This window comes from Gemmatimonadota bacterium, from assembly GCA_040882465.1.
In the GTDB taxonomy this organism is placed as follows: Bacteria; Gemmatimonadota; Gemmatimonadetes; order Longimicrobiales; family Gaopeijiaceae; genus JBBEBG01.
Genome location: JBBEBG010000026.1, coordinates 217,835 through 331,410 on the forward strand (window position 1 = coordinate 217,835; position 113,576 = coordinate 331,410).

Annotated in this window: 106 protein-coding genes and 2 tRNA genes (2 of these 108 running past the window's edge); 46 read left to right on the forward strand and 62 right to left on the reverse strand. The window is 66.5% G+C overall.

Features of this window, described 5'->3' with window-relative positions; all coding sequences use genetic code 11:
* Window positions 1-1,306: the 3' portion of a PQQ-binding-like beta-propeller repeat protein gene (locus WEG36_08935; protein ID MEX1257730.1), read on the forward strand. 569 nt of this gene lie to the left of the window's left edge; 1,306 of the gene's 1,875 nt are visible here — the last part of the coding sequence; the start codon falls outside the window, past its left edge; it ends in the stop codon at window positions 1,304-1,306.
* 21 nt (window positions 1,307-1,327) lie between these two features.
* On the opposite strand, the gene WEG36_08940 is transcribed toward WEG36_08935, so the two are convergent.
* Complete coding sequence (locus WEG36_08940; GenBank protein MEX1257731.1) at window positions 1,328-2,914, reverse strand: ATP-dependent DNA helicase RecQ; 1,587 nt, start codon at window positions 2,912-2,914, stop codon at window positions 1,328-1,330.
* A gap of 171 nt (window positions 2,915-3,085) precedes the next feature.
* On the opposite strand from WEG36_08940, the gene WEG36_08945 reads away from it, so the two are divergent.
* Together WEG36_08945 and WEG36_08950 are read left to right on the forward strand one after the other, a co-directional pair.
* Window positions 3,086-4,351, forward strand: coding sequence for a serpin family protein (locus WEG36_08945; GenBank protein ID MEX1257732.1), 1,266 nt, complete (start codon window positions 3,086-3,088; stop codon window positions 4,349-4,351).
* A gap of 154 nt (window positions 4,352-4,505) precedes the next feature.
* Window positions 4,506-6,248, forward strand: coding sequence for an ABC transporter ATP-binding protein (locus tag WEG36_08950; GenBank protein ID MEX1257733.1), 1,743 nt, complete (start codon window positions 4,506-4,508; stop codon window positions 6,246-6,248).
* An 18-nt stretch (window positions 6,249-6,266) separates the two neighbouring features.
* Here WEG36_08950 and WEG36_08955 read toward each other — a convergent pair whose 3' ends face one another.
* The 5 genes from WEG36_08955 to WEG36_08975 all read right to left on the reverse strand — a co-directional run bounded on the left by WEG36_08955 (window position 6,267) and on the right by WEG36_08975 (window position 10,610).
* Window positions 6,267-8,018 carry an alpha/beta fold hydrolase gene (locus WEG36_08955; GenBank protein ID MEX1257734.1) on the reverse strand — a complete coding sequence of 584 codons (1,752 nt, stop codon included), beginning with the start codon at window positions 8,016-8,018 and terminating at the stop codon, window positions 6,267-6,269.
* A 149-nt stretch (window positions 8,019-8,167) separates the two neighbouring features.
* On the reverse strand, window positions 8,168-8,962 hold the full coding sequence (locus WEG36_08960; GenBank protein ID MEX1257735.1) for a PH domain-containing protein: 795 nt from the start codon (window positions 8,960-8,962) through the stop codon (window positions 8,168-8,170).
* Complete coding sequence (locus WEG36_08965; protein ID MEX1257736.1) at window positions 8,959-9,459, reverse strand: PH domain-containing protein; 501 nt, start codon at window positions 9,457-9,459, stop codon at window positions 8,959-8,961. Before WEG36_08965 ends, WEG36_08960 begins: the two co-directional genes overlap by 4 nt.
* A complete protein-coding gene (locus WEG36_08970) occupies window positions 9,456-9,659 on the reverse strand; it encodes a hypothetical protein (protein MEX1257737.1) in 204 nt (67 codons plus the stop codon). Before WEG36_08970 ends, WEG36_08965 begins: the two co-directional genes overlap by 4 nt.
* Window positions 9,660-9,668: 9 nt before the next feature.
* A complete protein-coding gene (locus WEG36_08975; GenBank protein MEX1257738.1) occupies window positions 9,669-10,610 on the reverse strand; it encodes an SPFH domain-containing protein in 942 nt (313 codons plus the stop codon).
* 394 nt (window positions 10,611-11,004) lie between these two features.
* Here WEG36_08975 and WEG36_08980 point away from each other — a divergent pair, with 394 nt between their 5' ends.
* On the forward strand, window positions 11,005-12,327 hold the full coding sequence (locus WEG36_08980) for a DUF222 domain-containing protein (GenBank protein MEX1257739.1): 1,323 nt from the start codon (window positions 11,005-11,007) through the stop codon (window positions 12,325-12,327).
* A 280-nt stretch (window positions 12,328-12,607) separates the two neighbouring features.
* Here the strand turns inward: WEG36_08980 and WEG36_08985 are convergent, their stop codons facing one another.
* Window positions 12,608-12,874 carry a hypothetical protein gene (locus WEG36_08985; GenBank protein MEX1257740.1) on the reverse strand — a complete coding sequence of 89 codons (267 nt, stop codon included), beginning with the start codon at window positions 12,872-12,874 and terminating at the stop codon, window positions 12,608-12,610.
* A gap of 137 nt (window positions 12,875-13,011) precedes the next feature.
* Here WEG36_08985 and nirK point away from each other — a divergent pair, with 137 nt between their 5' ends.
* The 9 genes from nirK to WEG36_09030 all read left to right on the forward strand — a co-directional run bounded on the left by nirK (window position 13,012) and on the right by WEG36_09030 (window position 19,568).
* Complete coding sequence (nirK, locus tag WEG36_08990; GenBank protein MEX1257741.1) at window positions 13,012-14,466, forward strand: copper-containing nitrite reductase; 1,455 nt, start codon at window positions 13,012-13,014, stop codon at window positions 14,464-14,466.
* Window positions 14,467-14,597: 131 nt separating this feature from the next.
* On the forward strand, window positions 14,598-14,975 hold the full coding sequence (locus WEG36_08995; protein MEX1257742.1) for a metalloregulator ArsR/SmtB family transcription factor: 378 nt from the start codon (window positions 14,598-14,600) through the stop codon (window positions 14,973-14,975).
* A 2-nt stretch (window positions 14,976-14,977) separates the two neighbouring features.
* A complete protein-coding gene (locus WEG36_09000; GenBank protein MEX1257743.1) occupies window positions 14,978-15,418 on the forward strand; it encodes a VOC family protein in 441 nt (146 codons plus the stop codon).
* Between the two features lie 22 nt (window positions 15,419-15,440).
* Window positions 15,441-15,956 (forward strand): SRPBCC family protein, encoded by a 516-nt coding sequence (locus WEG36_09005; protein ID MEX1257744.1) that lies wholly within the window; start codon window positions 15,441-15,443, stop codon window positions 15,954-15,956.
* A gap of 176 nt (window positions 15,957-16,132) precedes the next feature.
* Window positions 16,133-16,495, forward strand: a complete 363-nt coding sequence (locus tag WEG36_09010; GenBank protein MEX1257745.1) for a hypothetical protein — start codon at window positions 16,133-16,135, stop codon at window positions 16,493-16,495.
* Window positions 16,496-16,576: 81 nt separating this feature from the next.
* Window positions 16,577-17,539 (forward strand): sulfurtransferase, encoded by a 963-nt coding sequence (locus WEG36_09015; protein ID MEX1257746.1) that lies wholly within the window; start codon window positions 16,577-16,579, stop codon window positions 17,537-17,539.
* On the forward strand, window positions 17,529-18,776 hold the full coding sequence (locus WEG36_09020) for a YeeE/YedE family protein (protein ID MEX1257747.1): 1,248 nt from the start codon (window positions 17,529-17,531) through the stop codon (window positions 18,774-18,776). The genes WEG36_09015 and WEG36_09020 overlap by 11 nt, the downstream gene beginning before the upstream one ends.
* Before the next feature lie 40 nt (window positions 18,777-18,816).
* Entirely contained in the window at window positions 18,817-19,056 is a 240-nt protein-coding gene (locus WEG36_09025) for a sulfurtransferase TusA family protein (protein MEX1257748.1), read from the forward strand.
* Window positions 19,056-19,568, forward strand: coding sequence for a rhodanese-like domain-containing protein (locus tag WEG36_09030; GenBank protein ID MEX1257749.1), 513 nt, complete (start codon window positions 19,056-19,058; stop codon window positions 19,566-19,568). Before WEG36_09025 ends, WEG36_09030 begins: the two co-directional genes overlap by 1 nt.
* A 351-nt stretch (window positions 19,569-19,919) precedes the next feature.
* Here the strand turns inward: WEG36_09030 and WEG36_09035 are convergent, their stop codons facing one another.
* From WEG36_09035 to WEG36_09045, 3 genes are all read right to left on the reverse strand, one after another.
* A complete protein-coding gene (locus tag WEG36_09035) occupies window positions 19,920-21,071 on the reverse strand; it encodes a polysaccharide deacetylase family protein (protein MEX1257750.1) in 1,152 nt (383 codons plus the stop codon).
* 108 nt (window positions 21,072-21,179) lie between these two features.
* Entirely contained in the window at window positions 21,180-22,508 is a 1,329-nt protein-coding gene (locus WEG36_09040) for a hypothetical protein (protein ID MEX1257751.1), read from the reverse strand.
* Window positions 22,509-22,555: 47 nt separating this feature from the next.
* Entirely contained in the window at window positions 22,556-24,775 is a 2,220-nt protein-coding gene (locus WEG36_09045; protein ID MEX1257752.1) for a glycosyltransferase family 2 protein, read from the reverse strand.
* 509 nt (window positions 24,776-25,284) lie between these two features.
* Here WEG36_09045 and WEG36_09050 point away from each other — a divergent pair.
* From WEG36_09050 to WEG36_09085, 8 genes are all read left to right on the forward strand, one after another.
* The gene (locus tag WEG36_09050; protein ID MEX1257753.1) at window positions 25,285-27,129 is read left to right on the forward strand and encodes a carbamoyltransferase; all 1,845 of its coding nucleotides are present in this window, start codon (window positions 25,285-25,287) and stop codon (window positions 27,127-27,129) included.
* Window positions 27,102-27,509: a hypothetical protein gene (locus WEG36_09055; GenBank protein ID MEX1257754.1), complete on the forward strand. Its 408-nt coding sequence runs from the start codon at window positions 27,102-27,104 to the stop codon at window positions 27,507-27,509. The genes WEG36_09050 and WEG36_09055 overlap by 28 nt, the downstream gene beginning before the upstream one ends.
* 21 nt (window positions 27,510-27,530) lie before the next feature.
* Window positions 27,531-27,683, forward strand: a complete 153-nt coding sequence (locus tag WEG36_09060) for a DUF5989 family protein (GenBank protein ID MEX1257755.1) — start codon at window positions 27,531-27,533, stop codon at window positions 27,681-27,683.
* A 479-nt stretch (window positions 27,684-28,162) separates the two neighbouring features.
* Window positions 28,163-28,519 (forward strand): PadR family transcriptional regulator, encoded by a 357-nt coding sequence (locus WEG36_09065; GenBank protein MEX1257756.1) that lies wholly within the window; start codon window positions 28,163-28,165, stop codon window positions 28,517-28,519.
* Entirely contained in the window at window positions 28,516-31,158 is a 2,643-nt protein-coding gene (locus tag WEG36_09070; protein MEX1257757.1) for an ABC transporter permease, read from the forward strand. Before WEG36_09065 ends, WEG36_09070 begins: the two co-directional genes overlap by 4 nt.
* A gap of 156 nt (window positions 31,159-31,314) precedes the next feature.
* Window positions 31,315-32,475: an AAA family ATPase gene (locus WEG36_09075; protein MEX1257758.1), complete on the forward strand. Its 1,161-nt coding sequence runs from the start codon at window positions 31,315-31,317 to the stop codon at window positions 32,473-32,475.
* A gap of 67 nt (window positions 32,476-32,542) precedes the next feature.
* Window positions 32,543-32,809 (forward strand): hypothetical protein, encoded by a 267-nt coding sequence (locus WEG36_09080; GenBank protein MEX1257759.1) that lies wholly within the window; start codon window positions 32,543-32,545, stop codon window positions 32,807-32,809.
* Complete coding sequence (locus WEG36_09085; protein ID MEX1257760.1) at window positions 32,797-33,204, forward strand: PIN domain-containing protein; 408 nt, start codon at window positions 32,797-32,799, stop codon at window positions 33,202-33,204. The genes WEG36_09080 and WEG36_09085 overlap by 13 nt, the downstream gene beginning before the upstream one ends.
* Before the next feature lie 13 nt (window positions 33,205-33,217).
* Here the strand turns inward: WEG36_09085 and WEG36_09090 are convergent, their stop codons facing one another.
* From WEG36_09090 to WEG36_09100, 3 genes are all read right to left on the reverse strand, one after another.
* A complete protein-coding gene (locus WEG36_09090) occupies window positions 33,218-33,733 on the reverse strand; it encodes a DinB family protein (protein MEX1257761.1) in 516 nt (171 codons plus the stop codon).
* 103 nt (window positions 33,734-33,836) lie between these two features.
* Window positions 33,837-36,530 carry an ABC transporter permease gene (locus WEG36_09095; GenBank protein ID MEX1257762.1) on the reverse strand — a complete coding sequence of 898 codons (2,694 nt, stop codon included), beginning with the start codon at window positions 36,528-36,530 and terminating at the stop codon, window positions 33,837-33,839.
* A complete protein-coding gene (locus WEG36_09100; GenBank protein ID MEX1257763.1) occupies window positions 36,527-36,859 on the reverse strand; it encodes a PadR family transcriptional regulator in 333 nt (110 codons plus the stop codon). The genes WEG36_09095 and WEG36_09100 overlap by 4 nt, the downstream gene beginning before the upstream one ends.
* Window positions 36,860-37,120: 261 nt before the next feature.
* Between WEG36_09100 and WEG36_09105 the strand changes: the two genes are divergently transcribed.
* From WEG36_09105 to WEG36_09120, 4 genes are read left to right on the forward strand one after another with little or no spacing between them, the layout of a single operon-like run.
* A complete protein-coding gene (locus WEG36_09105; GenBank protein MEX1257764.1) occupies window positions 37,121-38,059 on the forward strand; it encodes an ABC transporter ATP-binding protein in 939 nt (312 codons plus the stop codon).
* A complete protein-coding gene (locus tag WEG36_09110) occupies window positions 38,056-38,982 on the forward strand; it encodes an ABC transporter permease subunit (GenBank protein MEX1257765.1) in 927 nt (308 codons plus the stop codon). Before WEG36_09105 ends, WEG36_09110 begins: the two co-directional genes overlap by 4 nt.
* The gene (locus WEG36_09115; GenBank protein ID MEX1257766.1) at window positions 38,979-39,908 is read left to right on the forward strand and encodes an ABC transporter ATP-binding protein; all 930 of its coding nucleotides are present in this window, start codon (window positions 38,979-38,981) and stop codon (window positions 39,906-39,908) included. Before WEG36_09110 ends, WEG36_09115 begins: the two co-directional genes overlap by 4 nt.
* A gap of 2 nt (window positions 39,909-39,910) precedes the next feature.
* Window positions 39,911-40,621, forward strand: a complete 711-nt coding sequence (locus tag WEG36_09120) for an ABC transporter permease (GenBank protein ID MEX1257767.1) — start codon at window positions 39,911-39,913, stop codon at window positions 40,619-40,621.
* Window positions 40,622-40,657: 36 nt separating this feature from the next.
* Here WEG36_09120 and WEG36_09125 read toward each other — a convergent pair whose 3' ends face one another.
* Window positions 40,658-41,701, reverse strand: coding sequence for an MBL fold metallo-hydrolase (locus tag WEG36_09125; protein ID MEX1257768.1), 1,044 nt, complete (start codon window positions 41,699-41,701; stop codon window positions 40,658-40,660).
* A 237-nt stretch (window positions 41,702-41,938) separates the two neighbouring features.
* Here WEG36_09125 and WEG36_09130 point away from each other — a divergent pair, with 237 nt between their 5' ends.
* From WEG36_09130 to WEG36_09145, 4 genes are all read left to right on the forward strand, one after another.
* On the forward strand, window positions 41,939-42,331 hold the full coding sequence (locus WEG36_09130) for a cupredoxin domain-containing protein (protein ID MEX1257769.1): 393 nt from the start codon (window positions 41,939-41,941) through the stop codon (window positions 42,329-42,331).
* On the forward strand, window positions 42,328-44,706 hold the full coding sequence (locus tag WEG36_09135) for a heavy metal translocating P-type ATPase (GenBank protein ID MEX1257770.1): 2,379 nt from the start codon (window positions 42,328-42,330) through the stop codon (window positions 44,704-44,706). The genes WEG36_09130 and WEG36_09135 overlap by 4 nt, the downstream gene beginning before the upstream one ends.
* Window positions 44,707-44,752: 46 nt before the next feature.
* On the forward strand, window positions 44,753-45,031 hold the full coding sequence (locus tag WEG36_09140) for a heavy metal-associated domain-containing protein (GenBank protein ID MEX1257771.1): 279 nt from the start codon (window positions 44,753-44,755) through the stop codon (window positions 45,029-45,031).
* A gap of 76 nt (window positions 45,032-45,107) precedes the next feature.
* On the forward strand, window positions 45,108-45,380 hold the full coding sequence (locus tag WEG36_09145) for a metal-sensitive transcriptional regulator (GenBank protein ID MEX1257772.1): 273 nt from the start codon (window positions 45,108-45,110) through the stop codon (window positions 45,378-45,380).
* Window positions 45,381-45,437: 57 nt separating this feature from the next.
* On the opposite strand, the gene WEG36_09150 is transcribed toward WEG36_09145, so the two are convergent.
* The 6 genes from WEG36_09150 to WEG36_09175 form a co-directional block, all read right to left on the reverse strand.
* Entirely contained in the window at window positions 45,438-47,381 is a 1,944-nt protein-coding gene (locus WEG36_09150; protein MEX1257773.1) for a pyrroloquinoline quinone-dependent dehydrogenase, read from the reverse strand.
* Window positions 47,382-47,604: 223 nt separating this feature from the next.
* Window positions 47,605-49,557, reverse strand: a complete 1,953-nt coding sequence (locus tag WEG36_09155) for a hypothetical protein (protein MEX1257774.1) — start codon at window positions 49,555-49,557, stop codon at window positions 47,605-47,607.
* A 337-nt stretch (window positions 49,558-49,894) separates the two neighbouring features.
* The gene (locus WEG36_09160) at window positions 49,895-51,526 is read right to left on the reverse strand and encodes a M14 family zinc carboxypeptidase (GenBank protein ID MEX1257775.1); all 1,632 of its coding nucleotides are present in this window, start codon (window positions 51,524-51,526) and stop codon (window positions 49,895-49,897) included.
* 110 nt (window positions 51,527-51,636) lie between these two features.
* Window positions 51,637-51,891, reverse strand: a complete 255-nt coding sequence (locus WEG36_09165) for a hypothetical protein (protein MEX1257776.1) — start codon at window positions 51,889-51,891, stop codon at window positions 51,637-51,639.
* 166 nt (window positions 51,892-52,057) lie between these two features.
* A complete protein-coding gene (locus WEG36_09170) occupies window positions 52,058-52,273 on the reverse strand; it encodes a toll/interleukin-1 receptor domain-containing protein (GenBank protein MEX1257777.1) in 216 nt (71 codons plus the stop codon).
* Between the two features lie 187 nt (window positions 52,274-52,460).
* The gene (locus tag WEG36_09175) at window positions 52,461-53,033 is read right to left on the reverse strand and encodes a YbhB/YbcL family Raf kinase inhibitor-like protein (protein MEX1257778.1); all 573 of its coding nucleotides are present in this window, start codon (window positions 53,031-53,033) and stop codon (window positions 52,461-52,463) included.
* A gap of 64 nt (window positions 53,034-53,097) precedes the next feature.
* Here WEG36_09175 and WEG36_09180 point away from each other — a divergent pair, with 64 nt between their 5' ends.
* The gene (locus WEG36_09180) at window positions 53,098-53,715 is read left to right on the forward strand and encodes a class I SAM-dependent methyltransferase (GenBank protein ID MEX1257779.1); all 618 of its coding nucleotides are present in this window, start codon (window positions 53,098-53,100) and stop codon (window positions 53,713-53,715) included.
* Between the two features lie 264 nt (window positions 53,716-53,979).
* Complete coding sequence (locus tag WEG36_09185; GenBank protein MEX1257780.1) at window positions 53,980-55,056, forward strand: hypothetical protein; 1,077 nt, start codon at window positions 53,980-53,982, stop codon at window positions 55,054-55,056.
* Between the two features lie 108 nt (window positions 55,057-55,164).
* Here the strand turns inward: WEG36_09185 and WEG36_09190 are convergent, their stop codons facing one another.
* The 6 genes from WEG36_09190 to WEG36_09215 form a co-directional block, all read right to left on the reverse strand.
* Window positions 55,165-56,604, reverse strand: a complete 1,440-nt coding sequence (locus tag WEG36_09190) for a YiiX/YebB-like N1pC/P60 family cysteine hydrolase (protein ID MEX1257781.1) — start codon at window positions 56,602-56,604, stop codon at window positions 55,165-55,167.
* A gap of 89 nt (window positions 56,605-56,693) precedes the next feature.
* Window positions 56,694-58,037, reverse strand: a complete 1,344-nt coding sequence (locus WEG36_09195) for an ATP-binding protein (GenBank protein ID MEX1257782.1) — start codon at window positions 58,035-58,037, stop codon at window positions 56,694-56,696.
* On the reverse strand, window positions 58,034-59,395 hold the full coding sequence (locus tag WEG36_09200) for a sigma-54 dependent transcriptional regulator (protein MEX1257783.1): 1,362 nt from the start codon (window positions 59,393-59,395) through the stop codon (window positions 58,034-58,036). Before WEG36_09200 ends, WEG36_09195 begins: the two co-directional genes overlap by 4 nt.
* Entirely contained in the window at window positions 59,395-60,063 is a 669-nt protein-coding gene (locus WEG36_09205) for an ABC transporter ATP-binding protein (GenBank protein MEX1257784.1), read from the reverse strand. Before WEG36_09205 ends, WEG36_09200 begins: the two co-directional genes overlap by 1 nt.
* Window positions 60,064-60,205: 142 nt before the next feature.
* Window positions 60,206-62,689, reverse strand: coding sequence for an ABC transporter permease (locus tag WEG36_09210; protein ID MEX1257785.1), 2,484 nt, complete (start codon window positions 62,687-62,689; stop codon window positions 60,206-60,208).
* A 384-nt stretch (window positions 62,690-63,073) separates the two neighbouring features.
* A complete protein-coding gene (locus WEG36_09215; GenBank protein ID MEX1257786.1) occupies window positions 63,074-65,542 on the reverse strand; it encodes an ABC transporter permease in 2,469 nt (822 codons plus the stop codon).
* Between the two features lie 167 nt (window positions 65,543-65,709).
* Here WEG36_09215 and WEG36_09220 point away from each other — a divergent pair, with 167 nt between their 5' ends.
* Window positions 65,710-66,270 carry a Uma2 family endonuclease gene (locus WEG36_09220; GenBank protein ID MEX1257787.1) on the forward strand — a complete coding sequence of 187 codons (561 nt, stop codon included), beginning with the start codon at window positions 65,710-65,712 and terminating at the stop codon, window positions 66,268-66,270.
* 59 nt (window positions 66,271-66,329) lie between these two features.
* Here WEG36_09220 and WEG36_09225 read toward each other — a convergent pair whose 3' ends face one another.
* From WEG36_09225 to WEG36_09240, 4 genes are read right to left on the reverse strand one after another with little or no spacing between them, the layout of a single operon-like run.
* Window positions 66,330-67,064, reverse strand: a complete 735-nt coding sequence (locus WEG36_09225) for an ABC transporter ATP-binding protein (GenBank protein ID MEX1257788.1) — start codon at window positions 67,062-67,064, stop codon at window positions 66,330-66,332.
* A 59-nt stretch (window positions 67,065-67,123) separates the two neighbouring features.
* On the reverse strand, window positions 67,124-69,661 hold the full coding sequence (locus WEG36_09230; protein ID MEX1257789.1) for an ADOP family duplicated permease: 2,538 nt from the start codon (window positions 69,659-69,661) through the stop codon (window positions 67,124-67,126).
* Complete coding sequence (locus tag WEG36_09235) at window positions 69,658-70,911, reverse strand: HlyD family efflux transporter periplasmic adaptor subunit (GenBank protein ID MEX1257790.1); 1,254 nt, start codon at window positions 70,909-70,911, stop codon at window positions 69,658-69,660. Before WEG36_09235 ends, WEG36_09230 begins: the two co-directional genes overlap by 4 nt.
* A 51-nt stretch (window positions 70,912-70,962) precedes the next feature.
* Complete coding sequence (locus tag WEG36_09240; GenBank protein MEX1257791.1) at window positions 70,963-72,465, reverse strand: TolC family protein; 1,503 nt, start codon at window positions 72,463-72,465, stop codon at window positions 70,963-70,965.
* A 586-nt stretch (window positions 72,466-73,051) separates the two neighbouring features.
* On the opposite strand from WEG36_09240, the gene WEG36_09245 reads away from it, so the two are divergent.
* From WEG36_09245 to WEG36_09260, 4 genes are read left to right on the forward strand one after another with little or no spacing between them, the layout of a single operon-like run.
* Window positions 73,052-73,303 carry a hypothetical protein gene (locus WEG36_09245; protein MEX1257792.1) on the forward strand — a complete coding sequence of 84 codons (252 nt, stop codon included), beginning with the start codon at window positions 73,052-73,054 and terminating at the stop codon, window positions 73,301-73,303.
* Complete coding sequence (locus WEG36_09250; GenBank protein MEX1257793.1) at window positions 73,293-73,433, forward strand: hypothetical protein; 141 nt, start codon at window positions 73,293-73,295, stop codon at window positions 73,431-73,433. The genes WEG36_09245 and WEG36_09250 overlap by 11 nt, the downstream gene beginning before the upstream one ends.
* A gap of 4 nt (window positions 73,434-73,437) precedes the next feature.
* Complete coding sequence (locus WEG36_09255; protein ID MEX1257794.1) at window positions 73,438-73,914, forward strand: cytochrome c oxidase subunit II; 477 nt, start codon at window positions 73,438-73,440, stop codon at window positions 73,912-73,914.
* Window positions 73,911-75,578 carry a cbb3-type cytochrome c oxidase subunit I gene (locus WEG36_09260; protein ID MEX1257795.1) on the forward strand — a complete coding sequence of 556 codons (1,668 nt, stop codon included), beginning with the start codon at window positions 73,911-73,913 and terminating at the stop codon, window positions 75,576-75,578. The genes WEG36_09255 and WEG36_09260 overlap by 4 nt, the downstream gene beginning before the upstream one ends.
* 24 nt (window positions 75,579-75,602) lie before the next feature.
* Here WEG36_09260 and WEG36_09265 read toward each other — a convergent pair whose 3' ends face one another.
* Both WEG36_09265 and WEG36_09270 read right to left on the reverse strand, forming a co-directional pair.
* Window positions 75,603-76,916 (reverse strand): serine hydrolase domain-containing protein, encoded by a 1,314-nt coding sequence (locus WEG36_09265; protein MEX1257796.1) that lies wholly within the window; start codon window positions 76,914-76,916, stop codon window positions 75,603-75,605.
* 115 nt (window positions 76,917-77,031) lie between these two features.
* Complete coding sequence (locus WEG36_09270) at window positions 77,032-77,799, reverse strand: NADPH-dependent F420 reductase (GenBank protein ID MEX1257797.1); 768 nt, start codon at window positions 77,797-77,799, stop codon at window positions 77,032-77,034.
* A gap of 175 nt (window positions 77,800-77,974) precedes the next feature.
* Here WEG36_09270 and WEG36_09275 point away from each other — a divergent pair, with 175 nt between their 5' ends.
* A complete protein-coding gene (locus WEG36_09275) occupies window positions 77,975-79,276 on the forward strand; it encodes a serine hydrolase domain-containing protein (protein ID MEX1257798.1) in 1,302 nt (433 codons plus the stop codon).
* A gap of 85 nt (window positions 79,277-79,361) precedes the next feature.
* On the opposite strand, the gene WEG36_09280 is transcribed toward WEG36_09275, so the two are convergent.
* From WEG36_09280 to WEG36_09345, 14 genes are all read right to left on the reverse strand, one after another.
* Window positions 79,362-80,429: a hypothetical protein gene (locus tag WEG36_09280; GenBank protein MEX1257799.1), complete on the reverse strand. Its 1,068-nt coding sequence runs from the start codon at window positions 80,427-80,429 to the stop codon at window positions 79,362-79,364.
* 126 nt (window positions 80,430-80,555) lie between these two features.
* The gene (locus tag WEG36_09285) at window positions 80,556-81,539 is read right to left on the reverse strand and encodes a calcium/sodium antiporter (GenBank protein ID MEX1257800.1); all 984 of its coding nucleotides are present in this window, start codon (window positions 81,537-81,539) and stop codon (window positions 80,556-80,558) included.
* 33 nt (window positions 81,540-81,572) lie between these two features.
* The gene (locus tag WEG36_09290) at window positions 81,573-81,746 is read right to left on the reverse strand and encodes a hypothetical protein (GenBank protein MEX1257801.1); all 174 of its coding nucleotides are present in this window, start codon (window positions 81,744-81,746) and stop codon (window positions 81,573-81,575) included.
* 109 nt (window positions 81,747-81,855) lie between these two features.
* A complete protein-coding gene (locus tag WEG36_09295) occupies window positions 81,856-82,257 on the reverse strand; it encodes a hypothetical protein (GenBank protein ID MEX1257802.1) in 402 nt (133 codons plus the stop codon).
* 116 nt (window positions 82,258-82,373) lie between these two features.
* The gene (gene queG / locus WEG36_09300) at window positions 82,374-83,663 is read right to left on the reverse strand and encodes a tRNA epoxyqueuosine(34) reductase QueG (GenBank protein ID MEX1257803.1); all 1,290 of its coding nucleotides are present in this window, start codon (window positions 83,661-83,663) and stop codon (window positions 82,374-82,376) included.
* On the reverse strand, window positions 83,660-84,865 hold the full coding sequence (locus WEG36_09305) for a glycosyltransferase family 2 protein (protein ID MEX1257804.1): 1,206 nt from the start codon (window positions 84,863-84,865) through the stop codon (window positions 83,660-83,662). The genes queG and WEG36_09305 overlap by 4 nt, the downstream gene beginning before the upstream one ends.
* A gap of 232 nt (window positions 84,866-85,097) precedes the next feature.
* A complete protein-coding gene (locus WEG36_09310; GenBank protein MEX1257805.1) occupies window positions 85,098-86,318 on the reverse strand; it encodes an HlyD family efflux transporter periplasmic adaptor subunit in 1,221 nt (406 codons plus the stop codon).
* A 58-nt stretch (window positions 86,319-86,376) separates the two neighbouring features.
* On the reverse strand, window positions 86,377-88,776 hold the full coding sequence (locus WEG36_09315; GenBank protein ID MEX1257806.1) for an ABC transporter permease: 2,400 nt from the start codon (window positions 88,774-88,776) through the stop codon (window positions 86,377-86,379).
* Window positions 88,773-89,432 carry an ABC transporter ATP-binding protein gene (locus WEG36_09320; protein ID MEX1257807.1) on the reverse strand — a complete coding sequence of 220 codons (660 nt, stop codon included), beginning with the start codon at window positions 89,430-89,432 and terminating at the stop codon, window positions 88,773-88,775. Before WEG36_09320 ends, WEG36_09315 begins: the two co-directional genes overlap by 4 nt.
* 44 nt (window positions 89,433-89,476) lie before the next feature.
* The gene (locus WEG36_09325; GenBank protein ID MEX1257808.1) at window positions 89,477-89,797 is read right to left on the reverse strand and encodes a nucleotide pyrophosphohydrolase; all 321 of its coding nucleotides are present in this window, start codon (window positions 89,795-89,797) and stop codon (window positions 89,477-89,479) included.
* 3 nt (window positions 89,798-89,800) lie between these two features.
* A complete protein-coding gene (locus tag WEG36_09330) occupies window positions 89,801-90,826 on the reverse strand; it encodes a zinc-binding dehydrogenase (GenBank protein ID MEX1257809.1) in 1,026 nt (341 codons plus the stop codon).
* Between the two features lie 161 nt (window positions 90,827-90,987).
* The gene (locus WEG36_09335; GenBank protein MEX1257810.1) at window positions 90,988-91,578 is read right to left on the reverse strand and encodes a hypothetical protein; all 591 of its coding nucleotides are present in this window, start codon (window positions 91,576-91,578) and stop codon (window positions 90,988-90,990) included.
* Window positions 91,575-92,924 (reverse strand): tetratricopeptide repeat protein, encoded by a 1,350-nt coding sequence (locus tag WEG36_09340; protein ID MEX1257811.1) that lies wholly within the window; start codon window positions 92,922-92,924, stop codon window positions 91,575-91,577. Before WEG36_09340 ends, WEG36_09335 begins: the two co-directional genes overlap by 4 nt.
* An 85-nt stretch (window positions 92,925-93,009) precedes the next feature.
* Window positions 93,010-94,383 (reverse strand): sigma-54 dependent transcriptional regulator, encoded by a 1,374-nt coding sequence (locus tag WEG36_09345; protein ID MEX1257812.1) that lies wholly within the window; start codon window positions 94,381-94,383, stop codon window positions 93,010-93,012.
* Window positions 94,384-94,559: 176 nt separating this feature from the next.
* On the opposite strand from WEG36_09345, the gene WEG36_09350 reads away from it, so the two are divergent.
* From WEG36_09350 to WEG36_09360, 3 genes are read left to right on the forward strand one after another with little or no spacing between them, the layout of a single operon-like run.
* Window positions 94,560-95,039 (forward strand): hypothetical protein, encoded by a 480-nt coding sequence (locus WEG36_09350; protein MEX1257813.1) that lies wholly within the window; start codon window positions 94,560-94,562, stop codon window positions 95,037-95,039.
* On the forward strand, window positions 95,020-95,742 hold the full coding sequence (locus WEG36_09355; protein MEX1257814.1) for a radical SAM protein: 723 nt from the start codon (window positions 95,020-95,022) through the stop codon (window positions 95,740-95,742). The genes WEG36_09350 and WEG36_09355 overlap by 20 nt, the downstream gene beginning before the upstream one ends.
* A gap of 5 nt (window positions 95,743-95,747) precedes the next feature.
* Window positions 95,748-96,341: a CoA pyrophosphatase gene (locus WEG36_09360; GenBank protein ID MEX1257815.1), complete on the forward strand. Its 594-nt coding sequence runs from the start codon at window positions 95,748-95,750 to the stop codon at window positions 96,339-96,341.
* Window positions 96,342-96,345: 4 nt separating this feature from the next.
* On the opposite strand, the gene gyrA is transcribed toward WEG36_09360, so the two are convergent.
* The 7 genes from gyrA to WEG36_09395 all read right to left on the reverse strand — a co-directional run bounded on the left by gyrA (window position 96,346) and on the right by WEG36_09395 (window position 103,034).
* Window positions 96,346-98,934, reverse strand: coding sequence for a DNA gyrase subunit A (gene gyrA, locus WEG36_09365; GenBank protein ID MEX1257816.1), 2,589 nt, complete (start codon window positions 98,932-98,934; stop codon window positions 96,346-96,348).
* A gap of 177 nt (window positions 98,935-99,111) precedes the next feature.
* Complete coding sequence (locus WEG36_09370; protein ID MEX1257817.1) at window positions 99,112-100,110, reverse strand: PHB depolymerase family esterase; 999 nt, start codon at window positions 100,108-100,110, stop codon at window positions 99,112-99,114.
* Window positions 100,107-100,421 (reverse strand): zf-HC2 domain-containing protein, encoded by a 315-nt coding sequence (locus tag WEG36_09375; GenBank protein ID MEX1257818.1) that lies wholly within the window; start codon window positions 100,419-100,421, stop codon window positions 100,107-100,109. The genes WEG36_09370 and WEG36_09375 overlap by 4 nt, the downstream gene beginning before the upstream one ends.
* A complete protein-coding gene (locus WEG36_09380) occupies window positions 100,418-101,074 on the reverse strand; it encodes a sigma-70 family RNA polymerase sigma factor (GenBank protein ID MEX1257819.1) in 657 nt (218 codons plus the stop codon). Before WEG36_09380 ends, WEG36_09375 begins: the two co-directional genes overlap by 4 nt.
* Window positions 101,071-101,493, reverse strand: a complete 423-nt coding sequence (locus WEG36_09385; protein ID MEX1257820.1) for a hypothetical protein — start codon at window positions 101,491-101,493, stop codon at window positions 101,071-101,073. The genes WEG36_09380 and WEG36_09385 overlap by 4 nt, the downstream gene beginning before the upstream one ends.
* A 155-nt stretch (window positions 101,494-101,648) precedes the next feature.
* Window positions 101,649-102,128 (reverse strand): hypothetical protein, encoded by a 480-nt coding sequence (locus WEG36_09390; GenBank protein MEX1257821.1) that lies wholly within the window; start codon window positions 102,126-102,128, stop codon window positions 101,649-101,651.
* 9 nt (window positions 102,129-102,137) lie between these two features.
* Window positions 102,138-103,034: a CPBP family intramembrane glutamic endopeptidase gene (locus WEG36_09395; GenBank protein MEX1257822.1), complete on the reverse strand. Its 897-nt coding sequence runs from the start codon at window positions 103,032-103,034 to the stop codon at window positions 102,138-102,140.
* Between the two features lie 42 nt (window positions 103,035-103,076).
* On the opposite strand from WEG36_09395, the gene WEG36_09400 reads away from it, so the two are divergent.
* Window positions 103,077-103,394 carry a hypothetical protein gene (locus tag WEG36_09400; GenBank protein ID MEX1257823.1) on the forward strand — a complete coding sequence of 106 codons (318 nt, stop codon included), beginning with the start codon at window positions 103,077-103,079 and terminating at the stop codon, window positions 103,392-103,394.
* Window positions 103,395-103,429: 35 nt separating this feature from the next.
* Here the strand turns inward: WEG36_09400 and WEG36_09405 are convergent, their stop codons facing one another.
* Window positions 103,430-104,146, reverse strand: a complete 717-nt coding sequence (locus WEG36_09405) for a hypothetical protein (protein MEX1257824.1) — start codon at window positions 104,144-104,146, stop codon at window positions 103,430-103,432.
* A gap of 143 nt (window positions 104,147-104,289) precedes the next feature.
* On the opposite strand from WEG36_09405, the gene WEG36_09410 reads away from it, so the two are divergent.
* The gene (locus tag WEG36_09410; protein MEX1257825.1) at window positions 104,290-104,868 is read left to right on the forward strand and encodes a hypothetical protein; all 579 of its coding nucleotides are present in this window, start codon (window positions 104,290-104,292) and stop codon (window positions 104,866-104,868) included.
* A 145-nt stretch (window positions 104,869-105,013) separates the two neighbouring features.
* Here WEG36_09410 and WEG36_09415 read toward each other — a convergent pair whose 3' ends face one another.
* Window positions 105,014-105,313 (reverse strand): iron-sulfur cluster assembly protein, encoded by a 300-nt coding sequence (locus tag WEG36_09415; protein ID MEX1257826.1) that lies wholly within the window; start codon window positions 105,311-105,313, stop codon window positions 105,014-105,016.
* 180 nt (window positions 105,314-105,493) lie between these two features.
* Here WEG36_09415 and WEG36_09420 point away from each other — a divergent pair, with 180 nt between their 5' ends.
* Window positions 105,494-106,591, forward strand: a complete 1,098-nt coding sequence (locus tag WEG36_09420) for an ATP-dependent 6-phosphofructokinase (protein MEX1257827.1) — start codon at window positions 105,494-105,496, stop codon at window positions 106,589-106,591.
* A gap of 37 nt (window positions 106,592-106,628) precedes the next feature.
* Here WEG36_09420 and WEG36_09425 read toward each other — a convergent pair whose 3' ends face one another.
* Complete coding sequence (locus WEG36_09425; protein MEX1257828.1) at window positions 106,629-107,246, reverse strand: hypothetical protein; 618 nt, start codon at window positions 107,244-107,246, stop codon at window positions 106,629-106,631.
* Between the two features lie 20 nt (window positions 107,247-107,266).
* Window positions 107,267-108,616, reverse strand: a complete 1,350-nt coding sequence (locus WEG36_09430) for a sodium-dependent transporter (protein MEX1257829.1) — start codon at window positions 108,614-108,616, stop codon at window positions 107,267-107,269.
* Between the two features lie 255 nt (window positions 108,617-108,871).
* Here WEG36_09430 and WEG36_09435 point away from each other — a divergent pair, with 255 nt between their 5' ends.
* Window positions 108,872-109,261: a CrcB family protein gene (locus WEG36_09435; GenBank protein MEX1257830.1), complete on the forward strand. Its 390-nt coding sequence runs from the start codon at window positions 108,872-108,874 to the stop codon at window positions 109,259-109,261.
* Window positions 109,258-109,674 (forward strand): CrcB family protein, encoded by a 417-nt coding sequence (locus WEG36_09440; protein MEX1257831.1) that lies wholly within the window; start codon window positions 109,258-109,260, stop codon window positions 109,672-109,674. The genes WEG36_09435 and WEG36_09440 overlap by 4 nt, the downstream gene beginning before the upstream one ends.
* Before the next feature lie 109 nt (window positions 109,675-109,783).
* Here WEG36_09440 and WEG36_09445 read toward each other — a convergent pair whose 3' ends face one another.
* From WEG36_09445 to WEG36_09465, 5 genes are all read right to left on the reverse strand, one after another.
* A complete protein-coding gene (locus WEG36_09445) occupies window positions 109,784-110,899 on the reverse strand; it encodes a peptidyl-alpha-hydroxyglycine alpha-amidating lyase family protein (GenBank protein MEX1257832.1) in 1,116 nt (371 codons plus the stop codon).
* A gap of 32 nt (window positions 110,900-110,931) precedes the next feature.
* Window positions 110,932-112,044, reverse strand: a complete 1,113-nt coding sequence (locus tag WEG36_09450; protein ID MEX1257833.1) for a peptidyl-alpha-hydroxyglycine alpha-amidating lyase family protein — start codon at window positions 112,042-112,044, stop codon at window positions 110,932-110,934.
* Between the two features lie 153 nt (window positions 112,045-112,197).
* Window positions 112,198-112,270 (reverse strand) — tRNA-Val (locus WEG36_09455).
* A gap of 2 nt (window positions 112,271-112,272) precedes the next feature.
* Window positions 112,273-112,345: transfer RNA gene (locus WEG36_09460), tRNA-Glu, on the reverse strand.
* Between the two features lie 113 nt (window positions 112,346-112,458).
* Window positions 112,459-113,211 carry an alpha/beta fold hydrolase gene (locus WEG36_09465; GenBank protein ID MEX1257834.1) on the reverse strand — a complete coding sequence of 251 codons (753 nt, stop codon included), beginning with the start codon at window positions 113,209-113,211 and terminating at the stop codon, window positions 112,459-112,461.
* Window positions 113,212-113,413: 202 nt separating this feature from the next.
* On the opposite strand from WEG36_09465, the gene WEG36_09470 reads away from it, so the two are divergent.
* Window positions 113,414-113,576 carry the beginning of an SDR family oxidoreductase gene (locus WEG36_09470; GenBank protein MEX1257835.1) on the forward strand. It continues 629 nt past the right edge of the window, so only the first 163 of its 792 coding nucleotides appear in the window; the start codon lies at window positions 113,414-113,416; its stop codon lies off the right edge, out of view.

Below are 113,576 nucleotides of genomic sequence, written 5' to 3' on the forward strand. Positions count from 1 at the left end.
GCTCCTCGCCCTCGATACGGAGTCGGGGTGTGTAAAGTGGGTATACGACTCGCCGACCCCACTCCGCTCGTCGGTCTCGCTCGGAGAGATCGGTGCTCCAGTCCGCCCGGCCCTCTTCTTCGGTGATGCGCGGGGACAGGTACACGCGGTGGACGCGGAGACCGGCGCGGCGATCTGGATCGCAAGTGGGCGGGCCGACGAGGGGAGCAGCAACATCACGGGCTCCGTCGTCTTCCACGACGGAAAGGTGATCGTTCCGCTCTCCGCCTCCGGCGTGGCCGCCGGCTCGAATCCCGACTTCGAGTGCTGCGTCGGACGAGGGGCCGTCGCGGCGCTGGACGCCGAGACGGGCCGACGACTCTGGGCGTACGTCACCATGGAGGAAGCCGAATACACCGGCGCGGTGAACTCCGCGGGGGCAAGGCTGCGCGGTCCCTCGGGGGCTCCCATCTGGTCCACGCCGTCCATCGATGCGCGCCGGGGGCGAGTCTACGTGACGACCGGGGAAAATACCTCGCTTCCGGCTACCGGAACGAGCGACGCCGTGATCGCGCTCGACATCGAGACGGGCGAAGCGCTCTGGATCTTCCAGTCGGTCGCGAACGACGTCTGGAACATGGCGTGCGGGGCGCGCCCGGGTCCGAATTGTCCCAGCGCGGACCAGAGCATTCTGCGGGACTGGGACTTCGGCGGCTCGGCGATCCTGATCGCGCTCGCGGACGGGCGGGAGCTCCTCCTCGCCGGCCAGAAGTCCGGCCACCTCTGGGCGCTGAATCCGGATGACGGGTCGGTCGTCTGGGAGAGGCGAGTGGGTGAAGGAGGAGCGCTCGGCGGAAACCATTGGGGAATCGCGGTGGATGGGGAACGGGTCTTCCTCCCGATCAGTGATCCCGGAGCCGGCGCGAATCGGATGCCCGGGATGTATGCCTTCGGCATCGCCACCGGAGCACCCGTCTGGGAACATCGGCTGAGTCCCGATTGCCCGCCGGAGCGCGCGGAGCGCGTCCCGGGATGTCAGGCGAGGTTCGGGCTCTCGGCGACGCCGTTGGTCGTGGACGGGGCGGTCATCAGTGCCGGGATCGACGGTCGCCTCTACATCTTCGACGGGGAGAGCGGCGAAACCCTCTTCCAATTCGACACCGCCCGCCCCTTCGAAGCCATCAATGGAGTGGAGGGCCACGGCGGCTCGATTGATGCGCACTCCATCGCGGCCGGCGCGGGAATGGTCTTCATCGGGTCGGGATACGGCTCCTTCTCACAGCCGCCTGGAAACGTCCTCCTGGGCTTCCGTCCGGCGGAGAACTGAGCGGTTCTCGATACCCAGCTTTCACCCCTGTCGCGCCTGCGACTCCGCGATCGCTGCCAAGAAGGCCGTCCCATACCGCTCCAGCTTCGCCGGCCCCACGCCGGGAACCTCGAGTAGTTCGCCGGAAGTCGAGGGCCGCCGCGCCGCCATCTCCCGGAGGACCTTGTCGCCGAACACGATGTACGCTGGGACACCCTGACGATCGGCGATCTCCTTCCGCAGGACCCGAAGTCGGGCGAAGAGGGGGTCATCGGCCGCCGTAACGCCCACGGTGAGCCGGTCAGCGGCTCGCGCGGGGGCAGCCCGGCCAACACTCGCCCCCGCCACCCGCGCGGCGACCGACACGCCTCGGCACACATCGCACGAAGCGCTGCAGCTCCCGATCCGCTCATCGAAGTGCCCCACGATGGATTCGTGTCGGCACCCGCCGGCCTCCACCAGGCGGAAGAGGTGTACGCTCGCTTCGCGCTTCTCCCGCCAGAGCTCGGGATCCTCGATCTCCGCAAGGAAGCGCTCGTGCTGCTTCACGTCGGCCCACGAGTAAAAGAGGACGCAGTCGCTCTCCAAGCCGTCGCGTCCGGCGCGGCCCATCTCCTGGTACCAGGACTCCACGTCCTTCGGCATGTCGCGATGGATCACGAATCGGACGTTCGGCTTGTCGATTCCCATCCCGAAGGCGACGGTCGCCACGACGACGTCCACCTCGTCCCGTCGAAAGGCCTCCTGATTTCGGGTTCGGACGGCATCGTCGAGCCCGGCATGGTAGGGGAGGGCCCGGACGCCGTTGCGGGTCAGATACGTCGTGGTTTGCTCTACCGTCCGCCGCGACAAGCAGTAGATGATCCCCGCCTCACCGGCATGCTCCCGCACGAGTGCGAGGATCTCCCGCTTCGTCTCGCCCTCTCCCTTCTTGCGACAGCCGATGTGGAGGTTGGGCCGGAAGAACGAGCCTTTGTAGCCGGCGGGGCTCCGCATCCCGAGTTGGCCGACAATGTCGCGAGCCACCGCATGCGTGGCCGTGGCCGTCAACGCGAGCACCGGTACCTCGAGCGCCTCGCTCAGTCCGCGGAGACGCCGGTAGGCCGGGCGAAAGTCGTGCCCCCATTGGGAAATGCAGTGTGCCTCGTCCACGACGAGGAGCGATACCGGGCACTCGAGGACGAACTCCCGGAGGGGCCCATCCAATGCTTCCGGAGCCAGGAAAACCAGCTCGAGCTCGCCCCGGCGGAACGCTCCGAGCCGGCTGCGGCGCTCCTCGGGATCGAGCGTCGAGTCGATCTGTGCCGTCCGGAAGTCCAGCTCCCGGAGGGCGTCCACCTGATCCTTCATCAGGCTGATCAGGGGTGAGATCACGAGGACCGTGCCTTCCAGGATCCGCGCGGGGACCTGATAGGTGAGCGACTTCCCCGCCCCCGTGGGCATGACCGCGATGCAGTCCCTTCCCACGAGCACCGCATCGATCACCTCCCGCTGGCCCGGTCGGAAGGAGGGATATCCGAAGACGTGCTGGAGGACGGACTGCGGATCCGAGGGGTCGCCGCCGCTTTCCGGCCCGGCGGGACCGGCCGGGCGAGGCCCTGCGGCCCCGAGATCGAGATCGTGCTGCATGGCGATGTGCGACATCCGCTACGAGGAGGGGAGAGGCTCCGCATGATGACGGCACCGCGAGGGCGCGTCCAGGGCTTAAATGGGGATTCCGCACACTGGTGCACCGGTCGAATAGGATCCGGACAGATTCACCCCGGGTACGGATGAACAAGCACCCGCAGTGGAGGAACCATGTTCGAGCTCACCCGAACTTTCCAATCGGCCGCGGCGCCACGTTCCGTCCGAGTCGCTCTCGCGGCGGTCGTCGCCGCGCTCACATTCGGGTGCACGCAGTCCTCCCGAATCACCGACCCCCTCCCACCGCCCCCCGGCCTGACCGTTCAGGGGCACCAGGTCTCCCTTGCGAACACTTCCTTCGGGCTCGGGCTCCTCACCCGCGTCCTCGAGGAAGAGACGGAGCCCAATGTCCTCCTCTCGCCCCTCAGCGCCTCCATGGCGCTCGGGATGACGCTGAATGGCGCGGTCGGCGAGACCTACGACGCGATGCGCGGGGCGCTCGGATTCGGGACGCTCTCCGAGGACGAGGTGAATGCGGCGTATCGCAACCTCATCGACCACCTGCGCGGGCTGGATCCGGACGTCGGGTTCGGCCTCGCGAACTCGGCGTGGCACGAGGAGTCCTTCCCGGTGAAGGCGCCCTTTCTCGACGCGGCGCGCATCCATTTCGACGCGGAGGTGCGCGCCCTCGACTTCTCCGATCCGGGCGCCCCCGGCGTGATCAGCGGGTGGGCCGAAGAGAAGACGGGCGGGCGCATCAAGGATCTCGTCACCAAGATCGATCCGGACGAGATGCTCTTCCTCGTGAACGCGGTTTACTTCAAAGCCCCGTGGGCTCTCCCCTTCAACGAATTTGGCACTCAGGCGGGGGCCTTTCGAACCCTCGCGGGCGCGGAGGCCACCGTGCCGCTCATGACGCTCGACGGTCCGGTCCTTCATTCGTCGGACGACCGGATCCAGGCGGTGGAGCTGCTTTACGCGGATAGCGCCTACGCGATGCTCGTGGTGGGTCCGGCGGAGGGAGGAACCCTGGACGATGTGGAAGATGCGCTTACTCCGACCGGCCTCGCCGCGATCGTCGAGTCCCTCTCTTCGTCGCGCATCCTCCTGACCCTCCCGAAATTCCGGTTCGAGTACGACATCCGGCTCGATCCGGCGCTGACCGCGCTCGGGATGGGGATCGCCTTCGACCCCTGGCAGTCCAACTTCACTCGGATCGCCGACCGCGACGACCTCTACATCACCCGGGTCGAGCAGAAGGCCTTCATAGACGTGCACGAGTTGGGGACCGAGGCCTCCGCGGCGACGTCTGTGGGCGTCGGCATCACCTCGCTCCCACCACAGCTCACCTTCGGTCGGCCCTTCTACTTCCTGATCCGCGAACGCGCCGGCGGTGCGATCCTCTTCCTCGGCCGGGTGGGCGATCCCTCCCTGAATTGAGGGGAATGGCACCCCGGGGAACGCCCGCCCCGGCAGGGGGTGACCGAACAGCGTGAGTCCCCCCTCCTTCCGCCGGTCGCCCGCAGCCCAGGGGCCCCTCCCCCCACTTCGCGAACGCCTCCATGCGCTTCGGCTCGTCCCGCGATTTCTCGGGATGGTCTGGCGCACGAGCCCCCTGTACGGCGCCGGGATCATCGCCGTGCGTGGGCTCGCCGCCTTCGGGCCGGTGGCGATGCTCTGGGTGGGAAAGCTCATCATCGACGGCGTCGTCGAGAACATCGGGGCCGCGGATCCCGATTGGAATCGGCTCCTGGGGCTCGTGGCCCTCGAGCTAACGATCGCGCTGGTCATGGATGGGCTGGGACGGATCGCGAACCTACTGGAAACCCTCCTCGGCGATCTCTTCGGGAACCAGATGAGCGTGCTCCTCATGCGGCACGCCGCGACGCTGGACCTCCAACACTTCGAGGACCCGGACTTTTACGACAAGCTCCAGCGGGCGCGCCGTCAGACCGTGGGGAGGGTCGCGCTCCTGGGCACGCTCCTTCAGATCGGGCAGCAGTTCCTCACCCTCGCCTCGCTCCTGGTCGCCCTCGTCGCCTACAACGTCTGGCTCCTCGTCATTCTCGTCGTCGCGATCCTTCCGGCTTTTCTCGGAGAGACCCACTTCGCGGGGGTGAGTTACTCCCTCTTTTTCCGCTGGACTCCGGAACGGAGGGAGCTCGACTACCTCCGCTACGTCGCGGCGAGCGACGCCACGGCGAAGGAGGTCAAGCTCTTCGACCTGTCGGACCACTTCATCCGTCGCTACTCGGATCTCGCGGACCGTTATTACGAGGCGAATCGGGGGGTGGCCCTGAAGCGGGCCGCGGTAGGGACGGCGCTCGCGGGGCTGTCCACGGTCGCTTATTACGGAGCGGTCGCCTTCATCGTCGTCCAGGCGGTCGGGGCGGTGATCACCATCGGGACGCTGACCTTTTTGATCGGCTCCTTCGACCGCAGCCGCGGGCTCATCCAGTCGGTGCTCCTTCGCGGCGCCTCCATTTACGAAGAGAGCCTCTTCCTCAAGGACCTCTTCGACTTCCTCGAGATGCGCCCCCGCGTCCCCACACCGGCCGACCCCGTTCCGTTTCCGCGCCCCATCCGTGAGGGATTCGTCTTCAAAGGCGTCGGATTTCGGTATCCCGACTCAGAACGGTGGGCGCTCCGCGACGTCTCCTTTCGACTCGGGCCGGGAGAGAGGATCGCCCTCGTGGGGGAAAACGGCGCGGGAAAAACGACGCTCGTCAAGCTGTTGACCCGACTTTACGATCCATCGGAAGGAACAATTTTGCTAGACGGCCACGATCTTCGGCAATACGACCCCGATGAGCTTCGGGCCGCCGTGGGTGTCATCTTTCAGGACTTCGTCCGCTACGACATGCGGGTGCGCGAGAACATCGCGGTCGGCCGGATCGAAGCCCGCGACGACGAGGCCCGCATCATGGAGTCGGCAAGGAAAAGCCTCGCCATGGACGTGGCGGAGCGCCTGGCCGGAGGGCTCGACCAGATGCTGGGTCGCCGGTTCGAGGGCGGCGCGAATCTGAGCGGAGGGGAGTGGCAGAAGGTCGCCCTGGCACGGGCGTACATGCGCGACGCACAGCTCCTGGTGCTGGACGAACCCACCGCGGCGCTCGATGCCCGCGCCGAGTTCCAGGTCTTCGAGCGGTTCAGCGAGCTGACCGCCGGAAGAATGGCCGTCCTCATCAGCCACCGGTTCAGCACGGTTCGCATGGCGGACCGGATTCTGGTGCTCGGCGACGGCCGGATCATCGAGGATGGAAGCCACGAGGAGCTTCTCGCCCTCGGGGGGCAATACGCGGAGCTCTTTACGCTTCAGGCCGCGGGGTACCGGTAGGGGCGCCGAATTTCCCTCTTACCGGCCGTCCACGAACCGCTCCTCGATCCAGCGTCCGATCATCTCCAGCGCCTCGGGAGCGAAGGTCTCTTCGATCGTCGCGTATTCCGCCATGAGGCCGGTCTCGGCATGCTGGAAGAGGTGATTGAGCCCGGGGAATACGTGAATGGTGGCGTCAGGATGGTCATCCCACGCGTCCTCGAGAATGGGCACGCTTTGCGTCGGAGGGACCTGTAGGTCCCGCTCCCCGTATAGGGCGAGGGCGGGAATCTCGAGATTCTCGAGTGTATCGATCGGATCGTACACCACAAGATTCCTGTACCAGGGCGACACCATCGTCGGGAGACCGGCCTCCATGTTCGACTGCACTGTTTCGGCCTCCCACACCGCGCGCAGCGCAGAGCCCTCCTCGGGGGGGAGCCCGGCGATCGCCTCCTCGACGGCCCGGTGGACAGCCTCCCGCGCCCGCTCGACCGTCGTTTCCGAAGCGGCCGCGTCGATACCGATACGGTTGATCGTCAACCCTTCCTCGAATTGAGTTGCGCCGGAAGCCTCCATGATCGCGCGCGACTGAGCGAGCAAGATCTCCCGCCCGCTCACCGACGGCCCCGCCAGCATCACAAGGAAGGCCACATCCTCCGTGTCCGCTGCGACTCCGGGCGCGACCCACCCTCCTTCCGAGTGCCCGATCAGGCCGACGCGGTCCGGATCGATCTCGGGGCGTTCACGAAGGAATGCCACAGCCGCGAGAGCGTCCCCGATATTGTCGCGAATCGTCGCTTCCATGACGTTGCCCGTGGATCCTCCCACTCCGCGGTCGTCCACACGCAGAACCGCGATCCCGCGGCGGGTCAGGTGGTCCGCGATCACGAGGAAGGGACGATGCCCCATGAGGGCTTCGTTTCGGTCCTGCGCGCCCGACCCAGTGATCATCAACGCAGCCGGGAACGGCCCCTCGCCTTCCGGAACCGTGAGCGTCCCGGCGAAACGCGTCCCATCGTTTGGGTTCTCGTAGGTCACCTCCACTTCCTCGTACGGAAAGGGCGGCACCGGGTCCTGCGGACGCGCGAAGGAGACCGGTCCGTCGCCCCGCGCCAGCCGCATCTGGATGGAGCTTCCGGCCTGCGTCCAGGTTCCCGCGATCGAATCGCGCCCCGCGGAAACCGTGCCCCGGAAGGCCCCGCTCGCGGAGGCGATCTCGAAGGCGAGCGTGTCTCTCGAAAGGCTGATGGAAGAGACCGGGATGTTCTCCGCGCCCTGGTCGGGGCTGTCCATGGAAGCGTGGACCTGGCCGCACGGCGCGGGCGCGAATTCGAAGCCGAGTCTCAGAACGAGGGCGCCCCCCTGATAGAGCCCGCCGTTCCAGTAACCCAGGAGATCCAACGCGGGATCGGGGACCGCCAGATCCACGCGGAAAAAGCTCACCGGAATGGATTGACCGGCCGACTGAATGCTGCCGGTCAGCGCATCCCCCTCGATCATCCCCTGAAAAGTGGCCGATCCGGTCCCGAGGGTGCTCGGGAAGGTCGTGCTCACCGACGCGCCGAGCATCGTCACGGCGGAGAAAGGGTCGGAGCTCGGGTTGGCCCCCATCCTGTGAATCGCTCCGCTCCAACTTCCGCCCACGTCGGAGAACTCGAAGGCCCCCCGCACGAGGTTGGCGCCCTGCGCCATCGTCCCGGCCCAACAGCCGCCCAAGTCCTGAGCGCCCGCGGGAAGGGCACCGGCGAGAATCCCGAACAGGGCGAGAAGGGACGCACGACGTATCATGGGCGACTTCCTGGAACGAAGGGCCTAGAGGACAGGGCTCGCGCGAATCGCGAGCCATGACGCCTCAGGTCATTCACGAATCGAAGGGGAAAAATCTTCATCGGGCCGGGCGCTCCCCACGATCCTCGAGAACCGGGTTATAGCCCGGCTCAAGGCGCACCCAGCCCCGCGATCTCCTCGCGAATCTCTCGTAGCGCGCGAAGATGATCGGGACTCCACATCGCCACCACCACCCCTTCCTCGTCCGGCAGCTCCCCAAGCCCCGTCCCGCGCGACCGCCGCACCCGGTCCATGATCAGGTCGCGGATCTCCGCGGGGTCGTCGATCCCCTCCATGATCGCCTTGTTTCCGACCGCGTACCGATTCGCCTCCCCGGGCCCCGCGGCTCCGGCCGTCTCGATGACGATCGTCCAGATTCCGAAGAAGTACTGCAAAGGCCCCCGTGTCAGATGGACATTCTGCACGTTCTCGAAAGTGATGGTGTGTTCGAGGATGTTCCAGATTCCTCGGCGGCAGCGGAGGCTCCGGGCATTCATCACATACCACATCGTGTCGTACTTCAGGTGGACCGCCACGTACGCCACGACGTCCGGGACGATCGCGAGCACCAGGGCCGGTGCGGCGAGGATCACTCCCATCTCGCGATCCGCGATAAAGATGCCGAGCCAGGCGAGGCCGATGAGCGCATCGATCGCGAGCGCGGCAACCCAGAAGTAGAGCTTCAGGTACCGGAGATAACTCCGCGACGGATGAAAGCTCCGGGGCACGTCTCCTGGGAGACTCGGGAGCTCCGGAGGCGCCCCGGGGATCTTGAAGGCGCTCGAGAGCCGTTTCCAGAGTCCGCGATAGACCCACTCCGCCGCCCGCTCGACGCCGCGGCGATCAGACTCTTCGTGCGTGACCGCGTTCGGCCCTCGACCTTGGGCGCGATCCGCGCCGCTCATGACCCCGATCCGGACGTGTTGGAGGACAATGCGCGGAGCGCGTCCCTGATCTCCCGGAGAATGGCGAGCGCCTCGTCTTCCCCGGACGTTCCCGGTGACCGGACCCCCTCGTCCTCCCTCGCTCCCTTCATCCGTTCATAAAGAAAGTCGCGGAGCGGTTCGGGATTCCGGATCCCCTCGATCTTCATCGTGGGTCCAGAGGTCCCCGACGCAGTCTGGATGGGCACCTTCGCGAGCCCCATCCATCGCTCCAAGAGGTTTCGATTGACGTGGATGTCCTGGATTCTCCGGTACGTCAGGTAGACTTCGCGGCGGAAGAAGAAACCCCACGACATCTTCACCCCTTCGTCGTCGAACTCGTACCGAAGGGTCTTGAAGCGGATGAAGAGAGGAATGAAGACGACCGGGAAGGCGATGAGCGCGCAAAGCGAGACGAGCACGTAATAGGTGAGGAGCGAGTCGTCGGGGCGGGTGATCGCGCGCGGATCCGTCGTCATTTCACCTCGCCTCCTTTCCGAGCTTCGATGGTTGTCTCGCCCTTCGATCCCGCCTTCAGCCGACCGGCCTCCTTCAGAGCCCTGCGAAGAATGAACTCGATCTGACCGTTCACGCTCCGGAGCTCGTCGTCCGCCCAACGGCGCACGGCGTCGAGCGTCTTCGGGTCGACCCGAATCAGGAAGGCGTCGCGCTCGGCCACCGGACTCGCTTACGAGTAGAGGGACCCGGTATTCACTACGGGCTGAACATGCCGATCGCTGCAAAGGACGACGAGGAGGTTCGACACCATGGCCGCCTTTCGCTCGTCGTCGAGGGTGACGATCCGGTCCGCCTCGAGCTGTTCGAGGGCCATCTGGACCATTCCGACCGCCCCCTCCACGATCCTCGTCCGCGCCGCTACGACCGCGCCGGCCTGCTGGCGCTGGAGCATCGCCGCTGCGATCTCGGGAGCATACGCCAGATGGCTGATTCTCGCCTCCATGACCTCAACGCCCGCCCGCTCGAGTCTCTCCTGGATGTCGGCCCGGAGCTGATCGGAGATGTCCCCCGTATTCCCGCGCAGCGAGACCTCGTGGTCCTCGCTGTCATAAGGGTGCCGGCTCGCGAGGTTCCGGAGCGCCGATTCGCTCTGGGTTGCGACATAACCCTCGTAATCCTCCACCTCGAGAAGCGCTTCGGCCGTTTCCACCACGCGCCAGACGACGATCGCGGAGATCTCGATCGGGTTTCCGTCGCGGTCGTTCACCTTGGAAGGTTTTCCGCCAGTACGTCCATGTGTCTTCACGACCGAGCCCGAAGCCGACTTCTCTTCGTGTTGTGTCGCCGTGGAACCCGTCTCGAAGTTTCGAATTCGGAGAGAGACCTTCTTCTTCGAGAAGAAGGGATTCACCCAGTAGAAGCCGGACTCCTTCACGGAGCCCTTGTAGAGGCCGAAGAGAAGGAGGACGCGCGCCTGATTCGGGGCGATCGCCATGAAGCCGAAGAGGCTGACGACACCGGCCGGCATGAGGAGCAATCCGGCGACGATTGCGGGCCAGAATCCGGTGATCCCCCCGTACGCGATGACCGCAGGGCTGCCGGCGATCATCACGATGCAGGCGAAGAGGGCGGGCCATCCGGAGCGAGGTCGAACGGGAATTTCTCTGACCATGGGAGAGGCTCTCCTTGGGATACGTTATCGTTATACTATCTTTATGATATCATACCCTCCGGCTCCCGGTCAACCTTGCCGTTCAGCTCTCGGCCTGCCGCCTCGGCCTGCATCCAGTCAACCTGTCCCAAACTCCCATGGACGCTCTTTCGAGCCGCGAAGTCCCGCGGTCCGAGACCGCCCCGCGGAAGCCCACCATGAACCCTGGCGTGGCCCCTGAGCCTCGTCGAGCATAGCGGACCTTCGGAATTTCGAATTCGAGGCCGCCGTTGTCGCTTGAAGCCCCCTTTCCGGGCCTCGAAAATTCGCCACTTACATTGTGATCGAGCGGACTTCAGCCCGGCGCGCCCTTGCCCCGGGCCGAACCATTCCTCACGATGCCGAGCCCCCATCCATGATCCAGATCGCGTCGCACTCGACCTCCGATCCGCGTGCCGAAGGCCTCACCGCGACTCCACTCACGACGTGCGCAAACAATCTGTCGAGTCTCGGCGATGAGATCGCGGCGCTGGCCGTCCACCTGGACGCCGCGAAGTACCGGCTGCTCGTACGGCTGCGCGAATTCGACGAAAAAGAAGGATGGGCGGGATTTCGGAGCTGCGCTCATTGGCTGAGCTGGCGGACATCGCTCGCGCCCGGGGCGGCGAGAGAGCAGGTACGCGTGGCTCGAGCGCTGGGAGATCTGCCCCTCCTGAGCGAGGAAATGCGTGTGGGCCGCGTCTCTTATTCGAAGGCACGCGCGCTCACGAGAGTCGCGAACCGGGAGAATGAAGCGAACCTCGTGCAGTTCGCGAAGCACGCCACGGCGACCCAAGTGGAAAGGCTGGTGCGGGGCTGGCGCCAGGTGGACCGCTCGAAAGAGGTCGAAGAGGAGCGGGCGCGCCATCGAGGCCGCAGCCTGACCCTCTTTCCCGATGCCGACGGAAGTTGGGTGGTGCGGGGCCGATTGGACCCCGAAGTGGGAGCGTTGCTCCAGAAGGCTGTGGAGGCGGCAGCGGAGATTCTTGATGCGAGGAAGGAGCGGGTCTCGGATGCAAACTACGCCCCCGTCGAAGAACAACCCGCTCTCGAGCGCCGGTGGGCCGATGCCCTCGGGCTCGTTGCAGAGGCTGCGTTGGGGGAAGGGATAGACCAGCGTGACCCGGGGCCCCGAGAGGTGGGGTCACCACGCTTGGAGGTCGAGAGCGGGCACCGATCGACAAGAGCGGGGCGGCGCGCGGATCGATTCCAGGTCGTCATCCATGTGATGCCTGACGATCTTCGCACCCCAGGCAGAGGCGCCGAACTGTCCGCCTGCGGAGGGTTAAGGGCGGGCCTGGATCCAGGAACCGGACTTCCCGGACGCCTCCTCGGAGACGACACGCGCGTCTCCGCGGAGACGTGTCGGCGAATCGCCTGCGACGCGAGCCTCGTCCCTATGGTGCGTGGAAAGGTCGCTTCGGCGGCGGTCAACGCCCCGAACGGCGTGCTCGACGTGGGGAGACGGCGCCGGACCGTCCCGCCGGCCCTTCGCCGGGCACTCGAAGCCCGCGACGGGGGGTGCCGGTTTCCCGGGTGCGGCGTGAGTCTCCGTTGGTGCGACGCGCACCATGTCATGCACTGGGCCGACGGCGGAGCCACGAAGCTCGATAACCTCGTCCTCCTTTGCCGCTCATTCCGAAGTCGGCATGATGCTCCGTCCATCACCGAGCGCTCCACGAGGAGGGTTATGAGATGACGCTGACGGAGGGGGGCGCGACGCAATTCCGCCAGCCCGACGGTGCGTTCATTCCCGAGGTGCCCGTCTCCCCACGGGCTCCCGACGACCGGGTCGGAAGCTTTGCGGAGGAGCACGACAAGATGGGGATCGAAGTCACACCCTGGTCGTCCACTCCGTCCTGGCTCGGCGAGCCCTTCGATCTCGACTGGGCTCTGGGGGCGCTTTGGGTGCCGCGGGAGGTTGCGGCCTCGGACCCTGAACTGAGGGACGCGAGGGGCCATGCGTGCACCGTGGGAACTCAGGTGGAGTGCTCCTCCGGCTCATCCCACTCCGCCTCCTCCCAGAACCGGTCTTCAGCCTCGCGGATCTCTTCCTCGTCGAGCGGCTCGTCGTCCGCGGCGACCGAGCCCCCCGTTTCGACTGAGCCTTCTTCGAGGATCTCGCGGAGAAGTTCGTCGGTCATGACGGGTACCCTTCCCTCGCGGACGTTTCGTACCTGACGCCGCCGGCGCCACCAGGCGAAGACGACCAGAGCGGCCAGGAGGGCGAGAGCCACGGGAGTCATACGTAGCGAACACTCATGCACCCCGGCCGGGTCCTCCGAATCCCGATTGTTAGAACGTTCTCCAAGCCCCATTCTGTGGAGGTTGGCCCCCGGCCATCGATTCGAGCGCCAACGACCCACTCGAACCAGGAGGCCCGATGCCCGCTCTTGACGCCCGCCGCAGACTCCGCGCCCTCCCCGCACTTCTCCTCGCCCTCATGTTTCAGGGGTGCGGCGGTGAGCAGGCCCCCGACGCGGCGGCGGACGCATTGCCGGGCATCGAGGTGATAGCCGAGCTGGTTCCCCCTCCCGGGGTCCCACAGGCACTCGATCGGTCCGAACCCGCGACGGTCATCGTCAACCTCGAGACGAATGAGCAGACGATGCGGCTGGCGGAAGGGGTGGACTACACCTTCTGGACCTTCGGCGGAAGCGTTCCCGGTCCCTTGATCCGCGTGAGGGTGGGGGACCGCGTAGAGTTCCGGTTGAGCAATCACCCCTCGAGCCAGAACCCTCACAACATTGACCTCCACGCGGTGAACGGACCGGGCGGCGGGGCGGTCTCCTCGCTGGTTGCGCCCGGACGGTCCGCCACCTTCGCGTTCAAGGCCCTGAATCCGGGCCTTTACCAGTATCACTGCGCCACGGCGCCCGTGGGTATGCATGTCGCCAACGGGATGTACGGCCTCATCCTCGTCGAACCCGAGGAGGGGCTTCCTCCGGTGGATCGGGAATACTACGTGATGCAGGGAGAATTCTACACGGCTGGGGCCTATGGCAGCCCCGGGCTGCAACCATTCGACATGCAGAAGGCGATGGCGGAGGATCCGCCCTATGTGGTCTTCAACGGAGGGGTCGGGGCCCTCTCCGGCACCAATGCACTGACCGCCGAGGCCGGCGAGACGGTGCGGCTCTTTGTGGGGAACGGCGGTCCCAACCTCAGCTCCTCTTTCCACGTCATCGGCGAGATCTTCGATCGCGTTTGGGTGGAGGCGGGGACGATGGTGAATGAAAACGTCCAGACGACGATGATCCCGGCGGGCGGCGCCGCGATCGTCGAATTCGAAACCAACGTTCCAGGTGATTTCCTCCTCGTGGATCACGCGCTTTTCCGGGCGTTCAACAAGGGAGCGCTCGCGATTCTCGACGTGGGCGGCGCCGACGGCGAAACGGTGTATTCGGGGCAGATCACGGAAGGTGTCTACGAACCCGAAGGAGGCGCGATTCAGAGCTTCGCGGCGGCCCCTCCCCCGCCCACCGTGGCGGCGTCGGTTGAGGAACGGATCACTCTCGGGAGCGCCATTTACACGCAAAGTTGCGTCGCTTGTCACCAGGCCACCGGCACGGGGTTGGGCGACGTATTCCCGCCCGTCGCCGGCTCGGACTATCTGAATGCGAACGTGGCCCGCGCGATCCGCACGGTTACGAACGGTCTCTCGGGACCGATCACGGTCAATGGAATCGAATACCAGGGGCAGATGCCCCCGCTCGGACTCACCGACGAGCAGGTCGCGAACGTGTTGACCTACGTCTATAGCCAGTGGGGGAACTCGGGCGCCGTGGTCACGCCGGAGGAGGTGCGGGCGGCGCGATTCGTGACCGTCCCTAACTGACCTCGGTTGAGCCGGGCGACGGCAGCGGCATTCATGCTTTAGACAGCATCACGCGGCTCTTGACGTTTTCGTCACGGAGACGTATATAACCAGTTAGTTATGTATCACGACCACTACTCTCAGCCGACTCGATGAAGCCTGCCGGGCGCCTCGACGCCACCTTCTTCGCCCTGGCGGACCCGACCCGTCGTGCGATCCTCGCGCGCCTCGCGAAGGGGGAAGCGGCCGTGAACGAGTTGGTGGCGCCATTCGAGATGAGCCAGCCGGCGATCTCGAAACATCTCAAGGTACTCGAGCGCGCGGGCCTCGTGTCGGTGGGATACGACGGACAGCGCCGCCCGCGCCGGCTCGAACCGGAGCCGCTCGAAGCCGCCACGGAGTGGATCGAGCGCCACCGGGAGGTCTGGGAAGCGAACTATCAGAGGCTCGACGCCCTGCTCGCGGAGCTCCAGGCCGTGTCGCCCGCGAGGCAGAAGCACGAGTCTCGCCGTCCCCGCTCAGGAGCCTGACCATGTCGAAGATCACCCCCTTTCTCTGGTTCAAAGTCCCGCTCGACGAACCGATCGCGTACTACCGATCCATCTTCAAGAACTTCCGCTTGCTCCACGACTCGCCCCAGATGGCGTCCTTCGCGATCGAGGGCCAGCGGTTCCACGCCCTGTACGGCGGCCGCCATCACGACTTCAACGACGCGGTGTCCTTCTTCATCGACTGCGAGGACCAGGAGGAGGTGGACTACTTCTGGTCACGTCTCTCGGCAGACGGCGGTGCCGAGAGTCGGTGCGGCTGGCTGAAGGACAAGTACGGCCTCGCGTGGCAGGTCATCCCGAAGGCCCTGATGCAGTATCTCAGCGATTCCGACCGGGCCAGAGCCGAGCGCGTGACCCAGGCGATGCTGAAGATGAAGAAGATCGACGTGCCCGATCTCGACCGCGCCGCCGCGGCCGGCTGAGCGGCTCAAGCGGAGATTTTGCATGCCGACGAAACCCGAAGGTGCCCAGGTGTCGCTTCCGAGCGACCGCGAAGTCCTCGTCACGCGCGTTTTTTCCGCGCCGCGTGCGCTCGTCTACACAGCCTACACGACGCCCGACTTGGTCCGAAGGTGGCTCCTGGGACCCCCTGGGTGGACGATGCCGGTCTGCGAGATGGATGTCCGCGTGGGAGGCAAGTTCCGGTGGCTCTGGAAGTCGGAGAAGGACGGGAGCCAGTTCGGCTTTCACGGGGAGTTCAAGGAGTTGGAAGTGCCCGCCCTGATCCGGCACACCGAGATCTACGATCCCGGCGACGTCGGAGGGAGCATGAGGGAGGCCGGCGAGGCGATGATCACGGTGTCCTTCGAGGAGCGAGGTGGCGTCACCACTCTCACGACGCGGATGGACTTCGGATCGAAGGAGGCGAGAGACGCCGCCATGGCGACCGGAATGACGGACGGGATGGAGATGAGCTACCAGCTCCTGGATGCGCTGCTAGGAGAGCGCTCGGCAGGCTGACGCGGCGCGGCGCGTAGCGGATTGCGCGCGGATTCGAGCCGCTCCATCTTCGGATCGGCGTTCGGGACGCCACCGGTCCGCGGAAAGGGCTGCGCCCACCTGGAAGGACGAGGAGATCATTCCAACCTCTTTCGGGCCGATCGTGCGGACACCGGCCGATCACGAAGGAGGCAAGCATGTCCGAGCGTTTCCGCCCTACCCTCCCGCCGCACCCCGATTTCGACCAGCAGAAGAAGCTCGCGAAGGAATTGCTGCGCGCCTTTCGCGCGGGCAAGGTCGAGGCTCAGGCGCGCATCAGCGAGCAACTGCCCGGTAAGGTGCGAATCACCCTCGCGGACGCCCAATTCGTTCTCGCCCGCGAGTACAACTTCGGGAGTTGGGCATGCTCGACGCCGAGCACCACCAGACGCCCGCCGGTTGGTGCTTTTTCGGTTCGCGCCATGGCCCAAACGGAGAGCACGCGGCAGTCGCTCGCCTCCTCTATGCTGCGGCCGCTCGGCCGCACGCGAACGACTTCGACGATCCGAGTCCGGCGGTGAGGGCCATGATTGCAGGCGAGGGTGAGTTCCCCTACCGCCTCGCCGACTCTGGGGAAGCGGAGGAAGAGGAGTCCTGAGCCGGTGCGGGTTGACTCCATCCTCGGGATCGGGCCCTTCGGCGACCGGACCGAGGGGCTCTTTTTTCTTGGCCGGGGAGCGGCGGCCAGCGAGATTGGCCCCGCGGGACAAATCGTCGGACTGGGAGATCATTCGATGACGTCGAACGCCGAGCCGCGACCAGGGGATGTGGATGTCCGGGACCTCCCGGGCCTCCTCGCCGCTCCGTCCTGGCTCGCGGAACGGGTGGGGCGACCGGGCCTTCGCGTCGTGGATCTGCGCGACTCCGATGCGTACGAAGCGGGTCACGTTCCAGGGGCCGCGCACCTGAACCTCTCCGAGCTCGGTGCGACCGTGGCCGGATGTGAAAACGTCCTCATTCCTCCCGCGGAGCTCGGCGAGCTCATGGCCGCCTGCGGAATCTCGAACGGGGACGCAGTGGTGGCGTACGACGACCAATGGGGGCTCGCGGCCGCCCGTCTCGTTTGGGCGCTCCATCGGTACGGGCACGAGCGCGTCGCCGTGCTGGACGGGGGGTGGGACCGCTGGCACGACGAGGGAGGGCCGGTGGGCGAAGGAAAAGAGCGGCTCCCCCGAGGAAGCTTCGAGGCCACGCCCCGGCTCGACGTCCTTGCCGATGCCGACTGGATCGCCCGGCGGATCGAGGACGGCAACGCCATCCTCCTCGACACGCGGACGCCGATGGAATTCGAGCGGGGTCATCTCCCCGGGGCCATCGTCTGGGACTGGTTCAACGCCGTCCCCACCGCGTCGTGGAACGTGTCGCGCGATCCGGAGGAGCTTCGCGCCGAGTGGCGCACGCTCGGGGTCGAACCGTCCGGCGAGATCGTCGTCTACTGCAGATCGGGGATGCGGGCCGCACACACCTGGCTGGTGCTCAGGAACGCGGGCTTCTCGCGGGTGCGCCTGTATGACGGGTCCTGGCAGGAGTGGGTGATGAGGGGTGGGGGCGGCGATGGCCGCTGAGACAGCGCGCCCCGGAAGGGGGGCTGCGGGCGGGGGCGCACCTTCCCACGGCGCGCTCCGCGCGGTCGCGGCCTGGCTGCTGGCTGCCGTCGTCTGGGTGGCGGCGCACGGCTACGACACGCAGTTCTCGAGGTTCTGGGTCTTCGGACTCGCCTTCGGGTTCGTCCTTCAGCGCGGGCGTTTCTGTTTCGCATCGGCCTTTCGCGACCTCTTCCTGCTGGGCCACGGGCGCACCATGAAGGGGGTCCTCCTCGGTCTCGCGGTCGCGTCGGTCGGGTTCGCCGTCGTCATGGCCCGCCAGATCCCCAACGCATCCCTCGGCTTCGATCCGCCGACCGCGAACATCCTTCCCATCGGGGCGCACACGGTACTCGGCGGGCTCCTCTTCGGCGTGGGCATGGTGCTCGCGGGCGGCTGTGTCTCCGGGAGCCTCTACCGCATGGGCGAAGGTTACGTCGCCTCGTGGGTGGCCTTCGCCGGAGTCATGGGCGGGCTACTCGGCTCGAGCTACACCTGGAACTGGTGGTGGGAGGCGTCCATCGCGAGTGGCCCGCGTATCTGGTTGCCGCGCTTGCTCGGGCACCCGGGGGCGCTGGTCGCGACCCTCCTCGCGCTGGCGGCCACCTTCGTCTGGGTGCTCCGGATCGAGCGCCGCGCCGGCGTGGTCCTGCCGGCGGTACGCCCCGCGGACGAGGCTTCGGAGAGCGTGACCGACGACTTGAAAGCGATCGGCCGGGGCGTGTTCGTGCGGGGCTGGCCGGTCCTCGTCTCGGGTGCGGTGCTGGGCGCGCTGAACGTCCTCCTCTTCACCGCGCAGGAGCCCTGGGGATTCACGGGGGAAATCGCCCGCTGGACGAGCGGGCTCGCGGGATTGTTCAGCGCCCCGCCACCGGTTCCCGCCGGGGCGAGCGAGCTCCCCGGGTGCGTGCTCGTCCCCCTGGACGGCTCGATTCTCAACCACATGACCTTCATGGTCGGCGGGATGTGGTTCGGCGCCTTCGCCGCTGCGCTCGGGGCCGGGGAATTCAAGCTGCGGATCCCGAGGCGGCCCGTGAGGTACGCACAGTCCCTCGGCGGCGGGGTATTGATGGGGTACGGTGCCGGAATCGGCATCGGATGTACGATCGGAGCCTTCTTCTCCGCGGTGCCGTCGCTTGCGGTGAACGGCTGGGTGTTCGCGGTCTTTCTGGGGGTCGGTGCCTGGCTCGGCACCCGGATCATCGGTAGAATCGCGTGAGGCCTGGATTCAATTGGACGGAGCGAGAACCGGATCGCACATGGCGCAGAGACTGGACGTGAGGGGCGAGATCTGTCCCTACCCGATGATGCGCACGGTGACGGCGCTCAAGAAGCTCCCGGCGGACGAACGAATCCTCGAAGTGATCACGGACCACGCCCCCGCGCTCGACACGATTCCCACTCAGGCCGCCCGACTCGGTTTTCGGACGGAGGTGGACGAGGTGGGTGGATCCGAGTGGCGCCTGGTGCTCACGCGCGCGGCGGCGGACGTAAGATAATGGCCCGGCTCGAGCGCACCGGCGGGACGAACGGAACCATACAGCAACGGGGAGTGATCGTGAGACTCGAAAGCATTGCCGCATGCGTCGTGGCCTGCGCCGTCCTCGGCGGTTGCGTGGCCGGGGCTCCGGAGGCCGAAGCTCCAGAAGCCGACGCCCCCACCGTGGTAGGGGAAAGGGTGACCGTCGACGGAGGCGAATACACGAACATCGCCGTTCCCGAGCTCCAGGCGATGCTCGAGGACAAGGACTTCCCGCTGATCAACGTTCACATCCCGTACGCTGGGGATCTCCCCGGCACGGACGACTCCATCCCCTACAACGAGATCGGGAGCCATCTGGACCGGCTGCCGGCCGACAAGGGCGCGAAGATCGTCCTCTACTGCCGGACCGGTCCGATGAGCGTGACCGCTGCTCGGGAGCTGGTGACCCTCGGGTACACGAACGTCTACAATCTGGTCGGCGGAATCACAGCATGGATCGAGTGGGGACTGCCACTGGCGGGCACGTAACGCCAATTCACGCCAGAGTTGGCCGATGATCCGGGGGCCGGGGCGGACCGAGGATGGTTCGCCGCCTCCCGACTCAAGGGATGAGGGCGGGTACCGGCGTCATGCGGTCTACGTCACCGTGCCCGAGGCGCCCGCGGAAACCCCATCCCCGGCAATAAATGGCGTCTCCGGTGGTGGCGCCGCGGGTGCGCGGGGATCCGGCTGGAATGACTCGCCGCTGGTGGCCGCCGCTCACGAGCGCAGGCACCGCTCTGTCGGTGGTCGTTCCCTCACGGAGTCGGCCGCCGGCCTGGCCAGTCTGTTCTTCCACGAGAAACGGGCCGCTCCCGCACCCATTCCGGCCTGCACGTGTCAACGGTACCTGACAACGATCTCTCCCCCGTCCGGAACGGCTTCGAATACGATGCGGTTGTCACGACGTTCATGACGGAGAACGTTTTCCGCCTGTGACAGCGCCATCTGGCCCCGGCCGGACGGAACCGTCAGAGCGATCGTCAGAGGCTGGTTGTACAGCGCATCGTCCGCAAGTTCATCCGAAAGCGTCAGCGTCATCCCCACATCTGTCTCTGAGTTCAAAGTCAGGCGCGCCGACCTTCGCTCCCTGTGGTATCGCAACGCCTTCCCGAATGTCGTCACCCACGTAAGAGACTGCCGATCCTGAACGATATTCAGATGTTCATTCAAGAGATCCTCGGATATCGGTTCCCACCAGGCATCCTCCACCGTGTCGGAGTGAATGCTGTGGTAGACGAGGATGTAGAGACCACCTGTTTCGATGGCAAAATCGAGGGTCTGGGTGAAGTCGGCACGATCGCGGATCACATATGCGTCCGTCGCGGAAATTCGGTAGTATTCTCGTTCGTCCGCAGCGAAGTCGTAGGGCATCACTGCGATAACCGGGTCGTACTTTCGGGCTCCCACGAAGTCCGAGCTTATCAGGTAGTCGATCGTCTCGGAGCCATCATAACCGAAGGGATACGCAAAGGTCGTTGGCACCACCCCGATACGCGCTCTGATGAGTTCATTCGCCCCCGCGATTTCGTGGTCCAGCCGCTCCAACATCGTCGGTGCGGGCCCTCCGCCGCCGCCCCCGGTCGGGGCTACGAGGCGGACATGTGACTGTGTATGATTAGCGATCTCGATCCCATTTCTCGCCGCGATATCCAGGTTGAGGTAGTCCTGGAACTCCGCATTTGCGGTGGTTACGAAGATCGTGGCCTCGATGCCGTGCCCAACAAGCATGGGAATTGCGAGCTCAGCTTGCCCTGGCGAAAGGTCGTCGAAGGTGAGGACGGTGGCGGAGCGCTTGAACTGAAACCACTCGGCGATCTCGTAGTCCAGGCCGTTCTCCAGGCCGGCTTGGCCTCCTTCCGCTTGGCCTGAGACGCCCGTGGCGGCGTCGCCCTCTTCCCTCGTGTTCGCATCGGGAGAGGTCCGCCCACACCCCGACAGCAACAGCGGGACGAAGCCGAGCGTGAGCCACATCGAAGTCTTGCTCTTCACCTGGAAGCTCCCCTGATGGTCACAGGCGGGCGCGTCGGGACTTCAGTCCTGACGGCGCCAGCGACGTCCGAGCCTTCTCGATCCGTCGGATCTGCGCGATCCTCCCACTCACTTTCCAAGACTCAGCCTCTCGACCAAGGCTTCCGCCAGAACGCGGTTGAGTGCCCCGGAGTGGTGCCAGTCGTCGTCCGCGACCCTCCAGCGGCGCTCACTGAAGTCGACGATTCCGCTCAGGTCGATGACGGGCACCTGCTCGGCCTCGAGTGCCTTTTTGAGACGAACCACCGTCTCGGCCTGGTCTGCGGTCGAAACCGGAGCCATGACCACGTAGAAGTCGACCTCCTCAAAGAGTGGCTGGAGGCGATCGGCTACTGTCCGGAGGATACGCGCGGTCAGGACGAAGTCCCCGTCGCCGTACCGCAAAGGCAGAACCAGACCAAAACGACTCAGGATGTTCGAGCGATTCCAATAGTGTTGCGCGAGCGTCCGAAGGGGCCGCGCACGGAAGAAGCTCCCGAGGCGCACGGGTTCGCCGGCCGCGCCCAATTCGTAGTAGGAGAATCCCTTCCCCCACACCGGCGCGACCTGACTACTTCCCACGACTCGGCCCATGTGCGCGGGGATGAATGTGTAGATCGCGATCCCTCGGCGTTCGGCGACTTCGCTTGCGAGGTCGCGCACGTCCAGTAGGTCGAGAGCCTGTGTCGGGCCGTAGCCGTGCATCCCGTAGTTGTACGGATGACTATCACCCGCCATGGAGGCGACCGCGGCCGGGAGCGTTTCTTCCTGATTGAGCCCCTCTCCAAAGGTGTTGGAGTCTCCAAAGAAGAGGAGGAACCGGTCCGACGACCGTCCACCGGTCCCCGGGGTTTCCCGCCGGCCCAAGGAGTCGATCCGATAGGTGACGTCGTACGCAACCTCGCCGTCCACCATGCTTCGATGACGAGCAGTCACGGCGGGGGAAACCACATAGCTCAACACCTCGTCGAATTCGTAGTACGACCTGGCGTCGACCGGCTCCGGCTCGCCCTCGGCAATTGGCCAGGGCGGCGGCATGAGCCCCAGCACGGTCTCCACTCCCAGCCCCAGTGCGATGAGAAGCGCCAGGTTGACCTGAATCAGGCGCGGCAAGACGGCGACGGCTGCGAAGCCCAGGGTTCCCAAGAGCGGCACGGCATGCAGCAGATGGAAAGCGAGCGGGTCGCTTTCCAAGGCGCCCAAGTGGATGCCGTCCGGGCCGACGGCGTGGATGCCCAGCGCGAGGAACCCCGCGTGAAGCGCCGCAGTCAGAGCACAAGTCGCGCGGACCGACGCACCCTTTTCGAAGGAAGGCAGCCTGAGGATCGCGAACCCGGCTGCGACTGCGAGTCCCGCCCCCAGTAGACCGTGGACCGGGGACAGGGGCGCCAAGAGCGCCAGTGTCGGGACCGCGGTCATCGGCGCAATCAGGCGCCCATACGGCCACATCGTGTCGGCGACTCCGGTCAGGGTGAGCGGCTCTTGCGAGCCGCCTTTTGGGGTGCCCCTTCCCTGAATCCACGGGATCGAAGGAGGATGGAAGCCCGCGTCGGGATCGGTGATTCCGCTAGCGTGCGGGGAGGCGGTCGCCTTTCGGTGGCGGCACGCCGCAAACTGGTCCACGCCAACCGAAGGTCTTCGCGGGTTTCCTTGATACCCACAAGGTGCGTCATCGCGTACGCGAGGAACGCGCCATTAAAGGCCGCGAACGCCGAGTGAGCCCACCGCCCGAAGAAGAGGTCCACGATTGAGTTGACGAAGCAGTAGACAAGAAGGCCGATTGGAGCCAGGAGATAGAGGGCCTGCACGAACGTCCGCGAAGCGATCTTCGGCGTGCGTCCAAAGGGCGTCTTGCGTCCCGTCATCGCCTGGCGGAGAGACATGCCCACGCCGGCGAGGTGGACAGGGATCAGGAGCAAGTTGAGTGCATAGACCCGGAATACGTCGGTCCAGCTGTAGCCGGACAGCGCCTGGTCGCGCGCATAGAGCGCGAAATAAGGGAGGGCGGTCAGCGGAAGCCAAAAGCTGCGCATGGCTTCCTCGAACGGATAAAGGATCAGAAGGAGGACTCCCAAGCTGCCCCCCGCCAGGGAGGTCAGATAATGCGTGCGCACGAACGCTTCTTGCGGCCGCACGAACGGAAGTGCCCTTCCCAGAATGTGGCGCAGGAGCTTGGGAAGAATGATCAGCCCCCCATTCGCCCAGCGGCGCCGCTGGATGACCAGGGCGCCGAAATCCGGAGGGGTCGCGCTGTAAGCGAGGCGGTTCGGGTAGTTGTACAGACTCCACCCCCGCTCGATCAGATCGATGCTGGATTCCGTGTCCTCGATCACGGTCCGGTCCTGAATGAACCGAATTACCGGGTAGCCCCTTTCGACCCCGGGGACGGCGATTTCATCCAGGGCCGCTCTGCGGATAAGGGCGTTCGCGCCAACCCAATAGGTTCCCGCACACCAAGTGAAGCCCTGGTGGACGATATGCTGAACGTCGGTGGTCGATCCTGCCAGCCGTTCAAGCCGGCTCGTGGCCCCGGGAAAGGCGCTGTACGGCGTCTGGATGACCGCGAGACGTTCTCTTCCCGGCTTCCGCATCTCGTGGATGAGGCGCAGGGCGTAGTCATTAAGCAGGGCGCTGTCCGCGTCGAGCGTGATCAGCAACTCGGCTGCGGGCACTTCCAGGTCCGCCTCGGCCTCGGTCGTGGGCACGAGGTGCAAGCCGTCGGCCTGCCTGACCTTCTTGAATCGCCCTCCCATGAGCCCGATGTAAGCATTCAGGTTCATCGCCTTGTTCGCTTCGTGGGAAAGGTTCGTGTAGCCCTTTCGCTCGAAACTGGTGATGTCCGTTCGGAAGAGAGTCGCAAGGCGGCGATACTCTCGGTCAAGATCTGCGGGACTGAGCGAACGCCCAGTCCCCGTCGCGGACCTTCTCAGCTCCGCGGCTCGCTCGCGGTGGAGAGCCGCCGGATCGCGGAGGATCCTTGCAATGACGAGATCGTCGCTGTGGTCGAAGCGTGGGGCCCCATCTGCGAACTCCTCCAACCAACGCGCCGCCTCGTCATAATGCGCCGCAAGGGCGTGGCACTCTGCAACGTTTTCACACGTTCCGCCCTCCTTACGAGCGAAGTACCTGTCGCCCGCATCGGTGAAGCCCTTCGCCAGTGGGGCGAGCAGAGCGGAAAGGCGCTGCGGCAGATCCCGTGCGGCGGCAAGCCCGCGAGCCGCTTCGGGGGTGCTGGGGTTCGGCGAATCGTCAATCAGGAGGACGATGCTCTTGCGTGGGTACTCCATGAGGGCCGCGGAGAGCAGCGTTTGCCAAATGACCCTCTCCTCCTCCCGATACGATGGCACCAGCACCGTGAGCCAGGGAGCAGGCGCATCGTAGAGTCGCTCGAGCGCCTCCCTCGACGCCGGACGGTGGGCCCGACTTCGGACGAGTGAGCCAAGGCGCGCCACCTGGTAGACCAGGTTGCCGTAGATCAGGAAGTAGACGATCGCAATGAAGATGCCCTGTTCGGCGATCCCCCAGGCGCCTCCTCCCCGAATTCGATCCCGAAGCGTGCCGCCGACGTCGCTGCCCAGCATCACCGCGGCAACCATCGTGACCCCGAGCGCCAGGAGTGTCAGCGCGATTTCGCGCCGGAACCGCGATTCGCAGGAGATCCCGGTCGCCGGACGCGTGGAGGTCATAGGCCTTCGGGAGAACTGCGTCTGGTCGGCGTTAAGGCGGACGTTGGCAGGTAGGTTGAAAAGTGAGTAACCTCTCGAAGACCGACACCAAGTGTCAAGCCGCCGGCCTTGAAGCCCCCGGCAAGGGTTTGGCCGCTCGGGCAAGGCGAATGGAAATCTGCAATCGGTATGCCGGGAAGTTTGGGGCTCGCCCCAAGAGACACGGAGGACTGAGATCGTTGATGAGGCGGGCTTCTTGGGAGGCCGTTATCATGTCCGCCGGATGGAGCCGGGGCGTATCGTTCGCAGTGTCGCGACGGCACCTGTGGCGAGCAATCACCAGGTAGGGTGGTCCTGGCGGCGTTGGTTGCCAACCGCCGCGCCGTCTTTCGGGATTCGACTGAATCGAGCACTCGTCGCTGCCGGCCGCCCTATGGGCCCAGTTCTTGCGCTCTTGCGGCCCCCGCCGCACCTGCGAGCCAGCACTGATCCGATCGCGTGGGGACAGCGACCAGAATGAGTCAACCTGAATGAGCGATCGAGTGGACGGCCGACAAGTGCGCGTGCTCGGCATTTCGGCATTTTACCACGACAGCGCCGCATGCCTAGTGGTCGATGGCAAGATCGTGGCGGCCGCATCTGAAGAACGCTTCACTCGGATCAAAGGCGATTCCGCGTTCCCCATTCGAACCATCGAGTTCTGCCTCGAGCAGGGGGGGATCGAGGCCAAGGAGCTCGACGTCGTCGGCTTCTACGACAAGCCGCTGCTCAAGTTCGAGAGGATTCTGGAGACCTACGTGGGGGTCGTCCCGCGTGGATTCCGGTCCTTCTTGATGGCAGGGCCTCTCTGGATGAAGGAAAAGCTGTTCATGGAGCGTGAGATCCGCCGCTCCCTCGGATACGACGGAGAGCTCCTCTTCGCGGAGCATCACGAATCCCATGCGGCAAGTGCCTTTTTCCCCTCGCCCTTCGACGAGGCCGCCATCCTCACGTTGGACGGAGTCGGGGAGTGGGCGACGGCGACTATGGGTGTGGGAAGGGGGAACGACATCGAGCTGTTCCGGGAGCTGCATTGGCCGGACTCTCTCGGCCTCCTCTACTCCGCATTCACATACTACACCGGATTCAAGGTCAACTCGGGGGAATACAAGGTCATGGGGCTGGCGCCTTACGGGGAGCCTCGGTTCGTGGACCTGATCTTGGATAGGCTGATCGACCTCCGTCCAGACGGCTCGTTCAGGATGAATCAGGACTACTTCGGCTACCTCACCGGCCTGACCATGACGAACGGGGCGTTCGACGAGCTCTTCGGAGGCCCTCCGCGGAAGCCCGAGTCATTGCTGACCCAGCGTGAGATGGACCTCGCACGCTCGGTCCAAGAAGTGTGCGAAGAGATCATGTTACGGATGGCCCGCACCGCCCATCGCGAGACTGGCCTCGATCGTCTCTGTCTTGCCGGGGGAGTCGCCCTCAACTGCGTCGGGAATGGTCGGCTCCTCCGCGAGGGTCCTTTCAAGGAGATCTGGATCCAACCGGCCGCCGGAGATGCCGGTGGAAGTCTTGGTGTCGCGCAGCTCATCTGGCATCGCCATCTGGACCGCCCACGCGCGGTGACGCCCGGAAGGGATTCGATGAAAGGATCTTACCTGGGACCCGAATTTTCGGAGGCCGAGATCGAAGAGTATCTGACGGGGGTGGGCGCGGTATATCGGAAGCTCGAGCGGAACGAACTGAACGAGCGGGTTGCGGCCCAGATGGCGGAGGGAAAGATCGTCGGGTGGTTCAACGGTCGGATGGAATTCGGGCCGAGGGCCCTCGGTGCCCGAAGCATCTTGGGAGATCCGAGGAATCCGCACATGCAGACCCAGATGAATCTGAAGATCAAGTTCCGGGAAAGCTTTCGCCCATTCGCTCCCAGCGTACTTCGGGAACGAGTCGCCGACTACTTCGAGCTGGACGTGGACTCGCCTTACATGCTTCTCGTGGCGCCGGTCAAGGAGGAGCGTCGAATCCCGATGTCGGAAGCCTCGGGCAAGCTTTGGGGAATCGAGAAGCTGAAGGTGCCGAGATCGGACATCCCGGCGATCACGCACGTGGACTACTCTGCGCGGGTGCAGACCGTCGACCGAGAGACGAGTCCCGACTATTACGACTTGATCCGGGCCTTCGAGGGGCTCACCGGCTGTGGCGTTCTCGTGAATACTTCCTTCAACGTGCGTGGGGAACCCATCGTTTGCACGCCGGAGGACGCGTATCGCTGCTTCATGCGCACCGATATCGATTCGTTGGTCCTCGGCCGCTTTTTCCTTGCGAAAGAGGACCAGCCGGCATGGAAGGAGGAATCCGATTGGAAAACACAGTTCCAGCTCGACTGAGCGCCCACGAGGGCAAGAAATTCGCGCTCACGGTGGGCGCGGCCTTCCTCGTGCTGGCCGGCGTTGCCTGGCGGAGGGATCATCTCAGGGTCGCGGGAGGGCTCGCGGCGCTGGGCGGACTCCTGGCGATCGCCGGTGTCCTGATTCCCGGCCAGCTGGGGCCGGCTTATCGGGCATGGATGGGCTTCGCGCACCTCCTGTCCAGGATCACGACACCCATCTTTCTAGCCGCCACCTATTACCTTGCGTTTTTCCCCACCGGGATGTTGATGCGACTCTTCGCCCGCAACCCGATGGTCCGGAAGCCTGTGGATGGAAGTTATTGGGTGGACCGCCCCGACGGCGCGGGACGGCGGAGTGACCTCGAGCGGCAGTTCTGAACGGGACTACAGAAGGATGAGTTGATGAGCCTGATCAAAGAGCTGTGGGCCTACATGCGATCGCGAAAGAAATACTGGCTGCTGCCGATCCTCGTGGTGATGCTCCTCGTGGGGTCGCTCCTGGTGTTCGCGCAGGGCTCCGCGCTCGCGCCGTTCATCTATACGATCTTCTAACCAACGGCGAGCGACGCACGCGAACGGCCGCCGTTCTAGTCGAGCCCCTCATGGGGACACGTCATCATGGCGACCGAGGCTGGGCCGCGTTCGATTCGCCTCCGGAATTCGCTCGACAACGCGAGAATAGGACGACGTCTCCGGGATGTCCCGGACATGCCGCGAAGCGGGTGAGCTGGGGCCCGATGGCTCCAGGAGCCGAGCACGCGAGACAGACGCGGGGGAGGAGGACCTCGCGACCACCCTTCGCTCCGTGCCCGAGGGCAAGGAGCCGTGCCCAGGAGATGCGGCTCGTGGAACTCCATCGGGGCTCGGGAACCGGTTCGACCTGCGCCCCTGCCGAACGCATCGGTGCCCCGTTCAGGAACCACGAGTCTCACTCCGACGCTCCTTCCGCGCTCGAGGATTGACGCCACCCCAAAGATGTAGATATCCTACCCCCTAAGATGTAGGCTTCCTACACCCCAAGGGGACCAACGATGACCAAGCAGCCACTCGCGCGCATCGAGCTCCTCCAGGGAACGCTCGACCTCATTATCCTCCAGACGCTTCGGTGGGGCCCACGGCACGGCTACGGGATTTCCCAGATGATCCGCGCCAACTCGAGCGAGCTCCTCCAGGTCGAGACGGGCTCCCTCTATCCTGCGCTCCACCGCCTCGAACGGAGAGGTTGGATCAAGGCGGACTGGACTCTGTCCGAGAACAATCAGCGGGTACGGGAATACCGCCTCACGGACGCGGGCCGGAAGCAACTCGTCCAGGAGCGCACCCGCTGGGCACAGCTCACCTCCGCAATGGCGCAAATTCTCGAGGCGCCGGAAGGAGGGCCGGCATGACCCCGTTTTTCTCACGCAACCGCCGCGAACGCGAGCTGGAAGACGAAATCCAGGCGCACGTGGACATGGCCGTCGCAGAGCGTGTGGCCCGCGGGGAATCCCGTGTTGACGCCGAACGGGCCGTACGTCGGGAATTCGGAGACCCCGGGCGGGTGAAGGAGGTCACCCGCACGATGTGGGGCGGGATGTGGCTCGACCGCCTGGAGCAGGACCTTCGATTCGGATTCCGCTCGCTCTTCCGCGACCGCGGATTTTCGCTCGCGGCCACGCTCGTCCTCGTGGTGGGAATCGGCGCCAACGCCATCGTCTTCACCCTCGCCCATCGAGTTCTCTTCGAGGATCCCCCTGGAGTCGGAAGTGCCGATGAGCTCGTGGGGCTTCAGTGGTTGAACGAGAATGGCGACGAATCCTCCTGGTCTTACACGGACTTCAAATTCGTCCGCGAGGAGAACGGGGTTTTCTCGGATGTCTTTGCATATACGGGCTTTCCCTTGACCGCCGCGGTGAGGTGGGATGACTCTCCCCCGTCGCCCGCCGACGGCTGGGTCGTTTCGCACAACTTCTTTCAGGCGCTCGGAACGGGATTGGCGTTGGGCCGCGGATTCCTCCCGGAGGAAGGGGTGACCCCCGGAACCCATCCCGTCGTCGTCCTCGATCACGCCTTCTGGCAACGCGAGTTCGGAGCCGACTCGGCCATCCTCACCAGGACGATCGCTCTGAATGGCACCCCCTTCATCGTGGTGGGCGTGACCGAGGCCGACTTCCGCGGAATCACCCCCATTGATGTGTCGCCGGACTTCTACGTTCCCGTGACGATGCAGGGGGCGCTGGCCGCCGGTTGGGAGGAGATGCTCGAGCGCCGCCCCGGGGAGTCCAACTCCTGGCTCAAGGTGATCGCGCGGCTCGGCGCGGAAGCTTCTCTGGAATCCGCCCGCTCGGACATGGACGTCCTTGCCTTCGCGTGGCAGGAGGAATTCGGCGACTGGGCACGCAGCAACGACGTCGCCGGGGTTCGCATGGAGGTGAGCTCGGACCCGGGATTCTCCCCCGGAGAGGCCGAGCGGCTGCACCGGACGATTTGGCTTCTGGGGATCGTTGCGGGCGCCGTGCTCTTCATCGGATGCGCGAACCTGGTCATCCTCCTTCTCGCTCGCGGGTCGGCGCGGGAGGGAGAGATCGGCGTGCGCGCGGCGCTCGGCGCGGGCCGTGGCCGGCTGCTCCGACAGCTCCTGACCGAAAGCGCACTCCTGGCCGGCGTCGCGTGTGTCGCGGGCCTCGCCCTGGCATATTGGGGAGCGGGAATCGTGGCGCGGCTTCTTCCTTTCTACTTCGCGGCCGACATGACGCCCGACGGCTTGGTGCTTCTCGGAACGGTCGCCGTGACGCTGATCATGACCGCAGTTTTCGGCCTGGCCCCCGCCCTGAAGTTGTCCAGCACCGATCTCGGGACGACACTTCGACGCCAGCTACGGAACACGCGCCGAAGCCCCGCGCGCAGCGCGCTCGTCGTCGGTCAGATCGCCGCTTCCGTGGTTCTCGTCGCGGGGGCCGGCCTCTTCGTGCGAAGCGTCCTTGCGGCCCGGTCGGTGGAACTGGGATTCGATCCGGAGAATCGGGTCCTCATGAGCGTGCAGCTCGGTACCCACGGCTACGACGCGGAGGGCGTGCAGCTCTTTCAGCGAGGGGTCCTCGAGCGCATCCGGGCACTCCCGGGCGTCGTGTCCGCCGCCCTCACCGATCGGGGCCCCTTCAGCGGGCGCTCGACAAGTAACTTTCGCCCGATCGGCACCGAGTATGAGGAGGAGGGGCTCAATCTCTCCATGAACCGGGTCGGCGCCGGCTACTTCGAAACGATGGGCGTCCAGGTCGTGGCCGGGCGGCCGATCACCGAGGTAGACGACGGATATGCGGTCCGCTCTCTGGTGATCAGCCGGACGGCGGCCGAACGGCTTTTCCCGGGGGAGAGCGGGGTGGGGAGAATCTTCCGGTGGCGGGACGACGAGTGGACCGTGGTGGGAGTGGCCGAGGACGCCAAGTATTACAGCCTCGGAGAGGAACCGGTGAGCCGCGTATACGTTCCTCAGGCCCGGGTGGATGATGGAAACCTCACCTTCGTCGCCCGGACCGCGGTCCCGCCGGCCGGCCTGGTCTCAGCGATCGAGGGGGCGATCCACGAGGTGGACCCGGCCGTGGCCGTCTTCGGTGTCCAGACGCTACAGGACCTGGTGGATGGGCAGACCAACTCCTACCGCTCCATGGCCGTTCTCGTGAGCGCCTTCGGGTTGGTCGCACTCATCCTCGCGGCCGTTGGGCTTTACGGCGTCCAGGCCTACGTCGTCGGGCAACGGTCGAAAGAGATCGGCATCCGAATCGCGATGGGTGCGCGGGCCGGGGAGGTCGCGTCGTCCATCCTCGGTCGAGGCGCCGTCCTTTCGCTCGTGGGGGTGTCGATCGGCGTGGCGGTCGCCTTCGGGCTGGGGCGAATCGTGGAAGGGATGCTCTTCGGGGTGGAACCCCAGGACCCCGTGACGTTCGTCGGGGTCGCGGCCCTGCTCCTCGCCGTCGCACTCGCCGCCAGCTACTTCCCCGCCCGCCGGGCCGGCCGGTTGGACCCGATGATGGTCTTGAAGGAGGAGTAGCGTCGCGCCCGGAGGAGGGGTTCCTCCATCGCCTCCCCCCCGAACGGCAACGAAAACACGCTGCCCAAGGCCACGCCTTTTCCACTCCCCGATGGGACCCCGCGGAAGACCTTCGATTGACAAAACGGCGGTGCTAATGCCATTTTGCGACCCAATATGGCATTAGAAAGGCGATTTTTCGCCGTCCCGGACCGGAGCTTCTTTCTCTTCGGTCCGCGCGGCACCGGAAAGACCACCTGGCTTCGCCAGGCGCTGCCGACGGCGCTCTGGTTGAACCTCCTGCACCCGGAGGAATACCGGGCCTTAAAGGCTCGCCCGGAAAGGCTGCGAGAGCTGGTCCTCGGGGCCTCGCAAGCGCAGTCGGACGTGGTCATCGATGAGGTGCAGCGCGTCCCGGAACTCCTGAACGTCGTCCACGACCTCATGGAGTCCGGGCCACCGAAGCGGTTCGCGCTCACCGGATCCAGCGCCCGCAAGCTACGCCAGGGCGGGGTCGATTTGCTCGGGGGCCGCGCAGTCCTGAAAACCCTCCATCCGTTCATGGCGTCGGAGTGGTCCGGTTTCTCCCTCACCGGGGCCCTCGCGCACGGATTGCTCCCGTTGGTCGTATCGTCGTCCGCACCTGATGAGGTGCTCGGCGCTTACGTGGGGCTTTACCTGGAGCAGGAGGTCAAGGCGGAAGGGCTGGTGCGGAACCTGGGGGACTTCGCGCGCTTCCTGGAAGCGGTGAGCTTCTCGCATGCCCAGGTGCTGAACGTGAGCTCGGTGGCGCGGGACACGGGCGCGAACCGCAGGACGGTTCAGGGCTTCCTGGAGGTGCTGGAGGATCTGCTCCTCGCGTTCCGCGTTGACGTATTCACGCGAAGGGCCAAACGGAAACCTGCGGCACATCCCAAGTTCTACCTCTTCGACGCAGGGGTTTTCCGCTCGCTTCGACCCTCGGGCCCGCTCGACCGACCGGCGGAGATCGACGGCGCCGCCCTGGAAGGGCTCGTCGCGCAGCATCTTCGTGCGTGGGTGGCGTATTCGGAACGCGACCTCTCACTATACACTTGGCGCACCCGATCCGGAGTCGAAGTCGATTTCGTCCTCTACGGGCCCGATGGTTTCTGGGCCGTGGAAGTGAAGAACGGCTCGGAGGTGCGTCCCGCCGATCTGCGGGGCCTGAAGGCTTTTCGAGAGGATTATCCGGAGTCCGAAGCGGTACTTCTATACCGCGGTGAGCGACGGATGCGGAAAGGAGACGTGCTTTGCCTACCGGTCGAGGACTTCCTCGTGTCCCTCGCGCCCGTCTACGGTTCGATCATAGAGGTGTGAGCGCGGTCGGCAACCGGTTCTGGGCGCCATCGATTGCGTATATTACAGAATCACGTATTTTGCGGATATGGAACACCGCCTGTCCGCCACCGATCTCGCGCGAAACGTCGGCGAGATCCTCGCCCGGATCCGCTACCGGGGGGATTCCTTCCTCATCGAACGAAACGGCGAGCCTGTCGCCCGCATCACTCCGCTCGAGCGACAGCCGCACGGGACCGTTCGCGAAGGGCTGGCCGCGTGGCGTGAAGTCGGGGAGGCCGAGACTGCGTTCGCGGAGGACCTCGAAGCCGTGTCGAGGGCGGACCACCCACCGGAAGGCCGTTGGGACTTCTGATCGACACGAGCGCGCTCATCGCGCTGGAGCGCATGGAACGCGATTGGGATCCGCTCGTCGAGGCCTTGGGTGAGGAGCCGGCCGCCCTTCCCGCGATCGTTTACGCGGAGCTGCTCTCCGGTGTCCTTCTGGCTGAAACCCCGGAACGGGCGGCGATGCGAAGGGGCAAGGTCGAAGCCCTTGCCTCGAGACTCCCCATCGCGGAGTTCGGGGCGGGCGCGGCCCGCCGATGGTCGGAGATCTTTGCTCAGCTGCACCGCCGCGGAGCCCTCATTCCCTCCAACGATCTCACCGTGGCCGCGACCGCCCTCGACCTCGAGTTCGGCGTCCTCGTGGGACCCGAGGGCGAGAAGCACTTCACGCGAGTACCCGGACTTCGGGTGACGGTGCTGTAGCCCCCGACTGCCCCTACATGGACGACGGGGGCACGATCCCGTTGAGGCGCATGTAGGTAACGAGATTTCCGTAGTGCTCGTAATTGTGCGCCGAGTTGAAGGCCAGGATCCCGCCCGTGGTGTTCTGACCTAGGAAGGTCACCGGGCGGGCCGCCCCCGAGTCTGGCGTGCGGTCGAAGACACCCGCGCAATACGCGAAGCCCGCCTCGAGCGCCTGGACGATGGTCGCCTTGGTGGTCCGCGTCTCCTCGAAGTTCTCAGAGTTCGGGTTCGACTCTCCCGCCGCGGCGGCACAGAACTGGTACTGTGAGAAGGCGACGTGGGCGAGGATCTGGCCGGTGCTCCGCACCTCGTCCGTGGGACGGTAAGCGTACATCTGCTCGTCCAGCATCTCGGCCGTGGCCATGACATTCTCGCTCGTGCGGTCGAAGAGCCACCTCAGAGATTCGACGAGCGGATTCTGGCCGCTGGCAGACAGCGGCGTGAGGAGCAGGACAAATGCGGCGGCAAGGGTCAGGCGCGGGGTCATGTGGAGCTCCCGGGTGAAGTCATGACGGGGCGCAAGGCGCTCCCCTGGATGGACGGACCTCCAAATGTGCCACCCTTGGCCCCGCCGCGCGACCGTTCGATCCTTACTCCGCCCGCATCGCCCTCATCGGATCCACGCGCGCCGCTTCCCTCGCGGGAACCAGGGTCGCGAGCAGGGCCACGAACGCGAGACCGGCCGCGATCGCTCCATACGTCACCGGATCCCCCGGAGACACCCCGTAGAGGAAGGTCTCGACCGCGTCGTCGAGGAGGAGAGTTCCGACGAGACCCGCGGAGAGCCCGATGACGATCGGGCTCAGCATGCTTCGCACGACCTGCCTCACGATCCTGTCCCGCCCCGCGCCGAGCGCCATTCGCACCCCGATCGCCCGCCGCTGCTCCCGGATCGTATAGGAGACCACGCCCACGATTCCGACTGCCGCCAGAAGAAGTGCGAGCGCCGCGAACCCGGAGAGGAGGACCGATCCCACCCGCTGCGGCATGAGGCGGTCTCCAACCTGCTCGTCGAGGGTCGTGAGGAGGGTGAAGGAAAGCTCCGGATCGAGCCCCTGGGCCTCGCCGCGGAGAGTGGGAAGGAGGGCCCCCACATCCCCGGCCGTTCGAACGGCCATCGTCATGACGGCGAAACGCCCCGGGTATTGCGCCAACGGAAGGAAGACGAAGTTGGTCGCATCCTCCTCGATGGCCCTCCAGTGGGCGTCCTCCACGATCCCCACGACCTGAATCCCCGGGCTCTCCGCGCCTGGGGCGGCGGGCGGACGAATCGTGCGGCCGAGCGCCTCGCCGCCCGGCCAGTACAGCTCGGCCATGGACCGGCTCACGATGGCCACGTAGGATGAGCCCTCCGCGTCCGCTGGGGCGAAGTCCCTTCCGGCCAGAATCTCGATGCCCAGCGACTCGAAGTAGCCGGGGGTCGTGAAGACCTGATCCACCCGCATCTCCTCGTCCGGACCGGGCTGGTAGCCGTCCACCGTCGCGAACGTCCCCATGAAGCCGCCTGGTCCGAAGGGGACGACGTTGGCCAGGGCGGCGGCGCTCACACCGGGTTGGGCGAGCGTCCGACTCCTCAGCTCCTCGGTGAACCGGAGGACCTCGGAGGGCTCGTATCCGAGGACGCCGAGACTGAAGTTGGCCACGATCACCCCGTGCGGCTCGAACCCCAGATCCGCGTCCAGCGCGCTACGCAAGGAGTGAATGAAGAGCCCCGAACCGGCGAGGAGCACGAAGCAGAGGCTCACCTGGACTGCGACGAGGGCGCGACGCAGGCGCCCGCCTCCATGCCTCAGCTCTGCGCCCCCGCCCCGATGGAGTCCCTGGGCGACTTCGCGGCGAGTCGACTGAAGGGCCGGGATCAGCCCGCAGAGGAGGGCGGTGGCCGCGGAGAGGACGGCGGCGGCGGCAAGCATCCGGCCGTCCAAGGTCCCGCCGAGCGCGGAAATCGGGAGCCCTCCGGGGAGCTCGTACGCGCCGAGGGCGCGCAGCAGTCCGAGGGCGACGAGGAGTCCTACGACGCCACCGGATCCCGCGAGAAGGAGGCTTTCGACCAGGAGTTGGCGGACGATGCGCCCGCGCCCGGCGCCGATCGCGATTCGGATTCCGATCTCGCTCCTCCGTGCCGAGGCCCGCGCGAGGAGGAGGTTTGCGAGGTTGGCACAGGCGAGAAGGAGCGTCGCTCCAACCACCCCCATGAGCAGCCAGACGAACCGCGGAAGCGACGTTTCGGCACCGAGGGGGAGGAGATAGCTCCCGAGCGGATCCAGCGTGATGGAGCGGGTCCCACGGGTCGGGTCCTCTTGGATCAGGCGCTCGGAGAGGGCGAGGAGCTCCGAGCGGGCACGGTCCGGTGGGGCGCCCGGCGAGAGCCTACCGACCAACCGGGCAATCCACCGCGATCCCCGCGAATCCCACATGTTCTCCGGAAAGTCGCGGAGCGCGCCACCCGTCTGCATGGGAAGCCAGAGGTCCGCCCCTTCGCCGAGGGTCAGCCCTTCGAAGCGCTCGTGCGTCACGCCGACGACCTCGATCGCCCGCCCGTTCAATCGGATGGACCGCCCTACGATCGCGGGATCGCTTCCGAAGTGATCTCGCCAGAGATCGTGCGAGAGGACGGCGACGGGCGCGCCCGCCCGCAGCATGTCGTCGCTCCGCTGGAGAAGGCGCCCGCGCGAGGCCTCCACACCCAAGATCGGAAAGAAGTTGCCGGTGACGCCCACCGCCTCAAGCATGCGGGCGCCCCGCGCCTCGTCGCCCAGGCTGACCTGAAGGGGAAAGACCGCGGCGAGGTCGGAGAGGCTCGACGTTTGGTCCCTGTAGTCGAGGTACTCGGGATACGAGGTCGAGGACCGCGGCTCCCCCATGCGGCTCGTCGTATAGACCGCCACGAGGGATTGGGGGTCGGCCACCGCGGGCTCGCGGAAGAGCGCGGCGTCGAGAAGGGAGAAGATCGCCGTGGTCGCGCCGATCCCGAGGGCGAGTGTTCCGACCGCGACGAGGGTGAAGACGCGATTCCGCACGAGGAACCGCGCCGCATAGCGCAGGTCCTGGCCGAAGGATCCGGCGATCTCCCGAACGGGGCGCATGTTCTTCTTATGCTCCTTCATCTCCAGCACCTCCCGCTCGATGTCCTCTGGGACGCCGAACGAGTCCAGCGCGGCGCGCCACGCCTCCTCCCGTTCCATTCCCTCCGATTCGAACTCCCGTGCGCGCATTTCGAGATGAAAGGCGATCTCCTCGCTCACCTCCGCGCGGTATCCCTCCCTCCCCCGCCAGAAGCTCATCCCTCCGCCTCGCGAATGACTTGGTTGACGGCCCCCGAGAAGACCCGCCACCGCTCCGACAGGCGTTCCAACCGCGCTTCCCCCTCCGGCGTCAGGCGGTAGAACTTCGCGCGGCGGCCCGTTTCCGTTTTCGCCCAGGACGCCCTGAGGAGGCCGCGCCCCTCGAGCCGGTGGAGCGCCGGGTAGAGCGCCCCCTCCTCGACGTCCAGCACGCCCTCGGAGCGTTCGCGCAGCCGCCGCCCGATCGCGTAGCCGTGCATCGGGCCCGCGCGTAGCGAGTTGAGGATCAGAATGTCGAGGGTCCCGGTGAAGAGATCGCTTCCGCTCATAGTCCTGGCGTCGGGTTGCGGCACATATACATAGCTCACCTAGGTATCGTCGCAGAAGAATGTCGCCGTGAACCCTAGTTCGTCAAGGGATAAGACGGACGGACGCGCCGATGGCTTGCACGGATTCACCTGGCGCTCTAACTCCCTTCCCTCTGAAACCGATTTGAAGCGGCCGCCGTAGATTCTCCTGTCTCGAACGGCGAAGGACGGCAATGGCGAACGCCTCCCCAACTGTCTCACCGCATGCATAACGTGGACGGCATGCACCCGTCATCCGTGCGGCTCTCGGTCGAGAAGCTGACCAAGCGGTACGGCGACGTCGTCGCCCTCGACGACATTGCCTTCGAAGTCTCGGACGGGATCACCGGCCTTCTCGGAGAAAACGGCGCGGGAAAGTCCACGGCCATCAAGATCCTTCTGGGGCTCGTCCGTCCCACGTCGGGATCGGCGAAGATTCTCGGGGAAAGCGCCGCGGAGAGCGTCGGGATTCGCTCGAGAGTTGGCTATATGCCCGAGCACGATTGCCTTCCCCGCTCCGTCTCGGCCGCCGAGTTCCTCACGCACATGGCCGAAGCGAGCGGTCTCCCTCCCACTCACGCCCGCCTCCGCGCGGCGGATACCCTCCGGCACACCGGCCTCTTCGAGGAGCGGTATCGTGCCATGGGCGGCTATTCCACCGGGATGAAGCAGCGGGTGAAACTGGCCCAGGCGCTCGTTCACGATCCCGCGATCGTCTTCCTGGACGAACCGACCGCGGGGCTCGACCCGGTCGGACGCGAGGAGATGCTCGCGCTCATTCGGAAGACGCACCGTGAGTTCGGGATCAGCGTCCTCTTCTCTTCGCACCTGATGGCGGACGTCGAGCGCACCTGCGACCGGATCGTCGTTCTCAGGGACGGGAAGGTCGTAGAGTCCGGGGAAGTCGAGCACTTCACGAAGGAAAGCGAGACGGTCTTCATCGAGGTGGACGCCGACCGCGACCGGTTCGTGGCGGCCTTGGAGATCCGGGGGGTCGCGGTCGTGTTGGATGGGCGCGGCCTCTACGTCGAAGGCACCGACGAGACGGTGTACGATCAGATCCGTGCGGCCCTCGTCGAGACCGAAGTTCCGTTACGTCGCATGGCGCCCCGCCGGCGGGCCCTGACGGAGCTCTTTCGACGGGGCGGCGACCGCCGGCCCCCTCAGGACGCCCCCCGATGACCAGCGAAGGAAGGACCATGGGCGCCCAGGGCACCGTCTTCGATATCGGCTATCGGAGTTATGGGGGCCCCCGGGAAGGTCGGAACCGTTCCCGTCTCGCGATCTACAAGGACGGGCTGAGGGGAGCGCTCGGACTCGGACGCGGGGGCCGCGCGAAGATCCTGCCCTGGTTCTTCATCATCCTGCTTGGAGGGATCGGGCTGGTATTCGCCCTCTTCGCCGGCCTCGCCTATCAGCTCGCGGGCTCCGGGGCGGCGGATGCACTCAATCTTCCGTCGCATTCGGACTTCAACGGGATCGCGTCCATCATCTTCTTCGTTTTTGCGGCCGTGTGCGCGCCCGAGCTCCTCTGCCCCGACCGGCGCGAGGGGGTGATCAACCTCTACCTCGTCCGGCCGATCACGGGGACGGATTACGTCCTCAGCCGCTGGCTCGCCTTCTTCACGGTGATGCTCGGGGTCGCCTGGCTTCCCCAGACGGTCCTTCTGATCGGGCTCGCGATGGGCGATTCGGACCCGGTCGCATACCTGCGCGTCAACTGGCTCGACGTGCCACGGTACCTCGCCGCCGGCGCGGCGTTCGCGGCGTACACCACGAGCCTCGCCATGCTCGTCGCCTCCTTCACGACGCGGCGCGCATATGCGTCCGTCTTCCTCGTGGGCCTGTTCGTGATCTCGACGCCCTTCACCACGGCGCTGGCCATGGAGCTGGACGATTCGAGCGCCGGACGGTGGATCTCGATGTTCAACCTCTCGAACATCCCGGTGCATCTGAACGATCTGATTTTCGGCGAGGTGAGCGACGTCACACGACCTGCGCCCGCCCGGCAGTTCCCGCCTTCGGTCCTCGTGGCCTGGTACTTTCTCTGGACCGTCGCGCCGGTCGCGATCCTTTGGCGGCGCTACCGGAGACTCACGCCGTGAGCCTGGAGCCCCAGCCGATCATCCGGGTGGACCGCGTGTCGCGCTGGTTCGGAAGCGTCGTCGCGGTGAGCGCCGTCACCTTCGACGTCATGCCAGGAATCACCGGACTTCTCGGGCCCAATGGTGCCGGAAAAACGACCCTCCTCCGCATGATGACGGGACTCGCCAGGGTATCCGCCGGAGCGATCACCGTTTTCGGCCGGCCCGTGCGCGATAACCCGCCTTTGTATGCGCGCATGGGCGTAATGTCGGAGCACGAAACCGTTTACGGCTTCATGAAGGGGCGCGACTTCGTCCGGATGATGGGGCGCCTGCGCGGGGTGGAGGATCTCGAGGCCGCCGTGGATCGCGCCATCGCCCTCGTGGATCTCGTGGATGCCTCGAAGCGCCCCATGTCCACCTATTCGCGGGGGATGCGCCAGCGGATGAGGCTCGCCGCGACCCTGGTACACGACCCGGAGCTCCTCATCCTGGACGAGCCGCTGAACGGCGCGGATCCCGGCCAGCGCGTGCACTTCCAGGAGCTCTTGAGAAGGCTCGCGGAGGAAGGGCGAACCATCGTCGTGTCTTCGCACATCCTCGAAGAAGTGGAGCAGCTCGCGGATACCGTCGTCCTCGTCATCAATGGAAAGCTGGCGGCGTCGGGTGGATACCGCGCGATCCGGGCGGCGCTCGACAAACGCCCGTACCACGTTCGTGTGATCTCGGACCAGCCTCGGGAGCTGGCCGCCCAGCTCGTGAAGCTCGACTCCGTGGACGCGGTGAACTTCGATCCCGACGGGGCCATCGTGGTGCTGAGTCGGAACGTGCGTGCCCTCCAGATCGAGCTGCCGCGCCGCGCGCAGGAAGCGGCGATTCGGATTCGCAGGGTCGAGCCGCTCGACGACTCGCTCGAGAGCGTCTTCGGCTACCTGGTCGAGGGGTGAGAATGGGCGCGATCTATCTCCTCACGCTCCGTCAGCTCGCCGGCCGATGGCGGCTCCTCATCATGACGGCCCTCGCGACGCTCCCGGTGCTCATCACCTGGGTCGCCTTCCTCACGGGGGAATTCTCGGTTCAGGAGTTCGAAGAAAACGTTCTGGCCGGGTTCCTCTCGGGCTCCATCATTCCCCTCGTGGTCCTGGCGATCGCGGCCGCCGCATTCGCAAGCGAGGTGGAAGACCGCACACTCGCGAACCTCACTCTCGCGCCGATCCCGCGTTGGCGGATCGTCTTTCCGAAGCTCCTGGCGACGTTCAGCCTCGCCGCCCCTTTCATCGCGATCAGCGCCTTCGCGGCGACCGATATCGCGATCGAAGGAGATACCCGAGCGGCGATCGCGGTCACGACTTCGGCACTCATCGGGGTGGCGCTTTACGCGTCGGCTTTCGTCTGGCTCGGCCTCGTGGCCTCGCACCCCATCGGGATCGGCCTCCTCTACATCGTCGTGTGGGAGGGCTTTTTTTCTGGCTTTGTGAGAGGCGTGAGGCTCTTCAGCCTCCGTCACTACACGACCGCCTGGATCCACGTCCTGGACGAGCGGCGTTTCGCCTGGACGGACAACCTCGAATCGGGCGTTACCATAGGCGTTTCGGCCGCGGTGTTGGGCGGGTTCGTTTTTCTCACGGTGCGGCGGCTGCGGCGGATGGACGTGCCCTAGGGGACGCGACTGTCCCCTCCGCGGCCAACGGGGGTATCAGCGCGGTTCGGGTGGAGTAGGCGAGGTTGCCGCGGCCACCCGGATCGTCGTCCCCGGGGTCGGTATCTCCCACTCCGCTTCGGCAGGGAGGGCGGCTTCCATCCGCCTCAGGAATCCCTCCAGATCGGTCGCCGGGACGCCGCGGAACTCCTCTTCCTCCCGCGACCGGAAGAAGCTCTCCCAGTGGCCGACCAGGACCTGCCTGGGCTCGAGGCGACGGAGGATCCCCTCGGGGAAGTCGCGGACCTCCTGGTAACCCGGCGCGCAGACGATCGCGAGGTCCACCGGGATCCCATCCGCGAGCGGGGGAGGAAATCCCTCCGGCGGGGTGGAGGCGGCGTCCTGATAGTGGATCCGGTAGAGGACCTCCCCTTCGGGGGAAAGGAAGTCGATCAGGTAGGCGGGGGGCGTCCCCTCCACCCATTCCCCCGCCCATTCGGGGAGCTCCGTCGCGGGTTCGCGGCGCTCCCCCTGGAAGAGATGGATCCCGAAGAAGTGCGGGGCGTGTCCCGAGCGGAGCGCCATGAAGCGGATGCGACCGTCCGCCGTCGAGTGCCAGCTGCCGGGGTGCTCCGAGTTTCCGGCGCTCTCCTCGACCGAGACGAGCCGGACCGGGTCGAGTTCGGGATCCCCCCGGAGGAGATTCGCCGCCGTCCGGCTCCCGTACATCCGCGCCTCCGGCGCTCGCCTGCGAAGGATGTAGGGAAGGTCCATGAGGTGGTCGTAGTGCGCATGCCCGACGAGGACGGCGGGGACATCGGAGACGGGCGGGAGGTACCGCTCGATCGCCGCGGAGTCGGACTCTATTCGCCCGAAGGTGACGTCGAGGAGCCCCGGATTGGAGAAGAACGGCGCGGTCAGGATCGCGGCCTCTCCCATCCGGAGGAGCCATCCGCCCGCCCCGAGGTACTCCAGGGTGAGGGGCTCCTCCCCGCGGACACAGCACCATCCCTCCACGGGAGACCTGCCCACGGGGAGGGAGTCGAGGGAAGTCGCGCACGCCGTGAGGAAGAGGGCGATGGAGAGGAGTCCGGATCGCATGATCAACGATAATCCCCCGATCACCCAAGCGCTCATCCGTTGATGAGGTGGTGCCCGCCAGTGCGCCTTGACATACCCCCTGGGCCTATCTATCGTATACCCCAGTAGGGTATATAGCGCCGAAAGAAGCTGCGAGTCCCCTCTCCTGGTGCGGCGCGGCGCGGCACCCCCACGTCAGATCGGAGGCGACGGAACGATGGATGGGCACGCGTGGTGGAGGCCGAAGGAGGCACGGCGATGAGCCCGCTGGATCTCGTCGTTTTATTGGGCGGCGTTGCCGCGATTCTCTGGGTGAACTGGTACTTCTTCCGTGCGGGGCGTTCCCCCGTTCAGGCCGGTGTGGGAGCGGGCGGGGTTCAGGAGGTCGAGATCGTCGTGCAGGGGGGATACGAACCCAGCCAGGTGCGGGTCCGTCGGGGGATTCCGGTGCGACTCGTCTTCGACCGGCGTGAGACCTCGGGTTGTTCGGAGGAGATCGTCCTGCCGGCCTTCGGAATTCGGAAATTCCTCCCCGCGCACAGCAGAACCGCCGTCGAGTTCACTCCGGAGTCCGCCGGGGAGTTCGACTTCACCTGCGGAATGAGCATGCTTCGCGGCCGGCTCACGGTCGCGGATGGGGAGGCGCCGTGAAGACCCTCCACGAGGCGACCCGCCCGGCCAAGGTCACCATTCCCGTGTCTGGGATGACCTGCGCGGCCTGCAGCTCGAGGGTTCAACGCGCCCTTTCGGAGCACCCCGGCGTGAACGACGCTTCGGTGAATCTGATGCTCCAGAATGCCGTGATCGACTACGATGCCGGGGTGGTCACCCCGGACCGGCTGGTGGCCGCGATTCAGGAGACCGGGTACGGCGCCGAACTGCCGACCCCGGGCCGGACCGCCTTCGAAGAGCAGGGTGCGCAGGACCGCGCCCAGTCGGAGGAATTCCTCGAGCTGCGGCGAAAGACCTCGGTGAGCCTCTTCCTCGCGAGCGTCGGGATGGTCCTCTCGATGCCGGTGATGGGTGCTGCGGCGGCGGGCGAGCATGCGGACCGTGGCGTGGCCGGGGGCGACCCTTTCATGAATTGGGTCCATGGGGTTCTCGACCCCTCGTTGACGGGCTTGATCCCCTGGCTCTACCGGATCGATGTCCGGTACCTGGGCTACGCCCTCCTTCTCATGACGATGCTGGCCATGGGTTGGGCCGGAAGGCACTTCTACACCCGGGCCTGGGCGGCCTTCCGGCACCACTCCGCCGATATGAACACCCTGGTGGCGACGGGGACCGGCGCGGCCTTCCTCTTCTCCCTGGCGGCGACCCTCTTCCCAGGGTTCTTTCTGGCGCGGGGGGTGGCGCCTGCCGTTTATTACGAGGCAGTCCTCTTCATCATCGCCCTGATTCTCCTGGGGAATACGATGGAGGCCCGCGCGAAGCGGCAGACTTCCACCGCGCTCCGGAAGCTGGTGGATCTCCAGCCGAAGCGAGCACGGGTCCACCGGGGCGGAGAAGAGGTGGAAATTCCGGTGGAGGAGGTCGTCCACGAGGACATTGTGATCGTCCGCCCCGGTGAGCGAATCCCCGTTGACGGCGAGGTTACCCAGGGGAGCTCGGCGGTGGACGAGTCCATGGTGACCGGGGAAAGCCTTCCGGTGGAGAAGAGCTCGGGGGACCGGGTCATCGGCGGGACCATCAACCGCACCGGTTCCTTTCGGTACCGCGCGACCCGGCTCGGCGCGGAAAGCATGCTGGCGCAGATCGTCCAACTCATGCGAGATGCGCAGGGGTCGCGCGCTCCGATCCAGAATCTCGTGGATCGGGTGACCGGGATTTTCGTCCCGGCCGCGATCTCGATCTCGATCGCCACCTTCCTGGTCTGGTTCGTCGTCGGTCCCGAACCCTCGCTCATCCCGGCCGCCGCCGCCGCGGTCGCGGTTCTCATCATCGCCTGCCCCTGCGCGATGGGACTCGCGGTTCCAACGGCGATCATGGTCTCGACCGGGAAGGGGGCGGAGGCAGGAATCCTCATGAAGGGCGGCGAGGCCCTCCAGCGCGCCCGGGACCTGACCACCGTCGTGCTCGACAAGACCGGGACGGTCACGGAAGGGCGTCCGGCCGTGACCGACTGGATTGCGGCTCCCGCGAACACGCTCCCCGAGGACCGCATCCTGGCTCTGGCCGCTTCGCTGGAGGCCTCGTCGGAGCACCCGTTGGGCGAGGCGATCGTCCGGCATGCGGAGTCCCGTGGGCTCCCTCGCTTCGAGGTGGAGCAGTTCCAATCCATCACCGGCCAGGGCGCGATCGGCATGGTGGACGGGTCCGCACTCCTGATCGGGAACGCACGTCTCCTGAGCGACCATTCGATCGGGGTGGACGCGCTGCGAGACGCGGTGGACGACCTCGCCGGCCGCGGGCGCACCCCGGTGTACCTGGCGGTGGATGGAGCGCTCGCGGCGGTCGTCGGTGTGGCGGACCCCATACGGCCAACCAGTCGCGCCGCTATCGGGAGGCTCAAGGCGATGGGGCTCCAGGTCGTCATGCTCACCGGAGATCACCGTCGGACCGCCGAGGCGGTGGCGAAGGAGGCCGGGATCGTCGACCTGGTCGCCGAGGTGCTCCCGGAGGGAAAGGTGCAGGAGATCCGGCGTCTCCAGAGCCAGGGACGAGTGGTCGCGATGGTCGGGGACGGGATCAACGATGCCCCGGCGCTGGCGCAGGCCGATATCGGAATCGCTCTGGGGACCGGTACGGACATCGCGGCGGAAGCCGGGGATGTGGTTCTCATGCGAGGGGATCTCGGGGGGGTTCCGAATGCCATCCACCTCTCCCGTCGTACCCTTCGGACGATGCGGCAGAACCTCTTCTGGGCCTTCGTCTACAATGCGGCCGCGATTCCGATCGCGGCGGGGGTCCTTTACCCCTTTTTCGGGCTCCTCCTGAGTCCGATCCTGGCCAGCGGCGCGATGGCCTTCAGCTCGGTCAGCGTCGTGGCCAACTCTCTCCGGTTGCGCACCGTTCGGCTGGGATGAGGTGTCTCGACCGCACTCTCACCATCCCTTGGAGGTAGATGAAATCATGAACGCAAACTCTTCGGCCCTGGTCCTGTCGGTCTCGGGGATGTCCTGCGGATCCTGTGTTCGCCACGTACGCGAGGCGCTTCTCGGCGTGGACGGGGTCCGTGATGCCGACGTCAATCTCGAGCAGGGGCGAGCGACGATCGAGTATGATGCCGCGCGCACCGAGGTCGAGGCGATGGTCGCGGCGGTCGGAAAGGCCGGTTACGCCGCTGCCCCGAAGGAGGCCTCGAACCCGGTCGCTCCCCCCGCGCCCCGGAGAGACCATGGCGGCTCGTAAGGAAGAGAAGAGCACCGCGCCCTCCTGTGGTTGCGGGTCCCACGCGGAAGACGGCGGAGGCCGGAAGGCCGTCGAGGTGGACCCAGAGATCAAGGATCGAAACCTGAAGCGGCTCCGTCGGATCGAAGGGCAGGTCCGGGGTCTTCAGCGCATGGTCGAAGGGGACCGGTACTGCGCAGACATCATGACGCAGATCTCCTCCGTCCACGAGGCGCTCCGTGCCGTGGGTCGGGAGCTGATGAGGAATCACCTCAAGCACTGCGCAGCTTCCGCCATTCGCTCGAGCGGGGAGGGAGCCGAGGAGATGTACGACGAGCTGATGGACATGATGTACAGGCACATCCGATAGGGGAGCGTGGCGCGTGCGGCCCCCGGCTTCGTTTCTACCCCTCCGGACGTCGAGCCCCTACGGAAGCGTAAGGGCCAGGAGCCGGTCGGGCTCTCCATTCCCTCCGACGGCCAGCACGATGAATTGCTTCCCGTCCACCAGGTAGGTCATCGGCGCCGCGTGGAATCGGCCCGGCAGCTCCATGCGCCAGAGTTCTTCCCCAGTTTCCTTGTGGAAGGCCCCGATCTGCTGCGAATCCATGCCCAGACCGATGAAGAGCAGGGTTCGCGTCAAAAGGGGACCGCCCAGCTTTTCGAAATTGCCCAGCTGGGGAAGGCCCAGCCCTCGAAGCGCCTCGTGATCCCGTGGACCGTCGCCGACCGGCACGCTCCAGAGCTTCTCCCCCTCGTTCATGTCCAGCGCCGCCAGCTGTGCGTACGGGGGCTTGAAGAGGGGAAGGCCCCGCGGCCCACTCAGATTGCGCACGCGCGGCCGGATGGTGAGGTCCGAGCTTCCGGGCAATCCCGGCGCCATCTCGACCAGAGAGAAGTGGGCCCAACTCGGCACATACAAACGCCCGTTCTCCGGGTCGAAGGCGGCTCCCCACCAATTCGCTCCGCCGCTCCAGCCGGGACGCACGATGTTGGTCCCAGCGGCCGGCGGCGTGTAGAGCGGACCGGCGTGATGCTCGCGAAAAATCGCCAGACCTTCGGCCCGCAGCTCGGGCGTGAAATCGATGACGTCGTCCTCGGTGGCCCCATTCGTCAGGAACACCGGAGGGCGCGTCGGAAAGGGCTGCGTGGGAGAGGTCCGTTCACCCGGTAAGATGGACTGCGGAACGGGCCGCTCCTCGATCGGCCAGACCGGCTCACCCGTGGCGCGGTCGAAAACAAAGGTGAACCCCTGCTTCGTGATCTGAGCGACGGCGGCGATCTCCTCCCCGTCGACCGTGATGTCGATCAGGTTGGGCGCCGCGGGCGGATCGTAGTCCCAGACGGAATGGTGCACGAACTGGAAGTGCCAGACGCGCTCCCCCGTTTCCGCATCCAAGGCGACGAGGGAGTTGGCGAAGAGATTGTCACCAAGCCGATGCCCGCCATAGTAGTCGGTCACGGGAGTCCCCACCGGGAGATACACGATTCCCAGCTCCTCGTCGGCGCTCATCAGCGTCCAGACGTTCACTCCTCCCGTATACCTCCAGGATTCATTCTCCCAGGTGTCGTTCCCGAACTCCCCTTCCTGGGGGATCGTGTGGAAGATCCACTTCTGCTCACCGGTTCTCACGTCGAATCCACGCACATGACCGGGCGGAGCCTCCCGGTACCCGGTCCCCTCCGTCATGGCAGATCCGACGATCACGACGTCCCCGACCACGATCGGAGGCGAGCTGACCGCATACTGGCTCGCATCGATCGTGCGCCCGAGGCCGCTCTTCAGATCGACTCGGCCTCCTCGCCCGAAGTCGAGGTCGGGCTCGCCCGTCTTCGCGTTGATGGATAGGAGGTAGACCCGCCCGGCCGCATAGAGAAGTCGTTCTTCGTCCCCGTCGGTCCAATAGGCGAGGCCGCGAGTCAGAAACCCGTGCACCGCCGGACGTCCCTCGAGGTAGAGGACGGGGTCGTAGCTCCAAATCGTCTCGCCTGTGGCCGGATCGATCGCCGCGACCTGCCCCAAGGACGTGGTCGTGTACAACACGCCGCCGATCATGAGAGGCGTAACCTCGTAGGCGTACGTGCTGAACGTCCCGCTCTCGCGCATCACCGCGTTTCGGGCCCTGAGCTCCTCGTCGGGGGACGTCCAGCTCCAGGCGACTTGCAGGTCGGAGACGTTTTCAGCGCGGATTTGATCGAGCGGGGAGTACTTGGTGTGCCCCGAGTCCCCACCGTAGCTGTGCCACTCCCCGTGGGCCGCGCCCGCTTGCGCGCGGACCGGGGAGGGGAGGGACAGATGCACCGCGACAAAGGTGAACGCCAGGTACAGCAGAGGGGATGGGATGCAGAGGGGCGAGCGATTCCGAGACATGATCAGGTCCTCGCGAATCTGGGGGTTGGACCTCGACGTTACCCTACCGACGAGACCGTTCCGCTGCAACCAGCTCCCCGGAAGTCAAAGGGGCGAGGGCACCGCAGAGGGACCCGGCCGCTGCGCGAAGCGCCGGCCGCCACCGCGACCGACGCTCCGCCCACTCTCAGCCGGACCTCCCACTTCCGTTCGCTCGCCCCGGTCCAACCGGGGCGAGGGCCACTCAGCGCGGAATGCGCATCCCGACCAGGATCTGATTCTCCCGGAAGGCGTTCACCCCACGGTGCATGACGAAAATCCTTCGGGGCGCGCCCGCGATCGTCAGATCGAACTCGGCCCCATAGCCCACGTTCACCGTGAGGAACTTCCGGCTGGAGAGGGCCACCCCGGCCTCGACAAAGGGAAAGACATTTCGCTCCGTCCCAAGATCCCAACCGAAACGCCCGTTGAGCCCGGCCATCAGGGTGGTGGAGCCGCTCCCGAAGCCGAAGCTCACATCGGGGATAATCTCGATCGGTAGTGACTCGCTGATCATGCCAAGGTCCGCCCGCAGCCCGATCAAGAGCTGTCCGGGGGAGAACTGGAATCCGGTGTAAGGAACGAGAGCCTCCAGGCGGCGGCCGGCCAAGTAGGTTCCGGGGGGAGCGGGCTGAACCGGAACCGCCGCCGGCGGTGCCGGGGCGGCCGCACCGGGTTCAATACCGGCTCGCTCGAGCTCCTGGCGTACCGCTTCACGCACGATCGCCTCGATCTGGGCCGGCTGCAGGGCCACGGAGTCGACTACCACAACCCCATCCGCTCCCGTCGCATATCCCGGTCCGTACCGAAGAATGATCTCACCCACCTCCGGAACAGGGACGGTGATCGTCCTCGGCATGGGGATGGTGTCTCCGGCGACGGCCGAAACGCGGGCAGGGTCCTCACCCCGCCGCAACCGCTCGTTCTCTTCGCGGAGGGCCGCGACCTCTCGCTCGATCGCGGTTCGGGCTGGGTCCGCCGGCGTCGCTCCGGTCGGCTCTCGGGGGCGTGCTCCGAAGGCCAACGAGATCCCCGCGCTGTACTGCCAGTTCGAGACCAACTGATTGGGCGAGGTCACATCCGCGATCTCCTCTCCCACCGTCATGAGCAGGCTCCGCGCACCGAGCTCGATGCGGGTGTGATCGCTCAGTCCGATCGCGATCCCACCCCCGAGCGTGAGGTGGTCCTCACGGTCCCGAGCGATCCCGTCCAGATCAGTGAAGTCATCCTTGAACTGGACTCGGCCACCTCCGACGAGGAGAAAGGGAGAGATTCCAGGCCCCGTGTTCAGCGCGAACTGGAACTCGGCACCGTATCCCTCGACATCGTCCCACTCCCCGAAGTCCTCATCCACCCCACGCCAGTAATAGGCGCGCAGCCCCACATTCTGGTTCAGATCGATCCCGACTCGTCCCCCCGCCGTGTACTGGCGGGCCAGGCGCAGGCGGCTGTCGAAGTCGATCCTGGTGACGTAGGGCTCCACGAAGATTCCGGGAAGGATACCGAAGCCCTGTTCCCCGTCCTGGAATCCGCCGCCGAGGGGGAGGCGCACACCGGCTCCGAGCACCAGCGAATTCACCAGCCCGTCCTCGGGATGGTCCTCGGGGTCGATCGCGCCGGGAATGAAGGACTCCGAAATTCGGGTGGTCAGGCGCTCCCCGTAGACTTCGACGCGGGCTCGGTTCCCCAGGGAGAGGCCCACACCGCCGCCACCTCGCAGGAGGATGCGGTCCTGGCGTCCGTCCACCTCGTCGTCGGTCCGGAGCACCCCGCCGCCGGCCTTCACGAAGGGCACAAGGGTCCCACTGCCAAAATTCACCTGGAACTCCGCCCCGAAGAGCTTGACGTCAAAGAGTTCTGAAACCTCCGCCTCTCCCGTCGGCACGAGTCCGTCACGGATGGCGACGTCGTTCTCCCAGGCGTAGAAAGGCTGGAGGGAGAAGAAGGGGCCGAAGTCGATCCCGACCCGGACCCCCGGCATCCGGGCGTGCTCGAGTCCGAAGGCATCGTCCCATCTGAGCTCTTCATAGGTGGGGAAGACCGAGTAGTTCACATTTTGGGCGGCTCCAACCCCTGGAAGGGCTGGAATCGAGAGCAATGCGAGTAGCGGGAGAATATGTCGTGCTCCCGAGCGTAGCGTCGGACATGAGTGTCGCATGAATACTCCTTGTATGGGTCGAGAGCCCCCGCCCGTCTCTTCCAACGGCGGATCTCAGTTTTGAAGTCTGACGGAGGGGGGTGCCGAATCCCATTGCCCAAGGGAGGGACGCACGAAAGTGCGATCCCTGTTCTCCCCCGTTGCTCTGGCGCACCTTCACCTCTCGCGCCGACCCGGGCCGCGGTGGTGAGGTGCCACGACAATACAGCGGTGGAGGCCGTGCCGGCGCGGGATCGACTGGGATGAGACCGGGTGAACCGTCCCCGCGAATGCGCGGACCTGCCCTAGGGGCGACGGCGACGTCCGCCGAACCCAACCCGCACCGAAAACCCCGCGCTCACCTGAAGTACAGGTTCCGCTGATACTCGTTGTAGGGCTGCACGATCAGCGCCGGCACTTGCTGATTCGTCAGCACGCGCATCATCGGCACCCTCTGCCGATCCTCGCCCTCTTCCGGCTCGTCGGTCACACGCAGCAGGTGATCCGCCCAGTTCCAGGTGATGAGGTTGTCGTCCGTCTCGGGCTCCATCAGGTAGGAGATGAGGTTCCCCCGGGACTGCGCCGTCGGAATCCAGAACCAGCCCGGCGCAACCTCCAGCTGCTCGGTTTCCTTCTCCACCTCGACGGCCTTCAGGTAGTGACCCTGGAAATAGCTGTCCGTTCGCACCTCGGTCGCGTAGTAGACTTCCGCCTCGAGGGTCACCGCTTCGTAAAAGCGATAAACTGCCAGGTCGTGATCCTGCAGGAGCGGAACGACGTGCGCCATCGAGGGTGGCATCAGGTATCCGACGGGTCGAGGCGCAGTGCGCGTCGGCTCCCAGCGGAGGAAGACCGGGACCTCCAAGAGGGTGTAGCCGAGCTCGGCTTCCTCGTCCGGCATCCAGACCATCTCGTTCCCGCGGCTGGTCAGCTCGTAGTCCAGCACGATCGGATCGCCCCCCTCCCGCCCCGCTTCGATCGCGCGGGTTCGGGAGGCGTTCGTCAGGGCGCGGATCCGCTCGCGCTGATCCGCGGCCACCCGGAGAATGGTTCGCGTGGCGATCACGCCGCCGCGAATCTGATGATAGTAGCGCTCCTCCTCGGGGATCTCCCGCACCGTGCCGTCCCGCATGATGCGCCGGGAGTTGCTCGGCGTCTCCAGCAGGATGCCGATCGAGTTCGTCATTCCCGTGTAAACGTGGTGCTTCCTTGGTTCGACCGAGGTCGAGCCCCAGCCTCGCTCACCGTCCCTCGTGACCACCCCCTGATAGTCGAATGCCTCGTAATCTTCCTCCCGCACCGCTTCCCGAATCCGGGGGAAGATCTCATCGTAGGGGTAGGCCCTGAGCTCGGCGTCGGCGGCGGGATTCAGCGTGCCCTGGTAGGTGATCACGTACGGCGGCGAGCCCCCGTGGTGCCCGTCGACGTGGATGTCGGGCGTCCACTCGTTCATGACCAGCGTCACGAGTGCATGGATTTCCTGCGATTCCAGCTTCACGTAGTCGCGGTTCATGTCGTATCCGGCTTCGTTCGTGCGCCGGCGCACCTCTCCTCCGTCCGGGTTCACGAGCGGAAGGGCGATGACGATGACGTCTTCGAGGAGGGGGCGTAGGTCGCCGGCGACGAGGTCCTTGGCGACGAGCTGCACCGCTTCTTTGGGCGAGACCTCACCCCCGTGCACGGACGGCGCGAGGAGCACGATGGTCTTACCCGACCGAATCGCGTCCTCGGCGTTCGTGACATGGGGATCGGCGATGATGACCAGGGGGATCTCCCGCCCGAGCAGGGTGTGGGTGAGCGGCTGCATGCTCACAATCTCGCTCAGGGCATCAAGCTCATACCAGAACTCCATCAGCGGTTCGAACGGCGTCGGGCCCGCGCGGAAGCTCATCTGCTCCTGCCAGGTCTGGGGCAGCTCCTGACCAGCGAGCGGGCTCACGGCACAAAAGGCGAGAAGGGAAGTCGTGGCGAGGCGAAATGTCCTGGTCATCGGCGGTCCTCGTAGAGGCCTCGGTGCTGTGGGATCCCGGACCCGGGAAGGGGTCACCGGGCTCGGGCAAGAAAACCTATGCGCGCTGTTGGCGGGGCGATACCCGGACTCTACTCCCCTTTACGAAACAACGCGGCCACCAAGCCGAACATCAGGAGGGCCGGGATGCCCGCCACGACGGTGCCCCGCAGGAATCCCGCGCGCTCGTATGATTGAAGGAGGGGCCAGGATGGAGCGGTCACCGCCGCGAGGAGCACCCAGAGGATCCAGAACGCGACGATCGCTGTGAGTCCGAGCGCCGCGGCACGCACGATGCGGTACCCCATTGGCTGGGCGCGAAAGCCCAGAAAGGAGCCGACCAACACGGCGGCGCTGGGGGGGCGTATTCAGGCTGTTCGCCAGGATGTTGGCCGTGCGCACGGCGGGAAACAGGGTGTACGTGGCATCTTCCGCCGAGCCCGCCACCGGGTCGAGCGCACTCAGTAGGCTGACCGCGCCGGCCAAGAAACCGACCAAGCCGACCGCCGGCTCTCAAACCCAGACGGCCGAGTCCTCCGAGAACGCAACGAGTAGCAACACGGCCTGTGCGCTCATGATCGCGTCGCGCGTCTGCAGCAGGCAGGACGGGCCGGCCCCGCTGTCCCGTTCGTAGTACCACGTCGAATAGCCCGCCGCCTCGAGACCTTGCGCGAGCTCCTGCACGACAGGAAAGTCTTCCTCGACGTGGCTGATGAAGATGTCTCTCATGCGTTCGATCGCTGCTCGGTCCAGCGCGGCGCGCCCAGGTCGGGGGGGGGAGCCGGCTCCCGGTCGTCCCCGCTTCATGGGCCAGCGGCCGGGGCGGGAGTTGAGCTGTCGGCGCGTCGGATACCACTACAATCGCCTGAGGGACGGGAAGCTACGGACCGTGATCAGGAGAGGCAGGCGAGAGGGACTACCTCTGCTCGTACGTCCCCGTCAGGATCCCCTGTGCGACAATCTGGTCCCGCACGGCGGAAAGGACCTGATTACGTCCGAGCCCGAGCTCGAGGTCGGGAGGGCGGGAGAGAGCGTAGACGGTGACGATATAGTGGTGCGCTCCGTCCCCCGGCTGGGGCCGCGGACCGTAGTATCCGAAGCGCTGCATGTCAGTGAGGCCTTGGGCCGCTCCCGCGACTTCGGCCGGCGCTTCGATGGAGGGCCCAGCGGCGATTCCCTCGGGGATTCCGTTCGCACTTCCCGGAATGTTGTAGACCAGCCAGTGTACGAAACCCCCGGGGAAGGGTGCGTCGCGATCGTGCACGAGGAGCACATAGGACCGCGTTTCGGCCGGTGCGCCAGTCCAGGTGATGGGAGGCGACACGTTGTCGCCGTATGCCGAGTGCCGAATCGGGATCGTTCCCCCATCTTCGAAGGCAGTGCTCGCGATCGCGAGGGGCGCGAATTGGGCCACGAGGGGCGGAGATCCCATTAGCGCCGCGGCGAATGCCAGGGCGCCGAGCATGCTGTAGGCGGGCGCTATCTTCATGAACCGCATTTTGTCCCTGTTTCGTCAAGTGAAACGGACTTCCATCGTCGAAGGACTCCCCGGGATGCGCAAGCGTTACGATCGCGACTACTTCGATGCCTGGTATCGGGGACCCGGCCAGTCCGTGGGGTCCCGCGCGGCACTCGAGCGCAACGTCACGCTCGCGGTCGCGGTTGCGGAGTCGGTGCTAGCGCGCCCGCTCCGGAGCGTCCTGGACGTGGGATGCGGGGAGGGGCGGTGGCAACCGGTATTACACCGGCTTAGGCCGAAGGCGTCTTACTTGGGAATCGACTCGAGCGAATACGCCGTCGAACGTTTTGGGAAGCGCCGGAATCTCCGCCTCGGCGCGTTCGAGGAGCTGGACCTCCACGTGTTCGACCGGCCGTTCGACCTCGTAGTCTGCGCGGATGTCCTACACTACCTGACGCCCCAAGAGGTCCGCCGGGGACTTCCGGCTCTCGTGGAGCGGACGGGTGGCCCGGCGCTACTCGAAGTCTTCACCTCGGCGGACGAGATCGAGGGAGACGACGTCGAATTCTTTCGTCGGAGTCCCGATTGGTATCTCCAACTCTTCGGGAGCGCCGGGCTCAGACCCCTCGGCCTTCAGATGTACGTGCCGGACGAAGTGGCGGAGGTGCTGGATGCCCTGGATCTGCCCGCAAAGCGGAAGGAAGATCCGTAATTTGCAACTCTTTTCAGCCCTCTGAAGCCTCGCTCCCGTGTGGGCGCGTTCCCGCCACACTCTTCGCACTTCCCTACCCCCGCCGCGCCGTTCCTTGCTCTCCGCTGGCCTCCTCCCTCCGCCTCGGCGGGAAACGCATGTTCCGGCTCAGAAATTGCGATCCGGCGGTCCGCCGTCCCTGCCATTGCAGGGGATTCCCGACGCGATGCGCCCCGATTCCGGCTCACGGACTGGACGCGTCCTCACCAAGCGGAAGGCCACCTCGTGCAAGCCATCATGCACCGACTCGTCGGATTTGGCGCTGTCACCCTCACCGTCATGTTTGTCGTGAGCTGCGCCGACATGGACATCATCACAAACCAGCCGGAAGCGAATTCGCATCAGGCATCCGCCTGCATGAACACGAGTGGTGCGTTCGGATCGGGCGCTCCCTGTGCACCACTCTCGTTTGAAGGCGGGACCTCACCGTGGGGAGCCGGCGGATTCGGACTCCTTGCCGCGGTCCCGGCACCCGACGTGGCCTACCTCGGATCCACGACGCTGATCGACATCTCGACACTCTCGAACCTCGCCCTACTTCCTTCGGTCACGGACGGCTCCCTGACCGTGGCGTTCGCGCCGAGGATGATGAAGGTTTCCTCGGGCGTCTGGGCCAGCTGGTCTTCGCCCCCCTTCGCCGAAACCTCCGCACCCCACGTCCTTTTCTCTGACTTCTCGAATATCGTGACGCTCGATCTTTCCCAGCCGGTGACGACCTTCGGCTTCGAGATCGCGCCGAACCCGTGGGCGCCTCACACTTTCACGGTGGACTTCATCGACTCCTCGGGTCCAACGATCGTCGAGACGATCGTGAAGGACGCGCACGGCTTCCAGGGATCGCGACTCGTCGCGAGTGATCTCGACCTTCCGGTGAACCGGATCCGGATCTCCGGGACCGCGGACTTCGCGATCGCGCAGCTTCGTTACGCGCTAGGCGAGTCCACGGTGGCCGTGGACATCGAAGTGCCCGGCACGATCAATCAGAGATCACGGGGTCTCATTCCGGTCGCGATCCTCGGAAGCTCGGCCTTCGATGTCATGCAGGTGGACGGGGCAACGATCGCATTTGGACCGGGGGCGGCCGCGCCGGCTCATTCGTTGGGGAACCCCCGCATCTTCTCGGGGCACCTCGAGGACACAAATGGGGACGGAATTACGGACCTGCTGGCGCACTTCCGCCAGGTCGAAGTCGGCCTCACTTCGGACGACACCGAAGGCTGCATCAGCGGCGCCACCTTGGATGGGAATTCCTTCGAGGGATGCGCGCCCGTGAGGGTGATCAATCCGGGGCGGCTGAATTAGGGCGCCGGCCAACGCCGAACGACTCCAGCGAGAACCGCGCACGGAATCGGCGCGTCAAGGCCCTCATCATCGTGGGGGAATGGGCGAGGCCCGCGAGCTGGCGTTCACTCAGCGCGTCGTAAGCGCGGGCGCCAGAGAGTCCCTCATCTCGGCCACCGACTCCCGGGCCAATTCCACGAGCGTCCAATAAGGGGCTTCGTATCCCCGCTCCACTTGGAAGCGGCCGGCCCGCGTGACCAGATTCTCCTTCAGCGGGGGGTGGATTCGACTCACGAGCGCGTCCACGCGAAGTGCGGTCGAGGGGCCCATCCCCGAGGGGATGGTCGGCGTGGCGCCAACCGCGGATCTCAGGACCGAGTAACCCTTGAGAAGCCGAGCCACGGGAAGAGCGAACCAGGCGTAACCGAGCGTCGCTCCCCGCTCCGCCTCCTCGAGCAGCGCGTCGGTAATGGCATTGTCCAGGCGAAAGTCCATCAGCGCGGGCGCATCTCGCCACTCCGCAACGGCTCGAAGCTGTGGATCGTATTCCACATCAGAAGGCACGAGAGAGTTGAACTCCCGCACCCCCATCGCAGCGAGCCACGCGACCAGCCCAGGAGCGGACATCGCGGAGCGCAGGGGCCAGAGATCCACGCCCCTCTCGCGGTAGGCGTGGTACACGATTTCCGAACAGAAGGCCTCGCCCGCATCGCGCCAATCCATCGCGAAGTCGTACGGCATGTCTCCATCGCGCACGCGGGCCAGCATCGCCTCTGCGGCCTGATGTGCAACGAGCGGGTTCGCCACGCCCGCCGGATGGGCGTCGTCGAGCCTCAGGACGAGGATGCGATGCCTCTTCGCCTCGAGATACCCTTCGACGGAAGTGAGAACCGACCCCGTTTCGATCAGCGACTCGATGACTGTGGCCTCGCCCGTCGCGGCATCCACGTGCGCGAGCGCCACGTGCGAGAAGGTGTTGGGAAAATCGTTTCCGCGTGCGATGAGCGCCGAGGTCGGCGCGCCTCCCCTGGAGAGGAGGATGTCACCCGAATGGATCCGCACCCCCTCGATTTCCACGGAAGGCGCGGCGCTCGGAACGTCCTCGATTTCCACGAGCTGCGGAAGGGCGTCCGAGCCGGCCTGCATCAGGGCCTCGTCGAGTGCGATTCGTCCGCCGAAGAGCACCCGGTACAGCGCCTCGTGCGCGCGGCGATCGGGGAGCCACGCCGATGCCGCGCCCATGAGGGCCACACGGGCCTCGATGAGGAAGTCCTGCACCGAGGAAAGAAGGGACGGGTGCGCCGCGCCCTGCACGGCCAACTCGAATTGGAGGGTCGCGAGTCGGGCGAGTTCGTCATGGGGTGGTTGGCTCCGACCGCCGAGACCCGCGAGGAGCCCCTCCCCCTCTGCGGCGAGCCTCTCCACTGCCGCGGTCGCGGCGGCGAGGTCGGTCCCGCCGGCGCGCTCGAATGCGGCCTCGAGCTCCCGGAATAGCGCGTCCGCATCCCACCGGAAGGCGGTCACCGCTCCGGCCGGGCGGAGATCGGGAACAGGTGATGGGAGAGCCAACGCCAGAAATCCGAGCGAGAGGCCCCCCATCGCCGAGCCCACGATTGTTAGCCAGGGGCGTCGACGGCGCTCGGGAGTCGTCCGCGAATTCATAAGGGCAGCACCACTCTCGCCCTCGCCCCGCGTGCGTCCTCACGGCCCTCGAGAATGAGTGCTCCCCCGTGCGCCTCGACGATCTGGCGACTGAGCACGAGGCCGATCCCCGAGCCCCCGGGCTTCGTCGTGTAAAACGGGACGAAGAGGTTCGCCGTCTCGGGAAGCCCGGGCCCCTCGTCCTCCACGAAAAGTTGGAGGCGGCCGTCGGTGACCTCCCACCCGATCTCGACCGTGCCGCCCGTCTCCATGGCCGCGTCGGCCGCGTTCCCAATCAGATTGATCAGGACCTGGTCGAGCTGATCCTTGTCGGCCTGGATCTGCACGCCCGGACCGGGCCGGATCTTCACTTCGAGCCGCGTCTCCAGCCGCGCCACCTGCCGCACCCAGGATTCGACATCCATCGGCGCGGGCTGTGGGGGGGGAAGGCGGGCGAGCTTCGCATACGCGGACATGAAGCGGCCGAGGGACTCCGCCCTCCCCGAGATAACCTCGAGCCCCTTCGCTAAATCTTCCTCCCAATCTTCCGGGCGGACCGCCTTCGCCCGCAGCTGGCGAAGGCTTCCGGAGATGGATTGGATGGGCGCGAGCGAGTTGTTGATCTCGTGGCTGAGCACCCGCACGAGCCGCTTCCACGCCTCCCTCTCCTCCTCTCGCAGGGCCCGGCTGAGATCGGACAGCACGACGAGGTCCAGCCGCTGTCCCTCCTGTCTCGCCACACTCCTCCGCACTTCCCAGGGACCCGTCCCCCCCGGGTGGCTGAGGTCCACCGTCCGCGGCGCCGGGCCGCGGAGCACTTCTTCCAGGCGAAGCTCCCCCGCGGTCATCCCGATCGCTCGGTCTTCGGTCCTCCCCAGAAGGCGCTCCGCCGCCCGATTGAGGAGCCGGAGCCGCCCTTCTTCGTCGAAGGCGAAGACGGCGACATCGATCTCCGCCATGACCCGCTGGAGAAGTGCGCTCGCCTCGACGGCTCCGAGCCGCTGCACGCGGAGGATGGACTCGATCCCGTTCAACTCTTCGTAGGCGAGCCCTAGAGCGCCCCCCTCCCCGGCGCCCCGAACTCGGATTGAGAAGTCACCCTCGCGGAAGGCCCCGAGGACGTTCGCCAGCGTCTGGATCGGGCGGACGACACGTTCTCGGAGCGCGAAGGAGAGTCCGATCCAGGTGAGCGCGAGCAGGACGATGATCGTCCCCTGGGCGCGCGCCCCGACGTCCCCGAACCAGAGGAGGGCCGCGGCGACCGACACGCCCGGAAGCCCCACGAGAAGGGCTAAGAGGAGAACGCGCGTGTCGTGGTTGAGACGCCTCGGGGGCGGGGTGCGCGGATCCGTGCCGCTCAAAGACCGTATTGCTCCATTCGGCGGTAGAGGGCGCCCCGGCTGATCCCCAGCTCCTCCGCCGCGCGGCTCACATTGCCGTCCGTCCGCTCGAGCGCTTTCGCCACGAGGAGGCGGTCCGCCGCCTCGAGGGTCATCTGCTCGAGCGGCTCGCTCCCGGCCGTCCGGCGCCGGAGCCCCAGGTCTTCGGCCTGGATCTTCGTCCCTCCGCAGAGGAGCACCGCGCGCTCCACCGCATGCTCCAGCTCGCGGACGTTTCCGGGCCAGCTGTGCGCGAGAAGGTTGCGGAGCGCCTCGTCGTCGAAGCCCTCGATCACCCGACCGTAGTGCTCCGCTTCGCGGCGAAGGAAATGCTGCGCGAGGAGAGGGATGTCCTCCCTCCGCTCACGGAGCGGCGGGAGCGGGATCTCGACGGTATTCAGCCGATAAAGGAGGTCCTCGCGAAACGTCCCCTCGGTGACTGCCGCGGGGAGATCCGCGTTCGTCGCGGAGAGCACCCGAACGTTCACCTTTCGCGTCTTCGTCGAGCCGACCCGCTGGAGCTCACTCGTCTCCAGGACTCGAAGGAGCTTGGCCTGCTGCTTCATCGGGACGTTCGCGATTTCGTCGAGGAAAAGCGTACCGGCGTCCGCCATCTCGAAACATCCGACCCGGTCGGTTCTCGCGTCGGTGAACGCACCCTTCACATGCCCGAAAAGCTCACTTTCGAAGAGCCCTTCCGAGAAGCCGCCCGCATTCACCGCGACGAAGGGTCCGGCCGCCCGATCAGAGAGAGCATGGAGGCTTCGGGCCACGACCTCCTTGCCGGTCCCATGCTCCCCCGTGATGAGGACGTTCGCGTCCGAGGGCCCGACCCGCTCCATCAGGCGAAGGACGCCACGCATCGAGGCGGCCTCCGCGATGAAGTCGGGTGCCGCCTCGCTCGCCTGACGGCGCGCCTGCCCCTCCAGCCGCTGCATCTTCCGAAGCGCCCGACCGAGCTCGGTTTGCGTCCGGACCGTCGCCACGAGCCGTTCGTTGCCCCACGGCTTCTCGACGTAGTCGCGGGCCCCCCTCCGCATCGCTTCGACCGCTCCCTCGACGCTTCCCCAGGCCGTCATGACGATGATGGGGAGCGTCTCGTCCAGACTGCGGAGCTGGGAGAGAAGGTCGAGTCCCTCGCGCCCCGAGGTCGTGTCGCGGGTGTAGTTCAGATCCATGAGAAGGCAGTCGAAGTCGCGTTTTTCGACCGCCTCGAGCGCCGCGGCCGGGGAAGCGACGGTTTCCGTGGCGAAGCCCTCCCCCTTCAGAAGGAGTCGCAGCGCTTCGAGGACGTCTTTCTGGTCGTCCGCGATCAGGATCCGTCCCGCGCCCTCGGCCATCACTCCTCCCGGACGATCCACCCATCCCTGAGCTGGATGACTAGACTTCCATACTGCGCCCATCGCTCGTCGTGGGTGACCTGGATGATCGTGGTCCCCTGTTCGTTCAACTCCTTCAGGAGGTCCATGATCATCTTCCCCTGCGACGTGTGAAGGCTCCCCGTGGGCTCGTCGGCGAGGATGACCGAGGGTTCCGCGATCACGGCCCGCGCGACCCCTACGAGCTGCTGTTGCCCGCCCGAGAGTTGCGATGGATAGAGGTCCTTCTTCGCGACAATGTTGAACCGATCCAGCGTGTCCGCCACGATGGACTGACGGTCCTTCGACTTCACGTTCCGGTAGGAGAGGGGGATCTCGAGGTTCTCGTAGACGGTGAGGTCGTCGAGGAGGTGGTACTGCTGGAAGACGAAGCCGATATACTGACGGTTCAGGTCCATCCGCTTTCGCGGCTTGATCTCGTGAACGGCGTGCCCGTCGAGGCGGTACTGGCCGCGCCACTCCGCATCGAGCATTCCCAGGATGCTGAGGAGTGTCGTCTTGCCCGAGCCGGAGGGGCCCATGATGGAAACGAACTCGCCCTTCCGAAGGTCGAGGTCGATTCTTCGAAGGACAAAAACTTCCCCGCCCCCGACCGGATAGGAGCGTTCGACGCCGCGGAGCTCGATCATGAAAGAAATTCTCGGCCGGCCATGGGATCCCCCCCGAGATGACTTGAGATTAGCGCGACAACGAGACTCCGGGACTTCCCAATACCCTCCCTGTGCTCGCGAAACAAGGGTCCTCGCGACTTCCACGAGATGCGTGCGGCTCTCATTCCGCGCGGAGCGCCACCATGGGATCCACCCGCGCCGCTCGGTGGGCGGGAAGCCAGGAAGCGACCAGAGCTACCAAAACGAGGAGGGTTGCGGCGATCAAGAGACTGATGGGGTCCCCTGGGCTCACCTCGAAGAGAAGCGAGCGCAGCAACTGCGTCGCCGGCAACGCTCCCAGAAGGCCCAGAGCAACCCCCATGACCACTAACTTCAGCGAATCGCCTATGACCATCGCGGCAACCCGGCGCATCGGAGCACCGATCGCCATACGGATGCCGATCTCCCCCTGTCGCTGCCCGACGACGTAGGCAAGGACACCGAAGAGCCCTACGGCGCTCAAAATAAGGCCCATCATGGCCCCGATCCCTACAAGGATCAGGGTCAGAGATGCCCGCGCCATCGTGGCGGATCGGGCCAGCACGTCTCCCATGGTTTGAATGCTTCCAATCGCCACCGCCAGGTCGAGCCCTCGAATCGTGCTCTGGACCAGTGCCGCCACGTCCTCCGGGGCATCGGCGTTCAACTTGACCACGAGAGTATTGCTTCGATACCAGAGCTGTCCAAACACGTGCTCGGCGGGTGGCCGATCCAGACCGTCCCCGTAGAGATCACCGGTCACGCCGACGACCCTGGCGTAAGGCGCGCCCGTCACGCGAAGCCGGATTCCCTTGCCAATCGGCTCCTCACCCGGCCAAAGCCGTGCGGCCAGCGCGCGCGTCAGGACCACCTCACCGCCGGCCCAAGGTTCGAGCCCGCGCTCCGTGTCGGCCCAGGTGACCTCGCGCCCTTGAAGTGGAATCCCGAGGGTTTCGAAAAAGCCGGGGGCTACCGTGGACTGATTGACGCAAGGGGCGATCTGGCCTGGTTCGAGCGGCCTGTCCTCGAGGTACACCGCGAGACAGACCGGCTCATACGTTAGAGGGACACCACCCACACTCGCTTCCTCGACACCGGGGATTGCGGAAACTCGCGTCACGACCTCTCGGTAAAGCCGCTGGACACTTGAAGGCTGGAGGTAGTCGCGGGTCGCAGGTGGATGCAGGTCCACGAGGAGCACGTCGGCCGGCTCCAGCCCCGGATTCACGGAGCGGAGCCGCACGAAGCTCCGGAACATGACCCCGGCATCCGCGAGGAGGACGAGCGAGAGCGCCATCTGGGTCACCACAAACGCTCCTCGCACGCGGTGTCGCGACCGGGACGCGGTCTGCCGCACGCCTCCGTCTCTGAGGACGGTCAGATCGGAAGAGCTCGAGAGGATGAGCACGCACGCGAGGGTGACCCAAGCGAAAAGAGCGAGGATCACCGCCATTGCCAGGCTCGCCAGGCCGATCGAGGCATCGCCCAACCGGGGCACATCGAAGGGCGCTAAGGCCACGAAGAGTCGGATCGCGCCGTCCGCCAGCCAGACTCCGATTCCAGCCGCGATGAGGCTGAGGAGAAGTGTTTCGCTGAGGACCTGACGCGCGAGCCCCAGCCGCCCGCCACCTAACGCCCGACGAATCGCGCCGTCTCGGCGCCTCGCGTCCGCGCGTACGAGGAAGAGATTGGTGACATTGGAATACGCGATCAGAAGGAGGAGACCAACGGACCCGAACAGGATCCAGAGGACTTCGTCCAGACCTCCGAGAACACGTGCCCGGAGCGGTGTTGCACGGGTACGGAATCCCGACTCCCGCATGAAGCTCGTCGTGTAAACCTCCGGGAACGCCTCTGGAAGCTGTGCCGTGAGCCGTGCGAGATCCGCGCTCGCGGCATCCAGGGTGATGCCCTCGGCGAGCCGGCCGATGACCCTGTAACCGTGAAAGTTCGTGGGCGTCCGCGTCGGATGGAGTCCGAGAGGTAGCCAGAGATCCGCCCCGTCGTGCGGCATCTGAAAGCCGGGCTCCAGCACGCCGAGCACCTCGACACTCAGCTCTCCCTCGAGTTGCAACGTCGTTCCGACGACGTTCGGATCGCCTCCGAATTCCCGGAGCCAGAAATCGTGACCGAGGACCGCGACCGACAGCACGCCCGGTCCCCCCGGACGCATCCAACCGTCGTCCTCCTCGCGGATCAGCCGGCCTACGGACGGCCGCGCGCGAAGCAGGTCCAGGAGCGAGTGGCTCACATAGGCCGCCGTCACCCGTGAGCCGCCCTCGGAGCCGACGATCGTGACTTCGTGGCCCGCTTCAGCACCACCGTAAGCACCAATTTCCTCGAACGTCCGGTTGTTGTCGCGCAGATAGAAGAAACCGGCCTCCGACAGCCCCCAGTTGGTGTCCGAACCTTCGCCGGGCAACTCGGCGTCGATGTAAACGAGTCGGTCGGCCTCTTCGTAGGGAAGCGGGCGCAGCACGACGTGGTCCAGCACCGTGAAAATTGCCGTGGTCGCTCCGATCCCGAGGGCGAGAACGGCCACGACGACCGCAGTGAAGCCCGGGCTTCGGCGACACCGGCGGAGCGCGAAGCTGAGGTCGCGGAGAAAGGTGTTCATGGCGTTCATCTCGCGCTCACCTCCCCTGATCGCCCGGGCCTTTCGCGTGCCCCACGGGCCCTCGATAGATTTCCCGCATGGCCATGGAACCGCCCCACCGCCGCGATCACCGTGCGGAACCCGCTCCGACGGGGGATGCGGCACACGCACCTTCCAGAGGAACGACCATGCCGGCCACGCTGACCACCCGACGCTTCACGGTGGACGAATACTATCGGATGGCCGAGGCCGGCATCCTGGAAGCCGGGGAGCGCGTCGAAGACCCCGACCCCGATTGCGAGGGAAACGGCCGCGGTCACCGCGAATCCCGGATGCCGCCGGATCTGGCGGAGGGCGAAGCGGAGGTCGGTCAGAACCGTGTCCATGGGGAGTCCTTGTCGGAGGTCGGGCAAATTACTCCGCCCGGAGTGCGACCATCGGGTCCACCCGTGCCGCACGTCGCGCGGGCAGGTAAGTGGCGAGCAGCGCGACGACCCCAAGAAGGAGGGCCACAGAGAAAAACGTGACTGGATCCGTCGGGCTCACGCCGAACAGGAGGCTCGAGAGGAATCGGGTCACGGCGAAGGCCAGAGCGAGGCCGATCGCAAGGCCGATGGCCAATACGCGCATTCCCTGGCCGACCACCATCCCGAGAACCCGGGAGGTCGCGGCTCCCAGCGCCACGCGGACGCCGATCTCTCTCGTCCGCTGCGCGACGTTGTAGGCGAGCACACCGTAGACTCCGACCGCCGTGAGGAGGAGGCCGACGAGCCCGAATCCCCCGATCAGGACGCCCGCGACCTGCTGGGGCAGGAACCCCGCAGACACGATTCGGCTCTCCAGCGATCCGGGGCGGAGGAGCGGGAGGTTCGGATCCAGGGCCGAGAGCTCCGTTCGCACAAGCGACGCAACTTCGCCGACCGACATGCGGCTGGAGCGCACGTGAATCGCGAATGGACTGAACGCGCTGAAGGTCTGCTCGAGCGGACGGTAGAGGAAGGGCATCGGTTCCTCCACGAGCGCGAGGTATCGGGCGTCGCGAGCGATGCCGACAATCTCCACCTCCGCGCCGCCACCCACTCGCATTCGAGCGCCGAGTGCGTCGCCATCCGGCCAGAACCGGCGCGCCATCGTCTCGTTGACGATCGCGACCCCCGAAGCAGCCCGCGCGTCCTGCGGCGTAAAGGCCCGCCCCGCCTGGATCAGGATGCCGAGCGTCTCGAAGTAGGCGTGATCGACATTGTTGAAATTGATGAACAGCTGGCGCTCTCCATCGGGCGCGGACACGCCCGGGATCTGGGTGGCGATTCGAGACACGGTGCCGTCGAGCGTCGCGAGGGCGGAGAAACTCACTCCGTCGACTCGAGGATCTCCTTCAAGCCTCTCCGTCAGCTCCGCCACGACGGCTTCGCCTCGCTCGCGATCGTACCCATGGGGACCGAGGTGAAGGCCGGCGACGACGACGTCCTCCACGTCCACGCCGGAATCGATGGCAAGCGCCTGCTGAAGTGAGCGCGCCATGAGCCCAGCGGTCACGAGCAGGAGGAGGCACATGGCCACCTGGCCGACGACGAAAGTGCTCCGGAGCCGCGACCGCCCTCCCGCGACCCTTCCTCCGGGTCCGGCGAGACTGGAAGAGACGCTCGGATGTGAGGCGCGGATCGCCGGAGTCAAGCCGAATACGAGGCTGGCTATGAGCGCAGTGAGCAGGGCGAACATCGCCACGAACCAGTCGACCTGGAGATCCAAGTCGAGCGAGGCGCCGGGCGGGAGCGCCGCGACGAGACGGGGCTGGAGCGCCACTGCGGCCTCGATCGTGGTGTAGGCGAGCGCGATCCCTGCGGCGCCGCCCAGGACGAAGAGCACGCTGCTTTCGCTGAGGAGCTGGGCCACGAGCCGAGGACGGGAGGCTCCAATCGCGCGGCGGATTCCGATCTCACGCTCCCGTCCGGTGGCTCGGGCGAGGAGCATGCCCGCGACGTTCACGCAGGCGATGAGAAGGACGAGCGCGGCCGCCGCGAAAAGGAGGCCCAGGAAGAGGCGCAGAGGCGTCTGGTATTGAGACGGAATCCCGGTGAGAGGGAGCAATCGAACTCCCGAGACCGCTGCGCTCTGCGGGGGACGAGTCACGCCGAAATCCCGGCTGATCGCCGAGAGAACCGATTCGGCCCTCTCCGGAGAGGTCCCGGCCTCGAGCCGCCCCACCGGGACGAGCCAGGCGAAGAAGGTCGGATCGTCGACGTCGTACCCGGGGTTCAGAACGTCGTACATCGGGATCGGGATCCACAGGTCGGGACCGAACCCCAAATCGACGCCTCTGAAATCGGCCGGCGCCACGCCGATGACGGTGAGAGACTGGCTATTCAGCCGAATCGTCTCCCCTACCACCCCGGCGTCCTGGCCATAACGCTCCCGCCAGAGGCGGTGGCTGAGCACCACAACCGGCTCGGGCCGTCCGGGCACCTCCTCGTCAGGCGCGAAGAATCGACCGGCGACGGGCGCGACGCCCAACACCTCGAAATAGTCGCCCGTCACGAAGAGGCCCAGGACCGACGCCGCCGGCCCCTCGCCGCTGAGCGAAACCGTGCCCGGTCCGTAGGCGGCGATCTCCACGGTCCCCGCGGCTCGCTCCCTGTACTCCTGAATCCCCGGATAGTAGTAGAGCGAACTCGACGAGGCGCCTTCGCGCATCTCCTCGAAGGTTACCAGGCTCCCGGGGTCTTCCACCCGGAGCGGCCGGAGCACGAGGGCATGCACCAGACTGAAGATGACCGTGGTCGCACCGATGCCGAGCGCGAGGGTCACGATCGCGGCCACCGAGAAGACAGGGCTCCGGCGAATCTGGCGGAGGGCGAAGCGGAGGTTCTGTAGGAGAGCGCTCATGGGGTCCCTGTCGAGCTGCAGGAGGGTGCCTGCACGGGTCCTTCGCCCGTATGGCGGAGGCCCGATAGATTGCCCAAATGGCCATGGAACCGCCCCACCCCCCCGATCATGATTTCAATTCGGCCGCGAACGGGAGCGGCGGAGAGGCGCCACATGGAGATGAACCCGTGCCCGCCACGCTGACTACTCGACGCTTCACCGTCGACGAATACGATCGGATGATCGAGGCCGGCATCCTTCACTCGGGCGAACGCGTCGAGCTGATCGAGGGGGAGATCGTCCGGATGGCGGCGATCGGAAGTCGACATGCGGCTTGCGTCACCCGACTCAACCACATCTTCGCCCGCGAACTCGGGGATCGCCTGGGCGTCCGCGTCCAGCTCCCCGTCCGACTGAGCGACGCGAGTGAGCCGGAACCCGACATTGCCATCGTTCGCGCACGGCCGGATTTCTACGCGGACGCCCATCCCCGTCCCGACGATGCTTTTCTCATCGTCGAAGTGTCGGAAACCACGGTGAGCTTCGACATGGGCGGGAAGTCCGCGCTCTACGCAGCCGCCGGGATCGCGGAATACTGGGTTGTCGACATTCTCGCGGACACGATCTTCGTACATCGGAATCCTGCGGGACGGTCGTATCTCGGCGTCGAGCGTCATGGCCGTGGCCAAATTCTCCGCCCGCTCGCCTTTCCCGACCTCCAAATGGCGGTGGACGCGGTGCTTCCCTGACAGCTGCGGACGCCCGTCGACGCGGGAGGCCGTTCCGCGCCCGCGCGCCCGAATGCCCATCAGATGTCAAACCCGCTCTGCTCCAGTTCCCGCGCCTTCCGCGCGTCCTCCTCATCCACGATCTGACCGTCGAAGATGTGGATCGTGCGCTCGGCCAGGTGGGCATATCTCGGGTCGTGCGTCACCATGCAGATCGTGGCCCCCTCGCTGTGAAGCTCCTTGAGGAGGTCCATGACGGCCCCGCCGTTCTTCGAGTCGAGATTTCCGGTGGGCTCGTCCGCCAGGAGGATGAGCGGCTTTCCGACGATGGCCCGCGCGACGGCTACTCTCTGCTGTTGACCGCCGGAGAGCTGCGATGGGTAGTGCTTGCTGCGGTGCCCCATCCCGACGCGCTCGAGTGCCTGCTGGACGCGTTCCTTCCGCTCGGAACCCGGCATCCCACGATAGGTCAGGGGGAGCTCGACGTTTTCGTAGACGTTCAGGTCGCCGATGAGATTGAAGGCCTGGAAGATGAAGCCGATCGCCTGATTGCGGATCCTGGCACGCTGGGAGCCGCTCAGGGTCTCCACCGGCTCGCCGTCGAGGACGTACTTCCCGGAAGTCGGGGAGTCGAGGAGCCCCAGAATCGAGAGGAGGGTCGTCTTCCCGCATCCGGAGGGTCCCGCGATGGAGACGAACTCCCCCGTCTGGATGTCCAGGTGGATGTCGCTCAGCGCGTGGGTCTCCACTTCCTCGGTGTAGAAGACCTTGCTCAGCGCGTACATGTGGATCAGGGGCTGGCCGCTGGTGGACATCTCGGTTTCTCCTCTTCAGGCAGTTCGGGTACCGCGCTTCGGTCTAACCCTTCAAACCTTCATTCGCTCTTCAACACCCTTACGGGATCCACGGACGTCGCTCTTCGCGCGGGAGCGAGGCATGCGGCGACGGAGACGAGCGTGAGGACGATCGCGACGCCGAGAAGCGTCACGGGATCCGTGGGCTCGATCTCGTACAGTTGGCTCGCCAGAACGCGCGACGACGCGAGCGTGACGGCCATGCCGACCGCGAGTCCGGCCAGCGCGAGTCGCAGTCCGTCCTTCAAGACCAGGGACAACACCGACTCGCGATCGGCGCCGAGCGCCATCCGAATGCCGATCTCCTTCTGGCGCCAACGGACCGATTGCGCGAGGGACCCATACAGCCCCATCGCTGCGAGAAAGACGGCCACGAAGGCGAATCCCCCGATCAACATCGCCTGAAAGCGTGGTGTGACGTGCGTAGCGGCGATCCGGTCGCTCATGGTCGCCAGGTCGCGGCCTGGCTGGGCTGAAACGCCCGCCAACGCGGCATCGAGCTCCGGCCGAAGCGACTCGAGGGAGCGAGTCGACCGGAGTGCGATGTTCCAGGCTATCAGCTGCGTCATGTCCGCCTGTCGGTAGGGAATGTAGATGGCGGGCCGAACGCCGTCGGCGGCCCGCCCCTGAACCACGTCTTCCACGACCCCGATCACCCGCATCGCAACGATCTCACCCGTCGTTCCGAGTCCCGTCGTCTCACGCCTCAGAACCATGTCCAGCGGGTCCCGACCGCCCAGCTGCGTCCGGACGAAGGCCTCGTTCACCACGACGACGAGCTCGTCGTCTGGCCCGTCCTGGGCCTCGATGCCGCGCCCGCGGCGCACTTCGGTCCCCATCGCGCCGAAGAAGCCCGACGTGACCGCGTAACCGGTGATTCCCTCGCGGATCGTCTCCGGATCATCATCAGGAAGGAAGACGCGGGGTGCCCAGGACGGTGCCTGGAAGGGAAGATTGGAGGCCGCCACGACGGATTCGACGCCGGGCAGGGCGGAGATTCGGTCCAGGACCGGATCCCACTGTTCCCAGATCGTCGTGCGAGACGCCTGTCCCGTACGGGTGATCTGGATCGGCCCCACCGACCCGCTCGTCGTGAACAGCTCCTCGGTCACGAATCCCGGATCGGCGTTCCGGACGCGCATGAAGGAACCGAAGAGGAGGGCCGCACCGGAAAGAAGGACCATGGCAAGCCCCAGCTGGCCACCGATCAACCCCGTCCTGAGGCGCGACCGCGACTCCGCGATGGATCGGGCTCCCCGCTGAAGGCGCTCCCATGGGGCCCTGGCCGTCACGCGAAGGGCGGGGAGGAGCCCCATGAGAAGTCCAGCCGCGACCGATATGCCCACGGCCGCCCCCAGCACCCGCAGGCTCACCGCGATCGTTCCGAGCCGCGGTACGTCGGGAGGCGCGAATCGCAGAAACGCCTCGATTCCCCCGTACGCCAGGACGATGCCGATCACGGCCCCGACGAAGGTGAGGAGTCCCGCCTCTCCGATCAGGAGCCGGACGATCCTTCCTTTGCCGGCGCCCAGCGCGGTGCGGACGCCGAGCTCCTGTCCCCGGTCCATCGTGCGCGCGAGAAGAAGCGTCGCCGCGTTGAGAATCGATAGGAGGAGAAGCAGCCCGGCCGCGCCCAGAAAGATCCAGAGGGACCGGGCAGCCCCGCCCACCGTCTGGTCGTGGAGGCCGTTCACGCCGATCGTGGGCGTGCTCGCGCCCTGGATCCGGAACGGAGCGGCGGCGGCTACCTCCGGGGAGAGGCGTTCAGCCTCGATCCGGGCGGCGGCCACGGTGGTTCCCGGCCTCAGGCGACCGATTCCGAATGCGCTCTGAGCCGTCACGCGAACCATCCCACCCTCCCGGACGACTGAGCCCGGAGGGAACGGCAGAATGACGTCGGGCTCGGAACCGGAGGGGAAGAACGATTCGGGAGCCACGAAGCCCCTTTCGATGACCCCCACGATAATGGAGCTCGCCCGGGCGTCCGCCACGGCCCCGGTCTCGAGGGGGCGTCCGATCACGTCGGGGTCACCGCCATACCGCGCCTGCCAATAGCCGTACGAGATCATCGCGACGCTCGCCCCGGGTCCGGTCGTCGGACCCGCGGGGGCATACTCCTCGGGAACGAACGTCCTCCCGAGCGCGGGTGAGAGGCCGAGGATCTGGAAGACCTCCTCGCTGAAGCGCGCGGCCGGAACCCGCTGCTCGAAGGCCGCACCCTCCTCCGAAACCACGAATTCGTCGAGCGCCTGGAGCGCCCCGAGCAGAGCGTACGAGCGAGCGCGCTCCCGCAGGGCTTGCAGATTGAGGGTGGAGCTCGCGTTCAGGCTCTGCAGCCCCGTCTCCGGGTCGACCGACTCGGCTCCTTCTCCCACCACCACCAACTGCCCCGGATCGTCGTACGGCAGCGGTTTCAGCACGACCCCGTCCACGATCCCGAAGATCGTCGTGGTGGCCCCAATCCCCAGTCCCATCGTGAGTACGACCCCGAGCGCGAGACTCTGGCGGTGGAGGAGGCTCCGGACCGCGATCCGGAGGTCGTGGAGCGTCTCGCTCATCTCAGCCTCACGCGATCGAATCCGTCCCACTGGGACATATCCGAGAGGATCACGATGTCCCCCGGGACGAGTCCCTCTCGCACTTCGATCTCATTCACCGAGCTCCGGCCCAGCAACACGGACACCCGCTCCGCATACGCTCCGTCCTCGACCAGCCGGAAGACCCCAACGCGCGACTCCGCCTGGCCGTAGGCCGGCCGCCCCATGTAATTCACGTCGTCCAGCTGTTCGATCACCACGGTCCCATCCACGCTCAGATCCGGGCGCGCGCTTCGGGGAAGCTCTTCCGGGAGGGCGACGTCGATCGTGACCGTCCCGTTCGTGACGGCCGGGTCAATCCGGCTCACATGTCCCTGAATCGTGTCGTTTCGGGTGTCAATGTAGGCGACCTGGCCGACCGCGATCTCCTGCGCCTGCGTCTGCGGGATCCGGATCTCGGCCTTGAGGCGCCCCGGCTGGACGATCCTTGCAAGCGTTCCGCCCGCCGTCACCCATTGTCCCGCTTCCACGGGGAGTTCGGCGAGGACTCCGGCGGCCCCGGCGACCACGTCCAGGGAAGCGACGCGGTCTTCATTGAACTCGACGATGGCACGCAGTCGTTCCACCTGAGTGCCCTGGGCCTGGATCTGCTCGTCAACCGATGCCTCGAGCACGGCCAGGCGTTCCTCCTGAACCTGGAGACGGATCGCCAGCTCCTCCGCTGACTCCCTCGTGCGCGCCAGCTCGGCCGCGGCCACCAGGTCGGGATTCCGCTCCGAGAGCGCCCGATTGATTTCGTATTGTCGCTTGGCCTCCGAGTACTGGGCCCGAACCTGGGCCAGAGCGCCCGACTGCGTGAGCCGATCGGTCTCGAGCGACGAGCGAAGCGTCACGAGCCGCGTCTCGGCATCGCTGAACGCCTGTCGGGCCCGGAGGAGTTCGACCTCCACGTCAGGATTGCTGAGACGGAGAAAGACTGTGTTCGCCTCTAGCTCCGTCCCGGGAAGGATGAGCACGTCCTCCACCCGTCCCGAGGTCACGGCCGTGATCCAGCGCCTCTGCTCCGGAACGAGCGTCCCGGGGCCCCGGATCATCCGAACCATCGTTCCCCGCTGCACCGTGTCGGTATATACGGTGGTTCGATCGACCGAGGGCGCCGCCGGTTGCAGCTGGCGGACCCCGATCGTCACCAGAACGAGGACGACGAGACCGGCGGCGGCCTGGATGATGCGCTTGCGCTTCTTCGGCGCGGGGTCGCGTATGATATCCATGATTTCAGCTCATTGGTTCGGTAGGGGAAGCACCCCGCGCGCTGTAACGCGTCACGGTTCGACCTCCGCCGGGCGAAGTCGCAACCCGGAGGCGCGTTCGAGCTCCACGAGGGCCCCATGGAAGTCGTAAACCGCATTCAGATAGTCGCGCTCGGCGGTCGCCGCCGAGCCCTGCGCATCCAGAAGCTCAAGCAAAGGCGCGGCCCCCAGCCGGTAGCGCTCCTGCGCGAAGTCCAGCTGCTCGACGGCCAGCTCCCGATTCCGGGCCTCGATCTCCACGACGTCGAATGCGGCGAGAAGGTTTCCGCTGGCGGCCGTGATCTCCGTTCGCAGGCCGAGCTCGCCGGCCCGGCGGGCGTGAATGGCCGCGCGCGCCTGCACGCCCGCCTCTTCGATCTGCCGTTGGCGGCTCAGTCCCTGGAAGATGGGCATCGTCAGCCGCATCGCGAGCGAGAACGGCTGCTTCTCGAAGTCGAAGGGGAATACTTCGTTCGACGCCAGGATTGTTTGTTCGGTCTCCGCGTCCAGCACGAATCCCGTGCAGTCACGCGGGTAACCGTCCAGGGGACCCGAGAGCCCCGCCGAGATCGAGTTCCAGAACTCGCAGTCCGCCCGCCGCCCCGCCGCCGAGTTTCGAGCCTGGGCCAGGAGGAAGTCGCTGTTCCCGATCTGGCGCGTAAACCCTGACCACCCCGCGCTGAAGCTGAGGGTGGGAAGATACGTGCTTTGCGCCTGCCGCACATTCGCGCCGCTCGCCCTTTCCGCCTCACGTAGCGCCCGGACTTCCGGATGAAGGCCGACCAGCTCCGGTGTGACGGCCCCGACCCTCTCCTCCGGATCGAAGACCTCGAAGGTGCTCACCAGGGACAGCGGCGCCTCGCTCACCACCCCCATGATTTCAAGGAGCCGGGCGCGTTCCACCCTCGCCGCACTTTCGGCCCGCACGAGCCCCACCGCCATGCGCCCCCGCTCGATCTCCGCCTGAAGTACATCGGTTCCCGGGACGGCGCCAGCCTCCGCTCGCGCCTGAGCCAGGGCGTAACTCTCCTCCGCGCGACGGACTTGCCGGACCGCGACCTCCGTGGCCTCGGTGGCGCGGAGCGCGGCCAGGTACTGTAGGACGACGCGGGATTCGAGATCATATTCTGCTGCCTCGACCCTCGCGCCCGCGGCTTCCCGACCGGCGCGGCTGCTCGCGATGCCATAAAACTGCCCAAGGCTCAAAGAGTAGTTCACGTTGAGCCCGTAGTTTGAGATGTAATAGTCCGTGCTCGCCGCTCCGAGGTCGTCCCCCGTGAAGCTCCCGATAAGCTGCTGCCCGCGCCCCGAGTACTGCATGGATCCCGTCGCGGAGGCAGTCGGCAGGAAAGCCGCGTAGGCTTCCCGGACCCGCCAGTCCGCGGATTCGGTCGCCTCCGAAATCTGCAGGTAGGCAGGACTATTCTGGCGGGCGATCGCCAGGGCCTCTTCGAGAGAGAGCTCCCACGCGGTGGCCCCGGTCCCGGGAAACGCCGGATTTCCTTCCTGTGCCTCGGCGCGGGCTCCTGAGAACATCAAGGCCGCCACGGCTGTGAGCAGGGCCCGGTTCGACCGCCACCGCGCAAGACCGCTGCGAGAACGTGTCGCGCCGGGGAAGGGACGGGGAATGGGTCGTTGGTGCATGGATCTATCGTCCTCTCGTTCGCATGTGCAGTACGGGGATGCCTCCGCTGGTGGGGCTCCAGAAGGAAGAACCATACCAGAGTCACCGATTGATGTAACATACTGCTGTAAATGATCTTACACTGACGCGTGACTTCGGGGGAAGGGGTGTGAGTTGACCGGCCCCGAACAGGGTGTCCGATTCCGGACACCACGCTCTGGGGTCGGCCCGGGTGCAGCCCGCCTCGTCGGCGCGCACGGCATCGTCCCGGTACCCGCGGGCCCGCAGAGGGCGGGAGGCACTTATGCGACTCCGCACCGTCCCCGATTCTTTCCCTGCAACGCGCCACCCGCATGACCCCTTCCCCCGCGCTCACTCCGGGGGGAGAACATCTCCCCGGGGCCAGGTGAGCATGTCGGGGCGCGACGGCTGACGAACCGCCGGCTCGGGACTTTGCCCGAGTCGGACTTCTTCATATGCCGTACGGGGAGTCATCGCATGCCCAACCCCCGCGTGAGCGCGGTCCGCCTCGGCGCAGTTCTCGCCTTTTTCCTCGTGGTGGGCGCCGCCATGGCGCTATTCGTCTGGCACACCCTGAGCGACTTCCTTGCGGGCCTCCCGGTCGAGGGCGGCCCGTTTCTCCTTGCCATCGCGATCGCGGGCGTCTTTGTCGGGTTCGCCTGGCTATTGGCCCGATATATCCAAGTCACCTTCGACTTTCCCGAGGAAGAGGAAGACCATGGATCCTGATCCGACGAAAGATCGGGGGAACGGGGACGAGCTTCCGCCGCCGGTCGGCACCCTCTTCCTGATGATGCTCTACATCATGGTGCTCGCCGGGATGTGGGCCGCCATCTACTTCCAGTTCCTGGGAATGTGATCTGATGACTCCGGCCAAGATTGAGAGAATCTTCCTGACGCTTTCTGCCTCGATGCTCCTCGTCTTTCTCGGGGCATTCTTTTATTCGGCCTTCGGAATGGGGATGCACCTCCCCGGATGGGGCGGGACGATCGATCCCGCCGCCGTGCGGGCGACCCCTCCCTTCGATCAGCCGGGTGTGAGGGAAGTCGCGCCCGGCCGGTACGAAGTCGTCATGCTGGGGATGGCGTGGGCTTATCAGCCGAGCGAGATCCGCGTCCCCGCCGGCTCCGAGGTCACCTTCATCGCCACGGCGACGGACGTCGTCCACGGGCTCCACATCGAGGGGACCCGCGTGAACTTCATGCTGATCCCCGGGCAGATCGCGCGCCTGACGTACACATTCGAGGAACCGGGCGAGCACCGCATCGTCTGCCACGAATATTGCGGCGTGGGGCACCATCTCATGCACGGAACAATCATCGTGGAGGGCGTCGAATGAGCACGCCGGTCGTCGCGAGTCCCGAAGGATTCGAGCTCCCCGAGGGCCAACGCCGCGTCATCCGCTGGATGATCTATCTGGCCTTCTTCGCCCTTTCGATCGGCATCCTGAACGGCCTCGGGCAGGCGCTCAACTACGCCAGAATCGACATTCTGCAGTATTTCCCGAGGATGCGGACCTACCATCAGGGGCTGACGGTGCATGGCGTCGTGAACGCCATCGTCTTCACCTTCGCTTTTTCGAACGGATTCCTCGCGCTGACGACCGCCCGGGCGCTCGCGCGGCCGCTCAACGGAGGGCTGCTCTGGGCCGCCTTCGGATCGATGGTCATGGGCTTCCTCCTCGCCGCCTTCGCGATGGCGACGGGCCGTGCCTCGGTCCTCTACACCTTCTATCCGCCCCTCATGGCGCACTGGAGCTATTACCTGGGGCTGGCGCTCCTGGTGGTGAGCACCTGGATCATCGCGGTCGCGCTCTTCGTCGCCCTCGCCGGCTGGAGAGGGGAGAATCCGCGACAACGAATCCCTCTTCTCGCCTTCATCTCGACCGCCACGTACGCGATGTGGTGCCTGGCATCGATCGGGATTGCGGTCGAGGTCGTGGCACTCCTCCTCCCCTGGTCTCTCGGGCTCGTCGAGAATGTGGATCCGCTTCTCAGTCGGACCCTCTTCTGGTATTCCGGCCACCCAATCGTCTACTTCTGGCTCCTTCCGGCCTACGTCTCCTGGTACGCGATGGTGCCGAAGCACGCCGGAGGCGAGCTCTTCAGCGACTCGCTCACCCGGGTCGTTTTTGTGCTCTTCCTCCTCCTCTCGATCCCGACTGGATTCCACCACCAGTACGCGGACCCAGGAATTGCCACGGGGATGAAAGCGGTGCACGCGACGCTCACTTTCGGCGTCTTTTTTTCCTCGCTCATCACGGCGTTTTCGATCATGTACGCCCTGGAGATCGGAGCGCGCCGGCGCGGAGAAAAGGGGCTGGTGAGCTGGTTTCTCAAGCTCGACTGGAAGAATCCGGCCCTCCTGGCCCAGATCCTGGCGATGCTCACCTTCACCCTCGGCGGCATCACGAGGCTCATCAACGCTTCGTACAATCTGAATCAGGTCATCCACAACACGGCGTGGATCCCCGGGCACTTCCACATGACCGTCGGCTCGGCGGTCACTCTTTCCTTCATGGGGATCGCATACTGGCTCGTCCCCTACCTGACTCGCCGGGAGCTCGTCGGGCGTGGGCTCGCCCGGGCGCAGGCTTGGCTCTACGCGCTCGGGGTCCTCATCATGGCGCGAGGTCTGATTTCGGGAGGGCTCAACGGCATGCCCCGCCGCACCCTGATCATGGAGGCACCTTATGACGACGCCACATGGCGCCTCGCGGGGATGCTCACCGGGCTCGGCGGAACCCTGATGTTCGTGGGTGGAATGCTCTTTTTCTTCGTCCTCGTGGGAACCGCCCTTTTTGGCAAGAAGATGATGGGCACCGTGGACATTCCGTTCACGGTCACGCACGAAGGGCCGGCGACGACCGGATGGGCGGTCAAACTCGACCGTTACCGATACTGGGTCCTCGCGACCATCATCCTGATCTTGATCGCCTACGGGCCCTTCCTGGTTTCGTACCTCCCCGGAAACTTCACCTCCCCGGGATATCAACTCTTCTAGGGATCGAGGAGGGAGGTGGAAACCCTACCGCTCGATCGACTGGTAGCCCCGAACAACTTGCGATCCGCCGTGGTAGCTCTCGACGATCGCCTGCTGGACCATGTTCGGGAAGTCGCGGCGGATGTTGAAGTGCGAGTAAGACGAAATCTGGATCATCATGATGCTGATCGTCCTCTCGGTGGGGTCGATCCAGAACACGGTACCCCAGGCGCCACCCCATCCGAAGGAGCCCGGCGTCAGGGTTTCGAAGGCCTTCGCCGGATCCGTGATCATGCTGAACCCGAGCCCGAAACCGTAGGCGTCCGCCCCGCGGATGTAGATCGGCAGGTTCCCGGTGTGATTCGAGATCATGAGGTTCACGGTGGTCGGGCTCAGGATCCGCACGCCGTCGAGCTCACCGCCGTTCAGAATCATCTGCGCGAAGCGGAAGTAGTCTGCCGCGGTGGATGAGAGTCCCGCGACGCCGCCGAAATACGAGGTCGGCGCGCGCGGCTCCGGCGCCCGGCTCAGCTCGATCGTGTTCCCGGGGCCGCTCGGACTGTAGACGGCGGCCACTCGGTCCACCTTTTCCGCGGGGACGTTGTAGTGCGTGTCCACCATCCCGAGCGGGTTGAAGATCCGTTCCTGGAGGAACCGCTCGAGGGGCTGCCCCGAGATTCGCTCCACCAGGAGAGCGACGTAGTCCGTCGAACTTCCGTAGTTCCACGCTTCTCCCGGTTGGAAGGCGAGGGGGAGCGGACCCTCGGAGGAGATCGTCTCCTCGAGCGTGGAACGGCGGCGCGAGGCCTCCCTCTCTTCTTCGGTGAGCGCGGAATTCGGCGGGTCCACGCCCGCCGTGTGTGTCAGGACGTGGCGGAAGGTGACTGGGCGCTCTGCGGGAACCCGGCTCCACCCTTCGTCCGACTCCACCAGCACCGTCTTGTTCTCGAACTCCGGCATGAACTTCGAGATCGGATCGTCGAGAAGGAAATGGCCTTCCTCGAAGAGCATCATGAGGGCAGTGCTCACGATCGGCTTGGTCATGGACATGATCACGAAGATCGCGTCGGTCGGCATCGGATCGTTCCCTTCCACGTAACGATGCCCCTGCGCTCCGTAGTGGACGACTTTTCCGTCCCTCGCCACGAGACTCACCGCACCCGCGATCATGTCCGTGTCAATGTAGCGCTGTAGCGTGGCCGTCAGGTTTTCGAGTCGCTCCGAGGACATGCCGACGCTTTCGGGCGAAGCCATCGGGATGGACTGACCCGCGGCTCCACGGGCGCCGACGGAGGCGGTTCCGAGGGCAGCGAGCATCGTGAGAGCAGCGCTCATGCGGAGGAAGCCAGATCGGTACATGGGAATCTTCCTGGGTCTGGAAGCCATTGGGCCGGGGGATGCGAGAGCGGCAGATTCACAGTATGGGCGGGCATGAAGCGCGGCAATCATCATGAAAACGGCGGTTCACCGGGAGTCAGGTTCCCGGTGGAAGCCCCAACGCTTCCCTGACCTCCGCCCCCGTCATCCCCGTCACCCAGACCGGGGTGCCGCGGTCGAAGTCCTTCGCGCGGGCGAGGGGCCCGACGACGACGGGGTCGAAGCCCGCGTCCCGCACGATCGCCGTGACGATCGCGACGGCGTCCGGGTCGTCCCCCGCGATCGGCACGCCGATGCGACCATCGGGGCGGACCGAGTTTCCGAGCATGTTCGCGCCCAACGTATTGAACGCCTTCACCATCCGGGCGCCTGGAAGGTATTGGGCCATCGCCATTCCGGTCCCCATCTCCAGCCACTCGTTGGTGATCGGGCCGTCCCGGTCCAGCCGCGGATTGGTGATGTCGATCACGACCTTTCCCACGAGGAGATGCCCGATGTCTTCGCCCAGCTGGGGAATAGCGCTCGGGGGAACCGCGAGAATCACGACATCCGCGAAGACCGCGGCCGCGTCCGGGAACGCCGCGGCCGCCCGGGGCGCGGCCGACTGCACGAGCTCGATGAGCTCCGCCGGATTTCGAGAGGAATAAACAACCTGGTGGCCGGCTGCCGCGAGGAGTTGCCCCAGAGGCCCCCCCATGTTCCCGGCCCCGATGAGTCCCACGGTGAGCGCCCGATTCTCGGCGATCGCGGGTGGGTCCTGGGCCTGAAGTTCCGACGCCGCGCAGGAGAGACCGAGCGCGCCGAACGCCGCCCACATGAGAAGTCGCCACCCTCGAGACCGGCCCTTCGCCGCGGTGTTTCTCATCTTCCCTCCAGAGTCCGGATGTGCTGAGTTCAGGGGCGCCACGAGGATCTACACTTCCCATCCTCGATCGGTCAACTCGCCCTGTCGCCGCCCCGAGGGCCCACCTAGCTTGGACTTCGGTATTTAATCGGCGACCCCTCCCGGGAACGCGAATCCCCATGCGGAGACCCTAGTCATGTCACGCAGGCGCGCGATGGTACTGGTGCGGTTCTGGCTTCTCGTTCTCCTGGCCGCTCCCTTCGCCGCCGGCCCCGCCGCCGCGCAGGGGGGCACCGGAGTCGCGACGACGCAGTGGCCGACCCTGGCCGACCAGGTCGGCAACTCGGACGACTTCACGGCCGAGGGACTCACCGCCCTCAACGCCCGCATGCGGGAAGCGGTGGAGAAGGGGGAGGTCGCCGGGCTCGCGCACATTCTCCTCAAGGACGGCGAAGTCGTGACCTTCGACATGTGGGGCGCCCAGAGCTTCGGGGGTCCGCCGATCACGGAGGAAACGATCTACCGCATTCGTTCGATGACCAAGCCCATCGTCGGCGTCGCGATGATGCAGCTTTACGAACAGGGGCTGTGGAGGCCCGAAGATCCGATTACGAAGTTTCTCCCGGAGATGGCGAATCTCCGGGTGGTCGTGGACCCGGCCGACCTTTCGAACACGGTTCCGGTGACCCGCGCTCCGAACATGAACGAGCTGATGACCCACACGGCGGGATTCGGATACGGACTCAGCGCGGCGAACGCGGTGGACCGCGCCTTTCAGGAGGATTCTCCGTCGTCCCGCCCCGACTTGGACGGGGTGGTAAGCCGGACCGCCGAGATCCCGCTCCTCTTTCAGCCGGGTGAACGTTGGTCCTATTCGATCGCCGTGGATCTCCAGGGCGCGATCGTCGAACGGCTTACGGGACAGTCCCTCGGCGAGTACCTCGAGGAACACATCTTCGGGCCGCTCGGGATGGAGGACACCGGATTCGCGGTGCCGGAGGCGGACCGGGGCCACTTCGCGACGGTCTCCCAGCGAAACAGCCAGACTGCCGAACACGCGGTCTATCCCGATGCGTACAGCTTTTTCGAGCGGACCACGGCCGAATCGGGCGGCGGTGGGCTCGTTTCCACCACACACGACTACGCCCGCTTCGCGCAGATGCTCCTGAACGAAGGCGAGCTCGATGGGGCGCGCATCCTGGATCCTGCGAGCATTGCGCTGATGATGACCAATCACATCGGCGACCTGCGGGGCGTTTTTGGCGGAGGCGGATTCGGATACGGGGGACGCGTGGTGACAGCGGCTCCGGAAAACGGAATCGGCGAGCCCGTTGGGTCCTTCTCCTGGTTCGGAATCGACGGGACCTGGATGTGGATCGATCCGGTGAACGACCTCGCCTATATCGGGATGATTCAGCGGCGGGGCGGCGGCGGACAGGGGGCGGTGAACTTCCGCGGAGAGTCGCCCGTCCTGGTGTACGGGGCACTCCGGCGGTAGCGGGCGGGGACGCCCCCAAAAAAGAGGCGGCGCGGGAACCCCATTCGCCGGGAGTCCCGCGTCGCTTGGATCGAGCGCCCCTCGACTACCTCGGTTCCGCCTCGCCCTGAGTCGCGAGCCGCTCCTCGTACCGCGCCCCACTGAGGATGTTGGAAAGGGCGTAGTTCCCCTCGTGACACGCGTATTCATACACGAGCCCGTCGAGGCGCTGCATCGGAACCTGGCCACCCCAGATCTCCGCATAGGTGGTCGGATCGTCGATCGTGAATTCGTAGAGGATCGTCTCGTCGTCCGAGCGAGTGAATCGCTCGATCACCCGGAGGTTGTCCGACGGCATCCCCCGGAACTGCTGGAGGGGGTGGAAGTTCGTCGTCTCGACGACGAGCGTGTCGCCTTCCCAGCGCCCCCACGAGTCTCCGAGCCAGGGTCGCACATCCGGGGGTAGGCGCGGGCCGTCCCCAATCCTGATGACCCGGGCATCGTGCACCATCTCCGTCATGATCATGACGTGATCGGGAGTCTGCACGATCGTGTAGTTGTTGTTGTACCAGCCATTCGGAAGCATCGGCGGGCCCGCATTGCTCCCGAAGGAAAGGAGGCACCGCTCGGCGATCGGCCGGATCTCCGGATGATCGTACTGCCCGAATCCCGCGGTGCGCGCCCTCGCCGCGGCCGCCCGCTCACGCGCCTCGGGAACGACAGTGGGAACCCGCCCGTCCTCCGGGAAGGTGATGAGCGAGCTGCGAAGCTCGCCATTCACCATCGCCACCCGCTCCCCCGGGTCCCGATAGACCTCGTTGTAGCAAGAGGTCGCGGAATCGATGCAGACGGGATTCGTCCCCCCCGCCTCGGGTGGAGGGCGATACGGATCGCTCGCCGCAGTCCCCTCTTCGAGCGCCCGTTCCTGGCGTGCCTCGACTCCGTTCGCCTCCTCGCGGGTGAAAACGGGAGCCTGTCCCGCGGGGCGCGAGAGGGGCGTCAACGTGGCGTTGGTCCAATTCCCCTGGAGGTCCGGGCGTCCGTCCGCGGTTCGCGGCATGACCCAGTCGCCGGCATCGCGGAGCTGTACCTGCCCCGCGGCGGGCGACATGCCGGCAAAAAGGGCGGCAACGGCGGCAACAGACGCAAAAAGGCGAGTTCGGCGAACGGTCATGGAGCCTCCTCCTGGCGGTCGAGCGCGGCCATGGCCCATCAGGTGGGCCCGGGCCGACCTCCGACTCGCAATATGCGAAGGAACCGGCGGGGAAGCCACACTCCCGGACGGGGCCCCCGGGGCGGCCTAACGCACCACCAGCCACCCGATGTAACCGACGTAGCCGGCGAGGATCAGAGCCCCCTCGGCGCGGCTCAGTCGGTTCTGGGTCAGCACGAGGGGAACGAGAAGAAGAGAAAACGCCGTCATCACGATCAGATCCACCATCCCACCCGCAGGAACCGGGCTGGGCGCGATCGTCACCGAAATCCCCCAAATGAAGAGCATGTTGTAGATGTTCGATCCCACGATGTTGCCCACCGCGACATCGCTTTGGCCCCGGTACGCCGCGAGCGCGGAGGTCGCGAACTCCGGGAGGCTCGTGCCCACCGCAACGATGGTGAGCCCGATGACGGCCTCCGCCACGCCGATCCCCCGCGCGAACCCCGTCGCACCTCGCACCGCGAACTCCCCGCCCGCGATCAGCAAGGCCAGTCCTCCGGTCATGAGAAGAACCATGGTCGCGATGGCCCGCACGGGAGGTGCCAGGGGACCAGGACCCTCCTGCGGCGCCACCGCGTCGAGAAAGGCGTCGTGCCGCTGCCGCAGGGCATCCGCGAAGGTGTAATAGAGGAAGACCGAGAAGAGCAGAAGAAGGATCACGCCGTCCGAGCGCCCGAACCCCGCACCGCTCGCCCCTCCAGGGCCCTGCCATCCGAGGGTGATCGCCACTCCGCAGGCGAGGAGCATCATCGGGATCTCACGCACCACGAGGGTGCGATGGATCGCGAGCGGTGTGATCAGCGCGGAAACGCCCAGAATCAGACCGATGTTGGCCACGTTCGATCCCACCACGTTTCCAAATCCGATCTCCGTGCTCCCCCGGAGCGCCGCGGCCACGTTCACCACGAGCTCCGGCGTCGAGGTCCCGAAGGCTACGACGGTGAGACCCACGATCACGGGAGCCACCCCCATCCGCCTCGCGAGGTCGGAGGCCCCACGCACGAGCGCGTCCCCGCCCAATACGAGCAGGGTGAGGCCGGCGGCCAGAATCAGGAGATCAAGCCACACGTCGTACCATCCTGAGCGCCATGACGGCTGCGTTCACCTGGGTGTGCCTCCTTTTTTTCCTTTCGGAAGGTCGTCCTCTTCCGAAGAAGGACGTCGCAGCACGACCCAGGTTCCATAGAGGAACAACGCGGCACCGATAAAAAAGAGGATCGCGATGGGGTCGAACGCACCCCTCTCCGCGAACTGGAGAAGCGTCGAGGACAACATGTATGGACTCCCTTGGCGCGGACCACCTCTCGCGGGGAGCGAAGGCCCACGCGGAGACGGTCCAAAGGTGACCGAGCCCGGGCGGACGAGAGCTCCTCCCGGGAGGACGCTAGAGAAGGAGTCCTGCGGGAGGCGGGGTTCCGGTGGTCCAGCCGGAGCGCGTCGCGCCGACCGGAGATCCCGAAAAGGGGATCCCGGATCTCGCGGCTTCGGCGTTTCGGAGGAGGCGCCCGAGCGGAAGTCGCGGGGGGGTCGGACGAAATGCATCCTTCGCGCCCGTGGTCGTGGAGGCACGACGCACTCGCGCGCCCACCGAGCCCGATCCGAAGGGAGACTCAACCGTCGGAGCGACCGTACCGGGCGAATGGCCCGTGAGGTCGCCGACGGCTCGGGCTCCGTACGAGCCGGACTCGACTGGTGTGTTTCGATCGGCGTGGAGGTGCGGCTGCGTCGCCAGGGCGAGAATGCCCAGGACGAGAGCGACCGGCGAGGCGTGGATCCGAAGTGGCATGGAGGGAGCCGAAGTCATCTCGCGGGTGTGTGTCGAAGTGGCCTCCCCGCGAGTGCTGGAATGTAAGCACGCGCCAAGGCGCCGTACATCGGTGCTCTACAGGACCATCCCAGCTTTCACCCGAGAGCGGCGAGAAGCTCGCTCCGCACCCAATCGTCGCCCTCGTGGGCGAGGTGAGCGCCGAGGGCCACACGGGCGGAGGGGGATCCCACTTGCCCGAGCGCCCACGCGGCGTGGCCCCGGACGAGGGGGTGCGGGTCGGCGAGGGCGTCGGTCAGAGGGGGAACAACGTCCTCCGCCCCCCAGTTTCCCAACGCGACGGCGATGTTTCGCCGGAACCCGGCGTATCCGGCGCGGCGGATCGCCGAACCGCGGGTGAACGCATCCCAGGCGGCTTCGTCCATCCGCATGAGCTCGACGAGGCCGGGCGCCTTCGTCCCGGGATGGAGGGGACGTTTCGCGTCCCCCTGAGACCTGCCCCCCACGCCGACCGGCTCCACCCCCGCCGGGGGTTCGCCGGGCTCCCTCGCCGCGTATCCCGGATCCCCCGGCTCCTCCCCGAATCGGAGATTGAAGGGACAAGCCTCCTGGCAGATGTCGCATCCGTAGATGCGATTCCCCAGGGCGGGGCGAAGCTCCCGTGGGATCGGGCCATGGTGTTCGATCGTGAGGTAGGAGATGCAGGCCCGTGCGTCCATCAGCGGAGCGCCGGTTTCGTCCCGCCCGAGGAGAGCCCCCGTCGGGCAGGCGTCCAGGCAGGCCCGGCAGCTTCCGCAGTGATCCCGGTCGAAGGACGAATCCGGCTCCAGCTCCGTCCCGAGCAGAAGCGCCCCCAGAAAAAAATAGGAGCCCTTACGGGGGTGAATGAGCATCGTGTTTCGCCCGAACCATCCGAGTCCGGCCCGAAGACCGAGCTCCCGCTCGAGGATCGGGCCGGTGTCCACGTAAACGCGAGCGGGAATGGTCTCGCCCACCCCGGCTTCGAATCGGCGGTGGAGGCGCCGGAGGCGCCCCTTCAGGACGCGGTGGTAGTCCCGACCTACGGCGTACCGGGCGATCACGCCGCGTGACGGATCGTCCACGGGGCTTGCGGCGTTTCCGTCCCCGTAAGGGTGTGCGACTACGAGCACGCTCCGGACCTCCGGAAACGCCAGCGCGAGATCCCGGCGGCGCGCGACCGTTTCGGGGCGCGCCATGTAGTCCATTTCTCCCTGCCTTCCTTCCGCGAGCCACCGATCTAGGAATGCGGCGTGTGCGGAGGGATCCGGGCGGCAGACTCCCGCCAGGGAAAATCCCGCCTCCAAGGCGATGGATCTGAGGAGCGCGGCCCGATCGCGAGCTTCGTGTCTCGTCCCGGCGGGCGGTTCGTCCCGGCCGCGCGCGGCCGCGTCAGCTGCCGCGGTCATTCCTCCGCCTCTGCCTGCGCAGCTTCGCCGCGCGCGTACCGCCGTCCCTTCCATTCGACCTTCCGTTCGCCCCTCAGCCAGCTCCGCACGACGATCCAGGCCCCGATCGAAGCGCCCAGGGGGAAGAGGAGAGCGTAGAGGCGCGAGACGCCGAAGCGGTGGTAGACGAGGATCCAGAAAAACAGCCCCAGAGCGGTTGCCCCTGCCGCCCAGGCCAGAAGGGCCGAGGAGGGACTCCCTCCTAACGCAGCCTCTGCGAGCAACCCGAGGAGGGCGACCGGAGGCGCGACCCAGAAGGCGAGAAGGAAGGTCAGAATCCCTGGAAGGGCAAGGGGTGCCCACCCTCCCAGGGATTGCCGCGCCCCGACCGCGAGGTTCTTGGTCCATCCGTCCACGACCTCGCGGAGCGAGTGGTACATGCGCGTCGAAAAGCCGTCCTCGGCCCCCCGGAGAGTCAGGCGGAATCCGGCGTCGGTAAGAACCTGGGCAATGCGAAGGTCTTCCACGACCTCGCCTCTCACCGCGCCGTGCCCCCCGACCTGCTCGTACGCCCGCCGCTCCAAGAGGATGTATTGCCCATTCGCGATCGCGTCGCGGGATCGCTCGCGGGCGATCGGCCGGTCCAATCGCCGGTATCGGATCCCGAGAAGGGCAAAAATCTGGGGTTGGACGAGGCGCTCGCCAATACTTTCCAGCACCTGCCATCCTTTGAGCGAAAGCGCCTCGGCCTGATCCTCGCCGGCTCCCGCCACCGCTCGCCGGAGGAGGGAAGGCGTGTGAAACGTGTCGGCGTCGGTGAAGAGGATGAAATCGGTCTCGGAGGCGCGCGCGCCCTGATGGCAGGCCCACGGCTTACCGAACCAGCCCGATGGCAGGGGCTCGCCGTCCAGGACCCGGATCTCGCGGGCATTCCCAGGAGGGATGGCGCGCGCACGGACGCCCGTTCCGTCCGTGGACCGATCGTCCACGACTAGGATCGAAAAATCGGGATACTCCTGCGCGGCCAGGGATTCGAGGCACGCCGCGATATTTCGCGCTTCGTTGCGCGCCGGAACGACGATGGTGACGGAGGGGAGAGAAAGGACCGGCGGGTCGCCCGAGGCAGGCGCCGGCAAAAGAGGCCTCGGTTCCCGAAATCCGAGCACAAAAGTCAGGAGGATGAGAATCCAGGGGAGAACGCCTACGATCGCCAACCACTCCATTACTAGTGTCCCGTCCCAGAAGTTCGTAGAGCACCGAGGGTGCCGATGCGCCGCGCCGGCAAGGCGCGACGACGAGGAGTAACAGGGCACCTTCGAGGAGGAGCAACGCTGCCGGGGCGGATGCAGCGGCGCACGAGCCGAGCGACCACATGCGTTGGCACGACGTGAACGGGTCTCCGCGAGACGACGGCACACAGTGCCGTCAATGCCAACGAAATTCTGGGACGGGACACTAGCGCTCCTGCACTCGCACTCCGTCCGCCACGCGATCGCCTGGATACACAATGATGCGGGCCCCTTCATCCAGCCCCGAGAGGATCTCCACCTCGGCCGGACTTCGTCGCCCGACCTCGACGGGGGTCTCCACCGCCCTTCCACCTTCCTCGCGGAAGACTGCCCACCCCTCCCCCCTCCGGAGGAGTGCGCCGGTCGGCACACGGAGCACGTCCTCGGCCCGGTCGATCAGGATTCTCGCTTCCACGCGGAATCCATCGCCTAGCCGACTCCACCGCTCCTCGTCCCCGACGAGATCCAGGATCACGTTTACTCGCTGCTCCTCGATGCCGAGGGCGGAAACGCGCGTGAAGCCCGCCGGCTCCACCCGGCGCACACGCGCCGCGAGCTCTCCCTCTCCACCCCACTGCCCGATCGTCGCCTCCGCGCCCCGCGGCACGCGGACCGCATCGGCGGAGAGAAGATCCACGACCACCTCGAGCGCGGACGGGTCTCCGACCTCCAGAATCAGCTCCCCGGGAGCGACGGCCCCTCCGCTCTCGCGCTGGACACGGAGGACAGTTCCGTCCACGGGAGACCGGAGCTCGATCGGCGCCCCACCTCCGCTGGACGGACGCTCGAGCGCCGCCCGGATGTCCGCCACCTCCCCTTCGGCGGCGCGCACGGCAAATCCCGCCGACCTGGCTTCCGCCTCCCGCACATCCACCAGGGCCCGTGCGCGCTCCAGCGCGGACTCGGTCCCTCCCCCGACGGAGAGGAGGACCTCCTGGCGGCGGAGATCCTCGGCGCCATCCACGAGCGCCGCGGAGGCCGCGTCCTCGAGGGCGCGCGCGCGTGCGACGCTCGCCTCCGCCGCGCCGAGCCGGATGCGGAGCTGCTCCTGGGTTCGGGCGTCGGGGACGGCGGATTCCGGGCCATCCACCCTCGCCAGGACCATCCCCGCTTCGACATGATCGCCGGCGTGCAGCTCCACCCGGCGAAGCATCCCGGCCACCGGAGCGCTCACCAAGTAGCGATCCCGGATTTTGGCCTGGCCATCCTCCTCGACGGTGACTTCCACGAGGCCCACGTCCGCGACGGCGAAGTCCACCGGAACGGGCTGGGGAAGGAACGCGAAGACGAGCGCCCCCACGACCGCGACGACGACGATCATGAGTCCGCCGGCCCTCAGCCAACGAGGAGCCTCCCAGCGGCGCCCATCCTCTCTTCGATCGTTCATCAGCTCTCCCGCGATCCCATGGTTCGCGGCCCGGGGGATCCCGGCCGATGGGGCGGCGTCATTCCCTGGACTTCAGGACACCGATGAGGTCGAGGCGATCCAACCGCCGGCGCACGACGAGGGCGCTCGCGGCGGTAGCCAGGAGCACGACCGCGACGGCGAAGCCGTAGGTACGCGACGTCAGAACAACCGGAAGCCGATACTGTTCCGGATCCACCGAACCCGCGATCCCCAGGCAGAGCTGGAATCCCACCCAGAGCCCCACCGGGATCGCGAGCAAGACCTGCACTCCCATCTCCCCCAGGAGGACGGTGGAAATTTCGCCGCGCGTGAACCCCAGTACGCGGAGGGAGGCGAGGTCCCGCGCCCGCTCCGCCACGGCCACGCGCGCGTTGTTGTAAACGACACCGGCCGCAATCACCGAGGCGAACGCGGTCATGATGAGCATCATGACCGTGAGGTACTGCGCGCTCTGCTCGCGAAATCCCCGAATCAGCGCCGCACGGCTTCCGACACCGGCGATGGCGGGGATCTCCGCGAGCTTCGCCTCGAGCTCGGCGAACCGCGTGCCGTCCACCAGTAGGAGCGCCTGGGTGACGGTGGGCCCCTCGCCGAGGAGAGCGTTCAACTCCTCGATCCGCATGTGGCCGATGAGGCCGAACATCTCGTCCACGAGCCCGGTCACGACCAGCGGCGCCTCTCTCGTGCGGCCCTCGCGAAAGGCCGCGCGAACGGTGTCGCCGATGCCGGCATCGAGGACCTCCCCGAGCTTTGCGGTCAGGACCACACCTCCCTGGGGAAGGGGAAGCACCACTCCCTCCGCATCCACGAGCTCTCGAAGAGTCGCTCCGTCGGGATAGCCTTGGAGGGCGACGTCTCGCCAGCGATGCCCGGCATGCATGCGCGCCGCCGTCGTCCGCAGGCCTTCTGCCCGCACGACGCCGGGGAAAGGAAGGAGCTCGCGCACCGCACGCTCGGGCCGAGGACCCACGAAAGTGACGGTCACGTCTTCCTTCCACGCTCGGTAGAACTGGTGGTCGATGAGGAAGTCGAGAGCGTCCGAGGTGAATCGCGCGACGACGAGTAGTCCCACCGCCATCGCGATTCCGAGTGCAGAAAGCGCCGTGCGCACCCTTCGCCGCCCAATCTCCCGGAGGACCATCCGCCCGCTCGGACCGACGAGGGCGCCGACGCCGAGGCGCTCCAGAAAGGAAGGCTGGTATCGTGCGGGCGGCTCCGGATTCATGGCCTCGGCCGGCGAAAGCCGGAGGATCCGGCGGAGGGCCCCGAAGGCTCCGAGACCGCCGGCGACCAGGGCGCTGGCCACGCCCACGAGGGGCGGGCCCCACCCCAGCCGGAATTCGAGGAGGGGGAAGCCGAAGAAGGTCGCATACAGCCCGGTCATCGCCGATCCCAACCACCACCCGAGCAAGATTCCCAGGAAGCTCCCCGCCAGCACCACTCCGGACATCAGCTTCAGGTAGTGGACGCCGATCTCGCGATCCCGGTATCCGAGCGCCTTCAGCGCCGCGACTTGCGTCCGCTGGAGGTTCAGGAGGCGGGAGAGAACCACGTTCAACAAAAATGCCGCGACGCCGAGAAAGATGAGTGGGATCACGCCGGCGAACTGCCGGAGCTGCGACAGCTCCCCCTCGAGAATCGAATGCGAAGGCTGATCCGCCCGTCCGACCGCACCCGACCCACCGTAGGGATCGAGGATGGCGTCCACCGCCGCGAGGACCTCCTGCTCGGAGGTGCCTCGCTGGAGGCGGAAGACCACGTTGTTGAACGCGCCCTCCATCTGAAAGATCGGGGCCACGCCTCCACGATCCATCCAGAGGACCGCGAAGCGGTCTTCTTCGGGTATCGCGGCCCCGCCGGTGGGAATCGGAAAGACGAACTCCGGGGAGGTCGCGAGCCCAGTGATCCGGACGTGGCGGAGTGTACCGTTCATCACCACGCGAAGGGTATCTCCAGGCTGCACATCCCACCCCTCGGCGAAGGCATCGAGGAGGAGCGCCTCGTCCGCCCGCCCCGGTTCCGGGAGCCCCCCCTCGCGGAGGAAGATTCCGTTCAACGGCGGAACGCCGTCGGGCGGGAGCGAGATGACCTGGCCAATGGGGGGCTGCACGGCGCCCTCCATCGCGATCCGCACCGGCTCCGCGATGCGGGGATAGGCGAGCGCGACCCCGAGGATTTCTTCGAGCCGGGAGGAGAGAGATTGCGGGGCCCGCTCGACGGAAACGAACACGTCCCCGAAGCGGTAGCGTTCGTAGTAGGCGTCCCGTGAATTCACGAGAGACCCATAGGTGGACCGCATCGTGAGGAATCCCGCGATCCCCGCGGCCACGACGAGGGCGATCGTGACCCCCTGGCCGAACATCCCGCGGAGGTCGCGCACGAGCTTCCGGTCCAGGGCGGACAACCGCTGAAAAAGCCTCTCGAGGAAACCGGTCACCACCGGATCTCCCTCGCGGGCTTCCGCACCGGGTTGACGAGCTCCTCCTTCACGAGCCCGTCGTGGAGGGTGACGACGCGATTCGCGATGGCCGCGATCGGGGCGTTGTGCGTGATCACCGCCGTCGCCGTCCCCAGCTCGCGGTTTACCCGCTCGATCACTTCGAGCACCACGACTCCCGAACGGTAGTCGAGGGCGCCGGTCGGCTCGTCGCAGAGGAGAACTTCGGGACGTTTGGCCACGGCGCGGGCTACGGCCACCCTCTGCTGTTCGCCCCCGGAAAGCTGGGAAGGAAAGTGATCCATCCGCTCCGAGAGCCCCACGAGCCCGAGCGCCTCGCGGGCGGACATGGGGTCCGCGGCGATCTCGGTGACGAGCTCCACGTTTTCACGGGCGGTGAGGGATGGCATCAGGTTGTAGAACTGAAAGACGAATCCCACATGCCGCCGTCGGTACTCCGTGAGCGCACGGTCCGAGGCGTCGGAGAGGTCGCCGTCACGGAAACGGACCGTCCCGGAGGTCGGCCGGTCCAATCCGCCGAGGATGTTGAGGAGGGTGGACTTGCCCGATCCGGAGGCTCCGACGAGCGCCAGGAACTCCCCCTCGTGGAGGGTGAAGTCCACCCCGCGCAGCGCATGCACGTCCACCTCGCCCATTCGGTACACGCGCGTGAGCTCCCGCGCATCGAGAACGGGAGTGCTCACCCTCCCTTCTTCTTCCACCGGTCGGAGTCGCGCCCGCGGACCTTCTCGAACACGGCCTCGAGCGCACCGTCCAGGTCAACTCCCTGCTCGTTCGCGAGAGCGATCAGGACGAAAAGGACGTCGGCCATCTCGAGGGCGAGGTCCCGGTCGGGTTCGTCGGAGCGCTTCACCTTCGATCCGTACCGGTGATTCAGCTCGCGGGAAAGCTCGCCCACTTCTTCCACGAGACGGGCGAGGTTGACGAGGGGGGGCCAGTAACCTTCATCGAACTGCGAGATCCATTCGTCCACGCGGCGCTGGGCTTCCCTGAGATCCATCGCTCAGACCCGAATCACGACTTTTCCGAACACCTCGCCGGCCTCGAGAGCCCGATGCGCTTCCCCGAGCTCTTCCAGCCGAAGAATGCGGTCGATGACCGGAATCAAACTCCCTTCGAAAACAAGATGCATGACTTCGACAAACTCGGCGGGACTGGCCATCGTCGTCCCGAGAATGGAGAGCCGTTTCCAGAAGACATGCCGGAGGTCGGTGACGGCTTCCGGACCCGCGGTCGAGCCGTAACAAACGAGCCGGCCGCCGGGACGGAGGCAGCGAATCAGCGATGCCCACATCGGTTGTCCCACGGAGTCGAACACCACGTCCACGCCGCGAGACCCCGTCGCGTCCTTGAGCTGGGCGCCGAGCGGGCCGGAAAGCCGGTCGAGCACGATGTCGGCTCCGAGCTCCCGGACGCGCTTCACGTTCTCTGGGCCGGACGTGATCGCGACCACGCTCGCCCCCGCCCGCCGCGCGACCTGGATCGCCGCGGTCGAGACGCCTCCCGACCCACCGGTCACGAGGACGCGTTCACCCGGACGGAGGGATGCCCGTCCCATCAGTCCCCCCCAGGCGGTGGCGAAGATCATCCCCGCCGCCGCCGCCGTGTCATAGGTCACGTCGGCGGGGATCTGGAGGAGATTCGCCGCGGGCACGACGGCGAGCTCGGCGAATCCTCCCTGGAGGTGTTCCCCGATCACCCGGTAGCCCGGATCGGGGAGGTCCTTCCCCCGCCGGACCCCCTCGTACCATTCCCAGTTCGTCGAGGGATCCACGACGACACGAGTCCCGATGGGAACGTGCTCGGCGCCGGGTCCGACGCGCTCGACCTCGCCCGCAATGTCCGACCCGCCGATGTGCGGCATGGAAATGGGGAAGGGGAGCCCCCGCCGCGCCCAGAGGTCGAGATGATTCAGGGAAGCGGCGCGGACTCGGAGCCGCACTTCGCCCGGTCCCGGTTCCGGATCGGCCACTTCCTCGACGCGGATGACCTCGGGACCGCCAAACTCGGAGAAGATCGCCGCTCGCATCGCCCTCGCGCCCGCATGGGAGTGGTGGGTGGCGACGGACGACCGGCCCGCCGCGCCTTCAAGGGTAGGGGGTCACGGCCGGAAGGGGCAACGGGATGCGGCAGGCGGTGAATGGCGGTGGCGCCGGCGTTTCCGCGACGGGGGCGAGACAGGGCCCCCCGTCAGGGGGCGTGCCGGATCCGCGGTGCGTTCGCTTCGAAGCTTTCGCGAGGGACTTCGCGCAGCTCGACGTTCAGGAGGCGAAGCCACCGAGGTGCGCGCATCTCGAGGACGAGGAACGAGATCGCATTCTCCGACACGTTCACTTCGGCCGCCCATGGAATCTCCACCCGGCCGCCGGGACCCAGCTCCACCTGGACCTCTCCGACAAAGGGTTCGCCCCCCACCTCGAGCCCGTCCTCGACATCCGCCTCCACTTTGCTGAAGACGACGCGTTCGCCGGTATAAGGACCGGCGGGAACGGTCTTTCGGGACACAACGGTCGAAGCGCTCCCATCGAGCGGGAGTTGGAGCTCCTGGACTCCGTCGGTCAGCTCGACTTCCCGCGCCCCTCTCCGCGCGAAGATCTGCACGCCCACGGTGAGCGTTCCGGCAATCGGGGACATCGCCGCCGCGACGGCGACCGTGTCCGCGGTGATCTCGATCTCGACTTCGCCGGCGCCTCCGGACGTGAGTTCTCCGCATCCTGAGAGCAGAAGCACGCTCCCGGTCGAAAGGAGGAGCCACACGCGACCACCCGCCGGGATTCTCATCGCTCCTCCTCCACGCCGGTCGCGGACCCTTCGCCTCGATCTCCCGGAGCGGGGCCGATTGCCCACACCCGCGCGACCAACCGACCTGCTTCGTCATCCGTCCCCACTTGGCGAAAGATGCGAAGGGCGGCATCCAGCTCGGCCATTCCACGGGCCCGCTCCCCTTCGGCGATTCGAAGCTCCCCATAAGCCTCTCGCGTGAGAGCCTCCTCGAAGGGGGGAAGTCCCCCGTCGCGGATGAGATCCAACGCCTCTTCAAGGAAGACGAAGGCCTCTCCCTCTCCGCGGGCACGTGCCACGCCGGCGAGCAGTCGGTAGGTTTCCGGAAGTTTTCCTGTCACCCCGCCGGCGATCGCGTGCGCCTCCGCTTCGCGCGCGGCTTCCCCCGCCTCCAGGGCTTTCCCTTGAGCGAGGAGCGACTCACCCAGATTTACACCGATAGTGACACGAGAAAGGGGCGTGGTGGCCTTGCCGAGGGCCTCGCGGAAGTGAAGTTCGGCTCCACGGGGGTCTCCCTCTGCGAGACGGAGTTTTCCCCACCCATTCCCCACCTCGACCTCGGCGTCCGCGTCGGCGAGTTCCTCCCCCTCCCGTTGCGCCCGCTCGAGAAGCCGGCGGGCGTCGTCCAGCTCCCCCGAGCGGCGCGCGACGATCGCGAGATTCTGGAAGAGCTGCCACCTCTGACGGCGGGGTTCGCCGCTTTCGCCGATGCGCGCCAGGGCCCGCCCATACCACTCACGGGCCTCCGCCCAGCGCCCCCGGTCCACGGCGACATTCCCCCGACCGATCGCGGCAATCACCTGGTCCTCCTCCGTTCCGAGGTCTTCGGCATCCCTCCACGCGCTCTCGTATCGCTGGGCCGCCTCCTCGAGCCGCCCCAGGGTCCGGGCAACCCTCGCGGCGAGGCGGAGCGCCCGCGGGGCGCGCGCCCCGTCCCGATCCCGAGCGGCCCTGAACGCGGCGAGGTACCAAGCCTCGGCTTCCCGCGTCCGTCCGGCCTCCTCCTCCGCTCCCCCCTGTTCGAGAAGCGCGGTCACAGCCTCCCCCCCATCGCCCCGGGAAAGGGCACTGACGACCCGCGCGACTCCGGCCCAGAGCCCTTCGGCGCGTCCCGCCTCGACCTCGCCGATCCCGCGGGCACTCCGCGAGAGCGCCGGGGCTTCCACGATGCGGCCTCCCACCGTTCCCAGCTCTCCCGACCCGGTCCATCGCCGCCCCGCGTCCGGGCGGGACCCGGAGACCAGGAGGCCGAGAAGGGGAGCGAGCTCCGGGAGCCTCGGAAAGAGCTCGAAGAGCTCGGCGACCCGAAGCGTGTCCCCCGGGTCCGATCCGGTGGAAACGTTCATGGCGAGGCCTTACGGGTGCATGAGCCGTGCCGCGAATTCGGCCATGGTTCAGCCGAGGGCACTGGGACGCGCCGGATACCCCCGTTCATGCGCCCTCCGCGATCGCGCGCACGTCTATGCCATGATCCCGCACCTTCATCGTCATCGTGTTCCGATGAATCCCGAGGATCTCCGCGGCTTCCCCCATGTGCCCGCGCGTTCGCTCGAGCACAGCCCGGATGTGACGCCCCTCGACGTCTCGGAGGGAAAGGGTCGCCGCGTATCCCGGATCCGGCGCGTCGGAACGGGGGGAAGTGCGGGGCGCGTGCGCTCCCACCTTGAGATCTCCCGACCGAATCACTCCGCCCCGCGCGAGGAGGACCGCGCGGTCCATCACGTTTCTGAGCTCGCGGACGTTTCCCGGCCACGGATAGTTGCGCGCCCGCGCGGCCGCTTCCCGGCTAAGCGACGTCATGGGTCGCCCATGGCTCCGCGCGAAGCGGGAGGTGAAATGAAGGGCGAGGGGGAGGATGTCTTCCCTCCTCTCGCGAAGCGGCGGAAGCTCCACGAGCACGACGGCGAGGCGGAATAGGAGGTCCTCCCGGAACCGGCCGGCCGCCACCTGCCCGGCCAAATCGCGATTCGTCGCGGCTACGACGCGAGTGTCCACGCGCACGGTCCCGTCGCTCCCCAACCGTTCCACCTCGCCAGACTCGAGGACTCGAAGGAGTTTGGCCTGAAGGGAGAGGCTCATCTCCCCGATTTCGTCGAGGAAAAGCGTCCCTCCGTGGGCGCGGCCGAAGCGCCCTTCGCTCTTCGTCACGGCGCCGGTGAAGGCCCCCTTTTCGTGCCCGAAGAGCTCGGCTTCGAGAAGGGTGTCCGGAATCGCCGCGCAGTTCACCGCGACGAACGCCCGCTTGGCCCGGTCGCTCTGCGTGTGGAGTGAGCGGGCGACGATCTCCTTCCCCGTCCCGGATTCGCCCGTGATGAGGACGGTCGCGGCGGTGGGCGCGACCCTCGCGACCACGCGGAAGACCTCCATCAGAGCGGGGCTCGACCCCACGACGAGCCCGTCGTCCTCCTCCGCCGCCACGGGGACCGGAACCTCGCCCGGCTCCTGGAGAATGGGGAGGAGCTCTTCACGGATCCGCTCCGCTTCCGTGGGGTGGGGGAGAAGCGCGACCGCACCCGCCCGCTCCGCGGCGAGGACTCGCTCCACGGAGGTCTCGCGTGAGGCGAGGAAAAGCGGAGTGGAGGGCGCCGCCTCGGCGACCCTTCGCACGACCGCGGTCTCCACTCCCTCGTCGCCGAGCAGGAGGAGGATCGCAGCCCAGTGGCGCTCGGTCAGGGCCGCGAGAAAGTCGCCGGCCGTTTCGCACCAACGCGGATTCGATCCGAGCCCACCTTCCACCGCCTCCCGATCGGCGCCGGGAAGGAAGGCGAGCACTCCAGAACCCCCCGACAACCCCGATCTCGACATCTCTCTCCTCATCAAAGTATCACAATAAATATGCAGAATGGGGCACCGCGTGCAATAATTATAGGAAATTACCCCGCCCTGTCTCCCTTGCCGGGCTCCCCCTTACCTTTCGGGCTCGCTGCAGCCCCGGAAGCGTGTGGATCCTCTCCGAAACGCGGCGTTTCCAGCGGAGGGCCATGTCTACAGGCGAAAACGGCGGTCGAGTGGCCCACGACGACCATCATGACGAGGATGGGCCCCGTCCCGTTCACGGCGGCCCGGACACCACGCTCGGCGGGTACTTCCTCGAGCACCGCCGCCCCCCCGGTTTCGAAGGGGTGGATGGGGAGCCTTACACGGTCGCCCTCGAGGTGGAGAAAACGCCGAACCTGGCGTCACCATTCGAGGGTTATCTCGTGTTCCCCCGCTGGGCGGCGACGGGGCTCGGTGTGGTCGGCCACGTGGAGACACCCACCCTCGCGTCGGGGAGGTCGCGCGAGGGTGTGCTGGAGGAACTCGGCCAAATTCCGCTCGGCCGGGTGAAGGCCCTTCTCGACGAGGCGATCGGGAGACAGGGCCCTCGCGGCACGGGATCCGGCGATCCAAAACTGCACACCGGTGGAGTGGACGGCGTCGAGGAGAAGGAGGAGGAGAAAGGTGACGAGAGCTCGAGCTGAAACGCTTCCCTCGAGGGCGGGAAAGGAACCCGCGCGCCCCTTCCTTCGCGTCACGGAGATCTTCCACTCGATCCAGGGTGAGTCCACCTGGGTGGGCGTCCCCTGCACTTTCGTGCGCCTGACAGGGTGCCCCCTTCGCTGCGTCTGGTGCGACACCGCGTACGCCTTCCACGGCGGCACGAAGATGGAGCTCGACCAGATCGTCGAGCGCGTGAAGGAGATCGGGTGCCCGGTGGTCGAGCTCACGGGCGGGGAGCCGCTCGCCCATCGGAATGCGGTTCAACTCGCGCACCGCCTCCTGGACGAGGGCTTCACCGTCCTCATCGAGACGTCGGGATCCGAGGATGTCTCTCCCCTCCGCTCCGAAGTCCACCTGATCATGGACCTCAAGTGCCCCGGCTCCGGCGAATCCGGACGGAACCGGTGGGAGAACCTCGACCACCTCGATGCCCGCGACGAGGTGAAGTTCGTCGTGAAGGACCGCGAGGATTACGAGTGGGCGAGCCGGGTCATCGTCGAGAGGAAGCTGGACGAACGCGTGCGGAACGGCTCGCTCCGAGCCCTCCTGATCTCCCCGGTGTGGGGCGAAGGCGGTCCGGTCCTCGAAGAGCTGGCGGCGTGGATCCTCGCGGATGGACTCCCGGTCCGCTTCCAGCTCCAGGTCCACAAGCTCATCTGGGATCCGCTCGCGCGGGGAGTCTGAGCGCGATGTCCCTGTCCGGCGAGCTGAAAGGGTTGGCCCCCCGGCTCCTCGGTTACGGGGGCCCGGAAGACGATCCCGAGATTCCCGCGGGGTCTTTCGCGGCGTCGGTCGCGGTGATCCTTCGACCGGCTCAACGCACCCACGAAATTCTTCTCATACGCCGGGGGGAGTCGGCGCGCGATCCCTGGTCGGGGCACATGGCATTTCCGGGAGGACGGCGTGAGGTCACGGACCTCTCCCTCCTCGACACCGCACGCCGCGAGACCATGGAGGAAACGGGAATTCTTCTCGCGGAGCGCGGCGACGTCCTCGGACGGTTGCCGGAGGTGACTCCGCTCTCGAAGCGGCTCCCCCCCCTCGCGATCGTTCCCTTTGTCTTCAGCGTCCCGTCGGAAACGCCGGCGTGGGCCGCCACGGTCGAAGTGGCAGACACGCACTGGGTTCCGATCGGGCACTTCCTCGACCCCGCATCCCACACCTATCACCACTACGACGCGGGCGAAACCGTCCTGACCTTCCCCGCCTTCTCCCTCGAGGGGAGGACGGTGTGGGGGCTCACGCACCGGATCCTGGAAGAGCTCATCCGGCGATACCGGTGACGGCTCACCCCCCGAAAAGGTCCGGCTGACCGGCCCCTTTTCCGCGTCCGGACGATCTTGCCGGGGTCGACGTCCCCTCGGGCGCCTCCTCCACCTCGGACTCCTCTTCGTCACTGTCCTCCCGAACCGACGGGGATCCGCCTCCCTCTTCCTTCCGCGACCCCACGCTCCGGGTGACTTCGGAGACGTGGTCCCCAGCCGCGATCTCGACCACGCGCCCCCCGCGCGTCCGGCGCCCCTGTTCGGGAACACTCTCCGCCGCGAGAGGGATCGCTTCGCCCCCCGCCGTGACGACGGTGACCTCGTCGCCCGGGACGACCTCGAGCGCGGCGACGAGGCGCCCCCCCTTTCCTCCGGAGGGAATCGCCAGGGTCCCGAGCCCACCCCGCTTCTGGAGGGGAAACTCGGAGAGGGGCGTTCGTTTCCCCCACCCCTCTTCACTCATCGAAAGGACCGAGGCATCCCGCCGCACGAGAACGACCCCCACCACCTCGTCGTCGTCTCGGAGCCCGATCCCCTTTACCCCCTGCGCGGTCCGCCCCTGCATCGGAATCTCGTTTTCGGGGAAGCGGATCGCTCGCCCTTCCTTCGTGAGGAGGATCACGTCGGCACGGTCGTCCGAGAGCACGACTTCGAGGATGCGGTCTCCCTCGCGCACCCCGGCGGCGATGATCCCCCCTGCGCGCGGATTTGAGAACTCGGAGAGGGGGGTCCGCTTCGCGAGTCCGCCGCGGGTCACGAAGAGCAGGACGCGCCCTTCGGAATCCAGCTCCTCCACCGGAAGGATTGTGACGATCCGGTCGGCACGGTCCGCCTCCGTGAGGGCGTAGATGGACTGTCCCCGGGAGGCCCGTGCCGATTCGGGAACGTCCCCCACCGAAAGGGTGTGGAGGCGTCCCCCCTCCGTGCAGGCCAGGAGCCATCCCCCCGTCCGGGCCGTGAAGACGCGCTCCAGCCAGTCGTTCGGGTAGTTCTCCATTCCGGCGAGCGAGCGCCCGCTGCCGATCCTCCGGCGGTAAAGATGCACGGGAATGCGCTTCACGAATCCCTCGTGGCTCACCGTCACGACGACGTCCTCGTCGGCGAAGGCCTCCGCGACCGAGATTTCATCGTCCTCCGCCTCGTCCACAATCTCCGTCCGCCGGGCGTCCCCCCAGCTCTCGGTCACCGCGTCCAGTTCCTGCACCACGACGCGAAGCTGTTCGTCCTCGCTCGCCAGGAGCGCCCGGAGGTTGGTGATCCGGCGCTCCAGGTCGGCGAGCCGGGCCTTGAGCTCCTTCCGCTCGAGAGCGGTCAGCCTCCCGAGCCGCATGTTCAGGATCGCGTCCGCCTGCACCTCGGAGAGCCCGAAGCGCTTCTGCAGGCGATCGGACGCCTGGGGGCGGTCCTTCGACCCCCGAATGATCTTCACGACTTCGTCGAGGTGGTCCAGCGCGAGGAGGAGCCCCTCGACGACGTGACGCTCCGCTTCCGCCTTCTCGAGCTCGAAGCGGGATCTCCGCACCACGACTTCCAGACGGTGATCGCGGTAGCGCTCGAGGAGCTGCTTGAGGTTGAACTCTTTCGGCTCTCCCCGGTCGAGGGCGAGGAGGATCGCGCCGAAGGTCGACTGGAGGTTGGTCTTGGCGTAGAGGGTGTCGAGCGTGGAGGCGGCGTTCCCTCCTCGCTTGAGCTGCACGACGAGGCGCATTCCATCCCGGTCGGACTCGTCGCGCACGTCGGAGACGTCGTCGAGTTTTCCCTTCCGCGAGAGATCCACGATCTGCTCGATGATCCGCACCTTGGAGATCCCGTACGGAATCTCCGAGACGACGAGCTGCTCCTTTCCGCCGCGCAGCGACTCGCGGACTACCCGGGCGCGCATGATGATCCGCCCCCGCCCCGTCTCGTACATGTCTTTGATCCCGTCCCGGCCCACGATGAAGGCGCCCGTCGGAAAGTCGGGGCCCGGGAGGTCCTTCATGAGCTCCTTCACCATGCACTCGGGTTTCCGGACGAGGCGCCTGAAGGCCTTCGCCACTTCGCGCAGGTTGTGCGGGGGCATGTTGGTGGACATCCCCACCGCGATCCCCGAGGAGCCGTTCACCAGGAGGTTTGGGAGGCGCCCCGGGAGGACGGAAGGCTCACGCAGGCGGTCGTCGAAGTTCGGGAGCCAATCCACGGTCTCCTTCTCGAGGTCCTCGAGGAGATCCATGGAGACGGGAGCAAGGCGGACTTCCGTATAGCGATACGCGGCGGCCGAGTCGCCGTCGATGGAGCCGAAGTTCCCCTGTCCGTCCACCAGGGGATACCGGAGGGAAAAATCCTGCACCATGCGGACGAGGGTGTCGTACACGGCGACGTCCCCGTGCGGGTGGTATTTCCCGAGCACCTCACCGACCACGGTCGCGCTTTTTTTGTGGGGCCGGTCCGGGAGGAGCCCCAGTTCGCTCATCGCAAAAAGGATTCGCCGGTGCACCGGCTTGAGGCCGTCGCGCACGTCCGGGAGCGCGCGCTGGACGATCACGCTCATGGAATAGTCGAGGAACGCCTCGCGCATCTCTTCCTCGATGAGACGGGGAAGAATCCGCTCCCGTTTCTGGGCGATGCTCATCCTGACTCCTACGGATTCGGGGAATTCCGGGGGCATTGGGACGGGGTGATCGAAGGCGCGCGCGCATCCGGTCTCGGCCGGCCCGCACGAAGATGGCCCCGGGCTCCCGGCGGCGGAAGCCGGAGGCCGAGGGCACTGCAAGCGGTAGGAGGAAAACGAGCGAAGAGCGGAGCTTCGTTAGGGGAGGCGGAATTCCTCGAGAAAGTCCCAGGCCTCCTCGGGTGCGGAGAGGAGGGTCGTCGAGCCCCCCACCAGCTCCTCGCGGGCAGGAGAGAGGATCCGTCCGGGCCATCCGTGCCCCGCGCCGGTCATGCGCCAGTGGATCACGGGGGCGCCGCTCGTGCAGGTCGCCCAAACCAGCTTTGCGGCCGTGTGCCCCTCGTTCACCGTTCCGAACTCACCCTCGAGCTCGGCGACGACCTGCGGATTCGCCGGGCACCCGTTCCGATCGAGCCAGCTCTCGATTCCTTCCATCACCGGCTGGTGGAAGACCTGCCCACCCCCGAGAGGGAAAGGAGGACCCAGGCCGCCCTCGTAGAGCGCCCTCGGGTCGTCCACACTGTGGATGTGCAGGACAGGAACCGGACGGGAGGGTGCGAAGGTCGCGAGCTGCATCGCCCCGGCGACCGGCACGATCGCGGCGACCCGGTTCGCGGCCTCGGCAGCCAGCCGATAGGCCATCATGGCGCCGTTCGAATGTCCGGCCGCGTAAACTCGATCCACTTCCACAGGGGTCCGGGCAGCGAGGTGGTCCAGGACGGCGAGAAGGAATTCGACGTCGTTTATCCCCTGGGTCAACGCGGTACCACAGCAGTCGATGCCCGCATTCCAGGTGAGGAGCGTGCGGGGCGTGAGCACCGTCCCGTTCCCCGCCGGATACGCGACGATGAACCCTTCGCGGTCGGCGACGGGGTCGAAGTCGGAGTCTTCCTTGAACTGTTCGGGATTGCCGCCCCCGCCATGGAGGGCGAGGACCACGGGAAGGGGAGCGCCGGAGATCGCGGCCGGTGGAATCCGGACGATGTAGAAACGGGAACGACCCGCCACGGTAAGCCCGAACTCGTGATCACCGACCGGTAGGGGATCCGGCCCATTCGGAGTCCCGTCGGTCGGACCGCTCGCACAGCCTTCCGTAGCGAGCGCAACGAGGAGGACCGAAAGTGAGCGCGCCGTCACTTCCGTTCGAGTCCCTTTTCCTTGAGCGCCTCCATCACCCCCGCCTCGACTTCCGCGGGAAGCTGCTCGCGCCGGCAGGCGCGGTCGAGGGCGTCGCGGAAGGAGCGCTCGAATCTCACCAGCGGATAACATCGGGCGCACAGCTCCAGGTGTTCGCCGATCCGCCGGGCCGATTCGGGATCGAGCTCACCGTCCAACCACTCGAAGACGCGCTCGAGCGCCTCGCCGCAGGTGGCCGGGTGCTCCGCCGGTCCCGCCGCGGACCCACGCGCCCGCCGCAGGAGGCGGCTCAGGTCGTCCATCCAGGTCATCGCCCTTCCTCTCCCATGCGCGGGATCGCGGACGGGCCCTGCTTGGGACGGACGATCCCCGTGGAGACGGCGTGATCATACAGCTTTTCCTGGAGAATCCGGCGGCCGCGGAAAAGTCGGCTCTTCACGGTGCCCACGGGCACCCCCAGGATCCCGGCGACCTCCGCATGCCGAAGCCCCCCGACGTCAGAGAGGACAACCGCCTCGCGGAACTCCGGGGGAAGGGCATCAATCTCCTTGAGGATTTCTCCGTCTACCACCTGGCCCCAGAAGGCCCCTTCCGGATCCCGGTCCGCGACGGCCATGAAGACGGTAGCTTCACGAGAGATGTTGCGCGGGTCTTCGTCGGTCAGGTCCCGGACGATCTCTCCGTGGCGCCGCCCGCGGTCCTCTCCCCGGAGGAAGAGGTTGCGGCATATGGTGAACAACCAGCTCGTCACCCTGGTTCCCGGGACGTACTTGTCCCAGTTCTCGTAGGCCCTGAGAAAGGTGTCCTGGGTGAGGTCGCGGGCGCGGTCGGAATCGCGCGTGAGGCGAAGAGCGAAGCGGTAAACGGCTTCCATCTCGGCAAGCGCTTCGTCCTGAAAGGACCGGTCGCGACGGGCGGCGTCCAAGGACCCCAGGGCCGGCACGGCGGGAGCGGCGTCCGTCAATCGGGGAATACGAACTCGCGGACGGACCGCTCGTTCGCAGGGCCGCCGGTCATGAGTTCCACGAGGGCGGACATCTCTTCACCCAGGTCCATGACGCGGCCGAGGACCGAAAGCGCATGGGCGAAATCGAAGTAGGCCGAAACTGCCTCTTCATTCGCGGCGTGGGTCGCGAGGACACAGGTGTCCAGCTCTTCGCGCAGGCGCTCCACGATGGCGCGGAGCCCTTGCTCGAGCTCTCGCTGTTCGACGAGCGTCCGGATGGAAAACCCGCCGTCGAGCCCGGCGAGGAGCGACTCCACCGCGCCGCGCGTCGCGCTCGGCGCCGCGACGGCCGAAGGGGCAACCGGCCGCTCGTGAAGGACCGATCTCGCCCCGTGCGAGAGGGCGGAGACTTCTTCGAAGCTGCAGCTCAGGATCATCGTACGCTCCCGCGCCGGCGAGCCGTCTCTTCGGCTCGGCCTCCTAGACCATTCTCCCCCGGATCGGGTCCGGGCCACTACACTAGATCATCCTGCACATACCATACCGATTCGCGTCAGGAAAGGTTTCTGGGTTCCAGCCACGTCGTGTTTCGTTACGCCTGGGCACTCCGGCGGGGCCCGAAAGCGAAGGGGGGAGGGAGTCCACCCCCCGAGGCTCGGGGCGAAGCCTGGGCCGTCGGTACCACCTCGAGGCGGAGCGGAATGGAGAGCAGGCTCCTTCCGTCGCACGCGATGTCGAAGAAGTAAGTTCCCGCTTCGGGGAAGGTGATCCCATCCAGATTCAGCACATGGGGAACCTTGATCCCCTCTTCGGCCTCCCGCGACCCCCCTGAGAGGTCGAGCCGGCCGTCCAGGCGGAGGACCTCCTCCCCCGACGGCCCGCGCAGACGAATGTCGACCTGATGGGCCCCCACCTCCGCGAGTCCGGCCGAAAATCGCAGGACGAGTGAGATCCGCCCGTGTCGCGCGGGAAATTCCCTCGCCTGGATCCGGTCGAAGACGCCGAGCACGTTGAGCTTTCCCGAGCCGTCCACCGTCGCGGCGTCGGCAAGGAGCCCGAAGTCGAGTTCCATGACCGGACCTTATCCGGCGGGGGGGCGGGGATCAAGGGGAGGAGGCTCGGAGGTGGGCCGCACCTGTGGGCCGTGGCTATCCTCTCCTTCGCCGATGCGACGGATCAGAACCGGGCCCAGGACGAGCCCCGCCAGGAGGTCCACGATTGCGTGTGCAGCCATCGCCGGCAAAAGGCTTCCCGAGAGGAGCACACCGATCGCGAAGACGAATCCGACGACGGCCGTCCGTGCGACCCCGAGCGGGCCCTGGTACGCGTGCAAGAGGCCAAAAGCGAGGGACGACACCACGGCCGCCGCCCACGGGCCGATGGGGAGAAGCTGAAGCGCGGCGAGGGCATAACCGCGGTAGGCGAGCTCCTCCCCCACACCGGCGGCGAGCGAGAGGAACGCAAAGAGGCCGCGTTCCGGGCCCGTCCGAGGAAGGAGCTGCACGAGAAAACGTTCACGTTCGCCGGATCCCCCCCGATCCGTGAGGAGGGAGAGTCCCGTCACAGCGATCCCTGCGGCGGAGAGCCCCCCCGTCCAGGCGAAAAACGTCCAGGCGTCGGCCGCACCGAACCCGAAGGCAGTTCTCACTCCCAGCCGGGCCGCGAGCCCCCCACCGACAATCCCGACTCCGATGATCGTGACGATGGATCCGACATAAATCGCCCGCCGGTCGATGCGCTGATGCCGCATGAGCGGAAGCTGCGCCACGGCTAACGCCGGGAGGAGGAGGAGGAAGATCGGTATCCCCAGGGCGTCCCAAATTTCAAGTCGCGAGACGAGGGAAAGGACGACCACGGCGATGACCGCAACCAGGAGGCCGCGGCGGAGAAGGAGATCGGCGAAGGCCGCGGCTTCCGGCGGAACCGCGTCTCCCGGCTCCCCTTCGTGGGGAACCGACCTTTCAACCTCCGGATTCACGGCGTTGACGCCCTCCTCCCCGCACCTTTAAGGTTCGCGGCCATGACTGGAGCAAGCGAAATCGAGGACACGGAGCTCGAAGTGCTGGACGCCTTCGAACACCCCCACGGCGGCCGCATCCTTCGGGTCCGCTCCGCGGGCGGGCGGCCCCTATCCCTGAAGGATCTGCGCGGAGCTCGAATCGCGGCCGTTTCCCCCGAAGGGACCGTAGGCCGGGCCCGGATCGTCTCCTTCCCCCTCACCGGAGGACGGCCGAGCGAGAAGCGGTTTCGAGATACGGGGCGCCTCGACCTGCTGGTGGCGGAGGAGGACGGGCCGCCGATCTCTCTGGGGTGGCGGCTCCGCCTTCGAGATCGTTGATGCAGACGGGGCCCGGCTCGAACCGGCCACGGGGCTCAAACCGGATTAGCGGAGCTCGGGGTGGAGCTTTCCACGGTGGACCCCGGAAGGAACCCGGGCCCCTCCCGCTCGAAGGTCCGTTGAAACCAGTCCTGGAAAGTCTCTTCCCGAGTTGTGTTGTTCGCCTCGTACGCGGCCATCGCCTCGGGGAAGCGCTCGCCCTGCGTGGCGACCATGAAGTCCTCCAGGTACCCGGATGCGTGGGCCCAGAGAAGCTCGTCGAGCGGGCCGTAGGGCTGCGTGTCATAGACCGTGCGGCCCAAGAGCCAGACGTCCGAAACCCTCTCCAGGATGACGCGCTCGGCCTCGAACCCCGTGAGCCCTTCCGCCTCGGGAGCCCAAAGCGGGAGCTCTCCTCGCTCCTGGACGAGGCGCAGGTGCGCGTAAATCTGGTACGGAGTCTCCGCATCGGACGCGCCCGCCTGAAGCCGAATGTCGGCCGTGTCGGCGATGAGGTCCAGTGTGTCCCAGGGGTATCGGGCCACGTCCTCGAAGGCCATGCGGATGAGAAAGGAGGGATCGAACTCGATCTCCTCGAGCTCGGCGAGAACCCACTTGTCAACTTCGGCCATCCGCTCCGGATCGGCGCGGAGCCGTTCCCCGGAATAGAGAACGATCGGTCGCGTGGTGGGAATCGGAACCTGGCCTCCGCAGCCGGCAAGGAGGAATCCGAGTACGGGCCAGACGAAGGTGCCGGGGCGCGGGCGCTTCATGAGCCGATGCCTTTCATCTTGGAGGGGACTCCCCACCGGCCAGGCCTCTCCTGGGCGCGGTCGCGGGAAGGCTTGCCCCGGGAAGCGTTCGGTGGAGTATTAAGGTCCCGAACCCCAGTCAGAGTTCCCCGAAGGTATACCCCATGGACCACTTCCTGGATCTCGATACGATTCGAGCCGAGATGACGGGCCCCCACCCTTCGGGGCGGATGACCCCCGAAGAGCTCGGGGACAACGTGGCGCGGCTCGTCTGGGAAAGCTTTTCCGATTTCCTCGTGGATCCTCAGCTCCTCGCGTCGCTGCGCGGGATGGGAATCCCGATCGAAGAGGGGGTCCCACAGGAGAGGGCCGCCGAAGAGCTCCTCATCTTTCACATGTGGACCCATTCCCGTGCGATCGAGCTCTCCTTCCACCGCCGCGTCCCGCCGGAAGCGATCCGGAGGGCCCTCGATCACCTGCACCGGGCAATCTTCGAGGACATGGTGACGAACGGCACACCGCGTCCGCAAATCCCCGTCTTCGAGCAGAGAGTGAGCGCTCGGTACGCGGAGTACCGGGCGGCGGCCGAAGAAACCGACGCTCGCGTGGGCGAGGTCGCCGTAGAGCATCTCGGGGGAAGCGGAGAGAGCCCCGCCGCGGCAAGGCGCCTCACCGACCGGGCCGTGGAGATGGCGAATCCCCTCCGCGACTATCTCGAGGGCGTGGATCTCGTCGCCGACTAGCGGGACCCCACTAGTGTCCCGTCCCAGAAGGTCGTTGGCATTGACGGCACTGTGTGCCGTCGTCTCGCGGAAACCCGTTCACGTCGTGCCAACGCCTGTGGTCGCTCGGCTCGTGCGCTGCTGCATCCGCCCCGGCAGCGTTGCACTAGAGTCCGAGCGAAGAGCGGATCAGCGGGCTGATCCGCTCGCGGGTCCAGGGCGGGTCGAAGGTGAGCTGGACCTTCGTGGTCTCCACCCCCTCGACGCCCTGGATCGCTTTTTCGGCCATCTCGACGATCTGTTCGGCGACGGGACACATCGGCGTGGTCAGGGAGATGCGAGCGTGGACGTGCGATCCTTCGATCTCCACCCCGTAGACGAGGCCGAGCACCACGAGGTTCAAATTGAGCTCCGGATCCTTCACCGTCTTGAGGGCATCCAGAACTTGCTTCTCGGTTACAGCCATCTTTCTCTCCTCGGCGGTCTCCCGCCTGATTTCCCCGAACCTTGCTAACCGACGGGCGCCCGTCCGTTCCCGCTTCGTCGCACTCCCCTCGACCCCGCCCCCCGGGTTCCTTTACATTCGAACGGTCTTCGACTCCCGCCTTCGATCGGGCTGCCCTCACCCGATCCGCCCGAGCTTCTCATGACGAGCGCCCGACCCTTTCGACTCGCCGTCAACACCGGTGGGGGTGATGCGCCCGGACTGAACGCGGTCATCCGCGCCATCGTCCTTTCGGCAATCAACGAAGGCTGGGAGGTCGTCGGAATCCGAAGGGGTTATGAGGGGCTCCTCTCCGGGGACGGCCTCGTCGCCCTGGACGGCAGTTCGGTGCAGGGAATCACGAATCTGGGTGGGACGATTCTCGGGACGACGAATCGGGGCAGCCCGCTAGCCTGGCCCCGTACCCTCCCCGACGGGTCGGTCCAAATCGTGGACCGCTCCGAGGAGCTCCTGGCCGCCTTCCGGGCCCATAAGCTCGACGCCCTGATCGCCATCGGGGGGGACGGGTCGCTCCACATCGCTTCGGCGCTCTCCGAGCGAGGGCTCCCGGTCGTCGGGGTCCCCAAGACCATCGACAACGACCTCGCCGCGACGCAGGTGACTTTTGGTTTCCACACCGCGGTCCAGACGGCCACGGATGCCATAGACAAGCTCCACTCGACCGCCCAGTCGCACGAGCGGATCATGGTCGTGGAGCTGATGGGGCGCCACACCGGTTGGATCGCTCTCTTCGCGGGGATCAGCGGCTCCGCGGACGTGATCCTGATTCCCGAGATCCCCTTCCAGGTCGAGAGGGTCGCGGAACACATTCGCGCGAAATACGGGCGGGGTCCGCGGTATGCCGTCGTGGTGGTCGCCGAAGGGGCGCGTCCCGCGGGGGGAGCCGTTTCCCTGCTGAGCGCCGGGAAGCCGGGGGAAAACCCCCGTTACGGGGGCATGGGAGAGCAGATCACGGAAGAGCTCACCGCGCTGACGGGGTTCGAGGCGCGCTCCCTCGTCCTCGGCCACCTCCAGCGGGGAGGCCAGCCCACGGCGTACGACCGGCTCCTCGCCATGCGCTTCGGCGCGGCCGCCGTGGATCTCGTGGCGCGGGGTCAGTTCGGATGCATGGTCGCGCTCGACCCGCCCGAAGTCCTGGCCGTCCCCCTTCGCGAAGCGATCGCCGCGATCAAGACCGTCCCCCGCGAAGGTGATGTCGTGGGAACCGCCCGACGCCTGGGAATCTCCTTCGGAGATTGACGCCCGCTCGGTCCCGCGCCGCGCTTACCGGGACCCCTCAGAACCAGAAGGCGCGACGCAGCCGCTCTCCGAGCGTTTCTTCGACCGCGCCCCCGCACCCCGCGGGATCCGACGTCATGTCGTACTCCGGCGCGTTTTCCGCCACCGTCGAGAATCGCTCGGCCAGCAGCGTCGCTGGAGTCTCCGGTCCGAAGGAGATGAGAAGTCGGTCCCCCGGGCGGATGACCCGGTCGTGGACCGGGGGCACGACGAGTCCGTTCAGGACGAAGTTGAGCTGGGCTCCTTCTCCTTCGCGCAGGATCGTCCGGTCGCGCGTCACGATCCACCCGTACCCGATTCCCCACCCGAGATTCTGGAGGAGGTGCGCCCAGGTCGCCCCACCGTGATGCACGTGGATCACGTCCGGGTTGTTCTCGTGCATGTGGACACGTGCTTCTCCCGTCATCTGGGACGCGTCCACCGCGCAGGCGGTCACCGCTTCCATGTATTCGTTCCCGGAGAGATCCACCCGCGACCCGTCGATCCAGAGCGCCCAGTTCGCGTGGTAGTGGAACTGGTCCGGGGGCGGGAGCGCGGCGAATCGAACTGCCCCGAAAGCCGCCGCACCGAGGACCACACCCGCGGCGAACGCCCCCGTCCGCCTCCTTCCATCCATGTCTTGCCGCCTCCCTTCGCTCAGACGACTCCGACGGCGTGAAGGAAGACGAAGCCGATCGCCACCGGCACGACGAATTTCAGGAGGAGGAGCCATCCCTTGTAAAAGACGGCCAGCTTCGATCCCGTGAGGAATTCCCGGTGGCGGATCGCATCGTCGAGACGCCACGCGGTAAATAGCGCGATCCCCAGCCCCCCGAGCGGAAGGAGCCAGTTCGACACCAGATAGTCGAAGGAGTCGAACCAGTTTCGCCCCCCGATGTATCCTCTCCCGAAGAGCGCGGTGCTCCCGCTCAACGCGGAGGGAATTCCCATGATCGCGATCGCGATCCCCGACACGAGGGTGGCCTTCGTCCGGCTCCACTGGTGCTCGTCGATAAAATACGAGGTCGTGACTTCCAGGATGGAGATCGCGCTGGTGAGGGCCGCGAAGACGAGGAGGCCGAAGAAGATCACAGCCAGCGTGGCCCCCGCGGGGAGCTGGCTCAGGGCCACCGGAACCGTGATGAAGACGAGCCCCGGTCCACTTCCGGGCTCCATCCCGAAGGTGAAGATGATCGGGAAGATGATCATCGCCGCGGAGAGCGAAATCACCGTGTCGAGCGTCGCGACGGAAATGGAGGCGGCGGCGATGTCGTCGTGGGGATTCAGGTAGCTCCCGTAGGTGAGGATCGTTCCCATTCCCAGGCTCAGCGTGAAGAAGGCGTGCCCGAGCGCCTCGAGCACACCGGCCGCCGTCAGGTCCTCGGTGTGGAAACCGAAGACGAATCTGAGCCCCTCGCCGAATCCCTCGACGGTGAAGGAGTTCACCAACATCACGGCAATCATGACGAAGAGGAGCGGCATGAGGATGCGGGACCAGCGCTCCACGCCATTCCGGACCCCTCCCAGCACCACGGCAATCGTGAGCACCATGAAGATGAGGTGCCAGCGGAGGTTCAGCGGGGTCGAAGCGAAGAGCTCGCCAAAAAGCGGCTCCATCCCGTCCGGCCCGCGTTCCATGAGACCGCCAGTCACCGCCAGGGACGTGTAGTGCAGGGCCCACCCGGCCACGACGCTGTAATACGAGAGGAGGATGAAGGCCGCGACAACTCCCATCCAGCCGATCCCCTTCCAAGGGGTTTTCTCCCCCGCCAGCGCCTTGAAGGCCGAGACCGGCGATCGCTGGGCGGCCCTACCCAGGAGGATCTCCGCCGTGAGGACCGGGAGCCCGATGAAGGCGATGCATGCGAGATAGATGAGGACGAATGCCCCACCCCCGTTCTCGCCCGTGATGTAGGGGAACTTCCAGATGTTCCCGAGACCGATCGCCGACCCCGCGGCCGCCAGGACGAAGCCCACCTTCGAGCCCCAATGCCCTCTGTCTTGCACGATCGTGTCCTCCTCTGGTCGTGGGAGATGGCGGCAAAGAGGCACGGCGCCGATGAGCCGCGCGGAGACTCGAATCCGCAAGAACCCCGGACCTGCTTGGCAGCCCGGGAAAGGGAATAGACAGGGGGGCTCGGGGAGCGTCAAGCCGTTTCGACACGGGTGGGTGACCCGCGAGCCGGCGGCTGGACCGGCATCGCTCTTCCCCCTACTCTCCACGCCATGACGTCCCCGAACCGGCCCGACCGACCCCCTCGCGTGCCCGACTGGCTCGCCGTCGGGGCCGGGGGGGTCATGGGGACGTTCCTTCGCGCCTGGTCCACCCTCATCGCGGCGCCTGTCGTGGGATGGGAGGCCTGGGCCACCGTCGGCGGCAATCTTGTCGGAGCCTTCATCCTCGGATATGTGGCCGGGGCCTTTCTGCGCCACTCCCCGGAGGGGTCTCCCTGGCATCTCTTCCTCTCCACAGGCGTCCTTGGCTCGTTCACAACGTTTTCGGCGCTCGCCGTGGACCTCCTGCACTTCGCCGATGGCGACTCTGCAGCCGCCGGTGGCCTCTACTTGCTCCTTTCGATCCCCGGGGGAATCGTTGCCGCCCTGCTCGGGCTGGCCCTGGGGGGAGTCTGGGGCGGGGGGCGGCCCGCGTGAACCTCGCACTCCTTCCCCTGGTGGCACTCGTCGGTGGGATCGGGGCGATCGCGCGCTACGCGGTGATCCGCGTGGTGGTCCGGGCCGCGAGGCGCCGAAGCGGTTCGACGGGAGCGGCGGTCACCGCCCCCGAGCTCGGTCGCGCACTCGGGACGGCTTCCGTGAATCTCCTGGGTGCGGCCGCGGCTGGCGCTCTCTTCGGGATTATGGGACCGGCGGCCGCTTCGGTCTGGGGAGCCGTCCTCGGAGTCGGCTTCCTCGGCGCGTTCACGACCTTCTCCGCGTGGATGCTCGAAGTAGTCGGGCTTTGGCTGTCCCATCGGCGCACGGCAGCGATCCTCCACCTCTTCGGCACGCTCGTCACCGGAGTCGTCCTCGCCGCCACTGCGTACGGGCTCGTCGCCAGCGGCTGAGGCGAGCCGGAACTACAAGCGGAACGACAAGAGGGGGGCCCCCCCCCGCGCATCGCCGGGGCCCCTCTCTACTCGCGAAAAAAACGGGTCGATGCCGGCGTTCCTCCGGTCAGTTCATCCCTCTCCAGACGTACCGCTGGAGCTTCCGAGGTCCAACCTCGGCCCCGTAGATCACCCCGTTCCGATCCACTGCCACCCCTTCCGCGGCGCAGGTCCCGCCGCAATTCGGGAAGGGATCCGGAATAAGGTACAAGACCTCACCGGTGATCGCGCTTCCGATCCGAATCCCTCGCTCCCATGCGTGCGCCGGATTCACCGATCCGGACTCGGAGTCCGCCGAGTAGAGCATGTCGTTGTTGTCAATGTCCAGCCCACTGGCGCGGCTGAACTGATACCACATGTCGATGAAGGTCCCATCCTGATCGAAGATCTGGACCCGGTTGTTGCTCCGGTCGCCGACGAAGAGCCGCCCCCGCGAATCCATTGCGAGCGCGTGCGGCTGCATGAACTGACCGGGTCCCGTCCCCATCTCACCCCAGGCCATCAGGAACTCGCCTTCGCTGTTGAACTTGAGGATCCGGGCCGGCGCGGTCTCCGCATTGTTCCCATGCCCCTCCGCGACGAAGATGTCGCCGTTCGGGGCCACGAGGACATCGTTCGGCTGCCAAAAGAAGTCCTGCCCTTCTCCCGCGGCCTCCCTCTCCGCAAGGGACACCCCCCCCCGCCGCCCCAGCGACATCAGGAGCTCCCCCTCCGGGCTGAACTTGTGAACCTGCATCCCGTAGATCTGGTCGGGCGGCGTATCCGCGGCGGCCTGTCCAGCCACGCTCTGTTGGCCATCCGTCACCCAGACATTGCCCTCATGATCCACATGAATTCCGTGCGGCCAGACGACGATCCCCGCGCCGAAACTCGTCACCAGGTTCCCATCGGGATCGAACTTCAGGACCGGATCGAGCTCGGGGAGCCCGCGGCAGGTGTTCTGGCCACACCGCTCTCCGACCCAGACGCTCACTCCGTCGACGTCAATGTCCACCGCGCTGGTGGATCCCCAGGGACGACCGGGCGGTTCGTCCGCCCACCCCTCGATCGTCCGGAAGGGGTTGGGAAGGAGGTTGGTCCTGAGGTGGTCCAACTGCGCGGATCCCATCGCCGGTACCGCGAGGAGCACGGCCGCCGCGAAAACGAGTGCCCCACGCGAACCCACGTAGCTGTTCTCTTGCACCGCCGTGCCTCCTGTCATGGATGAATGGGAACTCACCGGCGCACGTACCGCTGCAGCCGGCCGGGAGAGGGCCCGACCTCGGCCCCGTAAATATTCCCGTTACGGTCCGCGACGACACCCTCGGCCGTGCAGGTTCCCGAGCAGTCCGGATTCGGATCGGGAATGAAGGCGGTAATCTCGCCCGTGCGGGCGCTTCCGACGCGGATTCCGCGCAGCCATGCGCCATGCGCTGCGTTCACGGAGCCCGACTCGGAGTCGGCGCCGTAAAGGACGTCGTTCGCGTCAATGTAGATCCCGCTCAGGCGGCTGAACTGGTACCACTGGTCGATGAAGTTCCCGTCCTGATCGAAGATTTGGATCCGGTTGTTCCCACGATCCGCCACGAAGAGCCGTCCCTGCGAGTCCATGGCCAGCGAGTGCGGCTGGTTGAACTGGCCGGGGTCCGTGCCCCGCCCACCCCACGTCATGAGGAGGTTCCCCTGCGGATCGAACTTGTAGATCAGGTCCGTGGGGGTGCCGTGGCCTTCCGCGACGAAGATGTTCCCGTTCGGCGCTACGAAGACATCGTTGGGTTGCCAGAAGAAGCTTTCGCTCGCGGCGGCGCCTTCGCGCTGGGCGACGGGAACCCCGCCCTCCTGTCCCAACGTCATCAGAAGCTCGCCCGTGGGGCTGAACTTGAGGACCTGCTGGCCGTAGATCCGGTCCGGCATCGGGCCGGGATCACCACCGCCGCGCGGTGCTTGGGGCCGGTTGTCCTGCCCGTCCACGACCCAGACGTTCCCCTGGAAGTCCACATGGATCCCGTGCGGCCAGACGATCAGTCCGGCCCCAAAGCTCTCCACGAGGTTTCCGTTCTGATCGAACTTGAGGACCGGATCGAGCGTGTTGTTGACGAGACAACCACGCTGATTGGTGGAGCAGCGCTCCGCGACCCAGATGCTGACGCCATCCGCGTCCACATCCACAGCGCTCGTCGAGCCCCAGGCGCGGCCGGCGGGCATCTTCGCCCACCCCTCGACCGTCTGGTAGGGGTTCGGAAGGTTGTTCGTGGGCTGCATGTCCGCCTGCGCATGGAGCGAAGCGGGGACGACGAGAAGCGCGGCGGTCCAGACGAGACCGGAGCGCGCACGGTGTGACGGAGACATCGAGTTGGACCCTTTCAGCGAGGTGAACGGGACGGGCGGGGGCACGGCCCCGCCGCGGAAATTTCCGGGCAGGCAAGGTAGGACCGGGTCCCCCCATTGCCAAGTGCCACTCGGCCCGGGGAGAGCCGATCCCACACTCCCCGGGGAGGGGAATGGTCGCTGCTGGACTCGAACCAGCGACCCCTACGATGTGAACGTAGTGCTCTACCAGCTGAGCTAAGCGACCTATACCCCCACGGGGAATCGAACCCCGGTTTCCTGGCTGAGAACCAGGTGTCCTAGGCCACTAGACGATGGGGGCCGAGTGCGGGCTCGGGCGGCCCGCGGGACCCTCGGTTTCGAGGGACCGCAAGTATATGAACCCCCCATCGGGCGATCAAGGCCCGGGGCCTGGCGCGCCGCCTCTTCGTCCCCCTACCAGGCGGGTTCCGTTTTTAGCGGAATGGATTCGTCCGGCGTGGAGGGGTTCTCGCTCCCGTGGAGGAGGAAGGCCAGCACCTCATCGAGCGTCCGCCTGTCGCTGAGAAGCCCGTGATGCGAAGGACAGCAGACCTCGACGTTTCGTGCGCCGGGGAGCATCGCCGAAGAGCTCGGGATCACGTTGAGATCCACCGGCGTGCGAATCGCCAGGATCTCGATGGGGAGGCCGACCGTCTCTCCGTTGAGCCGATCGAGGAATGCGCTTCCCGGCACCATCTCGCGTCCGCCGTCCCCCCAGGCGAGCGCGGCGGTCACCGTGCCCCGGTGAGGGGTCCCGAGGAATACCGCGCGCCGGATTCTCCGTTCGCCCCCCTGCGACCGCATGTATTCACGCACGGCGAGGCCCCCCATGGAGTGCGCCACGATATCCACCTGCGTGGCACCCGTCCGCATCCGGATCGCGTCCACGGCGCGGGCGATCTGGAAGGCGTTTAATTCGTTGCTCCCGATCGGGTCCTGAAAGGTGACGCCCGACACGAGCTCGGAAGGCCACCCCTCCTCGAGAAGGCGGGCCCGGATCGGCGCGAGCTCGGAGGCCCGGTCCCTCCAGCCAGGAACGAGGAGGACAGGAAAGGTCTCGGCTCGTGCCGAAAGGGCCGCCTCCTGGGCGTTCGCTCCCATCGGAGCGAAGCACGCCAGAGAGACCGCCAGCACCAGCGCCCTTCGATGGTTTCCGATGATTCTCATCCGACCATCCTCTCGAGATCCATTTCCTTATCGATTTCCTTCCCGGCCGACCCACCGCCTCGCGCGTCGGCCGGGCGGTTCCGCGATGCCCGGCCCCCCTCTATCTTCCCCCGAGATCCTCCAGGGCTCCGATCCGGGATACCCCGCGGGGACCGATTAGGATCGGCCGCTTCCCTTCGCGTCCCTCAAAGGAATGGATGGCATGGCTCCCGACGCCGGAACCCAACGATGGGCCCTGGTCCTCGGCGCGTCCAGCGGATTCGGTGAAGCGTGCGCCCGGGCCTTCGCTGGGGCCGGTTATCACATCTTCGGGGTCCACCTCGACCGGCGGCCCGGGCTGGAGAAGGTGGAGGCGCTCAAAGCGG

Excerpts from the sequence above, each read along its gene's own strand:
- WEG36_08985 (MEX1257740.1), bottom strand. The coding sequence starts at position 12,874 with ATGACTCCCGTGGCTCTCGCCCTCCTGGCCGCTCTGGTCGTCTTCGCC.
- WEG36_09385 (MEX1257820.1), bottom strand. The coding sequence starts at position 101,493 with ATGATCCTGAGCTGCAGCTTCGAAGAAGTCTCCGCCCTCTCGCACGGG.
- WEG36_08980 (MEX1257739.1), top strand. The coding sequence starts at position 11,005 with ATGATCCAGATCGCGTCGCACTCGACCTCCGATCCGCGTGCCGAAGGC.
- WEG36_09410 (MEX1257825.1), top strand. The coding sequence starts at position 104,290 with ATGGACCACTTCCTGGATCTCGATACGATTCGAGCCGAGATGACGGGC.
- WEG36_09205 (MEX1257784.1), bottom strand. The coding sequence starts at position 60,063 with ATGATCGAGCTCCGCGGCGTCGAACGCTCCTATCCGGTCGGGGGCGGG.
- WEG36_09375 (MEX1257818.1), bottom strand. The coding sequence starts at position 100,421 with ATGACCTGGATGGACGACCTGAGCCGCCTCCTGCGGCGGGCGCGTGGG.
- WEG36_09260 (MEX1257795.1), top strand. The coding sequence starts at position 73,911 with ATGAGCACGCCGGTCGTCGCGAGTCCCGAAGGATTCGAGCTCCCCGAG.
- queG (MEX1257803.1), bottom strand. The coding sequence starts at position 83,663 with ATGACCGCGGCAGCTGACGCGGCCGCGCGCGGCCGGGACGAACCGCCC.
- WEG36_09130 (MEX1257769.1), top strand. The coding sequence starts at position 41,939 with ATGAGCCCGCTGGATCTCGTCGTTTTATTGGGCGGCGTTGCCGCGATT.
- WEG36_09330 (MEX1257809.1), bottom strand. The coding sequence starts at position 90,826 with ATGCGAGCGGCGATCTTCTCCGAGTTTGGCGGTCCCGAGGTCATCCGC.
- WEG36_09025 (MEX1257748.1), top strand. The coding sequence starts at position 18,817 with ATGGCGCAGAGACTGGACGTGAGGGGCGAGATCTGTCCCTACCCGATG.
- WEG36_09210 (MEX1257785.1), bottom strand. The coding sequence starts at position 62,689 with ATGAACGCCATGAACACCTTTCTCCGCGACCTCAGCTTCGCGCTCCGC.
- WEG36_08950 (MEX1257733.1), top strand. The coding sequence starts at position 4,506 with ATGGTCTGGCGCACGAGCCCCCTGTACGGCGCCGGGATCATCGCCGTG.
- WEG36_09230 (MEX1257789.1), bottom strand. The coding sequence starts at position 69,661 with ATGAGCGAGACGCTCCACGACCTCCGGATCGCGGTCCGGAGCCTCCTC.
- WEG36_09400 (MEX1257823.1), top strand. The coding sequence starts at position 103,077 with ATGACTGGAGCAAGCGAAATCGAGGACACGGAGCTCGAAGTGCTGGAC.
- WEG36_09070 (MEX1257757.1), top strand. The coding sequence starts at position 28,516 with ATGACCCCGTTTTTCTCACGCAACCGCCGCGAACGCGAGCTGGAAGAC.
- WEG36_09110 (MEX1257765.1), top strand. The coding sequence starts at position 38,056 with ATGACCAGCGAAGGAAGGACCATGGGCGCCCAGGGCACCGTCTTCGAT.
- WEG36_09200 (MEX1257783.1), bottom strand. The coding sequence starts at position 59,395 with ATGGCCGAGGGCGCGGGACGGATCCTGATCGCGGACGACCAGAAAGAC.
- WEG36_09020 (MEX1257747.1), top strand. The coding sequence starts at position 17,529 with ATGGCCGCTGAGACAGCGCGCCCCGGAAGGGGGGCTGCGGGCGGGGGC.
- WEG36_09280 (MEX1257799.1), bottom strand. The coding sequence starts at position 80,429 with ATGACCGTTCGCCGAACTCGCCTTTTTGCGTCTGTTGCCGCCGTTGCC.
- WEG36_09005 (MEX1257744.1), top strand. The coding sequence starts at position 15,441 with ATGCCGACGAAACCCGAAGGTGCCCAGGTGTCGCTTCCGAGCGACCGC.
- WEG36_09255 (MEX1257794.1), top strand. The coding sequence starts at position 73,438 with ATGACTCCGGCCAAGATTGAGAGAATCTTCCTGACGCTTTCTGCCTCG.
- WEG36_08975 (MEX1257738.1), bottom strand. The coding sequence starts at position 10,610 with ATGGTCAGAGAAATTCCCGTTCGACCTCGCTCCGGATGGCCCGCCCTC.
- WEG36_09335 (MEX1257810.1), bottom strand. The coding sequence starts at position 91,578 with ATGAGAATCCCGGCGGGTGGTCGCGTGTGGCTCCTCCTTTCGACCGGG.
- WEG36_09180 (MEX1257779.1), top strand. The coding sequence starts at position 53,098 with ATGCGCAAGCGTTACGATCGCGACTACTTCGATGCCTGGTATCGGGGA.
- WEG36_09305 (MEX1257804.1), bottom strand. The coding sequence starts at position 84,865 with ATGGAGTGGTTGGCGATCGTAGGCGTTCTCCCCTGGATTCTCATCCTC.
- WEG36_09050 (MEX1257753.1), top strand. The coding sequence starts at position 25,285 with ATGAGCGATCGAGTGGACGGCCGACAAGTGCGCGTGCTCGGCATTTCG.
- WEG36_08955 (MEX1257734.1), bottom strand. The coding sequence starts at position 8,018 with ATGATACGTCGTGCGTCCCTTCTCGCCCTGTTCGGGATTCTCGCCGGT.
- WEG36_09325 (MEX1257808.1), bottom strand. The coding sequence starts at position 89,797 with ATGGATCTCAGGGAAGCCCAGCGCCGCGTGGACGAATGGATCTCGCAG.
- WEG36_09390 (MEX1257821.1), bottom strand. The coding sequence starts at position 102,128 with ATGGAACTCGACTTCGGGCTCCTTGCCGACGCCGCGACGGTGGACGGC.
- WEG36_09340 (MEX1257811.1), bottom strand. The coding sequence starts at position 92,924 with ATGAACGTTTCCACCGGATCGGACCCGGGGGACACGCTTCGGGTCGCC.
- WEG36_09045 (MEX1257752.1), bottom strand. The coding sequence starts at position 24,775 with ATGACCTCCACGCGTCCGGCGACCGGGATCTCCTGCGAATCGCGGTTC.
- WEG36_09080 (MEX1257759.1), top strand. The coding sequence starts at position 32,543 with ATGGAACACCGCCTGTCCGCCACCGATCTCGCGCGAAACGTCGGCGAG.
- WEG36_09345 (MEX1257812.1), bottom strand. The coding sequence starts at position 94,383 with ATGTCGAGATCGGGGTTGTCGGGGGGTTCTGGAGTGCTCGCCTTCCTT.
- WEG36_09030 (MEX1257749.1), top strand. The coding sequence starts at position 19,056 with ATGGCCCGGCTCGAGCGCACCGGCGGGACGAACGGAACCATACAGCAA.
- WEG36_09175 (MEX1257778.1), bottom strand. The coding sequence starts at position 53,033 with ATGAAGATAGCGCCCGCCTACAGCATGCTCGGCGCCCTGGCATTCGCC.
- WEG36_09295 (MEX1257802.1), bottom strand. The coding sequence starts at position 82,257 with ATGCCACTTCGGATCCACGCCTCGCCGGTCGCTCTCGTCCTGGGCATT.
- WEG36_09065 (MEX1257756.1), top strand. The coding sequence starts at position 28,163 with ATGACCAAGCAGCCACTCGCGCGCATCGAGCTCCTCCAGGGAACGCTC.
- WEG36_09290 (MEX1257801.1), bottom strand. The coding sequence starts at position 81,746 with ATGTTGTCCTCGACGCTTCTCCAGTTCGCGGAGAGGGGTGCGTTCGAC.
- WEG36_09310 (MEX1257805.1), bottom strand. The coding sequence starts at position 86,318 with ATGAACGATCGAAGAGAGGATGGGCGCCGCTGGGAGGCTCCTCGTTGG.
- WEG36_09450 (MEX1257833.1), bottom strand. The coding sequence starts at position 112,044 with ATGTCTCCGTCACACCGTGCGCGCTCCGGTCTCGTCTGGACCGCCGCG.
- WEG36_09160 (MEX1257775.1), bottom strand. The coding sequence starts at position 51,526 with ATGACCAGGACATTTCGCCTCGCCACGACTTCCCTTCTCGCCTTTTGT.
- WEG36_09245 (MEX1257792.1), top strand. The coding sequence starts at position 73,052 with ATGCCCAACCCCCGCGTGAGCGCGGTCCGCCTCGGCGCAGTTCTCGCC.
- WEG36_09090 (MEX1257761.1), bottom strand. The coding sequence starts at position 33,733 with ATGACCCCGCGCCTGACCCTTGCCGCCGCATTTGTCCTGCTCCTCACG.
- WEG36_09000 (MEX1257743.1), top strand. The coding sequence starts at position 14,978 with ATGTCGAAGATCACCCCCTTTCTCTGGTTCAAAGTCCCGCTCGACGAA.
- WEG36_09125 (MEX1257768.1), bottom strand. The coding sequence starts at position 41,701 with ATGCGATCCGGACTCCTCTCCATCGCCCTCTTCCTCACGGCGTGCGCG.
- WEG36_09420 (MEX1257827.1), top strand. The coding sequence starts at position 105,494 with ATGACGAGCGCCCGACCCTTTCGACTCGCCGTCAACACCGGTGGGGGT.
- WEG36_09240 (MEX1257791.1), bottom strand. The coding sequence starts at position 72,465 with ATGTTCTCAGGAGCCCGCGCCGAGGCACAGGAAGGAAATCCGGCGTTT.
- WEG36_08995 (MEX1257742.1), top strand. The coding sequence starts at position 14,598 with ATGAAGCCTGCCGGGCGCCTCGACGCCACCTTCTTCGCCCTGGCGGAC.
- WEG36_09095 (MEX1257762.1), bottom strand. The coding sequence starts at position 36,530 with ATGAGCTTCTGGCGGGGGAGGGAGGGATACCGCGCGGAGGTGAGCGAG.
- WEG36_09270 (MEX1257797.1), bottom strand. The coding sequence starts at position 77,799 with ATGAGAAACACCGCGGCGAAGGGCCGGTCTCGAGGGTGGCGACTTCTC.
- WEG36_09265 (MEX1257796.1), bottom strand. The coding sequence starts at position 76,916 with ATGTACCGATCTGGCTTCCTCCGCATGAGCGCTGCTCTCACGATGCTC.
- WEG36_09275 (MEX1257798.1), top strand. The coding sequence starts at position 77,975 with ATGTCACGCAGGCGCGCGATGGTACTGGTGCGGTTCTGGCTTCTCGTT.
- WEG36_08960 (MEX1257735.1), bottom strand. The coding sequence starts at position 8,962 with ATGAGCGGCGCGGATCGCGCCCAAGGTCGAGGGCCGAACGCGGTCACG.
- WEG36_09120 (MEX1257767.1), top strand. The coding sequence starts at position 39,911 with ATGGGCGCGATCTATCTCCTCACGCTCCGTCAGCTCGCCGGCCGATGG.
- WEG36_09040 (MEX1257751.1), bottom strand. The coding sequence starts at position 22,508 with ATGACCGCGGTCCCGACACTGGCGCTCTTGGCGCCCCTGTCCCCGGTC.
- WEG36_09100 (MEX1257763.1), bottom strand. The coding sequence starts at position 36,859 with ATGAGCGGAAGCGATCTCTTCACCGGGACCCTCGACATTCTGATCCTC.
- WEG36_09140 (MEX1257771.1), top strand. The coding sequence starts at position 44,753 with ATGAACGCAAACTCTTCGGCCCTGGTCCTGTCGGTCTCGGGGATGTCC.
- WEG36_09465 (MEX1257834.1), bottom strand. The coding sequence starts at position 113,211 with ATGAGAATCATCGGAAACCATCGAAGGGCGCTGGTGCTGGCGGTCTCT.
- WEG36_09105 (MEX1257764.1), top strand. The coding sequence starts at position 37,121 with ATGCACCCGTCATCCGTGCGGCTCTCGGTCGAGAAGCTGACCAAGCGG.
- WEG36_09405 (MEX1257824.1), bottom strand. The coding sequence starts at position 104,146 with ATGAAGCGCCCGCGCCCCGGCACCTTCGTCTGGCCCGTACTCGGATTC.
- WEG36_08945 (MEX1257732.1), top strand. The coding sequence starts at position 3,086 with ATGTTCGAGCTCACCCGAACTTTCCAATCGGCCGCGGCGCCACGTTCC.
- WEG36_09215 (MEX1257786.1), bottom strand. The coding sequence starts at position 65,542 with ATGAGCGCTCTCCTACAGAACCTCCGCTTCGCCCTCCGCCAGATTCGC.
- WEG36_09150 (MEX1257773.1), bottom strand. The coding sequence starts at position 47,381 with ATGTCTCGGAATCGCTCGCCCCTCTGCATCCCATCCCCTCTGCTGTAC.
- WEG36_09225 (MEX1257788.1), bottom strand. The coding sequence starts at position 67,064 with ATGTCCACCAGCGGCCAGCCCCTGATCCACATGTACGCGCTGAGCAAG.
- WEG36_09425 (MEX1257828.1), bottom strand. The coding sequence starts at position 107,246 with ATGGATGGAAGGAGGCGGACGGGGGCGTTCGCCGCGGGTGTGGTCCTC.
- WEG36_09320 (MEX1257807.1), bottom strand. The coding sequence starts at position 89,432 with ATGGGCGAGGTGGACGTGCATGCGCTGCGCGGGGTGGACTTCACCCTC.
- WEG36_08965 (MEX1257736.1), bottom strand. The coding sequence starts at position 9,459 with ATGACGACGGATCCGCGCGCGATCACCCGCCCCGACGACTCGCTCCTC.
- WEG36_08940 (MEX1257731.1), bottom strand. The coding sequence starts at position 2,914 with ATGCAGCACGATCTCGATCTCGGGGCCGCAGGGCCTCGCCCGGCCGGT.
- WEG36_09250 (MEX1257793.1), top strand. The coding sequence starts at position 73,293 with ATGGATCCTGATCCGACGAAAGATCGGGGGAACGGGGACGAGCTTCCG.
- WEG36_09350 (MEX1257813.1), top strand. The coding sequence starts at position 94,560 with ATGTCTACAGGCGAAAACGGCGGTCGAGTGGCCCACGACGACCATCAT.
- WEG36_09075 (MEX1257758.1), top strand. The coding sequence starts at position 31,315 with ATGGCATTAGAAAGGCGATTTTTCGCCGTCCCGGACCGGAGCTTCTTT.
- WEG36_09235 (MEX1257790.1), bottom strand. The coding sequence starts at position 70,911 with ATGGATATCATACGCGACCCCGCGCCGAAGAAGCGCAAGCGCATCATC.
- gyrA (MEX1257816.1), bottom strand. The coding sequence starts at position 98,934 with ATGAGCATCGCCCAGAAACGGGAGCGGATTCTTCCCCGTCTCATCGAG.
- WEG36_09415 (MEX1257826.1), bottom strand. The coding sequence starts at position 105,313 with ATGGCTGTAACCGAGAAGCAAGTTCTGGATGCCCTCAAGACGGTGAAG.
- WEG36_09010 (MEX1257745.1), top strand. The coding sequence starts at position 16,133 with ATGTCCGAGCGTTTCCGCCCTACCCTCCCGCCGCACCCCGATTTCGAC.
- WEG36_09360 (MEX1257815.1), top strand. The coding sequence starts at position 95,748 with ATGTCCCTGTCCGGCGAGCTGAAAGGGTTGGCCCCCCGGCTCCTCGGT.
- nirK (MEX1257741.1), top strand. The coding sequence starts at position 13,012 with ATGCCCGCTCTTGACGCCCGCCGCAGACTCCGCGCCCTCCCCGCACTT.
- WEG36_09155 (MEX1257774.1), bottom strand. The coding sequence starts at position 49,557 with ATGCGACACTCATGTCCGACGCTACGCTCGGGAGCACGACATATTCTC.
- WEG36_09170 (MEX1257777.1), bottom strand. The coding sequence starts at position 52,273 with ATGAGAGACATCTTCATCAGCCACGTCGAGGAAGACTTTCCTGTCGTG.